This is a genomic window from Natronoarchaeum philippinense (assembly GCF_900215575.1).
GTDB lineage: Archaea > Halobacteriota > Halobacteria > Halobacteriales > Natronoarchaeaceae > Natronoarchaeum > Natronoarchaeum philippinense.
The window spans coordinates 721,007-829,764 of sequence record NZ_OBEJ01000001.1; the positions used below are offsets into that span (position 1 = coordinate 721,007).

At 65.5% G+C, this 108,758-nt stretch carries 118 protein-coding genes and 3 tRNA genes (2 of these 121 running past the window's edge); 55 read left to right on the plus strand and 66 right to left on the minus strand.

Features of this window, described 5'->3' with window-relative positions; translation table 11 throughout:
- On the minus strand, positions 1 to 124 hold the 5' portion of the coding sequence (locus CRO01_RS16485; protein ID WP_179747386.1) for a glycerophosphodiester phosphodiesterase family protein. The gene continues 38 nt to the left of window position 1, outside the view; only the first 124 of its 162 coding nucleotides appear in the window; its start codon is at positions 122 to 124; the stop codon falls past the left edge of the window.
- 33 nt (positions 125 to 157) lie between these two features.
- Between CRO01_RS16485 and CRO01_RS03645 the strand changes: the two genes are divergently transcribed.
- The 5 genes from CRO01_RS03645 (at position 158) to CRO01_RS03665 (ending at position 6,248) form a co-directional block, all read left to right on the plus strand.
- Positions 158 to 868, plus strand: coding sequence for an SDR family oxidoreductase (locus CRO01_RS03645; RefSeq protein WP_097007744.1), 711 nt, complete (start codon positions 158 to 160; stop codon positions 866 to 868).
- A gap of 162 nt (positions 869 to 1,030) precedes the next feature.
- Positions 1,031 to 2,374, plus strand: a complete 1,344-nt coding sequence (locus CRO01_RS03650; RefSeq protein ID WP_097007745.1) for a sodium-dependent transporter — start codon at positions 1,031 to 1,033, stop codon at positions 2,372 to 2,374.
- 104 nt (positions 2,375 to 2,478) lie between these two features.
- A complete protein-coding gene (locus CRO01_RS03655; protein ID WP_097007746.1) occupies positions 2,479 to 4,023 on the plus strand; it encodes an acyl-CoA carboxylase subunit beta in 1,545 nt (514 codons plus the stop codon).
- Positions 4,023 to 4,349: a hypothetical protein gene (locus tag CRO01_RS03660; RefSeq protein WP_097007747.1), complete on the plus strand. Its 327-nt coding sequence runs from the start codon at positions 4,023 to 4,025 to the stop codon at positions 4,347 to 4,349. The genes CRO01_RS03655 and CRO01_RS03660 overlap by 1 nt, the downstream gene beginning before the upstream one ends.
- Before the next feature lie 69 nt (positions 4,350 to 4,418).
- Positions 4,419 to 6,248: an acetyl-CoA carboxylase biotin carboxylase subunit gene (locus CRO01_RS03665; RefSeq protein ID WP_097007748.1), complete on the plus strand. Its 1,830-nt coding sequence runs from the start codon at positions 4,419 to 4,421 to the stop codon at positions 6,246 to 6,248.
- A gap of 1 nt (position 6,249) precedes the next feature.
- Here the strand turns inward: CRO01_RS03665 and CRO01_RS03670 are convergent, their stop codons facing one another.
- Positions 6,250 to 9,309 (minus strand): FAD-binding and (Fe-S)-binding domain-containing protein, encoded by a 3,060-nt coding sequence (locus tag CRO01_RS03670; protein ID WP_097007749.1) that lies wholly within the window; start codon positions 9,307 to 9,309, stop codon positions 6,250 to 6,252.
- 318 nt (positions 9,310 to 9,627) lie between these two features.
- Between CRO01_RS03670 and CRO01_RS03675 the strand changes: the two genes are divergently transcribed.
- Positions 9,628 to 9,819 (plus strand): HEWD family protein, encoded by a 192-nt coding sequence (locus CRO01_RS03675; protein ID WP_097008325.1) that lies wholly within the window; start codon positions 9,628 to 9,630, stop codon positions 9,817 to 9,819.
- 117 nt (positions 9,820 to 9,936) lie between these two features.
- Here CRO01_RS03675 and CRO01_RS03680 read toward each other — a convergent pair whose 3' ends face one another.
- Positions 9,937 to 10,896, minus strand: coding sequence for a hypothetical protein (locus CRO01_RS03680; protein ID WP_097007750.1), 960 nt, complete (start codon positions 10,894 to 10,896; stop codon positions 9,937 to 9,939).
- A gap of 81 nt (positions 10,897 to 10,977) precedes the next feature.
- Positions 10,978 to 11,592, minus strand: coding sequence for a hypothetical protein (locus CRO01_RS03685; RefSeq protein ID WP_097007751.1), 615 nt, complete (start codon positions 11,590 to 11,592; stop codon positions 10,978 to 10,980).
- A 157-nt stretch (positions 11,593 to 11,749) separates the two neighbouring features.
- Here CRO01_RS03685 and CRO01_RS03690 point away from each other — a divergent pair, with 157 nt between their 5' ends.
- Positions 11,750 to 12,229: a 50S ribosomal protein L11 gene (locus CRO01_RS03690; RefSeq protein ID WP_097007752.1), complete on the plus strand. Its 480-nt coding sequence runs from the start codon at positions 11,750 to 11,752 to the stop codon at positions 12,227 to 12,229.
- Positions 12,230 to 12,282: 53 nt separating this feature from the next.
- Here CRO01_RS03690 and CRO01_RS03695 read toward each other — a convergent pair whose 3' ends face one another.
- A complete protein-coding gene (locus tag CRO01_RS03695; RefSeq protein ID WP_097007753.1) occupies positions 12,283 to 13,014 on the minus strand; it encodes a hypothetical protein in 732 nt (243 codons plus the stop codon).
- Positions 13,015 to 13,233: 219 nt separating this feature from the next.
- On the opposite strand from CRO01_RS03695, the gene CRO01_RS03700 reads away from it, so the two are divergent.
- From CRO01_RS03700 to rpl12p, 3 genes are read left to right on the plus strand one after another with little or no spacing between them, the layout of a single operon-like run.
- Entirely contained in the window at positions 13,234 to 13,872 is a 639-nt protein-coding gene (locus CRO01_RS03700; RefSeq protein ID WP_097007754.1) for a 50S ribosomal protein L1, read from the plus strand.
- Position 13,873: 1 nt separating this feature from the next.
- Positions 13,874 to 14,929 carry a 50S ribosomal protein L10 gene (locus CRO01_RS03705; protein ID WP_097007755.1) on the plus strand — a complete coding sequence of 352 codons (1,056 nt, stop codon included), beginning with the start codon at positions 13,874 to 13,876 and terminating at the stop codon, positions 14,927 to 14,929.
- 7 nt (positions 14,930 to 14,936) lie between these two features.
- Positions 14,937 to 15,287 carry a 50S ribosomal protein P1 gene (gene rpl12p, locus CRO01_RS03710; protein ID WP_097007756.1) on the plus strand — a complete coding sequence of 117 codons (351 nt, stop codon included), beginning with the start codon at positions 14,937 to 14,939 and terminating at the stop codon, positions 15,285 to 15,287.
- A gap of 123 nt (positions 15,288 to 15,410) precedes the next feature.
- Here rpl12p and CRO01_RS03715 read toward each other — a convergent pair whose 3' ends face one another.
- The gene (locus tag CRO01_RS03715; RefSeq protein ID WP_097007757.1) at positions 15,411 to 15,692 is read right to left on the minus strand and encodes a DUF7513 family protein; all 282 of its coding nucleotides are present in this window, start codon (positions 15,690 to 15,692) and stop codon (positions 15,411 to 15,413) included.
- Positions 15,689 to 17,251, minus strand: a complete 1,563-nt coding sequence (locus tag CRO01_RS03720; protein WP_218839119.1) for a Na+/H+ antiporter NhaC family protein — start codon at positions 17,249 to 17,251, stop codon at positions 15,689 to 15,691. The genes CRO01_RS03715 and CRO01_RS03720 overlap by 4 nt, the downstream gene beginning before the upstream one ends.
- Before the next feature lie 198 nt (positions 17,252 to 17,449).
- Between CRO01_RS03720 and CRO01_RS03725 the strand changes: the two genes are divergently transcribed.
- Entirely contained in the window at positions 17,450 to 18,343 is an 894-nt protein-coding gene (locus CRO01_RS03725; RefSeq protein WP_097007758.1) for a bifunctional methylenetetrahydrofolate dehydrogenase/methenyltetrahydrofolate cyclohydrolase, read from the plus strand.
- Between the two features lie 41 nt (positions 18,344 to 18,384).
- Here CRO01_RS03725 and CRO01_RS03730 read toward each other — a convergent pair whose 3' ends face one another.
- Together CRO01_RS03730 and CRO01_RS03735 are read right to left on the minus strand one after the other, a co-directional pair.
- A complete protein-coding gene (locus CRO01_RS03730) occupies positions 18,385 to 19,107 on the minus strand; it encodes a DUF7117 family protein (RefSeq protein ID WP_097007759.1) in 723 nt (240 codons plus the stop codon).
- Positions 19,108 to 19,177: 70 nt separating this feature from the next.
- Complete coding sequence (locus CRO01_RS03735; RefSeq protein WP_097007760.1) at positions 19,178 to 21,412, minus strand: N-6 DNA methylase; 2,235 nt, start codon at positions 21,410 to 21,412, stop codon at positions 19,178 to 19,180.
- A 124-nt stretch (positions 21,413 to 21,536) separates the two neighbouring features.
- On the opposite strand from CRO01_RS03735, the gene CRO01_RS16490 reads away from it, so the two are divergent.
- From CRO01_RS16490 to CRO01_RS03745, 3 genes are all read left to right on the plus strand, one after another.
- Positions 21,537 to 21,683 (plus strand): hypothetical protein, encoded by a 147-nt coding sequence (locus tag CRO01_RS16490; RefSeq protein ID WP_179747387.1) that lies wholly within the window; start codon positions 21,537 to 21,539, stop codon positions 21,681 to 21,683.
- 329 nt (positions 21,684 to 22,012) lie between these two features.
- Positions 22,013 to 22,267: a glutaredoxin family protein gene (locus tag CRO01_RS03740; protein ID WP_097007761.1), complete on the plus strand. Its 255-nt coding sequence runs from the start codon at positions 22,013 to 22,015 to the stop codon at positions 22,265 to 22,267.
- Between the two features lie 92 nt (positions 22,268 to 22,359).
- The gene (locus CRO01_RS03745) at positions 22,360 to 22,683 is read left to right on the plus strand and encodes a PadR family transcriptional regulator (RefSeq protein ID WP_097007762.1); all 324 of its coding nucleotides are present in this window, start codon (positions 22,360 to 22,362) and stop codon (positions 22,681 to 22,683) included.
- Positions 22,684 to 22,701: 18 nt separating this feature from the next.
- Here the strand turns inward: CRO01_RS03745 and CRO01_RS03750 are convergent, their stop codons facing one another.
- From CRO01_RS03750 to CRO01_RS03770, 5 genes are all read right to left on the minus strand, one after another.
- Positions 22,702 to 23,640 carry a hypothetical protein gene (locus CRO01_RS03750; protein ID WP_097007763.1) on the minus strand — a complete coding sequence of 313 codons (939 nt, stop codon included), beginning with the start codon at positions 23,638 to 23,640 and terminating at the stop codon, positions 22,702 to 22,704.
- A 40-nt stretch (positions 23,641 to 23,680) separates the two neighbouring features.
- Positions 23,681 to 25,651 (minus strand): AAA family ATPase, encoded by a 1,971-nt coding sequence (locus CRO01_RS03755; RefSeq protein ID WP_097007764.1) that lies wholly within the window; start codon positions 25,649 to 25,651, stop codon positions 23,681 to 23,683.
- Between the two features lie 103 nt (positions 25,652 to 25,754).
- Positions 25,755 to 26,591 (minus strand): MBL fold metallo-hydrolase, encoded by an 837-nt coding sequence (locus tag CRO01_RS03760; protein WP_097007765.1) that lies wholly within the window; start codon positions 26,589 to 26,591, stop codon positions 25,755 to 25,757.
- Between the two features lie 71 nt (positions 26,592 to 26,662).
- Positions 26,663 to 27,055: a YlbF family regulator gene (locus CRO01_RS03765; protein ID WP_097007766.1), complete on the minus strand. Its 393-nt coding sequence runs from the start codon at positions 27,053 to 27,055 to the stop codon at positions 26,663 to 26,665.
- 90 nt (positions 27,056 to 27,145) lie between these two features.
- Positions 27,146 to 29,212: a hypothetical protein gene (locus tag CRO01_RS03770; RefSeq protein WP_097007767.1), complete on the minus strand. Its 2,067-nt coding sequence runs from the start codon at positions 29,210 to 29,212 to the stop codon at positions 27,146 to 27,148.
- A gap of 241 nt (positions 29,213 to 29,453) precedes the next feature.
- Here CRO01_RS03770 and glyA point away from each other — a divergent pair, with 241 nt between their 5' ends.
- The gene (glyA, locus tag CRO01_RS03775; RefSeq protein ID WP_097007768.1) at positions 29,454 to 30,710 is read left to right on the plus strand and encodes a serine hydroxymethyltransferase; all 1,257 of its coding nucleotides are present in this window, start codon (positions 29,454 to 29,456) and stop codon (positions 30,708 to 30,710) included.
- Positions 30,711 to 30,786: 76 nt separating this feature from the next.
- On the opposite strand, the gene CRO01_RS03780 is transcribed toward glyA, so the two are convergent.
- Positions 30,787 to 31,086 (minus strand): hypothetical protein, encoded by a 300-nt coding sequence (locus tag CRO01_RS03780; RefSeq protein ID WP_097007769.1) that lies wholly within the window; start codon positions 31,084 to 31,086, stop codon positions 30,787 to 30,789.
- A gap of 113 nt (positions 31,087 to 31,199) precedes the next feature.
- On the opposite strand from CRO01_RS03780, the gene CRO01_RS03785 reads away from it, so the two are divergent.
- From CRO01_RS03785 to CRO01_RS03795, 3 genes are all read left to right on the plus strand, one after another.
- Positions 31,200 to 32,051 (plus strand): translation initiation factor eIF-2B, encoded by an 852-nt coding sequence (locus CRO01_RS03785; RefSeq protein ID WP_097007770.1) that lies wholly within the window; start codon positions 31,200 to 31,202, stop codon positions 32,049 to 32,051.
- A gap of 99 nt (positions 32,052 to 32,150) precedes the next feature.
- Entirely contained in the window at positions 32,151 to 33,632 is a 1,482-nt protein-coding gene (locus CRO01_RS03790; RefSeq protein WP_097007771.1) for an ATPase domain-containing protein, read from the plus strand.
- Between the two features lie 6 nt (positions 33,633 to 33,638).
- Positions 33,639 to 34,652, plus strand: coding sequence for a sensor histidine kinase (locus CRO01_RS03795; protein WP_097007772.1), 1,014 nt, complete (start codon positions 33,639 to 33,641; stop codon positions 34,650 to 34,652).
- Positions 34,653 to 34,754: 102 nt separating this feature from the next.
- Here the strand turns inward: CRO01_RS03795 and CRO01_RS03800 are convergent, their stop codons facing one another.
- From CRO01_RS03800 to CRO01_RS03815, 4 genes are all read right to left on the minus strand, one after another.
- Positions 34,755 to 35,873 (minus strand): Gfo/Idh/MocA family protein, encoded by a 1,119-nt coding sequence (locus CRO01_RS03800; protein ID WP_097007773.1) that lies wholly within the window; start codon positions 35,871 to 35,873, stop codon positions 34,755 to 34,757.
- Between the two features lie 72 nt (positions 35,874 to 35,945).
- On the minus strand, positions 35,946 to 36,656 hold the full coding sequence (locus CRO01_RS03805) for a TIGR00266 family protein (protein ID WP_097007774.1): 711 nt from the start codon (positions 36,654 to 36,656) through the stop codon (positions 35,946 to 35,948).
- A gap of 44 nt (positions 36,657 to 36,700) precedes the next feature.
- Positions 36,701 to 37,669, minus strand: coding sequence for a sugar phosphate isomerase/epimerase family protein (locus CRO01_RS03810; RefSeq protein ID WP_097007775.1), 969 nt, complete (start codon positions 37,667 to 37,669; stop codon positions 36,701 to 36,703).
- 102 nt (positions 37,670 to 37,771) lie between these two features.
- Positions 37,772 to 38,875, minus strand: a complete 1,104-nt coding sequence (locus CRO01_RS03815; protein ID WP_097007776.1) for a Gfo/Idh/MocA family protein — start codon at positions 38,873 to 38,875, stop codon at positions 37,772 to 37,774.
- Positions 38,876 to 39,140: 265 nt separating this feature from the next.
- Between CRO01_RS03815 and CRO01_RS03820 the strand changes: the two genes are divergently transcribed.
- Positions 39,141 to 39,368: a DUF7385 family protein gene (locus tag CRO01_RS03820; RefSeq protein WP_097007777.1), complete on the plus strand. Its 228-nt coding sequence runs from the start codon at positions 39,141 to 39,143 to the stop codon at positions 39,366 to 39,368.
- 29 nt (positions 39,369 to 39,397) lie between these two features.
- Here CRO01_RS03820 and CRO01_RS03825 read toward each other — a convergent pair whose 3' ends face one another.
- Positions 39,398 to 40,954, minus strand: coding sequence for a uracil-xanthine permease family protein (locus CRO01_RS03825; RefSeq protein ID WP_097007778.1), 1,557 nt, complete (start codon positions 40,952 to 40,954; stop codon positions 39,398 to 39,400).
- Positions 40,955 to 41,101: 147 nt separating this feature from the next.
- On the opposite strand from CRO01_RS03825, the gene CRO01_RS03830 reads away from it, so the two are divergent.
- From CRO01_RS03830 to CRO01_RS03855, 6 genes are all read left to right on the plus strand, one after another.
- Positions 41,102 to 42,139: an NAD(P)-dependent alcohol dehydrogenase gene (locus tag CRO01_RS03830; protein WP_097007779.1), complete on the plus strand. Its 1,038-nt coding sequence runs from the start codon at positions 41,102 to 41,104 to the stop codon at positions 42,137 to 42,139.
- A 265-nt stretch (positions 42,140 to 42,404) separates the two neighbouring features.
- Positions 42,405 to 42,809, plus strand: coding sequence for a carboxymuconolactone decarboxylase family protein (locus tag CRO01_RS03835; RefSeq protein WP_097007780.1), 405 nt, complete (start codon positions 42,405 to 42,407; stop codon positions 42,807 to 42,809).
- A 71-nt stretch (positions 42,810 to 42,880) separates the two neighbouring features.
- Positions 42,881 to 43,552 carry an O-methyltransferase gene (locus CRO01_RS03840; protein WP_097007781.1) on the plus strand — a complete coding sequence of 224 codons (672 nt, stop codon included), beginning with the start codon at positions 42,881 to 42,883 and terminating at the stop codon, positions 43,550 to 43,552.
- Positions 43,553 to 43,683: 131 nt separating this feature from the next.
- Positions 43,684 to 44,730, plus strand: a complete 1,047-nt coding sequence (locus CRO01_RS03845) for an ABC transporter ATP-binding protein (RefSeq protein WP_097007782.1) — start codon at positions 43,684 to 43,686, stop codon at positions 44,728 to 44,730.
- The gene (locus tag CRO01_RS03850; RefSeq protein WP_097007783.1) at positions 44,730 to 45,521 is read left to right on the plus strand and encodes an ABC transporter permease; all 792 of its coding nucleotides are present in this window, start codon (positions 44,730 to 44,732) and stop codon (positions 45,519 to 45,521) included. Before CRO01_RS03845 ends, CRO01_RS03850 begins: the two co-directional genes overlap by 1 nt.
- Before the next feature lie 196 nt (positions 45,522 to 45,717).
- Positions 45,718 to 46,362, plus strand: a complete 645-nt coding sequence (locus tag CRO01_RS03855; RefSeq protein ID WP_097007784.1) for an RAD55 family ATPase — start codon at positions 45,718 to 45,720, stop codon at positions 46,360 to 46,362.
- A 22-nt stretch (positions 46,363 to 46,384) separates the two neighbouring features.
- Here the strand turns inward: CRO01_RS03855 and CRO01_RS03860 are convergent, their stop codons facing one another.
- A complete protein-coding gene (locus tag CRO01_RS03860) occupies positions 46,385 to 47,155 on the minus strand; it encodes a creatininase family protein (protein WP_097007785.1) in 771 nt (256 codons plus the stop codon).
- Positions 47,156 to 47,338: 183 nt separating this feature from the next.
- Between CRO01_RS03860 and CRO01_RS03865 the strand changes: the two genes are divergently transcribed.
- Positions 47,339 to 48,010: an HAD-IIB family hydrolase gene (locus CRO01_RS03865; RefSeq protein ID WP_097007786.1), complete on the plus strand. Its 672-nt coding sequence runs from the start codon at positions 47,339 to 47,341 to the stop codon at positions 48,008 to 48,010.
- A 20-nt stretch (positions 48,011 to 48,030) separates the two neighbouring features.
- On the opposite strand, the gene CRO01_RS03870 is transcribed toward CRO01_RS03865, so the two are convergent.
- Both CRO01_RS03870 and CRO01_RS03875 read right to left on the minus strand, forming a co-directional pair.
- A complete protein-coding gene (locus tag CRO01_RS03870) occupies positions 48,031 to 48,630 on the minus strand; it encodes a metal-dependent hydrolase (RefSeq protein ID WP_097007787.1) in 600 nt (199 codons plus the stop codon).
- Positions 48,631 to 48,725: 95 nt separating this feature from the next.
- A complete protein-coding gene (locus CRO01_RS03875) occupies positions 48,726 to 48,926 on the minus strand; it encodes a VNG_1110C family protein (RefSeq protein WP_097007788.1) in 201 nt (66 codons plus the stop codon).
- Positions 48,927 to 49,080: 154 nt separating this feature from the next.
- On the opposite strand from CRO01_RS03875, the gene CRO01_RS03880 reads away from it, so the two are divergent.
- Both CRO01_RS03880 and CRO01_RS03885 read left to right on the plus strand, forming a co-directional pair.
- Entirely contained in the window at positions 49,081 to 50,190 is a 1,110-nt protein-coding gene (locus CRO01_RS03880; protein WP_097007789.1) for an OBG GTPase family GTP-binding protein, read from the plus strand.
- A complete protein-coding gene (locus CRO01_RS03885) occupies positions 50,187 to 50,636 on the plus strand; it encodes a TIGR04206 family protein (protein ID WP_097007790.1) in 450 nt (149 codons plus the stop codon). Before CRO01_RS03880 ends, CRO01_RS03885 begins: the two co-directional genes overlap by 4 nt.
- 214 nt (positions 50,637 to 50,850) lie before the next feature.
- Here CRO01_RS03885 and CRO01_RS03890 read toward each other — a convergent pair whose 3' ends face one another.
- The 4 genes from CRO01_RS03890 to btuC form a co-directional block, all read right to left on the minus strand.
- On the minus strand, positions 50,851 to 51,831 hold the full coding sequence (locus CRO01_RS03890) for a transcription initiation factor IIB (RefSeq protein WP_097007791.1): 981 nt from the start codon (positions 51,829 to 51,831) through the stop codon (positions 50,851 to 50,853).
- 205 nt (positions 51,832 to 52,036) lie between these two features.
- Positions 52,037 to 52,660: a phosphoribosyltransferase gene (locus CRO01_RS03895; RefSeq protein ID WP_097007792.1), complete on the minus strand. Its 624-nt coding sequence runs from the start codon at positions 52,658 to 52,660 to the stop codon at positions 52,037 to 52,039.
- A gap of 84 nt (positions 52,661 to 52,744) precedes the next feature.
- Positions 52,745 to 54,019 (minus strand): heme ABC transporter ATP-binding protein, encoded by a 1,275-nt coding sequence (locus tag CRO01_RS03900; RefSeq protein ID WP_218839120.1) that lies wholly within the window; start codon positions 54,017 to 54,019, stop codon positions 52,745 to 52,747.
- Complete coding sequence (btuC, locus tag CRO01_RS03905) at positions 54,016 to 55,158, minus strand: vitamin B12 ABC transporter permease BtuC (RefSeq protein ID WP_097008327.1); 1,143 nt, start codon at positions 55,156 to 55,158, stop codon at positions 54,016 to 54,018. Before btuC ends, CRO01_RS03900 begins: the two co-directional genes overlap by 4 nt.
- Before the next feature lie 99 nt (positions 55,159 to 55,257).
- Here btuC and CRO01_RS03910 point away from each other — a divergent pair, with 99 nt between their 5' ends.
- The 3 genes from CRO01_RS03910 (at position 55,258) to CRO01_RS03920 (ending at position 56,960) form a co-directional block, all read left to right on the plus strand.
- Positions 55,258 to 56,355 carry a PGF-CTERM-anchored ABC transporter substrate-binding protein gene (locus tag CRO01_RS03910; protein WP_097007793.1) on the plus strand — a complete coding sequence of 366 codons (1,098 nt, stop codon included), beginning with the start codon at positions 55,258 to 55,260 and terminating at the stop codon, positions 56,353 to 56,355.
- A 99-nt stretch (positions 56,356 to 56,454) separates the two neighbouring features.
- Complete coding sequence (srp19, locus tag CRO01_RS03915; protein ID WP_097007794.1) at positions 56,455 to 56,733, plus strand: signal recognition particle subunit SRP19; 279 nt, start codon at positions 56,455 to 56,457, stop codon at positions 56,731 to 56,733.
- Positions 56,733 to 56,960 (plus strand): H/ACA ribonucleoprotein complex subunit GAR1, encoded by a 228-nt coding sequence (locus CRO01_RS03920; protein WP_097007795.1) that lies wholly within the window; start codon positions 56,733 to 56,735, stop codon positions 56,958 to 56,960. Before srp19 ends, CRO01_RS03920 begins: the two co-directional genes overlap by 1 nt.
- Before the next feature lie 11 nt (positions 56,961 to 56,971).
- Here CRO01_RS03920 and CRO01_RS03925 read toward each other — a convergent pair whose 3' ends face one another.
- The 3 genes from CRO01_RS03925 to CRO01_RS16990 are packed head-to-tail and all read right to left on the minus strand — an operon-like array spanning position 56,972 to position 58,093.
- Positions 56,972 to 57,400 carry a metal-dependent transcriptional regulator gene (locus tag CRO01_RS03925; RefSeq protein ID WP_097007796.1) on the minus strand — a complete coding sequence of 143 codons (429 nt, stop codon included), beginning with the start codon at positions 57,398 to 57,400 and terminating at the stop codon, positions 56,972 to 56,974.
- A gap of 31 nt (positions 57,401 to 57,431) precedes the next feature.
- A complete protein-coding gene (locus CRO01_RS03930; RefSeq protein ID WP_097007797.1) occupies positions 57,432 to 57,932 on the minus strand; it encodes a rubrerythrin in 501 nt (166 codons plus the stop codon).
- Between the two features lie 35 nt (positions 57,933 to 57,967).
- Positions 57,968 to 58,093 carry a hypothetical protein gene (locus CRO01_RS16990; RefSeq protein ID WP_259370006.1) on the minus strand — a complete coding sequence of 42 codons (126 nt, stop codon included), beginning with the start codon at positions 58,091 to 58,093 and terminating at the stop codon, positions 57,968 to 57,970.
- Here CRO01_RS16990 and CRO01_RS03935 point away from each other — a divergent pair.
- Positions 58,092 to 59,459: a TIGR00341 family protein gene (locus CRO01_RS03935; RefSeq protein WP_097007798.1), complete on the plus strand. Its 1,368-nt coding sequence runs from the start codon at positions 58,092 to 58,094 to the stop codon at positions 59,457 to 59,459. The genes CRO01_RS16990 and CRO01_RS03935 overlap by 2 nt on opposite strands.
- 60 nt (positions 59,460 to 59,519) lie before the next feature.
- Here the strand turns inward: CRO01_RS03935 and sufD are convergent, their stop codons facing one another.
- Genes sufD through CRO01_RS03950 form a run of 3 tightly spaced genes read right to left on the minus strand, consistent with a single transcriptional unit; the run spans position 59,520 to position 63,115 of the window.
- A complete protein-coding gene (sufD, locus tag CRO01_RS03940; protein ID WP_097007799.1) occupies positions 59,520 to 60,734 on the minus strand; it encodes a Fe-S cluster assembly protein SufD in 1,215 nt (404 codons plus the stop codon).
- Between the two features lies 1 nt (position 60,735).
- Positions 60,736 to 62,166 carry a Fe-S cluster assembly protein SufB gene (sufB, locus tag CRO01_RS03945; protein WP_097007800.1) on the minus strand — a complete coding sequence of 477 codons (1,431 nt, stop codon included), beginning with the start codon at positions 62,164 to 62,166 and terminating at the stop codon, positions 60,736 to 60,738.
- Positions 62,167 to 62,200: 34 nt separating this feature from the next.
- Entirely contained in the window at positions 62,201 to 63,115 is a 915-nt protein-coding gene (locus tag CRO01_RS03950; RefSeq protein ID WP_097007801.1) for an ABC transporter ATP-binding protein, read from the minus strand.
- A gap of 267 nt (positions 63,116 to 63,382) precedes the next feature.
- Between CRO01_RS03950 and CRO01_RS03955 the strand changes: the two genes are divergently transcribed.
- Complete coding sequence (locus tag CRO01_RS03955; protein WP_097007802.1) at positions 63,383 to 64,390, plus strand: AIR synthase family protein; 1,008 nt, start codon at positions 63,383 to 63,385, stop codon at positions 64,388 to 64,390.
- A 13-nt stretch (positions 64,391 to 64,403) separates the two neighbouring features.
- On the opposite strand, the gene CRO01_RS16890 is transcribed toward CRO01_RS03955, so the two are convergent.
- Positions 64,404 to 68,453, minus strand: a complete 4,050-nt coding sequence (locus CRO01_RS16890) for a DNA polymerase domain-containing protein (RefSeq protein ID WP_097007803.1) — start codon at positions 68,451 to 68,453, stop codon at positions 64,404 to 64,406.
- 97 nt (positions 68,454 to 68,550) lie between these two features.
- On the opposite strand from CRO01_RS16890, the gene CRO01_RS03965 reads away from it, so the two are divergent.
- A complete protein-coding gene (locus CRO01_RS03965; protein ID WP_097007804.1) occupies positions 68,551 to 69,000 on the plus strand; it encodes a MaoC family dehydratase in 450 nt (149 codons plus the stop codon).
- A gap of 31 nt (positions 69,001 to 69,031) precedes the next feature.
- On the opposite strand, the gene CRO01_RS03970 is transcribed toward CRO01_RS03965, so the two are convergent.
- Positions 69,032 to 69,553 (minus strand): redoxin domain-containing protein, encoded by a 522-nt coding sequence (locus CRO01_RS03970; RefSeq protein WP_097007805.1) that lies wholly within the window; start codon positions 69,551 to 69,553, stop codon positions 69,032 to 69,034.
- 46 nt (positions 69,554 to 69,599) lie between these two features.
- On the minus strand, positions 69,600 to 70,535 hold the full coding sequence (locus CRO01_RS03975; protein WP_097007806.1) for a hypothetical protein: 936 nt from the start codon (positions 70,533 to 70,535) through the stop codon (positions 69,600 to 69,602).
- Between the two features lie 114 nt (positions 70,536 to 70,649).
- On the opposite strand from CRO01_RS03975, the gene CRO01_RS03980 reads away from it, so the two are divergent.
- The 4 genes from CRO01_RS03980 to CRO01_RS03995 all read left to right on the plus strand — a co-directional run bounded on the left by CRO01_RS03980 (position 70,650) and on the right by CRO01_RS03995 (position 72,827).
- Positions 70,650 to 71,915: a tripartite tricarboxylate transporter permease gene (locus CRO01_RS03980; RefSeq protein ID WP_245838497.1), complete on the plus strand. Its 1,266-nt coding sequence runs from the start codon at positions 70,650 to 70,652 to the stop codon at positions 71,913 to 71,915.
- Between the two features lie 112 nt (positions 71,916 to 72,027).
- Entirely contained in the window at positions 72,028 to 72,207 is a 180-nt protein-coding gene (locus CRO01_RS03985; RefSeq protein WP_097007808.1) for an HVO_2753 family zinc finger protein, read from the plus strand.
- A gap of 2 nt (positions 72,208 to 72,209) precedes the next feature.
- Positions 72,210 to 72,476: an elongation factor 1-beta gene (locus CRO01_RS03990; RefSeq protein WP_097007809.1), complete on the plus strand. Its 267-nt coding sequence runs from the start codon at positions 72,210 to 72,212 to the stop codon at positions 72,474 to 72,476.
- Between the two features lie 171 nt (positions 72,477 to 72,647).
- A complete protein-coding gene (locus CRO01_RS03995; protein WP_097007810.1) occupies positions 72,648 to 72,827 on the plus strand; it encodes a DUF7836 family putative zinc-binding protein in 180 nt (59 codons plus the stop codon).
- On the opposite strand, the gene CRO01_RS04000 is transcribed toward CRO01_RS03995, so the two are convergent.
- Positions 72,828 to 73,232 carry a translation initiation factor IF-2 subunit beta gene (locus CRO01_RS04000; protein WP_097007811.1) on the minus strand — a complete coding sequence of 135 codons (405 nt, stop codon included), beginning with the start codon at positions 73,230 to 73,232 and terminating at the stop codon, positions 72,828 to 72,830.
- Between the two features lie 230 nt (positions 73,233 to 73,462).
- Between CRO01_RS04000 and CRO01_RS04005 the strand changes: the two genes are divergently transcribed.
- Complete coding sequence (locus tag CRO01_RS04005) at positions 73,463 to 73,699, plus strand: UPF0058 family protein (protein ID WP_097007812.1); 237 nt, start codon at positions 73,463 to 73,465, stop codon at positions 73,697 to 73,699.
- Between the two features lie 147 nt (positions 73,700 to 73,846).
- Here the strand turns inward: CRO01_RS04005 and CRO01_RS04010 are convergent, their stop codons facing one another.
- The 3 genes from CRO01_RS04010 to CRO01_RS04020 form a co-directional block, all read right to left on the minus strand.
- Positions 73,847 to 74,296 carry a DUF555 domain-containing protein gene (locus CRO01_RS04010; RefSeq protein ID WP_097008329.1) on the minus strand — a complete coding sequence of 150 codons (450 nt, stop codon included), beginning with the start codon at positions 74,294 to 74,296 and terminating at the stop codon, positions 73,847 to 73,849.
- A 159-nt stretch (positions 74,297 to 74,455) separates the two neighbouring features.
- A complete protein-coding gene (locus CRO01_RS04015; protein ID WP_097008330.1) occupies positions 74,456 to 75,250 on the minus strand; it encodes an enoyl-CoA hydratase/isomerase family protein in 795 nt (264 codons plus the stop codon).
- Between the two features lie 264 nt (positions 75,251 to 75,514).
- Positions 75,515 to 76,015, minus strand: coding sequence for a DUF7523 family protein (locus tag CRO01_RS04020; RefSeq protein WP_097007813.1), 501 nt, complete (start codon positions 76,013 to 76,015; stop codon positions 75,515 to 75,517).
- Positions 76,016 to 76,133: 118 nt separating this feature from the next.
- On the opposite strand from CRO01_RS04020, the gene CRO01_RS04025 reads away from it, so the two are divergent.
- Together CRO01_RS04025 and CRO01_RS04030 are read left to right on the plus strand one after the other, a co-directional pair.
- Positions 76,134 to 77,033 carry a CbiX/SirB N-terminal domain-containing protein gene (locus CRO01_RS04025; protein ID WP_097007814.1) on the plus strand — a complete coding sequence of 300 codons (900 nt, stop codon included), beginning with the start codon at positions 76,134 to 76,136 and terminating at the stop codon, positions 77,031 to 77,033.
- Positions 77,030 to 78,121: a DR2241 family protein gene (locus tag CRO01_RS04030; protein ID WP_179747417.1), complete on the plus strand. Its 1,092-nt coding sequence runs from the start codon at positions 77,030 to 77,032 to the stop codon at positions 78,119 to 78,121. The genes CRO01_RS04025 and CRO01_RS04030 overlap by 4 nt, the downstream gene beginning before the upstream one ends.
- A gap of 67 nt (positions 78,122 to 78,188) precedes the next feature.
- On the opposite strand, the gene CRO01_RS04035 is transcribed toward CRO01_RS04030, so the two are convergent.
- From CRO01_RS04035 to CRO01_RS04045, 3 genes are all read right to left on the minus strand, one after another.
- Positions 78,189 to 78,767 (minus strand): DUF7524 family protein, encoded by a 579-nt coding sequence (locus CRO01_RS04035; RefSeq protein ID WP_097007816.1) that lies wholly within the window; start codon positions 78,765 to 78,767, stop codon positions 78,189 to 78,191.
- A 46-nt stretch (positions 78,768 to 78,813) separates the two neighbouring features.
- Complete coding sequence (locus tag CRO01_RS04040) at positions 78,814 to 79,008, minus strand: methytransferase partner Trm112 (protein ID WP_097007817.1); 195 nt, start codon at positions 79,006 to 79,008, stop codon at positions 78,814 to 78,816.
- 74 nt (positions 79,009 to 79,082) lie between these two features.
- Positions 79,083 to 80,474: an adenylosuccinate synthase gene (locus CRO01_RS04045; RefSeq protein ID WP_097007818.1), complete on the minus strand. Its 1,392-nt coding sequence runs from the start codon at positions 80,472 to 80,474 to the stop codon at positions 79,083 to 79,085.
- Positions 80,475 to 80,661: 187 nt separating this feature from the next.
- Here CRO01_RS04045 and CRO01_RS04050 point away from each other — a divergent pair, with 187 nt between their 5' ends.
- On the plus strand, positions 80,662 to 81,351 hold the full coding sequence (locus tag CRO01_RS04050) for a plastocyanin/azurin family copper-binding protein (RefSeq protein WP_097007819.1): 690 nt from the start codon (positions 80,662 to 80,664) through the stop codon (positions 81,349 to 81,351).
- Between the two features lie 164 nt (positions 81,352 to 81,515).
- Entirely contained in the window at positions 81,516 to 81,821 is a 306-nt protein-coding gene (locus tag CRO01_RS04055) for a hypothetical protein (protein WP_097007820.1), read from the plus strand.
- 6 nt (positions 81,822 to 81,827) lie between these two features.
- Here CRO01_RS04055 and CRO01_RS04060 read toward each other — a convergent pair whose 3' ends face one another.
- The 5 genes from CRO01_RS04060 to CRO01_RS04080 form a co-directional block, all read right to left on the minus strand.
- Positions 81,828 to 84,500 carry a DUF7527 domain-containing protein gene (locus CRO01_RS04060; RefSeq protein ID WP_097007821.1) on the minus strand — a complete coding sequence of 891 codons (2,673 nt, stop codon included), beginning with the start codon at positions 84,498 to 84,500 and terminating at the stop codon, positions 81,828 to 81,830.
- Between the two features lie 89 nt (positions 84,501 to 84,589).
- A complete protein-coding gene (locus tag CRO01_RS04065; protein WP_097007822.1) occupies positions 84,590 to 84,868 on the minus strand; it encodes a UPF0058 family protein in 279 nt (92 codons plus the stop codon).
- A 118-nt stretch (positions 84,869 to 84,986) separates the two neighbouring features.
- On the minus strand, positions 84,987 to 85,643 hold the full coding sequence (locus CRO01_RS04070) for a DUF998 domain-containing protein (RefSeq protein WP_097007823.1): 657 nt from the start codon (positions 85,641 to 85,643) through the stop codon (positions 84,987 to 84,989).
- A 73-nt stretch (positions 85,644 to 85,716) separates the two neighbouring features.
- Complete coding sequence (locus tag CRO01_RS04075) at positions 85,717 to 86,862, minus strand: ABC transporter ATP-binding protein (RefSeq protein ID WP_097008331.1); 1,146 nt, start codon at positions 86,860 to 86,862, stop codon at positions 85,717 to 85,719.
- Positions 86,863 to 87,021: 159 nt separating this feature from the next.
- On the minus strand, positions 87,022 to 87,657 hold the full coding sequence (locus tag CRO01_RS04080) for a MaoC family dehydratase (protein ID WP_375097330.1): 636 nt from the start codon (positions 87,655 to 87,657) through the stop codon (positions 87,022 to 87,024).
- A gap of 169 nt (positions 87,658 to 87,826) precedes the next feature.
- Between CRO01_RS04080 and CRO01_RS04085 the strand changes: the two genes are divergently transcribed.
- From CRO01_RS04085 to CRO01_RS04105, 5 genes are all read left to right on the plus strand, one after another.
- Complete coding sequence (locus tag CRO01_RS04085) at positions 87,827 to 88,132, plus strand: AbrB/MazE/SpoVT family DNA-binding domain-containing protein (RefSeq protein ID WP_097007824.1); 306 nt, start codon at positions 87,827 to 87,829, stop codon at positions 88,130 to 88,132.
- Entirely contained in the window at positions 88,125 to 88,595 is a 471-nt protein-coding gene (locus CRO01_RS04090; RefSeq protein ID WP_143824901.1) for a hypothetical protein, read from the plus strand. Before CRO01_RS04085 ends, CRO01_RS04090 begins: the two co-directional genes overlap by 8 nt.
- 44 nt (positions 88,596 to 88,639) lie before the next feature.
- Positions 88,640 to 89,191, plus strand: coding sequence for a poly(R)-hydroxyalkanoic acid synthase subunit PhaE (locus tag CRO01_RS04095; protein ID WP_097007826.1), 552 nt, complete (start codon positions 88,640 to 88,642; stop codon positions 89,189 to 89,191).
- Positions 89,192 to 89,193: 2 nt separating this feature from the next.
- On the plus strand, positions 89,194 to 90,573 hold the full coding sequence (phaC, locus tag CRO01_RS04100) for a class III poly(R)-hydroxyalkanoic acid synthase subunit PhaC (RefSeq protein WP_097007827.1): 1,380 nt from the start codon (positions 89,194 to 89,196) through the stop codon (positions 90,571 to 90,573).
- A gap of 112 nt (positions 90,574 to 90,685) precedes the next feature.
- Positions 90,686 to 91,429, plus strand: a complete 744-nt coding sequence (locus CRO01_RS04105; protein WP_097008333.1) for a beta-ketoacyl-ACP reductase — start codon at positions 90,686 to 90,688, stop codon at positions 91,427 to 91,429.
- On the opposite strand, the gene CRO01_RS17140 is transcribed toward CRO01_RS04105, so the two are convergent.
- The 14 genes from CRO01_RS17140 to CRO01_RS04175 all read right to left on the minus strand — a co-directional run bounded on the left by CRO01_RS17140 (position 91,426) and on the right by CRO01_RS04175 (position 98,143).
- Positions 91,426 to 91,794, minus strand: coding sequence for a DUF7344 domain-containing protein (locus CRO01_RS17140; RefSeq protein ID WP_449289584.1), 369 nt, complete (start codon positions 91,792 to 91,794; stop codon positions 91,426 to 91,428). The two genes, CRO01_RS04105 and CRO01_RS17140, sit on opposite strands and share 4 nt — an antisense overlap.
- Positions 91,795 to 91,930: 136 nt before the next feature.
- Positions 91,931 to 92,707: a 30S ribosomal protein S2 gene (gene rpsB, locus CRO01_RS04115; protein WP_097007829.1), complete on the minus strand. Its 777-nt coding sequence runs from the start codon at positions 92,705 to 92,707 to the stop codon at positions 91,931 to 91,933.
- Positions 92,704 to 93,909 carry a phosphopyruvate hydratase gene (gene eno, locus CRO01_RS04120; RefSeq protein WP_097007830.1) on the minus strand — a complete coding sequence of 402 codons (1,206 nt, stop codon included), beginning with the start codon at positions 93,907 to 93,909 and terminating at the stop codon, positions 92,704 to 92,706. The genes rpsB and eno overlap by 4 nt, the downstream gene beginning before the upstream one ends.
- On the minus strand, positions 93,906 to 94,082 hold the full coding sequence (locus CRO01_RS04125; RefSeq protein ID WP_097007831.1) for a DNA-directed RNA polymerase subunit K: 177 nt from the start codon (positions 94,080 to 94,082) through the stop codon (positions 93,906 to 93,908). The genes eno and CRO01_RS04125 overlap by 4 nt, the downstream gene beginning before the upstream one ends.
- Before the next feature lie 3 nt (positions 94,083 to 94,085).
- The gene (locus tag CRO01_RS04130; RefSeq protein WP_097007832.1) at positions 94,086 to 94,280 is read right to left on the minus strand and encodes a DNA-directed RNA polymerase subunit N; all 195 of its coding nucleotides are present in this window, start codon (positions 94,278 to 94,280) and stop codon (positions 94,086 to 94,088) included.
- Between the two features lie 11 nt (positions 94,281 to 94,291).
- Positions 94,292 to 94,687 carry a 30S ribosomal protein S9 gene (locus tag CRO01_RS04135; protein WP_097007833.1) on the minus strand — a complete coding sequence of 132 codons (396 nt, stop codon included), beginning with the start codon at positions 94,685 to 94,687 and terminating at the stop codon, positions 94,292 to 94,294.
- Complete coding sequence (locus CRO01_RS04140) at positions 94,681 to 95,118, minus strand: 50S ribosomal protein L13 (protein WP_097007834.1); 438 nt, start codon at positions 95,116 to 95,118, stop codon at positions 94,681 to 94,683. The genes CRO01_RS04135 and CRO01_RS04140 overlap by 7 nt, the downstream gene beginning before the upstream one ends.
- A complete protein-coding gene (locus tag CRO01_RS04145; RefSeq protein WP_097007835.1) occupies positions 95,115 to 95,465 on the minus strand; it encodes a 50S ribosomal protein L18e in 351 nt (116 codons plus the stop codon). The genes CRO01_RS04140 and CRO01_RS04145 overlap by 4 nt, the downstream gene beginning before the upstream one ends.
- 36 nt (positions 95,466 to 95,501) lie before the next feature.
- Positions 95,502 to 95,586, minus strand: a tRNA-Leu gene (locus tag CRO01_RS04150).
- 185 nt (positions 95,587 to 95,771) lie between these two features.
- Positions 95,772 to 96,518, minus strand: a complete 747-nt coding sequence (locus tag CRO01_RS04155; protein ID WP_097007836.1) for a DNA-directed RNA polymerase subunit D — start codon at positions 96,516 to 96,518, stop codon at positions 95,772 to 95,774.
- Positions 96,519 to 96,520: 2 nt separating this feature from the next.
- Entirely contained in the window at positions 96,521 to 96,910 is a 390-nt protein-coding gene (locus CRO01_RS04160) for a 30S ribosomal protein S11 (RefSeq protein ID WP_097007837.1), read from the minus strand.
- 1 nt (position 96,911) lies between these two features.
- The gene (locus CRO01_RS04165) at positions 96,912 to 97,436 is read right to left on the minus strand and encodes a 30S ribosomal protein S4 (RefSeq protein ID WP_097007838.1); all 525 of its coding nucleotides are present in this window, start codon (positions 97,434 to 97,436) and stop codon (positions 96,912 to 96,914) included.
- The gene (locus CRO01_RS04170; RefSeq protein WP_097007839.1) at positions 97,436 to 97,960 is read right to left on the minus strand and encodes a 30S ribosomal protein S13; all 525 of its coding nucleotides are present in this window, start codon (positions 97,958 to 97,960) and stop codon (positions 97,436 to 97,438) included. Before CRO01_RS04170 ends, CRO01_RS04165 begins: the two co-directional genes overlap by 1 nt.
- A gap of 100 nt (positions 97,961 to 98,060) precedes the next feature.
- A tRNA-Ser gene (locus tag CRO01_RS04175) sits at positions 98,061 to 98,143 on the minus strand.
- Between the two features lie 267 nt (positions 98,144 to 98,410).
- On the opposite strand from CRO01_RS04175, the gene CRO01_RS04180 reads away from it, so the two are divergent.
- Both CRO01_RS04180 and CRO01_RS04185 read left to right on the plus strand, forming a co-directional pair.
- On the plus strand, positions 98,411 to 99,397 hold the full coding sequence (locus CRO01_RS04180; protein ID WP_097007840.1) for a class I SAM-dependent methyltransferase: 987 nt from the start codon (positions 98,411 to 98,413) through the stop codon (positions 99,395 to 99,397).
- 90 nt (positions 99,398 to 99,487) lie between these two features.
- A tRNA-Thr gene (locus tag CRO01_RS04185) sits at positions 99,488 to 99,562 on the plus strand.
- 149 nt (positions 99,563 to 99,711) lie between these two features.
- Here CRO01_RS04185 and CRO01_RS04190 read toward each other — a convergent pair.
- Both CRO01_RS04190 and CRO01_RS04195 read right to left on the minus strand, forming a co-directional pair.
- Positions 99,712 to 102,237, minus strand: coding sequence for a glycoside hydrolase family 3 protein (locus CRO01_RS04190; protein WP_245838498.1), 2,526 nt, complete (start codon positions 102,235 to 102,237; stop codon positions 99,712 to 99,714).
- A 176-nt stretch (positions 102,238 to 102,413) separates the two neighbouring features.
- Positions 102,414 to 102,938: a hypothetical protein gene (locus CRO01_RS04195; protein ID WP_097007842.1), complete on the minus strand. Its 525-nt coding sequence runs from the start codon at positions 102,936 to 102,938 to the stop codon at positions 102,414 to 102,416.
- Between the two features lie 86 nt (positions 102,939 to 103,024).
- Here CRO01_RS04195 and CRO01_RS04200 point away from each other — a divergent pair, with 86 nt between their 5' ends.
- The 5 genes from CRO01_RS04200 to CRO01_RS16495 all read left to right on the plus strand — a co-directional run bounded on the left by CRO01_RS04200 (position 103,025) and on the right by CRO01_RS16495 (position 106,805).
- Positions 103,025 to 103,243, plus strand: coding sequence for a hypothetical protein (locus CRO01_RS04200; protein ID WP_097007843.1), 219 nt, complete (start codon positions 103,025 to 103,027; stop codon positions 103,241 to 103,243).
- Positions 103,244 to 103,275: 32 nt separating this feature from the next.
- Complete coding sequence (locus tag CRO01_RS04205) at positions 103,276 to 103,572, plus strand: PRC-barrel domain-containing protein (protein WP_097007844.1); 297 nt, start codon at positions 103,276 to 103,278, stop codon at positions 103,570 to 103,572.
- Between the two features lie 346 nt (positions 103,573 to 103,918).
- Complete coding sequence (tbsP, locus tag CRO01_RS04210; protein WP_097007845.1) at positions 103,919 to 104,737, plus strand: transcriptional regulator TbsP; 819 nt, start codon at positions 103,919 to 103,921, stop codon at positions 104,735 to 104,737.
- A gap of 81 nt (positions 104,738 to 104,818) precedes the next feature.
- On the plus strand, positions 104,819 to 106,534 hold the full coding sequence (locus CRO01_RS04215) for a YcaO-like family protein (RefSeq protein WP_097007846.1): 1,716 nt from the start codon (positions 104,819 to 104,821) through the stop codon (positions 106,532 to 106,534).
- 100 nt (positions 106,535 to 106,634) lie between these two features.
- Positions 106,635 to 106,805 carry a hypothetical protein gene (locus CRO01_RS16495; RefSeq protein ID WP_179747388.1) on the plus strand — a complete coding sequence of 57 codons (171 nt, stop codon included), beginning with the start codon at positions 106,635 to 106,637 and terminating at the stop codon, positions 106,803 to 106,805.
- Positions 106,806 to 106,828: 23 nt separating this feature from the next.
- On the opposite strand, the gene CRO01_RS04220 is transcribed toward CRO01_RS16495, so the two are convergent.
- Together CRO01_RS04220 and CRO01_RS04225 are read right to left on the minus strand one after the other, a co-directional pair.
- Complete coding sequence (locus tag CRO01_RS04220; RefSeq protein WP_097007847.1) at positions 106,829 to 107,962, minus strand: DUF63 family protein; 1,134 nt, start codon at positions 107,960 to 107,962, stop codon at positions 106,829 to 106,831.
- A gap of 72 nt (positions 107,963 to 108,034) precedes the next feature.
- Positions 108,035 to 108,758, minus strand: the 3' portion of a protein-coding gene (locus tag CRO01_RS04225; RefSeq protein WP_097007848.1) for an inositol monophosphatase family protein. Its footprint extends 68 nt past the window's final position; the window shows 724 of its 792 coding nt (coding positions 69–792); its start codon lies beyond the right edge, outside the window; its stop codon occupies positions 108,035 to 108,037.

The following is a 108,758-nucleotide window of genomic DNA, read 5'->3' on the forward strand; positions in this document are numbered from 1 at the left end:
TGACGATGCCGTCGACGCCGAGGCGAAGCAGCGCTCGGCCGAGCAGTGGATTGTCGACCGTCCACGCGTTGACGCCGAAAGAGCCGTGAGCTACGGCATCACGTAACGCGTGGCACTGCCCCACAGATTCAACTGCTTCGGACGCGCAGGGAACGGTATGTCCGTGAGTTTCGACTTCGATGGACGCGTCGCCGTCGTTACGGGCGCCTGCGGGGCGCTCGGAAGTGCCGTCGTCGAGCGGTTCCACGCCGCCGGCGCGACCGTCGCCGCGGTCGATGTCGTCTCGCCCGACGACGAGGACGCGCTGCTCGACATCGAAGCGGGGATCGAGTACTACCAGATCGACCTGACCGACGAAGCAGATGTCGAGCGGGGGATCGGCGAGATCGCCGACGACCACGGCGGAATCGACTACTTGGCGAACGTCGCCGGCACGTGGCGCGGCGGCCAGCCGATCGAGGAGACGCCGGTCGACGAGTTCGACATGCTGTTCGATGTCAATCTCAAAACGGCGTTTCTGGCGAGCAAGCACGCGCTCCCACATCTCCGCGACGGCGCGGGTGCGATCGTCAGCATCAGCTCCCGGTCGTCGCTGTCGGGCGGCGAGGGCGACGGGCCCTACCGCGCTTCGAAGGCGGGCGTGCGCCTGCTGACCGAGACGCTGGCCGAGGAGAACAGCGGCGACGTGCGGGCCAACGCCGTCATGCCGAGCGTGATCGACACGCCGGCCAACCGCGAGATGATGCCCGACGCCGATCACGACTCGTGGGTCGATCCGGCCGACATCGCCGGCGTCATCGCCTTCCTCTGTAGCGACGGCGCCAGTCCGACCAGCGGCGCCGCCGTGCCGGTGTACGGCGAGGCGTGACTGCCGCCGCGGTGCTCACAATAAACAAATAATTTATATTTATTTGCTAACAGTGCCTCGAATCGTATTATTAGAACGTCTCTGATATACAAAGAAATTATTCGTCCGTGACATAATCACGAACCCGCAAGGTTATTATTAGCTCGTAGGACAGTACGTACCATGGCACTCGAAGAAGTAACGAGAGAGAAGTGGGCGACCCGTCTCGGGTTCATCCTCGCCGCCGTCGGCAGTGCGGTGGGGCTAGGTAACATCTGGCGATTCCCCTTCCAAGTCGGACAGGAGGGAGGTGCAGCGTTTCTGGTCATGTACCTGCTGTTCGTGGCGATCATCGGCATCCCGGCGATGCTGGTCGAGTTCGTCGTCGGCCGAAGCTCCGAACGCAACCCGATCAACGCGTTCGATCGGCTGGGCCACGGCGAGTGGCGCTTTATCGGCATTCTCGGCGTCATAACCGGGTTCCTGATTCTGTCGTACTACTCGGTCGTCGCCGGTTGGGTGACCCGCTACACCTTCGCAAGCCTGACAGGTGCGTACTTCGGCGAAGCGGGCGCGTACTTCGGACAGATTTCGGCGGGCCCGGCAGCGGTCGGCTTCCACGCGCTGTTTATGGTTGTCACCGCGGTGATCGTCGCGGCCGGTATTCAGAAGGGTATCGAGATGGCGGTCAAGGTGATGGTGCCGGCACTGCTGGTACTGCTCGTCGGACTGATCGCCTACGCCTTCACGCTCGAGGGCGCCGCGCAGGGCTACGAATACTACCTCTCGCCGGACTTCGGCGTCATTGCGGCGAACTGGACGTCCATCCTTCCGGCGGCAGCGGGACAGGCGTTTTTCACCCTCTCGCTCGGGATGGGCGTGATGATCACCTACGCGTCCTACATCGACGAGGACCGCAACCTCGGCGTCGACGGGGGCTGGATCGCCTTCCTGAACACGCTGGTGTCGATCCTCGCCGGACTCGTCGTCTTCCCGGTGCTGTTCACGATCGGTACCGAGCCCGGCAGCGGCGGCCCGGGCGAGCTGTTCGCAGGCGTCGGCGGCGCCATCGCGCAGGTTCCCGGTAGCCGACTCGTCGGCTTCCTGTTCTTCGGCGTCGTCACCATCGCGGCGCTGTCGAGCGCGATCAGCATCCTCGAGGTGCTCGTCTCCTACGCCATCGACAACTACAGCATCGAGCGCCCCACGGCGACAGCCGTGATCTCGGCGATCGTGTTCGTCGTCGGCATCCCGTCGGCGATGAGCACTGACGTTCTCACGCTGTTCGACGCCACCACCGCACAGTTGCTGTTGCCACTAGGCGTGTTTCTCACCGTGATTTTCGTCGGCTGGGTGTACCAAGACTCCGCCAAGGAACTCGCAAAGGGCACCGGATCGGACGCCAGCGGGACCTTGCCGGTCCTGTGGCTCTGGTACGTCCGGATCCCGATTCTCATCGTGGTCGGGTTCGTGCTCGTTATCAACGCAACGGAGCTGTATGGCACGTTGACTGATATGCTGTTGTAGCGCCGACAAGCGGCGCTTTCGCGGTTGCGGGTTGCGGAAAACTTTTCCTTCCACTGGTAGTCACTTCGCAGTATGAACGACAGCCGGAGGGATCTGCCGTGACGATGGACGACCGCATCGAGGAGTTGCGCGACCTCCGCGAGGACGCCGAACAGGGCGGTGGAGAGGCCCGGATCGAGCGCCAGCACGAGAAGGGCAAGATGACCGCCCGCGAGCGCATCGAGTACTTCCTCGACGACGGCACGTTCAACGAGTTCGACCAGCTCCGGACACACAGCAACCACAACTTCGGGATGGAGGAAAAGCAGATCCTCACCGACGGCGTCGTGACGGGCTACGGCGAAGTCGACGGGCGCAAGGTGTTCGTGTTCGCGCACGACTTCACCGTCTTCGGCGGCTCGCTCGGGGAGGTGTTCGCCGAGAAGATCTGCAAGGTGATGGACACCGCCATGGAGGTCGGCTGTCCGATCATCGGCCTGAACGACTCGGCGGGCGCACGCATTCAGGAGGGCGTCAATAGCCTCGCCGGGTTCGCCGACATATTCCACCGCAACCAGAAAGCCAGCGGCGTCATTCCCCAGATATCTGCGATCATGGGCCCCTGCGCCGGCGGCGCGGTGTACTCGCCGTCGATCACGGACTTCGTGTTCATGGTCGAGGACACCAGCCACATGTACATCACCGGCCCCGGCGTCACCGAGACGGTCACCGGCGAGTCGGTGACACACGAGGAACTCGGCGGGGCGTCGACGCACAGCTCCAAGACCGGCGTCGCGCAGTTCGCGGTGCCCGACGACGAGACCGCGCTCGACCAGATCCGACAGCTCCTGTCGTATCTTCCCCAAAACAACGTCGAAGATCCGCCTCGCGTCGAGCCGTGGGACGACCCCGAGCGCCGGGACGAGCGACTGGAGGACATCGTCCCGTCGAGCCCGCAGAAGCCCTACGACATGGTCGACGTGATCGACTCGGTGATGGACGAGGGTTCCTTTTTCGAGGTCAACGAGAACTTCGCCAAGAACATCGTCGTCGGGTTCTCCCGACTCGACGGGCACGCCGTCGGCGTCGTCGCCAACCAGCCCCGCGTGAACGCGGGTACGCTGACGGTCGACTCCTCGATGAAGGCCTCGCGGTTCATCCGCTTTTGTGACTCGTTTAACGTCCCGATCGTCTCGTTCGTCGACGTTCCTGGGTACATGCCCGGCACCGAGCAGGAACACCGCGGGATCATCCGCCACGGCGCCAAGTTGCTGTACGCCTACTCCGAGGCGACGGTGCCGCTGCTGACGGTTATCACGCGCAAGGCCTACGGCGGCGCCTACTGCGTGATGGCGTCGAAACACCTCGGCGCGGATGTCAACTACGCGTGGCCGACCGCCGAGATCGCGGTGATGGGTCCACAGGGAGCGGTGAACCTGCTGTACGGCGACGAACTAGAGGCCGCCGACGACACCGAAGCGCTCCGACAGGAGCTGATCGACGAGTACCGCGAGGAGTTCGCCAACCCCTACACGGCGGCCGATCGGGGCTACCTCGACGACGTGATCGAGCCCACCGAGACCCGCCCGCGGCTGATTCAGGACCTCGAACTGCTGCGCTCGAAGCGCGAGGACCAGCCCGACAAGAAACACGGCAACATCCCACTGTAATGTCGGGAACATCGAACGCACCGGCCGCGACAGACCCGGAAGATGTCGCGGAACCCGTCGGCGAGATCCTGCCCGCAGAGGCATCGATCGACCTGCCCGACGACGCCACCGACGCCGAGGCGGCCGCGATTGCGGTGGCGATCGGCGCGCACCTGCGCGACCGGGAGATCGCCGCGGCGAACGCGGCGTCGAGCGAGGAGAGTTGGACGGGCAAACGCTGGCGGTTCGCCGGTCGGACCGAGGCCACGCAGGGCCGCGGGGACCGGGTGCCGCTGGGCGCGCCGACCGACGAATGGACCGCCGCCGGGCGGACCGATCGGTTCTGAGCCGCTCGGTCGAAGCGACTTCTGGAACCGGTAAAGTAACGTAAGTGGTCCCTGATGGTTCAGTCAAGAATGTTCCGGAAGGTTCTGGTCGCAAACCGCGGGGAGATCGCGGTTCGTGTCATGCGGGCGTGCGAAGAGCTAAACGTCGGGACCGTCGCTATCTACAGCGAGGCCGACAAAAACTCCGGACACGTCAGGTACGCCGACGAGGCCTACAACGTCGGCCCGGCCAAAGCCAGCGAGTCGTATCTCGACCACGAGGCCGTCATCGAGGCCGCGCGGAAGGCAAACGCCGACGCGATCCACCCCGGCTACGGCTTCCTCGCGGAGAACGCCGAGTTCGCCAGCAAGGTCGAAGACACCGAGATCACTTGGATCGGCCCCTCTAGCGACGCGATGGAGACGCTGGGCGAGAAGACGAAAGCGCGGACGGTGATGCAATCTGCCGACGTGCCGATCGTCCCCGGGACGACCGATCCCGTCACCGACGCCGAACAGGTCCGCGAGTTCGGCGAGAAGCACGGCTACCCCGTCGCCATCAAGGCCGAAGGCGGCGGCGGCGGCCGCGGAATGAAGATCGTCGAATCGCCCGACGAAGCCGAAGACCAACTCGAAAGCGCAAAGCGCGAGGGCGAGGCGTACTTCGACAACGATTCGGTGTATCTGGAGCGATTCCTCGAGAACCCGCGTCACATCGAGGTCCAGATCGTCGCCGACAGTCAGGGCAACGTCCGACATCTCGGCGAGCGCGACTGCTCGCTCCAGCGACGCCACCAGAAGGTCATCGAGGAGGGGCCGAGCCCGGCGCTCTCGGACGAGTTGCGCGAGCAGATCGGCGAGGCCGCCCGGCGCGGCGTCAAGGAGGCTGACTACACTAACGCCGGCACCGTCGAGTTCCTCGTCGAGGAAGACCCCGATCGCTCGGGCGAGGAGCTGCTCGGTCCGGACGCCAACTTCTACTTCCTCGAAGTGAACACCCGGATTCAGGTCGAGCACACAGTCACCGAGGAGATCACGGGCATCGACATCGTCAAGTGGCAGATCCGAATCGCGGCCGGCGACGAACTGGCGTTCGAACAGTCCGAGGTCGATATCGACGGCCACGCCATGGAGTTCCGGATCAACGCCGAGAACGCCGCCGAGGAGTTCGCGCCCGCGACCGGCGGGAAGTTAGCGACGTACGACCCGCCGGGGGGCATCGGCGTCCGACTGGACGACGCGTTGCGACAGGGCGACGACATCGTCACCGACTACGACTCGATGATCGCCAAGCTCGTCGTCTACGGGTCGACGCGCAGCGAGTGCATCGCTCGCAGCCTGCGCGCGCTCCGGGAGTACGAGATCGACGGCGTCGTGACGATCGTCCCGTTCCACCGCCTGATGCTGACCGACGAGGCGTTCGTCTCGGGCACGCACACGACGAAGTACCTCGACGAGGAGATAGACCGGAGCCGGATCGACGAGGCCCAACAGCAGTGGGGCACCGACACCGACGCCGGCGAGGAAGACGACGAAGAGGTCGTCGAGCGGGAGTTCACCGTCGAGGTCAACGGCAAGCGCTTCGAGGTCGACCTCGAAGAGCGCGGCGCGGCGCCGATCACGGCCCAGGCCAGCGACGGCGGGTCGTCCCGACCGGCCAGCGCCGGCCCCAGCGACGACGACGGCGGCACCGAAATCACCGGTGAGGGCGAGACCGTCACCGCCGAGATGCAGGGAACCATCCTCGACGTGGAGGTCGAGGAAGGCGAGGAAGTCGCCAGCGGCGACGTGATCTGCGTACTCGAAGCGATGAAGATGGAAAACGACGTGGTCGCCGAATCCGGCGGTACCGTCACGCAGATCGCCGTCTCGGAGGGCGAAAGCGTCGACATGGGCGACGTGATCTGCGTGCTAGACTGAGTTACAGCGTCCGGTCGAGCAGTTCGACCGGGTGGGCTGGCTTCTCTGCGTTTCCGTCCCGTTCTGCGAGTTGACTGCGACAGGAGGTGCCCGGCGCCGTCACCGTCTCGCCGCCGCTTTCGTCGATCTGGTCGAACAGGATCGAGCCGATCGACCGGCTCATCGAGTAGTGTTCCTCCTCGTAGCCGAAGCTACCTGCCATGCCACAGCAGCCGCTGTCGAGCACGTCCACGTCGTAGCCCGCCCGGTCGAGCACGGCCGGAGCGTGCATATCACGTTTGCTCGCTTTCTGATGACAGTGGCCGTGGTAGGTGACGGCCTCGCCGTCGGCGTCGATCGACGGGTCGAGATCGAACAGGTCGAGATACTCCAAGACGCCGAAGGTGTTGCCAGCGACGCGGTCGACTGCCTCGCCGGTCAGCAGGTCGCGGTAGTCGGACTGGAGCATCACGGCGTCGGATGGCTCGACCACGACCACGTCCCACCCGTCAGCGACCAGCGGTGCCAGTTCGGCGACGTTGTGGCGGGCGCGCTCGCGGGCCAGATCGAGAAAGCCCTTCGAGAACGGCGGGCGCCCGCTGCCGGTGACTTCGGTCGGGACCGCGACGTGGACGCCGGCGGCCTCGAGGACGCGCACGGCCGCCATCCCGATCTCGGGGTCGCTGTAGTTGGTGTAGGTGTCGGGGAACACGAGCGCCTTGCGTTCGGCCTCGGCGACGCCGACGGACGGGGTTCGGTCGTCCATCCGATCGACGAACGAGCGACGCTGGAACGTCGGAAGCTCGCGCTCGCGGGCGATGCCGAGCAGTTTCTCAGCGAGGACGCCGGCGCCCGGGAGCTTCGTCGCCAGATTCGACAGCGGCGCCGTCGCCGAGCCGAGCTTCGCCGCCGTCTCGACGTTGGCGAACAGGCGGTCGCGCAGGCTCGATCCCTCGCGCTGGTGGTACTCGTGGGTCAACTCGGCTTTCATTTTCGCCATGTCGACCTCGCTGGGACAGTCCCGCGCACAGCCCTTACAGCCGATACAGAGATCCAGAACCTCGGTGACGAACTCGTCGGAAAACACCTCGTCGTCGGGCAACTCGCCGCTCATCGCCTGACGAAGAGCGTTGGCCCGCCCGCGCGTGCTGGTGATCTCCTCGTCGGCCGCGCGGTAGGTCGGGCACATCACGCCGCCGGTGGTGTCCTGCTGGCCGCGACAGCCGCCACAGCCGTGACAGAGTTCGGCCATCCCCTGAAACCCGTTGTCGTTCGACCAGTCCAGCGTCGGCTCGAAGCCGGCGTCGAACTCGTAGGTGGGATCGAACCGGAGATTCTCGGTCATGTCCGGCAGTGTGGCGTCGGCGTCTGAATCGCCCGTACTGTCGACCCGCTCTGGCGAGAGCCCACAGACTTGTCCCGGATTCAGCAACCAGTCGGGGTCGAAGGCGGATTTGAGGTCGCGGAACACCTGCCAAACCTCCTCGCCGTAGAGCTTGTGGTTCCACTGGGTGCGCGCGCGACCGTCGCCGTGTTCGCCGGAGACGCTGCCGCCGTACTCGACGACGAGGTCGGTGATGGCGTCGGCCAGCGACTCCATGCGATCGACGCCGGCGGGCGATTTGGTGTCGATCAGCGGCCGGATGTGCAGACAGCCCGGCCCGGCGTGGGCGTAGAACGAGGCGAACGTGTCGTGCTCTTCGAGCACCTGCTGTACGTCGGCGATGTACTCGGGGAGGTTCTCGGGTGGAACGGCGGTGTCCTCGATGAAGGAAATGTGCTTGGCGTCGCTCGTCCGCGAGAGCAAGATCGGCAGGCCGGACTTCCGGAGCTTCCAGAACTGCTTGCGCGCGGCCGGCTCGTGAGCTTCGCGGGCGGCGAAGGCCTGCTGTGGATCGTTGGTGATCGTGGCCGCACCGTCCGCGGGGGCAACCTCGCTCTCGGCGTCCGGAACCCGATCAGCGAGTAGGTCGGCAACGGCCTCTTTCCCGTCAGCATCGGTCTCGGCGTAGAACTCAACGAGCAAGACGGCGCGAGTTCCGTCAGGAAGCATCTCGACGAGGTCGCCGAACTCCTCGGTCTCGCGGGCGAGATCGAGTAAGACGCCGTCCAGAACTTCGACAGCGGCGGGGTCGTGATCGAGTATCGGCGCCACGTCCTCCATCGCGTCGAGCAGGTCCTCGTAAGTCAGCAGCGCCATCGACTTCGTCTCGGGGATCGGTTCGAGGTCGACGGTCGCCTCGGTGATGATCGCCAGCGTCCCCTCGCTGCCCGCGAGCAGGCGGGCGAGGTTGACCGAACCGCCCTCCGCCTCGTCGAGAAGCCGGTCCAGATTATAGCCGGAGACGTTGCGCTTGAGTTGGGGGAACACCTCGCGGACGGCGTCGCTTCGCTGGTCGACGATGTCGGCGACGGCGGCGTAGATCCGGGCTTTGGCGTCGCCGTCTGGATCGGCGTTCTCGCGGAGTTCGTCCAGCGACACTTCGCCCAGCGTGGTGACGGTGCCGTCCGCGAGTACGACCTCGGCTTCCCGGACATACGCGTCGGTCTTGCCGTACTTGAGCGAGTGGGCACCCGTCGAGTTGTTACCGATCGCGCCCCCCACCGCGCTCCGGTTGCCCGCCGCAGGATCGGGTGCGAATTTCAGCCCGTGGGGTTCGAGCGCGGCACCGAGTTCGTCGACGATGGCGCCCGCCTGCACGCGGGCCGTTTCGGCGTCCGGATCGACGCCGAGCAAGCCGTCCATGTGTCGCGTGAAATCGAGCACGACGGCTTCGTTGACGGACTGGCCAGCGAGGCTCGTCCCACCGCCGCGGGGCAACACCGGAATCTCGCGGCGCGCGCAGTAGGACATCACCGCGGCAACGTCGTCCGTCGAGGTCGGGTAGACGACGCCGATCGGCGTCACCTCGTAGGCAGAGGCATCGGTGGCGTAGAGTTGACGGGAGTACTCGTCGAAACGAACGTCGCCGTCGACGCGGGCCTCCAGATCGTCGACCAGCCCGGCGCGGCGAACCGTCTCGCTCTGGTAATCGTACGCTGCTCTCGGGTCGGTCTCCGGTGGGTGCTGGGAGTCGCTCATGGGCGAATTGGAGTCGACGACACGCCGCCCTGCGGGACGCCGCCGTCGATCAGTGCGTGTCGGAGTGTCACGCCCTCACGATAATCAATCGTTCGACACCGAACCGCACCGTGGCGACGCCATCCCGGCGTCCGCGTGCTGTACGTCGGCGTCGGCACGCGGTTCGTACAGTTCGACGGCGACGCGCTATTCGTACAGTTCGACGGCGACTGCGTCAACAATTACCGCACGCGGGCCGGAAATTGTGGCCGGTTTGACTATGACACTCGTGAACACGCCTACAAATCAATTATTACGGTGGCCCTCGAAGTAACTCACATGGCGACAACGATCCGGAAACCGCGTTCGCGGTCGTGCGAACTGTGTGGCCGCCAAGAGGTCTGGAGCGACCAGCAGGGGTCGTGGCAGATTGTCACCGAGGACGGCCAGCGCGCGGTGGGCAACCCCCACTGTATCCACGAGTGGGACATCACGGGGTCGTTCACGCCCATCGAACGAACCGACGCCTGAGCGCGGTCACCGGACGAGGAGCTTTTTGCGGTAGACTCAACCGATAGTCGATGCTGCGTGCAGTCCGGGCGTCGGCATCAAAAAATCGGGTCTGTGGAATGCGAGCGGTCCGTCCCGTTAAGCGCTCGGCTCGAGTCCTTCGCGGTCGACGTAGACGTCCATCTCGTCGGCGAGCTCTTCGAGTTCGGAGCGCACCTCGTCGTGCTGGTCGTCGATCTGAGCCTGCATGTCCGCGGACAGTTCGTCGAGCAGGGTTTCAGTGTAGGCTTCGCGCAGCTCGAAGCTGTTCTTGAAGTCGGCCTGCAAGTTCTCGATCGGCTGACGGTGGTTGCGCACGCTGCGACTCGTCCACGCGCCCAGATGGCCGAAGAAGCCGTCGTCGACGTTCTTTCGATAGTCCTCGGCGACGATGGAGTTGTACCAGCGCTTGACCTGATTCATCAGCGCGAACCGAAGGGTCCAGCTCATGTCGTCCATGTCGTTCGTGTAGACGTTGACGAGCGTGTCACCGGCGTAGATCACGCTCATATTGGCGAAGATGTCGGTACGGGTTTCGTCGGCGTCCTCGATCGTCCGCTCGCTGACCTCGCCGGTCATCAGCACGCGGATCACGTCTCGGCGAACCAGCGGGAACGAGCCGGTCTCGGTGTTCAGGTACATGTACCCGCCCGCCAGCACGGCGACGATGCCGACCGCGGCGACCCGCATATCCTGAGAGAGTCCGCCAACGACTGCCAGCAGCAAGCCGATGATGATCGCCAGCGCACCGTGGGGGCCGTAGGGCTTGTACTCCAGCGAACCGTTGCCGATCAGCTCCCAGTCCGACTCGGCGATCTGTCGGCCCTCGATGCGGCCGGTCTTCTCGCCGACGTTCTCGCTGAGGATGTTGAGATCCTGTCGCTGGTCGCCGAACGTCTGGTACTTGAAGTCGTTTGCCACCTGAAACTCTTCGAGTCGGCGCTTGAGACGCCGGTAGAACTCACGGGGGTTGATCCCCTTGTAATCTCCTTCGACGAACCGAGTCGCCTTACGGAGATCTTGCCGGGAGTAGTCCGGCACCTGACCTTTCGAACTCATATTCTCATCATATAATTCACTTGGCTTAAAATTTCTGGAAGAATCGCAGTAGACGGTCGGGGACAGCGGAATTCAGCGGCGTTAGGTTGCGCCGGAGAGCGCGCCACCGAGACCAGCGAACACGAGTGGGAAGCCGAACCCGGCAATCAGAATCGCACCCTGCATATCCGGCCCGTACGAGACACCGTTTTGCGTGAACTCGAAGTAGTACGATCCGATGGCAAATAGCGGCGTGTAGCTCCACGTGACCGCTGTGCCGGCCCGGAACCCGTCTTTGATCGTCGAGCGCTTGCGCGCGAGCAAGAGGCCACAGAAGAAAAGCACTGCCGCGGGAATCGCTGCGAAGTGCAGGGGATTTCCAACCGGAAGTTCGACTAAGTAGTTGAGCGGCTCTCCGGTCGATTTGTTAATAATATCTACATTATATGCGCTGTATATGATCCAGACAAAAAACTCAACCGTGTACTCGGCCTCGAAGTACGGTTCGAGACGCTGATTCGGGATTCGGCTGCCAAACAGCGCGAGGACGCCGATGCTGCTGACGATAGTTGCGAGAATGCCGTAGAAAATACCGCCGAAAACCGGCGGGCTGGTACTGCCGGATGACTGGGTCGTCTCCGACGAAGTAGGTGAACTGGTTTTGGTATCGGTATCAGCCGACGCCGGCTCGGGTGTTGGCCTGTTTCCCTGACTCATACCGATGAAACGCGTCTGAACTGGTAAATTACTTTGGATTACTTACCAATTATGCAAAATCCCACGGCTGCCGGGGGAGATCCAACACCGTGGCACGGCGTCACTCGGCCGGGACAGAAAGATAATCCTTAAAAATCGCGCGAGGGTTGTAACGATCATGGCTGGAACTATCGAAGTGCTCGTTCCGGGCGGCCAGGCCAACCCCGGCCCGCCGCTCGGCCCCGAGCTGGGCCCGACGCCCGTCGACGTGCAGGCAGTCGTCCAGGAGATCAACGATCAGACCGAAGCGTTCGACGGCACGGAAGTGCCCGTCACCGTCGAGTACGACGACGACGGATCCTTCGAGATCGACGTCGGCGTCCCGCCGACGGCCGAACTCATCAAGGACGAGGCCGGCTTCGACACCGGCAGCGGCGAGCCCCAGGAGGACTTCGTCGCTGACCTTTCGATCGATCAGGTCAAGCAGATCGCCGACCAGAAGCTCACCGACCTGCTCGCGTACGACCAGAAGAACGCCGCGAAGGAAGTCGTGGGCACCTGCACCTCGCTGGGCGTCACCATCGAGGGCGAGAACCCCCGCGAGTTCAAGGAGAAGATCGACGCCGGCGAGTACGACGACCAGTTCGCGAACGCCTGATCCGGCGCTCGATTTTCTTTCTCGTAGCTTCACACCGGTAGCGGCGGCGTCAGTCAGACCACTAGCAACACCGCTGAGTACGCCGTTGCACCGACGGCAAACGCCCAGAATCGGCCGTCTCGTTCGGCCGGTAGCTCCTCTTTGATAACGTTGAGAATGACGCTGCCGGCCAGAAAGGCAAACAGCGTCGCCACCGCGGCCTCCGGTACGTCGACTGCGAGCCCGATCGCCCAGCCGACCAGCACCGCTAGCGCCAGTACCCATCGCCCGCGTCGGTCGTAGGCGTCCTCGTGATGGCGGCGCAGTCCGTAGTCGTTCACGAGGAAGTGAAGTCCCATCGCTACCGCGAACAGGACCAGCGAGAGCGTACTCGGCGTCTCGCGGTGGACCAGCAGGTAGCCAATCAGGGCGTTGTAGCCCGCAAAGGCCGTGATGTGAATCCAGAAAATCGACTCGTCGCCGAAGTCGGCGAGGCGGGCGCGATCCTGTCCGATTACGGCGAGCCGTTCGACGCCGTAGAACGTCCCGAATCCGACGAGCGCGACGAGATAGGCGTGGTGTTCGAGAAAGCCGATCGTGCCTTCGAGCGTCGCCTGTCCGGCGCTGAGTTCGGGCAAGATGTGGACGAACACGTACGCGACCGCCGCGCCGCCGGCCACCGAGAGCCACGCGCTGCGCGGGATGGCTGCCGAGACACGAAGACGGCGAGCACCGACGTGGGCCGCTGCTAGTGCGATCGCTGCCAGCCCAGTCGGCGCCGCGACCGAGACGACGCTCTGGGGCATCGTTGTCTGGTTCGACGGCCGTCGGCAAAACTCCCAGTCTGCGATGTGGCGTGGCGCCGGCGATACGGGTATGTCACGGCGATACCACGGTCTCGTTGGCTGTTTCGCACTTCCGTAACGACGGCTTTAAGTTTCGCATGGACTTCCTCTCCGGTGAGACAGGCCTCGCCTGTTTCACTGACCCGTAGGAGCAGTTCCTGCGTACTACGGAGGTGAACGATGGCAGATCAGGACATAGAGCAAGCAGTCTCTCGCGCACTAGAGGACGCACCCGATCGCAACTTTAGCGAGACGGTCGACCTCGCAGTCAACCTGCGCGATCTGGATCTCAACGAACCGTCGAATCGTGTCGACGAGTCCGTCGTGCTCCCGTCCGGTACCGGACAGGAGACGCGGATCGTCGTAATAGCGGAGGGTGAAACAGCCATCCGCGCAGAGGAAGTCGCCGACGACGTTATCGGTGGCGACGACCTCGCAGACCTCGGTGACGACGACAACGAGGCGAAGGACCTCGCCGAGGCGACCGACTTCTTCATCGCCGAAGAGCAGATGATGCAAGACGTCGGTCGCTACCTCGGTACGATCCTCGGCCCGCGGGGCAAGATGCCCGAGCCGCTCTCGCCTGACGACGACGTCGTCGAGGTCGTCAACCGAATGAAAAACACCGTCCAGATCCGAAGCGGCGACCGACGCACGTTCCACACGCGCGTCGGCGCCGAGGACATGGACGCCGAAGGGATCGCCGACAACATCGACGTGATCCTTCGACGCCTACACGCGGACTTAGAGAAGGGCCCGCTGAACATCGACTCGGTCTACGTCAAGACCACGATGGGCCCGTCCGTGGAGGTGGCCTAAAATGAGCGCCGAAGCAGAGCGCAAGACGCAGAACCTTCCCGAGTGGAAGCGCGAGGAAGTCGACGCCCTCGTCGACGTCGTCGAGAGCTACGACAGCATCGGCGTCGTCAACATCGCGGGCATCCCCTCGCGGCAGCTACAGGACATGCGGCGTGACCTGTACGGCACCGCGGAACTCCGCGTCAGCCGTAACACGCTGCTCGAGCGTGCCCTCGAAGAGGTCGGCGACGGCCTCGGCGCGCTCACCGAACACATCGAAGGGCAGGTCGGTCTGATCGGTACGAACGACAACCCCTTCGCTCTGTATCAGGAGCTTGAAGCGTCCAAGACGCCCGCGCCCATCGGCGCCGGCGAGGTCGCGCCCAACGACATCGTCGTCCCCGAGGGCGACACCGGCGTCGACCCCGGTCCGTTCGTCGGCGAACTCCAAAGCGTCGGCGCATCGGCCCGCATTCAGGACGGTTCGATCCAGGTAACCGAGGACAGCACGGTGCTGGAAGCCGGCGAAGAGGTCTCTCAGGACCTCTCGAACGTCCTCAGCGAACTGGGCATCGAGCCCAAGGAGGTCGGTCTGGACCTCCGCGCCGTCGTCTCCGAGGGCGTGGTGTTCGACCCCGAGGATCTCGACATCGACGTCGAGGCCTACCGGTCGGACGTTCAGACGGCCGCCGCTCGTGCCCGGAACCTCTCGATCAACGCCGAGTACGCCACGGCCGCCACGGCGCCGACGCTTATCGCCAAGGCGACCGGCGAGGCCAAGAGCCTCGGCATTCAGGCGTCGATCGAGAGCCCCGACCTCGCCGACGATCTCGTGACCAAGGCCGACGCGCAGGTCCGCGCGCTGGCCGCCCAGATCGACGACGAGGAGGCGCTCCCCGAGGAGCTGCAGGACGTCGAAGCGCCTGCAGCCGCCGCGGAGACTGCCGACGACGAATCGACTGACGACCAAGACGACGAAGCAGACGAGACCGACGCCGACGACGCCGCCGAGGAAGACGACGATGACGACGGCGACGACGACGGCGCTGCAGAGGGTCTCGGCAACATGTTCGGGTGATTCATCCATGGAATACGTTTACGCAGCACTTATCCTCAACGAGACTGGCGAAGAGATCAACGAAGACAACCTGACCGGCGTGCTCGAGGCAGCCGGCGTCGACGTGGAAGAGTCCCGCGTCAAAGCGCTGGTCGCCGCCCTCGAAGACGTCGACATCGACGAGGCCGTCGACGAGGCCGCAGCGGTGCCCGCAGCGGGCGGCGCAGCCGGCGGCGCGGCAGGCGATGCCGCAGCCGACGATGACGACGAGGACGTCGAGGAAGCCGACGAGGAGCTTCCGGACACGGCCGACGACGACGATGACGACGACGAAGAAGAGGACGCCAGCGGCGAAGGCCTCGGCGAACTCTTCGGTTAAACGTCGCCACACAGACATCCCATTTCTTTCGACGCCAACCGATCAGCGGCGCCGCCGTCGTGACGACCACCGGATAGCAGCGCCGCTGTGACGCCGACGCGAGAAAAAACGACGCGGTGGGAGTTATTCGGCCGAGTACGAACTGCCGCCGACGACCTCGACGAACTCGCCGTGACCGACGCCGCCGTTCGATTCGAACTCGGTGACCTCGACACGGATCTGCTGTTCGACGTGCTCGGGCGTCGCGCCGTCGACGTACAGTTTCGTGTCGCCGATGTAGGCCAGCCCGGCGTCCTCGCCGGCATCGTACTCGGCGAGGAACACGTCGATCGCGCGGCCGGGAGTGAGTTCGGGCCGCGTCGTTCGCAGCGTCCACCCTTTCAGGTACTTGTCGAGGAGACTCATACGCGAGCCACCTCCTCTGACTGGCGGTCGATGGTGTACTCCCGCCCGAAGCCGGTCAGCGCCGCGACGACGAACACCGCGACCAGCAGCCAGCCCTGAAACACGAACGGGACGACTTCGACGGGGTTGACGACCATGCTCGCCTCGAACCAGTCGTACTGCCCGGGCAGGGTCTGCATCTCGGTGAAGCCGACGAGCACGCCACCCGACCACGGGAAGATGTAACCAAGCGCCGCGGTCTGTGCGTCCAAGATGTTCGCCCGGCGGTAGCCGTTCAGGTTGAATCGCTCGCCGACCTTCGAGATGAAGGGGCCGATTGCGATTTCGGCGGCGGTGTTGATCGTGATGATCGCGTTGATCAGTGCGGCCGAGCCGACCATCGTCAACTCGGCGTTGCGAACGCTCGTCGCCAGATTGTCGAGCGACCAATCCAGAATCGCTTGGAACGCGCCGCCGCGAATCATGATCTGTGCGGCCGCGATGATCAGCAAGACGAGGATCGACAGCGCGAAAAAGCCCGCCGCGCCGGTGTAGATGCTCCCGCCGACGCCGACGGCATCGGCGTTGGTTGTTACTTCGAGGAATGGGAGGAACGCGAGCTGTTCGGAGGCCGGCGCGCTCGCCGGCGCGGTGAACACGAGCATGTCGCTGACCGGCGCCAGCCCAAGCACGATGTTGAGCGCAACGGCAGTCACGATGCCCCACGAGATCGCCTCGACGATGTGACGCCCGCTGACGGCCGTGCCGATCACCATCCCCATCGAGAGCAGGTGGACGAGCCCGATCGGCTCGCTCTCGGCGACGAGGATGCTCTGAGCGCCGGCGGCGATGTCGAGCCCCGACATCGCGCTGCTGGCGAGGATGTAGGCCGGAAACGCGATGGCCGCGGCGACGATGACGTACTTGAACCGCGAGGCGACGACGCCGCCGATGTCCGAGTCCTGCGTGACGGCGCTGACGATCGTCGTGTCGCTGACCGGCGCGAGGTTGTCACCGAACACCGCGCCCGAGAGGATGGCGCCGAACAGCAACACGGGGTTGGCGCCCAGCAAGACGCCGGCCGGGAAAAACAGCGCGACGAACGCGACCGTCGTCCCGTAGCCGGTACCGATCCCTGTCGCGAGGACGGCTGCGAGCACGAACGAGATTGCCGGGAACAACGTGGCGCCGATGCCAAGCGCGTCGGCCAGCCAGACGAGCCCGCCGACGAACCCGCCGGCCTGCAGCGTGTCGGCGAACATCCCCGCCCAGAGCCACGCCACGATTGCGGTGACTGCGACCGGCTGGGTCATCCCCTCGAACAGCGTGTTCGCGTAGTCGGTCCACGAGCCTTTGACGAAGAACATCCCGACGATCAGCCCGATCAACATCCCCGCGACCAGCCCGCTCGTGTCGGAGATTCGCCACAGCGCGGTCTGGGCGACCGCCCAGACGATGAAAAAGAGGATGGGGAGCGCACTCATTCCCCGGCCGCCGTAGAACTCGATACGGGGCCCCTCGTCCTCGGCGGTGACGAACTCGCTCGATACGTCCCTGTCTGGTGGTCCGTCTGCTCCCATAGTTCGTCCGGTACGTCAGTACACTGCTACATAAGAATGAATGGTAATACCACACAAGTCGACAGGTTTCGGCTGGGTGGCCACGAGCCCATTCTCGTTGGAGATTGTACCCACGTTCGTGTATATAAACGACAGTGCGGTCGTAGATCTAGGCACGAACCCGAGGTTTCAAGAGCGTCGCGGCCGGCCGTTTACGTAATGACTCACGTCATCGACGGCAACGCGGTCGCCGACGAGATCCGCGCGGACCTCGCTGCGAGCATCGACGCGCTCGAAGACGCCGGTGTCACGCCCGGCTTGGCGACGGTGCTGATGAGCGACGACCCCGCCAGCGAGACGTACGTCTCGATGAAACAGCGCGACTGCGAGGAGGTCGGCATCGACGGCATCCACGTCGAGATCGACCCCGAGGCGCCCGCCGAGAAGCTCTACGACACGATCGACGAGCTCAACGAGGATCCGGAGGTCCACGGCATCCTCGTCCAGATGCCGGTGCCCGACCACGTCGACGAGCGCGAGGTTCTCAACCGGATCGACCCGATCAAGGACGTCGACGGGTTCCATCCCGAGAACGTCGGCAAGCTCGTCGCCGGCCACGCCCGCTACAAACCCTGTACGCCCCACGGCGTCCAGAAGCTGCTCGAATCAGCCGACGTGGATCCCGAGGGCAAAGACGTCGTGATCGTCGGTCGATCGAACATCGTCGGGAAGCCGCTGGCGAACCTGCTGATCCAGAAGACCGATCTCGGCAACGCCACCGTGACGGTCTGTCACTCCCGAACGGACGATCTGGCTGCCAAGACACGAGCGGCAGATGTCGTCGTCGCCGCCTGCGGCGTTCCCGAACTCGTCGACGGCGAGATGCTCACCGAGGGTACCACCGTGATCGACGTGGGCGTCAACCGCGTCGACGCCGACACCGAGAAGGGCTACGAACTGGTCGGCGACGTGGACTACGAAAGCGCGAAAGAGAAAGCCGACGCCATCACGCCCGTCCCCGGCGGCGTCGGCCCGATGACCCGGGCGATGTTGCTGTACAACACGGTGAAGGCGGCCGGTCTGCAGCAGGACGTAGCCGTCGAGTTGCCCTGAACGTCACTGCCTCAGCAGGCGCTGACGCGGATCTAACCGATCTATTCTGAGAGCCGATCGAGCCGATCCCGACAGCGCGCCAGCGCGTCCTCGTCGTCCCAGCGGACGGCTTCGCCGAGGCTTCGCGCAGCCGAGACCAGCGTCTCGGCCTCGCTCGGATCCACGTCGCCCTGCAGCGCTTTGATCCGCTTGACGTGATCGCCAAGCGTCGCCATCGCGCCGAGCGCCGCGGGGTACTTGTCGTCGCGGTCGTCGATCCACGTGCTGAGATCGCTCCGGTATGCGTCGACGGCGTCGGCGTAGGCCAGCCCGCGAGCCTCTCGGATCGTCGAGGGGACCTCCTCCGAAGCAGGGCGCTCGCCGCGGTCGGCGCCTCGGAGCAAGGAAAGGTAGTACAGCTCTTCATCGTTGGTCGGGTCGTAGGCTCGGCCGACCACGTCCGCGACCTGTCGAAGCTCGCGGGCCGCCAGATAGGTGTCGTCGAGCGACTGCAGTTCGCCGGCGTCGATAAAGCCCGTGCGTCGGACGAACTCCCGACATTTCTCGATTGCGGCGTCTGCGATCTCGTCCTCGGGCGCGGCGTCGATCATGTTGCGCACCTCGGTGAGATCGAGCGTCGCCTGTCCTGCGGTGTGGCGCTTTCGCTCCTCGTCGACGCCGACGCTGCGCACGCTATTGCAGTTCGGACACGAGACGCTGCCGGTCTCGTAGTACGACCACCGCGTGCCACAGTCCTTGCACTCGCGCTCGCCGCGGATCTCCATGTGGGTCCGTTGCGCTCGCGTCGGGAAATATCCACCACTCCGGATCGGCGTCTCCGCCACTCGCGCCCGATCAGTCGTCCCTGCGAGCGAGCAGTTCCTCGACGGCGGCGTCGAGATCGGCGCGGATCGGCTCCAACTCTTCGATCGTCGTGCTGTTGTACGCGCGCTTGCTCACGTCGGTGTGCTCGGGAACGATCTCGTGAGCGCGGCGCGACCCCTCGGCGAGCCGATCGGCGAGATCGTCGGGCACGTCCTCGATGGCGGGCAGGTACAGCCGCGAGACGACCGACTTCGAGAGGCTGGATTTGCCCTCCGAGACGATGTCGTCGAGCGAGCGCTGGTAGATCGCGGAGTTGAGCAGGGCACACAGCACGTGGGCCTCGCGCTCGTCGTCGGTGCCGACGAACATGCAGTGGTCGCCCGGAACGACCGGTTTCTCGCCGAGTACCTCGTCCTCGACGGTCGAGACGACGGCGAAGTGTGGCTTGTAGCCCAGCCGGCACCAGACGACCTTGTACTCGGCCCAGGTGTACTCGCCGAGGCCGAACACGCTGTAGAAGGGGCCGCGGTCGAGCCACGACGAAGACCGATCTTCGAGGCGGTCGCGTCGGGCATCGAGATAGTCGTACGTTCGCGGGCACTCGCGTTCGAGGCGGTCGGCGTTGTCCTCGCCTGCTTGATCCTGTGGAACGAGCCGACGGTCGTGGCCGAACAGGCCGTACTTGACGACGTGGCGGGACTTGAGGTACGGGAAGACGCGATCGGGTTCGATCTCCGGGAGCGTCTCGCGGTCGATCTCGAACACCTCGCGCGCGTCGTCCTTGACGCCGTGACGGATCTCGTGGGCGCAGTCGCCGAGCGCCCGGCGGTCGGCGTCGCCCCGGAGCCACGACGACGCGGGATCGTCGGCGTCGACGGGGACGAGTGCAGCCGCCTCCTGACCGAGCGTCTCGTCGATGGCGGCACGCGTCGAAAAGTCCGGGACGGCGTCGTCTCGTGACCACGCCGTCGCCGGGACTGGCGTGCGCGGGTCGTCGCCGGCCGAGAGCGCGTAGATCGCCGCGCCGGCGCGGACGCCGTTGCCAAAGGGCCGGAGATCGGTGAAGTCGTGGACGTGGCGAACGCTGAGGGGCTGGTCGTCGAGGCGCTGAGCGCGAAGCCGTCGCCCGGCCGGCCCCTTGGCGATGGTGCGCTTGAGCACGAACGCGGCGTCGCCGTCGGCGGCGAGATACCGGTCGGCACAGGTCAGTACGAAGGGAACCGAGATGTCGTCGTTGGCGTGGCCCAACAGCGCAGTGGCGCCCTCGCCGGGCGCCAGATCGAGTCGCTCGGCCGGCCCCTCGCGCCACGCCGTCTGAACCGCCTCGGGCAGGTCGCTCCACGTGATCCACGGCGGGTTCCCGACGAGGTGATCGACGGTCGGCTCGAACCGCTCGCCGCGATAGCGCACTTCGTCGTCGCGCGTGAGTCCCAGCGCGTCGGTCAGAAACACCGGAGCGGAAACCGTGTCGACAGCCGGAGCAGCCAGTAGCGGCGCCAGCGCGACGACGTACGACAGCGTCGCGCTCCGGACGGCCACCGGGTTGAGGTCGATGCCGAACACGCTCTCGGTGATCCGATCGAGCCGTTCGCCCGCAGTCAGCCCGGCGTCGGCCGTCGCGTCGAGCACGCGCTCGATCAGCACCGAGAGAAACGCGCCCGAGCCACAGCCGGGGTCGAGGTACGTATCGACGGCGACGGCGTCGTCGAGCGTCTCGACGGCCAGCGCCGCGACGCCGCGGGGCGTGTAGTACTCGCCGAGCGCGAGGCGAACGGACCGGGAGACGACCGCCTCGTAGAGCCGACGCAGCGCGTCGGGCCCGAGCGCGTTCGAGAAGGCTTCCGGTGTGGCGCCGATCGCCGCGGCGAGGTCGGCGTCGACGAGTTCCCGGAGGTCGTCATCTGCAACCGCGTCGTGCACGGCCGCGAGGTCGGCGTCGAGCGCGCCCGAGTACGCCCCCGGAGCGCGATCTCGCACGCGCACGTCGAACGCGCGCTCGACGGCGACGAACAGCCGTTCGAGCAGGAAGTCGTAGTACAGCCAGTCGTAGACGAGCGCCTCGGTGGACCGATCGTCGGGCAGAGCGTCGACGGCGTCGCCGTGGCTCTGCCGGACAAAGGCCAGCCAGTCGCCGACGGCGTCCTCGACGATCGACGCCTCGGCGCCGCGAGCACCGGCGACGTAGCGTTCGTAGGCGTCGCTATCCCGGCCGAGACGGTCGGCCAGTGTCGCGTCGGCATCGAGCGTGCTGTCGGATCCGGGCATGTAAGTCGTGGCGATGCCGTCGGTCGGGTCGCCAGTGAATCGAGACGTTACTCCAGCGACGGCATAAGTGTTCGAGTCTCGTCCGCCCGCCGCTTTGATTGCACTCCCGACTGTATCGGCGGGCATGCGATCCGAAGAGGAAGTCCGCGAGCAGTACGAGTACCTCCGCGAGCAACTGGACGACGAGGAGATGCGCCACGAAGGGGTCAAGGAATTGTTTAGCCATTACAAGCGCGCTCTGGGGTGGGTACTCGAAGAAGAGCACATGTGAGCTGGACAACATTTCGGGATTGAATGCGGATCACACGACTCGGCCGATAGATTTAAGACCAGAGAGTGAAATGCTTCAGGTGACGCTTCGCTTGGAGGGCCGAAGCGTCAGCGGGGACCAATTCAGGGCGGCAAGCGATCGCGCGTTTTTCGCGCGCGATTCGCTTTCCTGTTTCAATACACCGAATAGTGATGACGCCACTGGGCCCGCTATCGACGAGTAGCGGGTATGTATCGGTGGTACAATCGTGGTTACGGACCATCGTGTGAGCCGGTGGCTATCGTTCTCGAACCGCAACCGTTCTTCTATCCCAGTACGAACACGGGCCTATGTCAGATCCGGTTCCGATCACGGTGTACACGCGCGAGAACTGCCACCTCTGTGACGACGCCGTCGACACCCTGACGCGGATCGCGGAGTCGGAGGGGGTCGACATCGAAATCGAAGAGGTCGATGTTGACGATGATCCGGAACTCCGGGAGAAGTACGGCGAGCGAGTGCCCTACGTGCTTGTCGATGGGTCGCCGAAATTCAAGTACCGCGTCGATCCGGCCAAGGCCCGAAGCGTGCTCTCCCGGCAGTGAAAGCCGACGATCCGGCGGGTTGAGCGTTCCAAAACTGTTAGGTGTTTGTTTTGTGTGCTGGCTGGTCGTATTCCTATAGAGAGGCAAACACGATGCACGACCTGACCGGCTTCAAGCGCGACCTGCTGTACGTCATCGCGGGACTGGAGGAACCACACGGGCTAGCGATCAAGTCCGAACTCGAGGAGTACTACGAGTCGGAGGTGCATCCGGGGCGACTCTATCCGAACCTCGACGACCTCGTCGACGACGGACTGGTCGCCAAGGGGTCACATGATCGACGAACGAACGCCTACGAACTCACCGATCGGGGCTACGAGAGACTATCCGCGCGGCGGTCGTGGGAGGGCCAGTACTTCGAGGACGGCGAGCCAGCAGGCGACGCCACGAGCGCCACTGCCCACGCGGGCAACTGAGTCGGGGACCCGGTCCCTTCACACGGTCAGTTCCGAGTCGGCCGTGGCGCCGGCGAACAGGTCCGCGACGATCGACGTACCGTCGGTCGCTTCTTCGAGATTCTGCATCAGTACTGTTTCGCTCGGGAAGAGGCGTTCGCCGAGTTCGAGGCCGTGATCGCGCGCCGTCGATCCCGTGACCGTCAGGTAGACGCCGAGGCCGGCGTCGGCGATCGCAGCCTCCTCTTCGCGGCCGTTCTGCGGATAGCAAAATTCGATGCCGTCGATGGCGTCGGTCCCCAGCACCGCCTCGACGAGGCGCTCGTAGCGGGGCGAGATACAGAGCGGCCCCTCGTACTCACGGACGAACGCACGGTCGAACGCGGCGGTCGAGCCGTCGGGTCGGCACTCCGGCCGGCCCATCAGCGTGTGATACACTGTGTCACCGAGGCCGGCCACGACGCGCACGTCGGTGTCGTGGGGATCGATCCGAGCGTTGAGGTCCGCGATGGATTCGAGCGGGTCGGCGGTGAGTTCGACGACCTCCTCTAACACGAGATCGGCGCTGTCGAACCCCATCGCAAAATCGTGGGTGCGGAGCGCGCGGAACGGCTCCTCCCGCCCGATCAATTGGAGTTCCACGTCGCCGAGCGGAATCGTCACGCTATCGAAGACGATCCGGCGCGGCCGGCCGCTCCGGTCGTCGCGCAACAGCGTGTACTCGGGTCGGCCCGGTGCGGAGAGATCGCTGTAGTCGGCGAGCCGGTCGTAGACATCGTCCGTGGCGGTCTGGTTGCCCTTCGTAATCGCCTTCTCGTACCGCAGAATCGAGGAGATAGAGTCCGCGATCGAGGCGACATCGACACCCTGACGCTCGGGGGCGTGATGGCTGTCCTCGACTCGCGTCGCCAAGCGGTCGAGCACGGCCTCGAGCGGGCGCCCCTTGCGCGGGACGGCCACGGGAATCGTCTCAGTCATTGGCGGGACGAGGGCCCCGCCGGTCAAACAGGTTGCGCTTTCAGTTAAACATCTCCCCGAGCTGGTCGCGCCAGTCTTGGATCTCCTGCACGTCGGATTCGACGTCTTCGACGTCATCCGCAACGTCTTCGACCGACTCGGAGAGGTCGTCGATCGAGTCCATGAGCTCGGAGATGTCGTCGGTCGCACCCTCGGCGATGCTCTCGACGGCCGCGAGGTCGTCAGCCACGCCGTCGAGTTCCTCGCTGACGCCCTCGACATCCTCGCTAACGCCCGCAATCTCGTCTTCGAGGCGGTCGAACTCGGAATCCATTGCCTCGACGGACTCGTCGACGGCGTCGACACGGTCGTCCAGCGCCGTCGTGTGCTGGTCGACATCCGCGAGCCGCGCCTGCACGCTGTCGATGTCGTCGTCGTGCTCGTCGACGACGTCCTCGACCGCCTCTAGGTCGGCTTCGAGTTCGGCCACGGTCGTCTGGAGCTCCTCGATTATCTCGTCGCCCTGCCCGTTCTCCGCGAGGAACTCCTCCATCGCGCCGGCGTAGGCGCCGACCTCCTCGACGCGGGACTGGAGGTGGTCGATCCGGGAGACGACGCTCGCGTCGACGCCGAGGTCGAGCTCCTCCCGGAGCACGCGCTTGTCGTCTTCGTCCACGTTGCCGGCGCGTAGCTCCGCTGCGAGCGCGCTGGCGACGCCGCCCTCGACGGCGGTCGCGGCGTCCGCGTCGGCGTCGTCGGCCGCCGCTGCCGAATCGGCGTCGGCCGATGCGGGGTCGTCGGCAGTCGACGTTTCGGCGTCGATATCATCTGCATCCTCGACGGGTTCGTCGTCGGTCGTTTCGGCCGATTCGTCGATGGCGCCGTCAACTTCTTCCGGCTCGTCGAGGTCCTCGGCTACAGCCGCTGCATCGACTTGCTCAGTGGCGTCCTCGACATCGGCAGCGTCCTCGACTGCGGACACGTCGTCGGCGCCATCGACATCGGCGGCTTCGTCGTCCGACTCGTCCGCGGGCTCGGATTCTGCAGCAGCCTCGTCGGATTCGGCGCCGACCGCGTCCGGTTCGTCATCAGTGTCGTCCTCGATCTCAGCTAGCTCGTCGGCAGCGGCGTCCTCGTCCTCGGCGCCGACGCCGAGATCGAGCTCGGCATCCGCGTCCGAGTCGGCATCGACGGTGTCGTCGGACTCCTCGGTGTCGTCGGCCGTCTCTTCTTCTTCTTCGTCACCTGCGTCGTCGGGGAGGTCGATCTCGATGTCGGGCTCGTCGGCCGGCTCCTCGTCGTCCTCGGGGTCGGGGATCTGTTCTTCCAGTCCGAGATCGAAGTCGGGTTCGTCCTCGGCGTCGTCTTCGGACTCTGCCTCGGGCTCGTCGTCCTCGCCGTCGAGATCCACGTCGCCGAGATCCAGATCGAGTCCGCCGTCATCGGCCTCGTCCTCGGCCGCCTCGTCGGCGTCAGCTTCGGCCGATTCGGCGTCCGTCGCGGCGCCGGCGTCCTCGTCGGCGTCCGAGTCGTCCAGCCCCGGCACCGAGTCGGATTCGCCGGTGATCATGTCTTTGACGGCCTGACTACTCTCCTTGGAGGCGATGTCATCGATCGTCGAGTCGGCGACGGCGTCGGCGTCGGTCCTGTCGGCAGCGGCCTCGCCGTCCGGCCGCACCTCGGCAATCTCGGGTGGTTGGAGGAACGGATCGGCGTCTTCGGGATCGTCGATCCGGATGCCGTAGACGGTGACGAGCTGTTCGCCGGGATCGATCACGTGCTCGAACTCGACCGTGTGGTCCTCGTAAGCGGTCCAGTGGTCGCTCTCGTACTCGGGGTGGAACCCGACGCCGTCCATCGAGAAGTCCTCGGGGATCGGCTCTGAGAGACGGAGTGTGGCGCTCTCGTCGCGCGTCGACTCGATAGTGAATTTGATCGTCGGCACCGCGAAATCATCGGTTTCGAACGCCTTGTAGACCGAGATTCCGTCGGCGGACACCTCGATCGCGTCCTTGGCGGCCTCTTCGCTCATAGAGTGGTCTTTCCGTACCACCACCATAAAAGGAACGGGCCAGTAGGTGGCCGGATACGGCCACCGTCTGGTAACTTTCGGGCTCGAATGCGGCCGTCGAACGCTACAGGTCGATCCGGTCGCCGATCTCCGTGATCTCCAGCGAACCGGGATACTCGAAGCTCTTGGCGTGGTGGTGGAGCACCTTGGGGTCGGCGGTCAGGCCCTTCCACATATCGTAGTGGGTCGGGACGAACCGGTCGAACTGCAGGTCGCCGGCGGCGCGGATCGCCTGATTCTCGTCGTTGTACCACTTCGTGCGGACCGGCGCGCCGGTCTCTTTGTCGTCGACGTTGCCGACCGTGCCGAAGGCGAGCACGCCCACGTCGATGTCGTACTCCGCGCCGACGCGCTCGAACTCGTCGCTGGGCTTGGTGTCGCCGCCGTGGAAGAACGTGGTGCCCTCGTACTCGATCACGTAGGAGACAGGATGGGTCGCGTCGGCGTCCTGTGCGACCTCGACGGAGACCGAGACGCCGCCGACCTCGAACTCGTCGCCCTCGGCGACCTCGACGAACTGCTCGTCGTCGATGTCGTAGTCGGCCTGCCAGTCCTCGTCCTCGAACGCCACGTCGAGGCTGTCGTCGGGCGCGTACAGGTCGGCGCCGGTCGATTCGAGGATCGGCGCCTGACTCGGACCGTGGACGTGGTCGGTGTGCTCGTGAGTCGCCAGCACGGCGTCGGCGTCGGCGATGTCGTCGGGATCGAACGGGACCGGGATCATCCGGATCGTCCGCGGCGGGTCGCCCAGCCCGACGTAGGGATCGATAAACAGCGTCGTTCCGTCGCCGGCTTTCACCGCGAAGCCGTTACAACCGAGATACCAGACTGCGAGACTATCGGGGTCTGCCGCGTCGATCGCACGAGGCAGCCAGTCGCCCCAGTCGCTTTCGATCTGCATGTCTCATGGATGCCACAGTCGGGGCCTAAGTGTTGCGCTCTCGCCCGACACGCCAGAAATGGCGGAAAAACTTAGTCGTTACAGCAGCCGCCGGCCTCCTCGCCGAAGTCGATGTCGAGGGGCTCCGAGATGGCTTCGTTGATCGCCTCCAGTCGGGCGTCGAGGCGGTTCTGGGCTTCGAGGTACTCGGACATCACCGGGATGTTGTGAAGCTCCTGTTGGGCCTGCTGGAGCTCCCGGAGGTCCTCCTGACTCGCGTCGCCGGTCTGGCGGGCGAGCTGGAACTCCTGTCGAAGTTGCTCGAACTCTTCGATGCGCTCTTGGGCGTTCTCGGATTCCTCGACTGCGGCCTTGGCGTCTTGGAGCGCGCGGTACTCGGGGAGGTCCTCGATGGCTTCGCCGAGCTGTCGGCCGAGCGCCTCGACGTCCGTCTCGAACTGACCGGCGTCGGTGTCGATACTCATGTTCCAACGTTGCTGTCCGAAGCGTTTGAAGGTGCCGGAAGCGGCCGGTCGCTCCCGGCACTCCGAAGCCACGCAACTGCGTCGGAGCTCTCACTGGACTTCGAGTCGCGCTCGAAGATCGGACGACCAGTACACGTCGCCGTCGTAGATGACCGGCATCTCGGCGCGATCGAGATACTCCAGCAAGCGGCCACGCGGAAGGGCGTGTTCGGATTCGGTTCCACAGAGATACGAGTACTCGGCGTCGTCCAGAAACGGGTGGTAAAAGGCCCCGACGTGGTGCGAGGAAAACTGGTCGTACGAGAGCAGGAACTGGTCGCCGTCGACGCGTTCGAGTTCCGCGGTCGCCGGAAGCCGATTCTCGCTCTGAGTCAGTGAGTGGGTGCCGTCGCCGACGACGGCGTAGTCTTTCCCCATCATGATGCGCCGGCGAGCGAGTTGGAGTGCCCGCTCGATGCCGAAGCCGTGGACCAGCAGGCGGGCGAAGGCCGAGCCGACCTTGACGGCGTGGTCGTTGAGAACCTGCGAGAACGTGATCGCGCCGGCGACGCTGCCGCGCTCGACCAACTCTCGCCCTTCGTAGTAGGAACCACAGGCGTTCAGGAAGAACGTCTGGGCACGGCAGGTGTCGATACTGGACGACGACATGTAGCCGTCCGGACAGCGCAGCCCGGACTGCTCGCAGTGGCCGATGTAGTGGACGAAGTCCCGTCGAGACTCGAACAGTCGAGCGAGTTCGGCCGTCGAGAGCTGTTCGGCGACGGTCACGTCGATCGGTAGGTCCTCACCGCGCTGCCGATATATCTCGGCGACATCGGCGTGTTCGTCGGCCATCTCGTCGTCGTTGAGCACGACCGCGATGTCGATGCCGTCGTCGCTGCGGTCGAGATACTCCAGTCGGTTCTCGTAGGCCGCTGGCGTGGACTTGAACACGTCGATCGGCGTCCCCTCCGCGAGCCAGCCGTGGATACGCCCGCTTTGCAGTTCCGGCTTGACGATGTCGACGGACGCCACGTCACCGGCTGCTCGACCGGTCGACCCGCGATAGAAGTCGTCGAGCGACCGCGCGACGAGTTCGCTTCCCTCCAGTTCGGAGGTTCGCGGGGCGTAGATCAGGCTGAGCCGATCGAGCAGGTGGGGCAGCGTCGAGAGGTGTTCGGGCGTCGGCTCGACGTACGTCGAGAGATGCCAGTCGGGAAGCCGGTGCTGGATCGCCTCGTGGGCGACGGACATGTACGTCGCCAGACGCTCGGCCGGCGCGGCATCGTACAGCGCGCCGGCGTCCAGCCCAAGCGCGTCGAGTAGGCTCGCCTCGGAGAGGTTCGTCCCGTAGGGACCGACGTTGCGGACCAGACAGTCCAAAAAAAACACCTGCCGGAGGAGTCGGGTTACCTCGCGTTCGAGATCCGGCAGTCCCGAGAGCTCCCACTCGGCGTCGAGCGAGGGCAGTCGGAGCGCCGGCCGGGGGCGGTCAGCAACGTCGACCGACGCCTGCAGGTAGTACGAAAGCGGCGCGAGCACGAACAGCGACGCCAGATCGTCGGGTGCGACGATCTCGATGCCCGTCGACGGCGTCGCGGCGACGACGGCGTCGGGCACCGCGACTTCCTCGCCGGTTTCGATACGCGGGGGATGGCCACGCAGCGACGGGTACGAGCGGTCGACGCCGGTCGTTCGGTGAGATGCGTGGAGGTGCGACAGCGCGGTTGCGACGCCCTCGGGCGTCGGCGGGACCGTCAGCGAGTGGGTCGGCACCTCGCTACGGCTCCGAAACCCCACCGTCACGTCGGTGCGATCCGGGAACGAGACGACGGTGCAGTCGTAGTCGTCGGTGCGGCGGATCGATAGTTCACCGTCGACCCGGAGGTAGGTCTTGATCTCGGCGTCGACGTCGATCACGTACTCGTCGGTCGGGAGCGCGATCGGGTCGGTGTCCGGCCCGAGTTCGTGGGTCTGCCCGCCCGACAGCGGCGTCGCGTAGACGACCGCTGGCGGGAAGACGAGTTCCGACGCCGAGCAGACGAGCGCCGAGTCCACCGGCCGCGGGAGGTCGGCCTCGCTCCGTGCGAGGTGCAGATCCGGACTCCTGACGGCGATCTCCGCGCTGTCGGCGCCGAGGACGCGGAGGCCGGACCCCGTCACCTCCCACTCGATCATTCGAGTGGAACGAAAACGCTAATGGCAGTTATTTGTATCGAATGTACGAACTTCGCACCGCGACCGTCCCGATCACCGGTACACAGGCAGTTGCCTCGGAAGTCGTACGCTGCACGTTTCTGCACAGTATTTTCCGGATGTAACCCGAATCAATCATCACCTCCGGGCGAGTGGCATTGGTTATCACTCGGGAAATCGAGGAAAGGTACAATTATACGCGGGGGCCTCCCGACGTACCACCATGGAGTACGACACCGTCAGGGAGGTCGATCCCGAGATCGCAGACGCCCTGAGCGGCGAGGTAGAGCGCCAGCAAAACACCCTCCAGATGATCGCCAGCGAGAACCACGCCAGCGAGGCGGTCATGGAGGCCCAAAGCTCCGCACTCACGAACGTCTACGCCGAGGGCTACCCCGGTGCCCGCTACTACGCGGGCTGTGAGTACGCCGACGAGGTCGAAGAGCTCGCCATCGAACGCGCCAAGGAGCTGTGGGGCGGCGACCACGTCAACGTCCAGCCCCACTCGGGCACGCAGGCCAACATGGGCGTCTATCTGGCCGTGCTCGATCCCGGCGACAAGATCCTCTCGCTCGACCTGACCCACGGCGGCCACCTGTCCCACGGCCACCCCGCGAACTTCACGGGCCAGCTGTTCGACGTCGAGCAGTACGAGGTCGACGCCGAGTCGGGCTACATCGACTACGAGGCGGTCAAAGACAAGGCCGAGGAGTTCGACCCCGACATCGTCGTCTCTGGCTACTCGGCGTACCCCCGTACCGTCGAGTGGGAGAAGATTCAGGACGCGGCCGACGCGGCCGACGCGTACCACCTCGCGGACATGGCCCACATCACGGGCCTCGTCGCGGCGGGCGTCCACCCCTCGCCCGTCGGCGTCGCCGACTTCGTCACCGGCTCGACTCACAAGACGATCCGCGCGGGTCGCGGCGGCATCATCATCTGTGACGAAGAGTACGCCGACGACATCGACGCTGCCGTGTTCCCCGGCGCGCAGGGCGGCCCCCTCATGCACAACATCGCGGGCAAGGCCGTCGGCTTCGAGGAGGCACTCGACCCCTCCTTCGAGGAGTACGCCCAGCAGACGATCGACAACGCGAAAGCGCTCGGCGAGACGCTCGCGGACCACGGCTTCGAACTCGTCTCGGGCGGCACGGACAACCACCTCGTGCTCGTCGACCTCCGCGAGTCTCACCCGGACGTGACCGGCAACGACGCAGAGGAAGCGCTCGAAGAGGTCGGTATCGTCCTGAACGCCAACACGGTGCCCGGCGAGACCCGTAGCTCGTTCAACCCGAGCGGCATCCGCGCCGGCACGCCGCCGCTGACGACGCGTGGCTTCGACGAGGAGGCCACCCGTACCGTCGGCGACCTCATCGCGCAGGTCGTCGACGCCGTCGCCGAGGACAACTTCGAGGAAGTCCGGGACGACGTCGAAGCCGAAGTCGCACAGCTCACCGACGAGCACCCGCTGTACGAGTAAGACCGCGCGACGCCGTTTTCTCTCCCTCTCTTTCTGCTTCGTCGAGAGCAAAAGCTGGGAGCCGAGCGTCGGCGTTTCAGGGCCGGAAGTCGAACTTCGGTGCGTCCTCTAACGAGGGCCCGTCGTCGCGCTCGACGCCGTTCTCGTAGGTGATGAAGTTGAGATAGAAGGTTCGTCCGCAGCCGTCGTCGGACTCCGGATCGCCGATACAGACGAACTGGATGCCGTCGGCGTCCTCGCGGTCGTCGTCCGTTGTGGCGGCGTACTCGTAGCCCGCCAGCGGCTCGCGCGTCACGGACTTGTCCGCGAGGTAGGCGTCGCGCTCGATCTCGACGACGGCGTCGCAGTACGGACAGGTGTAACTCACCGAGACCATCGACAGCAGGTATGGCCCGCAGTCGCATCACGGTTCCGGCGCAGCAACGACGGCGTCCCGACCAGTGTCGCCGCCCCCGCAAGGACTTTGCCGCCCTGCCGCGATGTGGTGGTATGATCAACGAGACTGTCGAGGAGATCGAGGACATGCAGACCTCGAGTTCCTCGGTAGTAGCGGTCAAGGCAGCCGAGGCGCTGACCGACCTGCTCGGCCGGGAGTTCGCAACGGTCGAGGAGTTCGAGCGCGATCTCGACCGGAACGTCAGCGCGCTGCGACGGGCGAACCCCTCGCACGCATCGTTACAGAACGCGATGCTGGAAATACGGGACACGGTGACGGCTCGGGAGTACGACGACCTCGACGCCGCGAAAGACGGTACTCGCGAGGCTATCGAGAGCGTCGTCGACGCCGTCGAGCAGGCGAAACACCGCGCCGCCGACAACGCCGCGGCGCTGTTCGAGGACGGCGATACGGTGTTGACTCACGACTACTCGACGACCGTGCTCGAAGCGATCGAACAGGCCGCCAGCGACGGCGCCTACCTCGACGTGTACGTCACCGAAGCTCGGCCCCGATATCTCGGCCGGAAGACCGCTCGCACGCTGGCGTCGATCGACCGCGTCGACGCCACGCTGCTGACCGACAGCGCCAGCGGCCACTACCTGCCCGAGTGCGATCGGGTCGTGACCGGGATGACCTGTATCGTCGACCGCACGCTGTACAATCGAGTCGGCACGTTCCCCATCGCCGCGGCGGCCGAGCAAGTCGGGACGCCGGTGACGGTCGTGGGATCGAGTACCAAGATCGTCGAGGAGGGGTTCGTCTTCGAGAACGAGTACCGCCCAGCCAGTGAAGTCATGCGCGAACCGGCCGACGGCTTCGAAATCGAGAACCCTACCTACGACGCGACGCCGATCGACCTGATCGAATCGGTCGTCACCGACGAGGGCGAGCGGGAATTCTAGCAGTCTCAAATATTGGGGCCGCTGCTGGCAAAAATACTAGTCTGCTACTCATTTCTGGCGAAAGTGTTAAATCTGACTACAAGAACATGCGTAGTATTGATGAACAGTGACACAAGCACGTTGCAACAGCGGCCGAGTGGCGTCCCGGGACTGGATAGGCTGCTCAACGGCGGGTTCGTCGACGGCCGGCTCTATCTCGTGCTGGGCGAGCCCGGGACGGGAAAGACGACGCTCGGCATGGAGTTTCTCAGCGCCGGGTTAGAACGCGACGAGACCGTCCTGCTCATCCACGGCGAAGAATCTAAAGGCGGCCATCTCACGAATGCAGCGCAGTTCGATATCGATCTCTCCGACGCGGAGTTTCTGGACATCGGCCCCGAATCGGAGTTTTTCTCGGAGGCCCAGACGTACGATGTCGTCGATCCCGCGGACATCGAGGACGACAGCCTGATCGTCGACATCCGGGACACGATCGACGAGCTCGATCCCGACCGCGTGCTCATCGACCCGATCACGCAGTTTCAGTACCTCGAATCGACCGAGTACCAGTTCCGAAAGCGAATCATCTCGTTCGCTCGATTTCTCAAGGATCGCGGGACGACCGTGCTGGCCACGAAGACCCCCGAATCCCAGTTCGACGAGCAGCTCAAATCCCTCAGCGACGGCGTCGTCTCGCTCGCGTACGAGCAGGAAGGTCGCCGGGTCAGCGTCCCGAAGCACCGGGGCATCGGACAGCGCGACGGCACGCACGGTCTCGAAATCCGCGACGACGGACTCCACGTCTACCCCGCACTGCGGCCCCAACAGCACTCTCAATCGTTCGAACCGATGCCGCTGACTTCCGGTGTCGACGGGCTCGACGAACTGCTCGGTGGCGGCATCGAGCAGGGCACCGTCACCATCGTCAGTGGGCCCTCCGGCGTCGGCAAAACGACGACTGTCACCGAGTTCCTCCAGACCGCGGCGACCGAGGGCGACGGCGCGCTGGCGTACCTGTTCGAGGAGTCGCTCGATACGTTCACGTACCGCTCGGAGACGTTCGGCGTCCCGGTGACCGAGCTGCGCGAGGACGGCTCGCTGAGCGTCGAAGCGATCACGCCCTCGGTTCGCTCGCCCGAGGAGTTCGCCCAGCGGATCAGGAGGCAAGTCGAACAACAGGATATCGACCTCGTCGTCCTCGACGGTATTCAAGGGTACAAAACGGCGATCAAAGGCGGCGAAGACGATGTCGACCTCCGGCGTCGGCTGCACGCCCTCTCGGAGTATCTGACGAACGTGAACGTCTCTGTCATCCTGATCGACCAGCGCCACGAGGTGACCGGGCTGCCACAGCCGACCAGCGCCAACGTGAGCTATCTCGCGGACAACATCATCTACCAGCAGTTCGTCGAGATCGAGGGCGAGCTACAGCGGGTCGTCGGCGTCCTGAAAAAGCGCGTCGGCAACTACGAAACGGTTCCACGGCGCTTCTCGATCACGGACGACGGACTGTCGGTTGGCGATCCGATGACGGGCTACCACGGCGTCGTGACGGGGCTCCCCGAGCAGCGCAGCGTCGGGAGTCACAGCTCGCCCGACTGATCGACGATGGTCGAGATACAGCTACTCTTTGCCGACGACGGCAACCGAAACGCGCTGGCCTCGGTCGTCGAGGAGCACCACACCGCGATCACCGACCTCGAATTTCGACAGTGTGACATGTACGTCGTCGACGAAGCCGTGTTTCCAACGTACCGAGACGACATCGAGGCACGGAAGCACAGCCAAGAACCGGTGTTCTGTCCGGTCGTTCTCGTCCGTCGGGACCGAACGCCGATCACGGTGACGCTCCCGGACCCCGCGACGCGCGATCCGCCACACCTCGTCAACGCCGTCGTCGAGGCGCCGATTCAAAAGCAGACGCTGTTTCGGACGTTTACCAACCTGCTGTCGCGCCGCGACCAGAGCGAGGCGCTCACCGAGGAGTTACGGGAGCGAAACGAACGGCTCGAACAGTTCGCCAGCACGCTGCGCCACGAACTGCGCAACCCGCTGAACATCCTCGATGGCTACCTCGATCAGGCGACCGAGCGCAGCGACGACCACTTCTTCGAGATCTGCCGGGACGCCACGGACCAAATGATGCAACTGCTCGAAGACACGCTGTTGCTCATCGACGGCGGCGAGGTGTCGACCGACCCCAGACCGCTCGATCTCTCGGCGGTGAGCGACGGCTGCTGGAACGTCGTCACGGCTGACGGTGCCGATATCGAAATCCGGACCTCGAAACAAATCCTGGCCGATGAGGTGCGGCTGAAACAGCTCTTGGAAAATCTGTTTCGTAACGCCGTCGAGCACGCCGGACCGGACGTGACCGTCACAGTCGGCGATGTCGAGGGCGGGTTCTACGTCGAAGACGACGGCACGGGGATTCCGACCGAGGAGCGCAATCGCGTGTTCGACGAAGGCTACTCCGTCGCCAGCGCGGGCACCGGACTCGGACTTGCGGTCGTACAGGCGGTCGTCGACGGCCACGAATGGGAAGTCTCTCTCACCGACAGCACGTCCGGCGGCGCCCGGTTCGAGATCACCGGCGTGCGCCCGTATCCCGCGGCGCAGTGACGCCGCCGTCACACGGTCGCTGTCGGCGTCACAGCACACTTACGCGCGTCGATGTCGACCCACTCGCCTTCCAAACCGCCGACCGGTGCCATCGAAACGCGCTTACGCGCGCTCGATGTCGACCCACTCGCCGGTTTGATCACTCCGCTCAATAGCATCCAACACTCGCTGTGCTGCTAGCCCGTCCTCGAAGTTCGGGGACGCCTCGCCGCCCTCGGCGACCGCGGTCAGGAACTCGTAGTTCTCGTGGACGAAGGTGTGCTCCCAGCCAAGCACGTGGCCCGGCGGCCACCAGTGCTCGACGTAGGGATCGGATTCGTCGGTCACGAGCACGGTCTCGTAGCCGCGGTCGCCCTCGCGGAGCACCTCCAACTCGTTCAGGCGTTCGAGCGAGAACTTCAGACTGCCCTTCGAGCCGTTGATTTCGATGGTGTGGTCGTTCTTGTGTCCGGTGGCGAACCGCGAGGCCTCGAAGGTGGCCATCGCGCCGCCCTCGAAGGACGCCTGCGCGCTGTAGGCGTCGTCGACGGTGACCGGCCGCGTCTCGTCGTCGCCCTCGACCGGGCGCTCGTCGACGAACGTACGGCAGTGGCCCGAGACGCGGTCGAGTTCGCCCTGCTGGTCGCCGACGAGGAAGCGCGCGAGGTCCACAGTGTGCGAGCCGAGATCTCCCAGCGCGCCGCTGCCGGCTAGGTCCTCGTCCATTCGCCACGCCCACGGCGCCTCCGGGTCGGCCAGCCAGTCCTGCAGGTAGCGCCCGCGGACGTGCCGGATCTCGCCGAGTTCGCCGTCGTCGATCAGATTCTTGGCGTACTGGATCGCCGGCACGTACCGGTAGTTGAAGGCCGCACCGGCCGGCACGTCGGCGTCCCGTGCGGCGGCCGCCATCTCCTCAGCCTCTTCGAGCGTCGGCGCCAGCGGCTTCTCGCAGAACACCGGCGTCCCCGCTTCGAGTGCCGCGATCGAGGGCTCGGCGTGGATGTGGTTCGGGCCGAGGTTGTAGAACACGTCGACCTCGTCGATCACGTCGCGCCAGTCGGTCGCCGTCCGAGAGAAGCCGAACCGTTCGGCGGCGTCGGCCAGCGCCTCCTCGTCGCGCCCGATCAGCACGTCGCGCTCGACGGCTGGCGCGTCCGGGAAGAACATCGGCAGCCGCGCCAGCGCGTTCGCGTGTGCTTTCCCCATGAATCGGTACCCGAGAACGCCTACCTGTAGGGTCATAGAGAGGGGTTCGTTCGATTTCCAGTTAGTTGTTCCCGTCTGCGAGTCGGTCGTGGCGCCGGCGGGGAGCAGTTAGAACACGTCGACGTTGACGCCGCCGTCGTCGTCATCGCCGCCGCCCTGAAGTGAGCCGGCGATAGCCGACGTGAAGGCGTCGAGCCCGCGCGTCTGGTACCACACCGTTCCCGGGCCCGAAAAGTCCATGACGAGGCCCTCGCCGCTGAGCAGCGTCGACTTGAGGCCGCCGACGCGCCGGGCGTCGAAGTCGACCGACTCCTCCCACGCGACGACGTGCTCGTTGTCGACGGTGTAGGTCTCGCCGCTTCCGAGTTCGACAGTTTCCAAGCCGCCGAACGCCTCGACGAAGACGCTACCGGTGCCCTTGAGCGCCAGCGGCGTCATGCTCGCGCCGGCCAGCATCGACTGCAGCCCGCCGAACTCCGAGTCGATGTCGATCCCCGCATCGGAGGCGAGGAAGGCGCCGTCGACGGCGTACAGTGTCTCGTCGTTCAGTTCGTGGTGGTGAACGTCACCGGGCTTGGGCGGCGCGAGCGTCACCGTGCCGCGCCCGCCCTCGGCGGTGAACTCGTTTGCGACCAGCGACTCGCCGCCCAGCATCGACTTAGCGGAGCTGAGCAGGCCGTCGCGGCTCGATGTCGTCTCGATCGAGACGGTCGACGAGTGGCTGACCATCGCGCCGGGCTCGGCGAGAATCGACTCGCCTTGTTCGAGGTCGACGCGGAGGTGCGCGTACGCGGGACGGTGAGTGATCTCGACGTTCATCTCTGGGAATAATTATCTTCTACTGACTTAAAATGTACGCGTCGTCACGCCCAGTAAGCGTCGCCGGGCTGGGTGTCGAAGACCGCCCGGTCGAGCATGTCGACGGCCTTCTCTAACCCTTCCAGCGAGGAGGTCAGCGAGTCCTCGTGTTCGATCGACAGCGCGCCCTCGTAGCCGACCATCCGCAGCGTCGAGACGATGTCCTTCCAGTGGGATTCGCCGTGGCCGTAGCCGATCGACCGGAAGAGCCACGAACGGTTCGGCTCGTCGTCGTAGGCCGTGGTGTCGAGGACGCCCTTCTCGCGGGCCTGTGCCTCGTAGACTTTGGTGTCTTTGGCGTGGAAGTGATGGATGGCGTCTTCCTCGCCGAGCAGGCGGATCGCGTCGGTGATCTCGATGCCCTGCCAGTACAGATGCGAGGGGTCGAAGTTCGCGCCGATCCGGTCGTTGGTCGCCTCACGGAGTCGCAACAGGCCGTGGGGCTCGTAGACGAGCATGTTGGGGTGCATTTCGATGGCCACGTCGACGCCGTGGGCGTCGGCGTGCTCGGCGATCTCGGACCAGTAGGGGATCGCAACGTCGTCCCACTGGTACTCGTGTGCGTCGGCGTGCTCGCTGGGCCACGGTGCCGTGATCCAATTGGGAACGTCGTCGTCGGGACCGCCGGCAGGAAGCCCCGAAAAACAGGTGACGGTGTCGACGCCGAGCTGGGCGGCGAGCTCGATCGCTTCCCGGAGTTCGGTGTCGGCTTCGGCGGCCTGCTCGTCGTCCGGGTGGATCGGGTTGTTGTGGGTCGCCAGCGCCGAAATTCGCATGTCGTGCTCGTCGAGCAACTCCTGTAGCTCGGCTTGGGCGTCCTCGTCGTCGAGATACGCCTGTCGGTCGAGATGGTCGTCGCCCGGATACCCGCCGACTCCCGGCTCGGCGGCGGCGACGCCGAGGTCGGAGAGGTACGCGAGCGCGTCCTCGAACGAGCGATCGTACAGCGGCGGAGTGTGAACGCCGATGTCCATACAGGCCACGTCGATGGACGCGTGAATAAAGGTTCGGAGAAGCGGCAGAAGCTCGGTGGAGTAGAGTGTGCGCTCGAATGGTGGCTAAGGTGCGGCGTGCCGTCAGTCGTCGGCCGCCTGCGGGTCGGCTTCGGCGTCAGCCTCCTCGTCGAGTCGAACTGCACGGCCGGTCTCGCCGGAACGGTAGATGGCTTCGATGACGCGCTGGACCGTCAGGGCCTCATCGACGGTGTTGCGGTCGGGGGCCTGCCCTGTGGCGACGGCTTCGAGGAACGCGACCTGCTCCTGTCGGTGAGGGTCGTGCGAGCGCGTCTCGACTTCGGTCGTCGAGAGGTGGTGAGCACCGCCCTGTCCTGCCTCGTAGATTTCGAGGTCGCCGCTTGCCTTGTCGAAGCGCGCGCCGGCGTCGGTGCCGCGGACGAAAAACTCCTGTGTCGGCGGTCGGTTGGTCGCCCACGCGACTTCCAGCGAGATGGTCTCCCCGCCGGCACAGCGGATCAGCGCCGTCGCCGAGTCGTCGACGTCGAAGTGCTCTGCGCCCTCGTCGTCGCCCCACATATCGACGTAGGCGTAGTCCTCGTCGGTGCCGAACTCCGAGCGTGCCGTGCCCGAGACTTCGACGACCTCGGGGTGATCGAGGAAGTGCAGCGCGAGGTCGATCGCGTGGACGCCGATGTCGATCAGCGATCCGCCGCCGGCGACGTTCTCGGCGGTAAACCACGAGCCGCGGCCGGGGATGCCCCGCCGGCGAACGTAGTTCGCCTCGATGTGAGTTACGTCGCCGAACCGGCCGGTCGTCTGCTGGTCCTTGATGATCTCGGCTTGGTGGTGATAGCGGCTGTGGAACCCGACCATGCAGAAGCCGTCGGCCTCGTGGGCGGCCTCGGCGATCCGCTCGGCGCTCTCGACGGTGTCGGCCAACGGCTTTTCGAGCAGCACGTCGAGCCCCGCTTCCAGTGCGTCGACGGCGTACTGCTCGTGGAACGTGTTCGGCGTCGTGATGACGGCGGCGTCGATCTGCTCGAACAGTTCGTCGTGATCCTCGTAGGTAGGCACGTCGAACTTATCTTCGAAGCTACTTCTCGCGTCGGCGTCGATGTCCATCCCGCCGACGAGATTCGCGCCCATCTCGGTCAGCCGGTCGGCGTGGTAGTGCCCAATGTTACCGAGGCCGACGACGCCCAGTTTCACGTCGTTTCTAGTCATACCTGTACTCTGTGTACTGGGCGGTTTAACTCTTTCAGATTGACCACCGGTAGGCCCTATTTTCCCAATCATATTCGGTCTCGAAATGAATAGGACGTAACGCCGAACGAACAGTAATATAATGTATATTCTATAACACATCACCGAACGTCGAACGAGTAAGTGTATCCTGCTTGGACTGAGTTCACGGCAAACGAAGTAGCCGTTGCCGAACGGTCGCCGGGACGGGATATAGTTTTAACATTCGCGGCACGAACAGGTGTGTATGGAGCAGTTCGACAAGTTCGTCTCCTCGACGACGCTGCGCGAGGAGAACGACTCGATCAAGCTGTATCAAAACACAGTCTCGCTCGCCTGTCCCGCCTGTGAGGAGCCGTTCGACGACATGGTCGTCTGCAAAAACGAGTACACGAGTCTGAACCAGACGATGCCGCTCGACCTCTGTACGACGGTCCACGACGGCACGCCGGTGCTGTTCACGCACAAGCCCTGAAGGGATCCTAAAGACGCCGAAAGGCGCCGTCAGCGATCCCAGAACGATTCGAACTCGTCTTCTGTCAGTCGGTTCCACTCCGCGATCCCGCGCTCCTCGCGATCGCCGGGAATGGTGTTGTCGAGCACCAGCGCCGCCAAGCCGCCGACGGCCATCCCGGTCGAGCCGACGACGTAGATCGTGTCTGCGATCAGCCGCTCGCCGAGAATGGGACCGATGAGCGCGATATTGGAGACGCCCGCGCGGAATGCGCCCACGCCACCCACGCCGCCCATGTACGCCGGCATCGCCAGCCCGACAAACAGCGCGAAGCCGATGATGAAGGTGTTGCGCGAGGAGTCGAGATCGACGTGCCGGAGATTCGAGAGCCCGACGGCGATGATCTGCCCGAACATGGCGATGAACAGGCCGCCGACGATCGGATCGGGAATCGTGGCGATGGCCTGCCCGAAGTAGCCGATGAAGCCGACGACGATCATCACGGCGGCGCCGACCTGAACGACGTAGCGGGAGGCGACGCCGGTCAGCCCGATCGCGCCGATGTTCTCGGAGTAGGATGTCGAACCGCCGGTGCCCATGATGCCCGAGAAGACGTTCATCAGGCCCTCCATGCCGATGCCGTGGTTGATGCGCTTCTTGCTGGGGGCGCCCGAGCCGGTGATGTCGGCGACGGCGTAGTAGTCACCGATGCTCTCGGCGATCGACGCCAGCACGCCCGCGATCATCCCGGCGATAAACGCGCCGGTGAACTGCGGCGTCCCCCACTGGAAGGGGTAGATCGCAAACACGGGCGAGGTGTTCGTGATGTCATCGAGCGCGATGTGGCCCGGATTCCCGCTGGGGATGACGCCACCGACCGAGAGTCCGGCGGCGACGATCCACGCGATCGCGAGGCCGAGGACGACGGGGTACAGTCGGAACGCCCGATGACGAACGTCGAGATACTGCGAAAACAGCACGATCAGCCCGAGCGTCAACCCGAGCAGCCACCAGTTCTGGTCGGCCGCCGCGATCTGGGGCGCCCCGAACAACGAGAGCCCGATCAGCGCGATCGTCGGCGCGATCACGACCGGGGAAAGGTACTGTCGGAGTTTCCCGATGAGCCCGAGATACCCGATCGCCACTTCGACCAGCGCGGCGACGATGATCGCGCCTTGGAGTTGCAACAGCGCTTCCTCCCACGTGCCGGCGCCGACGCCGGTCGTCGTGACGACCGTCACGACCGCCAACGCGGGCGTCAGCATCGAGAACGGCGCGCCCTGCACGATCGGGTACCGGTTCCCGAACGTCGTCTGGGCCAGCGTTGCGATGCCCGAGACGACGAAGAACGTACCGATAAAGCGTGCAGTCACGTCGTTGGGCATCCCCATCGCGCTGGCGAGAATCAGCGGGACGGCGATGTTTGCCCCGACCATCGTCAGGTAGTGCTGGACGCCGAGGACGGCCGACTCACCGACCGGCGGCTTGTCCTCGATGCCGTAGGCGAGGTCGTCGTCAGCCTCCGCCTCGGACGTGCGTTCGCGTTGCTCCTGTTCGATGCCGCCGCCGGATGTAGCGCCCGACGCCGACGGTTCGTTCCCCGTCATGTGCTCGTATCGTCGGAGCAAGGCCGTGGGGAGTAGATAGTGCTGTTGATCCGGATCGGCCGTTCAGGCCGAAACGACCGAAATAATCCCCGATTAGCATTCACTACTAGCTTTTTCATCGCGGCAGTCAACATCTAACGTGGACTCATGCAAGCAGCCAGACTCCACGAGTACACAGAGGAGATGTCCGAGGGGCTGTCGATCGACGAGGTCGATCGACCGGAGCCGACGCGGTCCGATCACGTCGTCGTCGAAGTCGAGGGGGCGGGCTGGTGCCAGACTGACAATCACATCATCGAGGGGATGTGGACGCCCTACGTCGATCAGGACCTGCCGATGACGCTGGGCCACGAGAACGCCGGTACGATCGTCGAGGTCGGCGACGAGGTGACGACCGTCGAGGAAGGCGAGCAAGTGATCTGCCACCCGGTGATGACCTGCGGGAAGTGCCGGGCCTGCCGCACTGGCGACGACATGTACTGCGAGAATCTGGAGTTCCCGGGGCTGAACACCGACGGCGGCTTCGCCGAGTACCTCCTGACCTCCGAGCGGTCGGTGATCCCGCTCGACACGGTGGACCCGGTCGAGATCGCGCCCCATGCCGACGCCGGCATCACGGCGTATCACGCCGCGAAAAAGGCCGTCGACGAACTGTATCCGGGGAGCTACAGCGTCGCCATCGGCATCGGCGGGCTGGGCCATATCGGCGTCCAAGCGCTCGATGCGATGAGCGCCGCCGAGATCGTCGCGGTCGACATCAAAGACGAAGCGCTCGATCTCGCCGAGGAGTGTGGCGCCGACTACACCGTCAACTCGACCGACGAGGACGTCGTCGAAGCCGTCGAGTCGATCACCGAAGGCGACGGGGCGACCCAGATTCTCGACTTCGTCGGCGCCGACGAGACGACCTCGCTCGGTCCCGACATCGTCGCACCGGGCGGGGATCATCACATCGTCGGATACGGCGGCGACATCCACCAACCGGCGCAGGATCTGGTCGACGCCGAGATGGCCTATCGCGGCACGCTGGTCGGCAAGTACTCCGAACTGGAGGAACTCGTCGCGCTCGTCGAACAGGGGACGATGGATCTCCACACCAGCGAGTACTCGCTCGACGAGATCAACGAAGTCGCAGAGAAGCTCGAACACCGCGAGATCGAGGGACGGGCGGTTATCAAGCCCTGATCGTCGCTTCGAGCACTCCGGGGGCGGTCACCGGCGACTGCGAGCGTTCGGTTGGCGAGGCGCGTTCGGCCCACTCCGGGCCGCATTGCTCCAGTCATCGCCGGAAAACCATCTGTTCAGGCGCGGCGTCGTAACTACTTGAGCGCTGCTATCAAATAGCATTATACTAGTTTCATAGTCGTTCCAGTCGAACTCTCACACGGATTTCCGGGCTCCGGGCGCCGGGGGACGCCGGGGGCGGTCAGGAAATCCGGGGAGACCGACGATGGCAACAACCGACACGCATTCGGAAATCGAGGAGTATCTCGGTCAGGTACCGAGCTGGATGGGGGAGATCTCGGAGCCTGCGACCGACCACAGCTGGGGGATCATGCGGGACCTGCTGCTCGGCGAGACCGAGCTATCGGGGCGGGAGAAAGCGCTCGTGGGCCTTGGGGCGGCCGCCGCGATTCAGTGTCCCTACTGCACCTACTTCCATCAGGAAGAAGCGAAACTGGCAGGCGTGAACGACGTGGAACTGACAGAGGCAATCAACGTCAGCGGGACGACGAGGTACTTCTCGACGGTACTGCACGGCGCGAGAGTCGACGAAGACCAGTTCGCCGACGAGATGGGCGAGGTCTTCGAACATCTCGAAAACCAGCAAGCGGCAGCAGCGGGCGACGACTGACCGGACGACGGCGTCCATTTTTCGGAACTGTCGGCCCAGAGTATTTGACGGCGCGCAAACTCGGTACGGGTATGACCGACATCCTGCCAGACGAGAGCGCCCGGTTCGTCCGCGCCGTCGGCCCCCAGCCCGACGAGGTTCTCGACGAGATGGACGAGTACGCCCGCGTAAACGGCTTTCCCCACGTCGGTCCGGAAGTCGGCGGCTGGCTGGCGATGCTCGCACGACTGACCGACGCCCGCCGGGTCTTCGAGTTCGGGTCAGGTTACGGCTACTCGGCGTACTGGTTCGCCCGCGAACTGCCCGCCGACGGCGAAGTCGTGTTGACCGAGTACGACGCCGACGAGTTGGAAATGGCCCGCGAGTACATGGATCGCGGCGGCGTCGACGATCTGGCCGTCTACGAGGAGGGCGACGCGCTGGAGGCGATCGAACGCCACGACGGTCCTTTCGATGTCGTGCTGGTCGACCTCCGGAAGGACCAGTACCCCGACGCGTTCGACGCCGTCCGCGAGAAAGTCGCACCCGGCGGCGTGATCGTCGCCGACAACGCGATGACAGCCGGACCGATCCAGTTCGAGAAACTGCTGGAACTCGAAGAGGGCGGCGACCCCGACGGCGTCAACGAACACACCCGCGGCATCGCCTCGTATCTCGACGCCGTTCGCGCCGCGCCGGAGTTCGAGACCTCGGTGATGCCGATCGGCGAGGGCATCTCGGTGAGCCACAAGGAGCGTCGGTGAGAATCCCGGAGAGTCGCGGCGCGTGGCGGCGAGACGATCGAACGTCGGCACAGCGGTAGTTTCGGCGTCTCGACGCGTGTAACGGACCGATAGCGTGCGGCTTAACCGGGTCCGAATCCTGTCTGTGATAGATGCCGCCTGCGATAGAGACGACTGATCTTGTCAAGGAGTACGGCGACCTCCGAGCGCTGGACGGACTGTCGCTGCGCGTCGAGGAGGGGGAGTTCTTCGGCTTGCTCGGCCCGAACGGGGCGGGCAAAACTACCTTTATCAACATCCTTGTCGGGCTGGCGCGCAAGTCCGGCGGCGAGGCCCGAGTGTTCGGCCACGACGTGGTCGAGGACTACCAGCAGGCCCGGGACGCCATCGGGCTGGCGCCACAGGAGTTCAACGTCGATCGCTTCTTCCCCATCATCGAGGTTTTAGAGCACAAGGCCGGCTACCACGGCGTTCCGCCCGAGGAAGCCACCGAACGCGCCGAGCGCGCGCTGGAGCGCGTCGGCATCCTCCACAAGCGCGACGAGCGCTTCGACTGGCTCTCCGGCGGGATGAAACGCCGCTTCCTGCTGGCCCGTGCGCTTGTGACCGATCCGGACCTGCTGATCCTCGACGAACCGACCGCAGGCGTCGACGTGCAGTTGCGCCACGACCTGTGGGACGTGGTGCGTCAACTCAACGACGAGGGGACGACGATCCTGCTGACGACCCACTACATCGAGGAGGCCGAACGGCTCTGTGACCGCGTTGCGATCCTCAACGAGGGCTCGAAACTCGACGTGTCGACGCCAGAGGAGCTGATGGGCCGCGGTACCGACACGATCTACGTCCGAGTCCGCGAGGAACAAGCGGCCGCGGAACCCGAACGCGTCGCCGCGGCGGCGACTGCCGGCGGCGACGGCGGCCAGCGGACCGAGGCCGACGCCGGAGCGATCGACGCCGACGGGACCGCGGCGAACGTGCCAGCCGGGGACCGGCTGACGGCGATCGACGGCGTCCAGTCGGCGACCGTCGAGGACGGCCGGCTGGCTGTGCGGGCGCGAAACGGCGGCGCCACCGCGCCGGACGTGCTCAACGCGCTCGAAGCCGAGGGCTACGAGATCGCCGATCTGGAGATTTCGCGCACGTCCCTAGAGGAGATTTTCGTCGAGATGACCAACCGCGAGCGAGGTGACCGCTGATGAGCCTCGGACTGCCCACTGGCTCGAAAGCGCTGCTCAAGCGGGAGATCCAGCGCTATCTCCGCCGGTACACCAACACGTTCGCGCCGCCGCTGATCACGAACGTGCTGTACTTCTCGGTGTTCGGCGTCGTGCTCGGCGGCCGGATCGATCAGATTCAGGGCTTCGACTACATCGTCTTTCTCCTGCCCGGCCTCGTCGTGCTGGGGATGATCTCGAACGCCTTCGAGAACTCCTCCTTTTCGATCTTCCACGGGAGATGGAACGAGTACATTCACGAGACGCTGACCTCGCCGCTGTCCTATAGCCAGATGGTCGGCGCGTACGTCGTCGCCAGCGCGCTGCGGGGCGTCCTCGTGGGCGTTCTGATCTCCGCGATCGGCGTCGCCTTCACCGTGCTCAACGGGCAGGTGTCGACCGTCACGATCGCCCAGCCGTTCTATCTGGCGGCGTTCGGGCTGATCGTCCCGACGCTGTTCGCCGGCTTCGGCGTGATCGGCGGGCTGCTCGCCGAGGACTTCGATCACCTCACGGTGATGAACCAGTTCATCCTCCGCCCGCTGGTGTTTTTCGGCGCGGTGTTTTACTCGCTGGAGACGCTGCCGGGCGTCTGGCGCGACCTGTCGCTGCTGAATCCGATGGTGTACATGGTCGACGGCGTGCGCTACGGGTTCCTCGGGTACTCCGACGTAGACCCGCGCTTCTCGCTGGTCGTACTCTCGGGGCTGACGCTCGCGGTGCTGTTCGTCGACGTACAGTTGTTCAAGCGCGGCTACGGCTTGACCGACTGAGGCGTCGTGACGACGCCGCGCCGCAGCCGGCGAGCAGCCAATTCGGGACCGTAGTAACCGTCTACTATCCGTAATCGAACTCGTAACTAACTGGGAGGTACGTGATCGTTCGACGTACCGTGATCGAGACTGACCAGAGAGCCAGCCCGCATCGCCCGTCAGCGCGCGTCGGGCAGACGAGTTCGGCGCACCGCCGATGAGCCGCCAGTTCCGGACCGGCATCGACCTGCTGGATCGCCACCTCGGCGGCGGCATCCCCGCCGGAAGCGTCGTCGCGCTGACGGCGCCGCCGGCGAGCCAGTCGGAGCTGCTGCTGTACGAGTTGGTCGGTCGTCGCCGGACGCTGTATCTCTCGGCGGAGCGCACCGCCGACGACGTTCGGTCGGTGCTCGACGAACAGACGAGCGACGCCGCCGGACGGGCGAGCGACGCCGAGTGGCACGTCCGGGAGACGCGGGGCGACGACCAGATCGATCGGGCGACGCGGCTCCTCCGGTCGCTCGCCGACGACGCGCTCGTGATCGTCGATCCGGTCGACGCGCTGGAGCGGTCGGATCGACGCCGTTATCGGCGCTTTCTCGCCGAACTCCGCGACGAGATGGAGGCGAGCGGCGGCGTCGCCGTGCTCCACTGTCTCGACGGGCGTGACGCGCCGCCGCTGCGAGATGTCACGGAGTACATGGCCGACGTGGTGTTCGACCTCTCAACGGAGGTCCAACAGGAGACGGTGCGGACGCGGCTTCGCGTTCCGAAGTTCCGCAACGGCGCCGCGCCGACGGACGTGATTCGCCTCCAGTTGACCGACGAGGTGGCGGTGGATCACAGCCGCGAGATCGCCTGAACGAGCCGTCAGTTCGTCCGGTTTAGACGTGCGGTTCCGCGGCCAGATCCTCGAATCGCTGGTCGTCGAGCCACTCCAAGAGCGCGACGAGTTGCTCGGTCGCGGCCTCGAACAGCTCCTCGCCCTTCTCGGCGGTGGCGTCGCGCTGATCCCCGAGGACGCCGTTGTCGGTGTTGTCGATCGAGTCGTAGAACGTTCTGGCGCCGTGCTGGCGTATCTCGTCGTCGGAGAAGGTTCGCAGCCCGCCTTCGGCGGCGGCTTCCAGTTTGTCCTCGCGGACCAGATCGGGCGCGAGGTGTTGAACCATCGCGGTCTCCTTGGGGCCGCCGTGGGGGCCGTTGTGCTCGAACAGGTCGTCGACCAGATCGGGGATGCTCTCGTCCCACATCCACTCGATCGCGTAGGCGGTGTCGTCGGCCCGGAGTCGCCGGCCGACTTCCCTGAGGTGGTCGACGTTGCCGCCGTGGGCGTTGACGTAGACGATGCGGTCGATCCCGTGGTACGCGAGGTTGCGCGAGAAGCTCTCGACGTAGTTGCGGAACGTCTCGGGATCGACCCACATCGTCCCGTGGAACTGCCGGTGGTGCTCGGAGACGCCGATGCGAACCGGCGGCGTACAGAGAAATCCGGTGCGGTCGGCCGCCTCGTTGGCCAGTCCTTCCGCGATGATGTGGTCGGTGCCCTCCGGCAGGTGGGGGCCGTGCTGTTCGGTCGATCCCAGCGGGACGATCGCCACCGACTCCGACTCGAAGTACGACCCGAGTTCCGGCCACGTTCGATCGGCGAGATGCATCGCTAACAACCGGGTGCCGTCGCGGCTTAAGTCTTGGCAGGGCGTCAGTCCGGGACGGGTTCCGGCCGTCGGCAGTGCCGTGCTGACGCCGCGGCGTCTGTCACGGTCGTGCAAGCGGCGTCCCTCGTGGCCTACCGACTGCCATCCGCAACGGCTTAGGGCGCGAGCGCCGATCCACCGTCAATGACAGCGCCGCTCGTACTCGACATCGACGGGACGCTGACGAGAGCCGACGGCGAGCCCGGGATCGATCCCGCCGTCTTCGAACCGCTGCGCGAGTGGCCCGAGCCGGTCGTTATCGCCACGGGGAAGGCGTTCCCGTTCCCGGTCGCGCTGAGCCAGTTCGTCGGACTGCCCGAGCGCGTGATCGCCGAGAACGGCGGCGTCGTCTACGCCGAGGGGGAGATGACCGTCGTCGGCGCCCGCGACGACGCCGAGGCCGCCGTGGCCGACCTTCGAGAACGCGGCTACGACCTCGGGTGGGGCGAGCCGGATCTGGTCAACCGCTGGCGCGAGACCGAAATCGCCGCCAACCTCGACGTGCCCGAGGCGCCGCTGCGCGCGGTCGCCGCCGAGCACGGACTGGAAGTCGTCGACACCGGCTACGCCTATCACGTCAAGGATCCCGAGATCGGCAAGGGCGACGGACTGATCGCCGTGGCCGACCTTCTGGATCGAGAGCCGTCGTCGTTCGTCGCGGTCGGCGACTCGGAAAACGACGTTTCGACGTTCGAAGTCGCCGGCGAGAGCTACGCCGTCGCCAACGCCGACGACGCCGCCCGGGAGGCGGCCGACCACGTCACCGACGGCGTCCACGCCGCGGGCGCGCTCGAAGTGCTCGAACAGATTCGGTAACTCAGAAGTAGTACGATAGCTCAGTTGGTCGCGTCGCCGACTGCGTGGCCGAGGCGCCGCCGGACGCCGACGAGAAGCTCTCGGAGCACCGGCGCGCCGTCGTAGAGCCACAGCAGCGCCGTGCCGACGATGACGCCCGCCTGCACCAGCACGAACGTCGGCGGATCGGGCGCGGTCAGCGCGTCGACGTACTCGTAGAACAGTTCGACCGTGACGCCGACGACCGGCTGCTCGGGGCTCGGCGGCGCCGTCACGACGGGCCAGAGGATCGGGGCGGCGACGAGTTCGCCTTCGCGGAGCACGTCCTCGACGAGATCGCCGGGGAGATGGAGGAGATAGCCGAGCACGAGGGCGACACCGACCGAGCCGCGGCCGTACGTCCGCGCGAGGAGTCCGGCGCCGACCGCGACCGGCACGGCAAAGAAGATCGAATGCCCGAGCGCGTAGCCCGAGTCGAAGACGCCGTACTGCCACGACAGCGGCTTGTCGATCAGGTCCGGGAGCTGCGAGCCGACGAGCGCGGCGATAGCTTCGAGCGCTCCGGGCGACCGTCGGTCGACGACGTGACACCACAGCGAGTAGGCGAGATAGCCGACTGCCGCGTGTTCCCAAGGCAGCATGGGTGATCGGAGGGCTCTCGCGGGATTAGTTATACAGTCGCTGTGGACGAGCAACGAGAGTACGGAGCGCTTACCGCAGGACTGAGACGGGAGAGCTACGGCAGTCGGACGCCGTTTCTCGTCAGAAACTCGCCGGCGTCTTTGATTTCCACTGGGCTGCCGATGATCCGGTAGTGCTCGTCCTCTGGGACGACCGTCACGACAAAGCGCGACTCGATCTCCTCGCGCAGTCCCTCCAGCGCCTGCGAGGGGAGCACGATCTGCGTGCTGTCGCGCAGTCGAGTCGGGTCCGGCATCTATCTATCTCGTGAAGCGTCCCTAACTTCAATATGCCGAAACATCACAACCCCCAGCGAGATCCCTGGTGCTTCGCCGATATCGGGGAATTGGGAGCGACCCACCGGCGACGAACGGAAGGGTTTTCGGGCGTCGTCCTCCTACCGGCGGGTAATGGGGCTCGAAGAGGAAATCGAGGAACTCCGCGAAGAGATCGCTAGCACGCCCTACAACAAGTCGACCGAGGGGCACATCGGGCGACTGAAGTCGAAGCTCGCGGAGAAAAAAGAGAAGTTAGAACAACAGTCCTCCGCGGGCGGCGGCGAGGGCTACCACGTCGAGAAGCACGGCGACGCCACCGTCGCGCTCGTCGGGTTCCCGAGCGTCGGCAAGTCGACGCTGCTCAACGCCCTGACCAACGCCGAGAGCGAGACCGGCTCCTACGAGTTCACGACGCTCGACGTCAACCCCGGCATGCTGCCGCTGAACGGCGCCAACATCCAGATGCTCGACGTGCCCGGGCTGATCGAGGGCGCCGCGAGCGGACGCGGCGGCGGCCAAGAGGTGCTGTCGGTCGTCCGAGCGGCCGATCTCGTGATCTTCGTGCTCTCTGCGTTCGAGATCGACCAGTACGAGCGACTCAACGAGGAGCTGTACAAGAACAAGATCCGCGTCGATCAGGAACCGCCGCGCGTCTCGGTCTCGCGCAAGGGGAAAGACGGCATCCGCGTGACATCCAGTGCGGACCTAGAGATGGACGATCACACGATCGGCGAGATCCTCCGCCAGCGCGGCTACGTCAACGCCGACGTGACGATCAACGAACAGCTCGACATGGACCGGCTGATCGACGGCATCATGGACAACCGCGAGTACATCCCCTCGATCACCGCGGTCAACAAGGCCGACTTGCTCGATCCCGACTACGTCGAGACGGTCAAGGAGAACCTCCGAGAGCACGATCTCGATCCCGAGGAAGTGACGTTCATCAGCGCCGAGAAGGAGAAGGGCCTCGACGCGCTCAAAGAGCGTATCTGGGAGGAACTCGGGCTGATCCGAATCTACATGGACAAGCCCGGCCGCGGCATCGACTACGAGGAGCCGCTGGTGATCGAACGGAACAGTACCGTCGAGGACGCCGCCGAAAAGCTCGGCGGCGAGTTCCGCGATCGGTTCCGCTTCGCCCGCGTCTCCGGCGACAGCGTCAAGCACGACGAACAGCAGGTCGGCCTCGACCACGAACTCGCCGACGAGGACGTCCTGCGGATGATCACCCGGAAGTGACGCCCCCAGACGAGACGCCGGCCCGACGCCGCCGATTTCTCGCCTACGTGCTCGCGGGGCTGTCGCCGTGGGTCGCGCTCGTCTTTCCCGGTCGCGTCGACGTGTTTTTCGCTTGGGGTTGGATCAATCTCGACCCGTGGAACGCCGTCACCGTCTACGAGTATCTCTTCGTCTACACTCGCGGGCCGCTCGCGTTGCCGCGTCACATTCAGGCGTGGCCGATCGCAACGCTGCTGTACGCCGGCGCATTCGCTAGCGCGCTCGCTGGCGTCCTGTTCGGGCGCGAAGACCGGCGGCTCACGGCCGGCCTCGCCGCGCTGTCGATGCTCTCTGTACTGCGATTTTCGGCCGGCTTCGCGCGGCCGTCGATCACGCCGGTGCCGATCGGCGTCGCCGTCGTCGCGCTGGTGGTGTGGTGGTACGATGCAGACCTGCTGACGGCGTGAAGACGCCGACTCGCTGACCGCGTGAGGACGCCGCTCCGTGATGGCGTGAGGATGCCGCTCCGAACGCAGTAGGGATGCCGCTCCGGAACACCGCGATGACACCGTAGCTGGCGCTCGCTGGGAGTGGAGAAAACAGCAAAAACCGGTCCCGACCGACGGTGGTTACCGTTCGGACCGACACCGGGAACCGCACCTGCGGGCCCCGAAGTCGGTCTCAGGCGAATTGTGCCTGTCCGTCGGCTTCGAGCAGCTCCTTGTAGCGGTTGCGGATCGTCACTTCCGAGATGTCGGTGACATCCGCGACCTCGCTCTGGGTGATCTCCTCGTTGCAAAGCAGCGGCGCGGCGTAGACGGCCGCGGCCGCGAGGCCGACCGGGCTCTTGCCGGAGTGGATCCCCTCCTCTTTCGCGGTCCGGAGGAGCTGGCGGGCGCGGTGTTCGGCCTCCTCCGAGAGGTCGAGTTCGGAGGCGAACCGGCCGACGTACTGCTCGGGGTCGGCGGGCTGGATCTCTAGGGAGAGCTCGCGCACGATGTAGCGGTAGGTGCGCTTGAACTCCATCTCGTCGATCCGGCTGACGTTGGCGACCTCGTCGATCGAGCGCGGCGTGCCGGTCTGGCGCGCCGCGGCGTACAGCGCGGCGCTGGCGACGCCCTCGATCGAGCGGCCCGGCAGGAGGTCGTCTTCGAGCGCGCGGCGATAGATCACGCTCGCAGTCTCCCGAACGTCTTCCGGAAGACCGAGCGCGCTCGCCATGCGGTCGATCTCGCCGAGCGCCTGCTTGAGGTTGCGCTCCTTGGAGTCGCGGGTGCGGAACCGCTCGTTCCACGTGCGAAGCCGCTGCATCTTCTCGCGCTGGCTGGAGCTGAGGGTGTTGCCGTAGGCGTCTTTGTCCTGCCAGCCGATGTTGGTCGAGAGCCCGTCGTCGTGCATCATCTTCGTCGTTGGCGCCCCGACGCGGGACTTGTTGTCCTTCTCGGCGGCGTCGAACGCACGCCATTCGGGCCCGCGGTCGATCTCGTCTTCCTCGACGACGAGGCCGCACTCCTCGCAGACGGTCTCGCCGTGCTCGCTGTCTGCCTGCAGGCGACCGCCACACTCGGGGCAGAGCTGTTCGTCGGTGCGCTCGTCCGTTCGTTCCGTGGTTCGTTCGCGCGCCGATACGTCGCCGTTGGTTCGGATGCTCGTTTCTGTCATTGGTAACTCACCGTGGTGGGAGGGCAAGGGCTACCGGTGGGGAAAGTGTCCCAAAATACGACCGGATGTCGCGCTCCTATACCTCCATAGGAGGGAAAGCCTTATAAATGTTTCGTAGTGAGGGTTAGTGACATACATATACTTGTCGGAGACTTGTCCGTCTGCACCACGGCTCTACCAGACCGGCGGTGTCCCCGAGATAGCGTCACCGATCGAGGTAGTTTCTGGCCTCCGCGTCGGTCACTTGCCGGAAGTCCCGATAGAACTGCCCCACCGCCTGAAACCCCGGCGGCGTCTCGACGGCGACGACCTCGTCGGCGAACGGGTCGAGCGCCGGCAGCGAGTCGGGCGATCCGACCGGCACGGCGAGAACGACCCGTTCGGCCCCTCGCCCTCGGACCTGCCGAAGACAGGCCCGCGCGGTCGCTCCCGTGGCGACGCCGTCGTCGACCACGACGACGCGGCGTCCGGACACGTCAGGCGGCTCGTCGGTCCCTCGATACGCTCGGAGCTTCTCGCGTGCGCTCTGTGCCGTCTGTTCGCGCTCGCGCTCGACGTAGCTCTCCTCGACGCCGAGCCGGGCGATCAGATCGTCGTTGCGCCACGCGCTCCCGTCGCTGGCGACCGCCCCGATCGCCAACTCCTCGTTGTGCGGCGCGCCCATCTTCTTCGAGACCACTACGTCGAGATCGGCGTCCAGTCGGTCTGCGACGGGCCGTGCGACCGGCAGCGCCCCGCGCGGGATGCCGACGACGAGATCGGCCTCGACGCCCCGCTCTGCGAGCAGGTCGGCCAGTTGTTCTCCAGCCTCGGCTCTGTTCTGAAACATCGTGCTCCCCCAAGCGACGGTACGGTCTCCCGGCACTAACCTGTTGTAGCGCGTTCCGTGCGCGACGCTGGCGACCAGCAGGAATCAGTCGTCCGATTCGGGCGTCGCCTCGTCGGCGGCGTCACGGCGGGGCTCGGCCGCCGCAGCGTCGTCGCCACGGGTGCCGGCGGCGTCAGCGAGGACCTCGGCGACGGCCGTCGGCGCGTCGTCGGGGGCGACTGCGACGCTCTCGGACGCCGCGGCGTCCGGGGGCACGACGCGCACCGTCGCCGGCGCGACGGCCGCCACCTCCGACAGCACCGCGTCGACGCCGTCGTCCTGCGGTCCGACCAGCGCGGCGGCGTCTGCGCCCCGAGCGCGTTCTCGGGCGGCGGCCAGTTCGGCGCCGTCGGGGGGCGACAGCGGCGTCGTCACGACGCGGTCGACGCCGAGACTCCGAGCCGTCGCCGCGGCCACGTCGCCCTCGGGTAGCGGCCCGGCCGAGAGGTCGTAGCCGGCGTCGTCGAGCCGAACGAGTGTGTTCGCAGCAGTCCCGCCGGTTCCGAGGACGTGAACGCGCACGCCGCGGGGCGATGCTCGGTCCGGAAGCGCCGTCACCGAGGTGGAGCCGGTCGCCGGGTCGCGGGCAACGACCGAGCGCACGTCGAACGCGGCGTCGATCGCCGACTCGGTGAGCACCTCTTCGGGCGTGCCGACGGCGACGAACTCGCCGTCGGCCAGCAGCGCCAGTCGATCGCAGTATCGCGCCGCGAGGTCGAGGTCGTGGATCGCCGCCAGCGCCGCGGTGCCGTCCGCGACGAGCGAGCGGACGAGTTCGAGCGTCTCGACCTGATGGTTCACGTCAAGGCTTGCGGTCGGCTCGTCGAGCAACAGCGCAGGCGTCTCCTGTGCGACCGCGCGGGCCAGCAGGACGCGCTGGCGCTCGCCGCCGCTGATCTCGTCGATCGGCCGGTCGGCGAGGTCGGTGACGCCGGTGCGTTCGAGCGCGGCGTCGACGGCGCGGCGGTCGTCCTCGGCGGCGGGACTGAACCGCGAGCGGTGGGGGTGGCGGGCCATTGCGACGATCTCGCGCACGTCGAACGAAAAGGACACCTCGGCGTGCTGCGGGACGACCGCCACGCGCCGGCTGGCGGCCCGCGAAGAGAGCCCGCCGACCGCGTCGCCGTCGACACGTACCGAACCGGAATCGGGCGCGAGGACGCCGCTGATCGATCGCAACAGCGTCGTCTTGCCGGCGCCGTTCGGCCCGACGAGGCCGACGAGTTCGCCCGGCTCGACAGCGAGCGAGACCTCCGAGAGCACCGGCACGTCGCCCAGCGAGATCGAGAGGTCCTCGACGCTGATCGTCGGGTCCGTCACAGGCCGTGCACCTCCCTCGATCGGAGCAAGAACAGGAAGAAGGGCGCGCCGACCGCGGCGGTGACGATGCCGACTGGCATCTCGGCGGGCCCCGAGCGGGCGATCGTGTCCGCGACGACGAGGAAGGTGCCGCCCGCGAGCGCGCTCGTCGGCAGCAGGACGCGGTGATCCGGACCGACGACCAGCCGCATCGCGTGGGGCACGATCAGGCCGACGAAGCCGATGACGCCCGTCACGGCGACGCCGGCGGCCGTCACGACGCTGGCGACCGCGAGCAACAGGAGCTTGGCGCGCTCGACCTCGACGCCGAGATGGTGGGCTTCCTCCTCGCCGAGCAAGAGCAGGTTGAGCTCTCTGACATACGCACCCAGCACCGCGATCCCGAGGAGCGCGACCGGGAGGACGAACGCCACCTCGTCCCACGTGCTGTGCTGGAGGTGGCCCATCATCCAGTAGACGGCCTGTTTCAGGCTCTCGCCGCTCTGGAGCAGGAGGTAGGAGATGACGGCGCCCAGAAACGTCTGGACGGCGACGCCCGCCAGCAACAGCGTGGCAATGGGCGTCCGACCGCCCTCGGTGGCGATGGCGTAGACGCCGAAGGCGGTCACGAGCGCGCCGACAAAGGCCGCCAGCCGCAGGTCGACCGGCACCAGCGAGGGCACCGCGATGGCGGCGACGGCGCCGACGGCCGCACCCGAGGAGACGCCGACGATGGAGGGGTCGGCCAGCGGGTTCCGGAAGAACCCCTGCATCACGGTGCCGGCGGCCGCCAGCGCGATGCCGACGGTCGCCGCGAGCACGATGCGGGGTAGTCTGATATTGACGACGATCGCGCGAGTGGTGGCGGGCACCGACGCCGAGAACGGCGACGCCCACGCGAGATCGGGCCACAGATAGGGGATCGAGAGCCCGGGAACGAGTTGCCAGAACCCGGTATCGACGCCGACGCCGGCTGGCACGACGAAGGCGTCGTAGACCGCTCTGGCGACCGCGATCGCTGGAATCTCGACGGGACCGATCGTGGCGCTGACGAGGATTGCGACACCCAGCAGCACGGCGAGTGGCACTGACCAGACGAACGCGCGGACGCTCGGCCGCGATCGGACCGCGCTCGCTACGCTGGCCGTGCGCGCTCGCACGCCTCGGTCGTCGCCGTCGGTCGTCGTTGCCACGGGAGTGTTCGCAACCTCGTTTGCATTAGACAAATATTTATTGGATACGGCTGCAGGGTTGAGACGATGACACGGACTCGAACGAGCGTGGCCGTCGCAGCCCTCGCCATCGTGGCGATGGTCGCCGGCGTCGCCGCGCCGATCGGCGCAGCGCCCACAGCCGGACCGGACGCCGCCGGCGCCGCGGCGTCGACGGCGCCTGTCGCCGACCTACAACAGAATCAGTCGAACTGTTCGTTCCCGCAGACGTTCACCGACGCCGGTGGGACCGAAGTGACCGTCGAGAACGAGCCCCAAGAGATCGTGACGCTGAACCCCTCGGCCGCCCAGACGCTCTGGGAGATCGGCGGCCGCGAGAAGGTCGTCGGCGTCTCTCAGTACGCGACGTATCTGGAGGGTGCCGAAGATCGAACGATCGTCAGCAACGAGGACGGCACCACCTCGACCGAGGTCGTCGTCGACCTCGATCCCGATCTCGTGCTCGCCCCGAACACGATTCCGCCCGAGACGGTCGGACAACTGCGGGACAACGGCCTGACGGTCTACCAGTTCGCGTCGGCGACCTCGATCGAAGACGTCTACGACAAGACCGAGCGCATCGGTGCGCTGACCGGCGAGTGTCAGGGCGCGACCGAGACCGTCGAGTGGATGCAGACCGAGATCGACGCCGTCCGCGAGAACGTCACCGAGAGTGATCGTCCGAGCGTCTACATGGAGTTCAGCAGCGGCTGGACGACCGGTGCGGGGACGTTCCAGCACGACGTTATCACGACTGCAGGCGCGCAAAACACTGCAGCCGAGGCGGGACTGGAGGGCTGGGGCGAGATCAGCGACGAGCAACTGCTCAACCAGAGCCCCGAGTTCCTGCTGTTGCTCGGGGAGACACAGGTCCCGGATCGGCAGGCCGTCCAGTCGACCAGCGCCGTCCAGAACGACCGGATCATCCGCGTGGACCGGAACTACGCACAACAGCCCGCGCCGCGAGTCGTCTACGTAGTGCAGGCGATCAACGAGGCGGTGCAGAACTACGAAAGCGAGAGCGCGAGCCAGAACAACGAGAGCGACGCCGGAAACCAGAGCGACGGCGATAACATCCCCGGTTTCGGCGGCGTCGCCGCCCTCGTCGCGCTGCTGTCGGTCGCCCTGTTCGCGCGCAAGCGCTGACCGCCCACGCAACCGAACGCCCATCCAACCGCATCTCGACGCCGCCCGTCGGCGTCGCGGAAACCGACCTTTTTACGTCATCGACGCCGACCGACCAGTATGGTCGAAAACGTCATCTGGCCCGCGTACTTCGACGCGGAGCTGACGCGCAAGCAGGGTCGGCGAGTGCCCACAGAGCTTGCCGTCGCGAGCCCCGAAGTCGAGGAGATCGCGCAGGCAGTCCAGCAGGTCGGCTACGACGCCGTCGTCGAGCGCGACGTGGCCTACCCCCGGGAGAACTACACCGAGCGCGGACGGGTGCTCGTCAAGGACGCCGACGACGCGAAAAACGACGTCGTGCAGGCCGTGGCCGCCTACGTCTCGACGATGCGCGAGTGATGCAGCGACTTGGCGAAGTCGATCGAACGGCACAAGGACTGGCGATCGTTCGGCTCGACGACGACGAGATTCCGCCGATCGGACGCGAAGTCGTCGACGAATCGCTCTCGACGGCGGGCCGGATCGTCGACGTGTTCGGCCCGGTCGAGACGCCCTACGTGGCGATCACGCCCGAGGACGACCGGCGGCTGGCGACGCTACTCGGGCAGAAGCTGTACGTACAGTAAGGTGGGGGCGTTCAGTCCGCTTTCCCTTCGACCGTGAGACACTCACAGCGGTCGGCCTCGGGATCGAAGCAGTCCGGACACTCCGAGCGCCGATCGATGATCGTGTCGAGTCGCTCGGCGACGGTGTCGTCGATGACGCTCTCTAGGGCGCGGGCCTCCTCGCGGTAGCTCTCGACTTCCAGCACGTTCGCCAGAAACCGTTCGATGATGCAGTACGTCTGGATCGCGTCGCGGGCCCGGCCGATCCCCTCGTCGGTGAGTTCGACGCCCTTGTACTTCTCGTGGTCGGCGAGGCCGCGATCCTCCAACTTGCCGATCATCTCGTTGACGCTGGCGGGGCTGACGTCGAGCATATCGGCGAGCGTGCCGGTCGACGCCGGGCCGTCTTCGATCATCTGTGCGAGATAGATCGCCTTGAGGTACTGGTCTGCTGTGTTCATGCGAGATCACCCGGCGCAGCCGCAGTGGCGCTCATTCGCGTTCCTCCATGATCGCGGTCACTTCCTCGACGCCCTCTTTTTCCTCTTCGCGGATCGCATACAGCGTGTCGAGCACGCCCTGCTGGTCGATGCTGTAGTCGGCGTCGCTGGCCTCGATCGCCTCGATGAGATCGTCGTAGAACTTGTAGGCCGTCTCCTCGTTGCAGAGCTGGTCGTACAGCAGCCCGTCGAAGTCCTCGGGCTGGTTCTGCGCGTAGTTCTCGCGGACCAGCAGTTCGATCTCGTCGTAGCCGACCGTCTCGGCGTCCATCTCGTCGATCAGCGACTCCAGCCGGGCGCGGTGCTCGGCGGACTCCTCGGCGGCGTGGTCGAGCAACTGCTCGATGGCGTCGTCGAGTTCGTCTCGCTCGGCGTCCGAGAGCGACTCCAAGTGCGAATAGGCACGCGCCTCGACGACCTCCTCCAGCACGACCCCGATCTGCAAGAGTCGGGCGAGCTGGCGGTCCGTCGAGACGCGTTGACCCAAGCTCATATCCACCACTCGGGGAGCCGGTCACTTAACGCTCCCTACTTTCGGCGTCGCGCGACATCTCCGGCACCCAGCCCGAGGTCCGGCGGACCGACGAGCGGCGACACAGCCGACAGCCACAGCGCCCCCACAGCTATCCGCCGATCTGTGGTTACCTCACCCATGCGCTACCTCGAAATCAGGGTGCCGAGCGGCAAACGGAGTGCCGTCCTCGGCATTCTCGAGGATGAGGGCGTCGATTACGTCGCCAGCGACGAGACGAGCGGCCGAGGCTACACCGCGGTCGTCCGCTTTCCACTCCCGACTCGGGCCGTCGAACCGGTACTCGATCGCCTGCACGAGGCGGGTATCGACGACGACGCCAGCGTCGTCGTGATCGACGCCGAGACGGTGCTGTCCGAACAGTTCGCTCGGCTCCGAGACCAGTACGGCCGCGGCGGTAAGCGGGGCGCCCGCACGTCGCGGCAGGTCCTCCGGACGAAAGCCGAGGAGCTGATGCCGGTGTTCCCGATCTACGTCGCAATGTTGCTGATCAGCGCCGTCGTCGCTACAGCCGGGCTGCTCGCGGATTCGCCGGCGGTCGTCGTCGGATCGATGGTGATCGCGCCGCTGATCGGTCCCGCGCTGGCGGCCAACATCGGGATCGTCACCGGTGACGGCAATCTCAGATCGACCGGATTCGCCTACCAGTTCGCCGGTCTCGCCGTGGTCATCTCGGCCTCGATCGGCATCGCCGTCCTCGCCCGTCTGGCGGGCCTCGAACCGGCGGGCGTCGACATCGTCGTGGCGACAGAACTCGAAGAGCGCGTCTCGCCGAACCTGCTCTCGCTGGCGGTCGCGCTCGGCGCCGGCGTCGCCGGCATCCTGAGTCTGACACGAGGGTTTTCGGAAGCGATCGTCGGCGTCATGATCGCCGCCGCGCTCATCCCGCCAGCGGCCGCCGTCGGGATCACCGTCGCGTGGGGGATGTACGGGGCGGCGCTGGGCGCTGCCGGACTCGTGGCCGTGAACGTGCTGTCGATCAACTTCGCGGCTCTCTCGACGCTGTGGATTGCGGGCTATCGCCCACAGGGGCTGTTCGAGGTCGCCCCGACGCGGACGGAAACCTACGCGTACGCGGCGCTCTTCGCCGCCGCGTTGCTGGTGCTGGCGGCGCCGCTGGCCGGCGTCACGATGCTCGACATCCACACCACGCAGGTCCAATCGGCCGCCGAAGCGGACGTGGCTGCCGTGCTCAACGAGTCCGAATACGGTGAGTACGAGCTCGAAACCGTCGAAGTGGTGCTCGACGAGGACTACCCCGTTCGGTCGATCGACCGCGTTCTCATTACGGTCTCCAGCCGCGATCCGGGCGTCAGCCCGGCGTTGACCGATCGCCTCTACCGCGAACTCAGCGAGGACACCGAGGAGCCGCTGGTCGTCGAAGTACAGTTCATCGTCGCCGACGAGCAACGCCAGTCGAGTTCTGCTTCGGCGTCGCTTCGCGCGGGCGCTGGAGGGCAACTCGACCGCCGATATTCCGGACAGTAACGCGGCTGAGCCGTCGCTACTCGGGGTCGGAGGCCGAAGAAAAACGAACCGAAAGCGGCGCTATTCCCGCAGTCTCTGCGCCACGAGGTCTTCGAGATCCTCGCGGAGTTCGTCGACCGCAACTTCGTCGAGAACGGGGACGAAAAAGCCCTCGACGAGCATGTTGACCGCTTTCTCGGGATCGACGCCGCGACTGATCATGTAGAACAGCTCCTCCTGGTCGACCTGACCGACGGTCGCGGAGTGGCTGGCCTCGGTGTCGTGGTTGTTGATGATCAGCTTCGGGGAGGCGTCGGCCTCGCTCTCGTCCGACAGCATCAGCGTGTTCTCGCGCTGGTAGGAGTTGGTGTCCCACGCGCCAGAGCCGACGTCCTGAACGCCCTCGTAGACCGAGCGTGCCACGTCGTCGATGACGCCGCGGGTCACCAGATCGGCGGTGGTGTGCTCGGCACGGTGCCAGACGCGGGCGTCCAGATCGAAGTGCTGGTCCTCGTGGCCGAAAAAGGCGCCGACGATCTGGGACTCGGAGCTGTCGCCGTTGAGTTCGGTCTCGACGCTGGACTTGGTCAGGCGGGAGCCGATGTTGCCCTCGATCCAGTTGATCGTGGCGTACGTGCCGGCGTCACCGCGCTTGTGGGTGAAGTTGTACGTCTCCTCGTCGACGTTCTGGAGCGAGCCGTACTGGACGTTGGAGTTCTCGCCGGCGGCGATCTCGACGACGCCGCTGTAGTAGCGGTCGCCCTCGACATCGGCGTCGCCCGTGCTCTGGCGTTCCAGCAGCGTGACCGAGGAGGACTCCTCGGCGACGACGAGCGTGTAGTTGAACAGCGACTGGCTGTTCATTTCGGTGCGGACCTTCACGTCCTCGGCCTCGACGCCCTCGGGGACGTAGACGACCGTCCCGGTCGAGAACAGCGCCGTCGACAGCGCGGTGAGGTAGTTCGACTGCGGATCGACGACGTTCCCGAAGTTGTCTTCGAGCAGGTCGTCGAGTTCGTCGACGGCTTCGCTCCAGGGGAGCACCTCGACGCCCTCGGCGTCGACGAGCTCTTTCTCCTCGGCGGCGTTCAGCGGATCGACCAGCGACTCGTAGTCGAGGTCTTCGAGGTTGGTCCACTTTCGGCCCGGCGTCTGGATGACCGACGGCATGCCGAGGTCCTCCAGCGCGTCGAGCGCGTCGAGACGCGTTTCGAGGAGCCACTCGGGCTCCCCGAGCTCCTCGGAGATCTGGCGAACGGTGCTCTCGTCGATCGTGGCGTGTACCTGCGTACTCATGTTATCCGAGGCTCCCCTCCATCTCGAGCTCGATGAGGCGATTGAGCTCGACCGCGTACTCGATGGGCAGTTCTTCCGTGATCGGCTCGATGAAGCCCGAGACGATCATCTGCTTGGCGTCGTCGTCGTCGAGACCGCGCGACTGGAGGTAGAAGATGTCCTCGTCGCCGATCTTGCCGACGGTGGCCTCGTGGGCGACGTTGACCTTCGATTCCTCGATCTCCATGTACGGCATCGTGTCGCTGGTCGACTCGTTGTCGAACATCAGGGCGTCGCACTCGACGGCCGTCGAGGAGTTCTCGGCGCCGTCGGCGATCTGGACGAGCCCGCGGTAGTTGGTGCGGCCGCCGTCCTTGGCGATCGACTTGGACTCGACGGTCGACTTCGTGTCGGGCGCGTTGTGGTACACCTTCGCGCCGGTGTCGATGTCCTGGCCCTCGCCCGCGAAGGCGATGGTGATGTGGTTGTCCGTCGCGCCGCGACCCTTGAGGATCGTCGAGGGGTACAGCATCGTGGCCTTCGAGCCCATCGAGCCCGAGATCCACTCCATCGTGCCGCCCTTCTCGGCGATGGCGCGCTTGGTGTTGAGGTTGTAGGTGTTCTTCGACCAGTTCTGCACCGTGGAGTACTGGACGTGGGCGTCCTCCTTGACGAAGACCTCGACGCCGCCGGAGTGGAGGTTGTGGGTGCCGTACTTCGGCGCCGAACAGCCCTCGATGTAGTGAACCTCGCTACCGGGCTCGGCGATGATGAGCGTGTGCTCGAACTGGCCCATCCCTTCCGAGTTCATCCGGAAGTACGCCTGCACGGGCATCTCGACGGTGACGTCCTCGGGGACGTACACGAACGAGCCGCCCGACCAGACCGCGCCGTGGAGCGCCGCGAACTTGTTGTCGCTCGGGGGGACGCAGTTCGTCATGAAGTGCTCTTTGACGAGCTCTTCGTGCTCCTGGACGGCCTCGTCCATGTTGCAGAAGATGACGCCCTTCTCCTCCCACTGCTCTTGCATGTTCTGGTAGACGACCTCCGACTCGTACTGGGCGCCGACGCCCGAGAGCGCCTTGCGCTCGGCCTCGGGGATGCCCAGCTTCTCGAAGGTGTCCTGAATCTCGTCGGGGAGGTCCTCCCAGTCGTCGGCGCCCTCGCGCTTGTCGACGTCCGGGCGGATGTAGGGAACGATCTCCTCGACATCGAGCCCCGAAAGGTCGGGCATGCCCGGCCAGCCGCTCGGCATCGGCATCTCCTCGTACTGTCGGAACGCGCGGAGGCGCCGCTCGAGCATCCACTCGGGTTCGTCTTTGTCCTCGCTGATGAGGCGGACGACCTCCTCGGTCAGTCCCTTGTCGGAGCGGACGGCGGATTTCTCCTCTTTCTTGAACTCGAACCGCTCCTCGGTGTCGGTCTCTTGTAGGTGGTCTTGATCTGAACTCATGGTTTAGTGTTGGATGGTAGTCGCTGGAGCCGTATCAGGCTGTCTCGTAGACCTGCTCTCGGACCCAGTCGTACCCCTCGTCCTCGAGCGTCTCGGCGAGTTCGGCGTCGCCGCTCATGGCGATCTCGCCGTCGAGCATCACGTGGACGTGGTCGGGCTCGACGTAGTCGAGGATCCGCTGGTAGTGGGTGATCTGCAGGATGCCGGTGCCCTGCTCGTCGCGCAGCGCGTTGATGCCGTCGGAAACGTCCTGCAGGCGGTCGATGTCCAGCCCGGAGTCGATCTCGTCGAGCACGGCGATCTCGGGTTCGAGAATGGCGGCCTGGAGCACCTCGTTCTGTTTCTTCTCGCCGCCGGAGAAGCCGGCGTTCAGATATCGGCGAGCGAACTTCTCGTCCATGTCGAGCTGCTCCATCTTCTCGGAGAGGATCTGCTGGAACTGCGCAACGTCGACTTCGCCCTCGTCGGCGGGGCCTTCCATCGGGGAGGTTTCGTAGCCTTCGTCGTCGGCTTCTTCCTCGGCGTCATCGTCCTCTTCGCCCTCGAAGAGCTCCTCGCGCTCCTCGATCTTGGCGTTGAGCGCCGTTCGGAGGAAGTTCGACATCGTGACGCCCTCGATCTCGGCGGGATACTGGAAACCGAGGAACACGCCGAGCGCGGCGCGCTCGTTGGGTTCGAGCTCGAGCAGATTCCAAGTCGTCTGGTCCTCGTCGATCTCGATGTCCTCGAACTCGTCGCCCTCGAAGTGGAGCAGCACTTCGCCGTCGGTGATCTCGTAGGCGGGGTGGCCGGCGATGACCTTCGCTGTCGTCGACTTGCCGCTCCCGTTGGGACCCATCAGCGCGTGGATCTCACCGGGTTCGACCTCGAGGTCGACGCCGTTGAGGATCTGCTCGCCGCCCTCCTCTGCTACCTTCGCGTGGAGATTTTTGAGTTGTAGCGTAGCCATTGGTGAATAGTCCTCTGTCACTCGAACGGTGGGGGCGGCTACCCATAATGGTTTCGCATTTCACGCAATCAGTTGTCTTTCGGGAAAAATACTTTTTCAGTTTACCAACTCACGATCGGCAGTTTTCCACTGGACTTTCCCGGCGCTCGACGCCGCTGCTGGGCCGGCAGCGGGTGTTCTAGCTCTCAAACACAACTACAGACCGTCGAGTGTCAGCTGTTCGGCCCGAGTAGGAACACAGAAACCGCTCGCGGGAAATCCGTCGGTATGGACGAGACGGGCAAAGTCGACCGAGAGTTCTTCGAGGGCCAGATCGCCTCGCGGCTGGGTGCCCCCCGCGACGACATCGCAATCGGCCCGACCTACGGCGTCGACTTCGGACTGCTCGACATCGACGACAGCGTTCTGGCCGTCGCTACCGATCCGATCTCGATCCTGCCCGAACTGGGCTTCGAGCGCGCCGGACGGTTCGGCATTCGGATCGTCCTCTCGGACGTGGCCGTCTCGGGACTGACGCCCTCGCACGTCGCCGTCTCACTGTCCTTACCCCCTGAAACGACCGATGAACAGTTCGCGCGCTTCTGGAGCGCGATCGACGAGGAGTGCCGCGATCTCGGCGTGGGCGTCCTCACGGGCCACACCGCTCGGTACGACGAGAGCCGGTATCCGTGGGTCGGCAACGGGACGGCGTTCGCGGTCGGCGACGCAGACGACCTCGTGCGCCCCGACGGCGCTCGCCCGGGTGACGACCTACTGATAACGAAGGGGCCTGCCGTCGAGACGACGGGACTGCTGGCCTCGCTGTTTCCCGAACAGATCGACCTGCCCGCGGAGACGGTGACAACCGCCCAAGAACGCCTCGACGACGTGGAGACGGTGCGAGACTGCGCAGCGGCGTCTGAGGCCGGTCGCGTGACCGCGATGCACGACGCGACCGAGGGCGGTCTGGTCGGCGCACTCCACGAAGTCGCCGGGAGCGCAGGCGTTCACCTCGACGTCCAGACGGACGCCGTGCCGATGCTGCCGGGCGTCAAGGCGGTCAGCAATGCGCTGTCGATGGATCCGTGGCGTGCGAGCACCGCCGGAACGTTGCTCTTGACCGTAGATCCGGAGGACACCGACGCCGTCGTCTCGGCGCTCGAAGATCGGGGGACGCCGGTCGGCGTCGCCGGACGCGTCGAAGACGGCTCGGGCGTCGTCGTCGACGGCGAGGCGGTCGACGCACCGAGCGGCGACGCCTCGTGGCCGGTCTACGAACGACTGCTCGGGGAGTGAGGCGTGAGCCGAGTCACATGAAGCTGCCGAGGCCCGTCTGTTCCTGCCCGCTTTTGACTTCCTCCCACGAGATGTCAAGCGCCTCCAGCACGCGGGCGATCGGTCCCTTGAGCGTCTTGTCGAGCATCTTCTCGTAGTCGACCTCGAACTCCTCGGGGATCTGGTCTTCGTACTCGAAACAGATCACGTCCGGGTCGCGCTTGAACTCGCCGTACAGCGCGTCTGTCTGTGGATTGAGCCCGTCTTCGCTCTCCACGCGCTCGAAGAAGTCGGGGTGGACTTTCTGCAGGTAGAGCCGTTTTGGCTTCGAGCCGCTGGCGAAGTTCGTCCCGAGTAGCATATTGGCGTACTTCGCGCCCCTGACCTGCGCGGTGTCGGTGTCGTAGTTGTCGAGTTTCTTGCCGATTCCGCCGGGAATACCGATCTCGTCGAGCGACACGTCGCCGCTCTGGACGCGCTGGATCACCTCGTGGACGTAGTCTTTGACGTCCTCGATGTCCTCCCCGCGGACGATTCGGGTGATGACTTCCAACTGGACTTCCTTGGTGATCGGCGCGATGTCCGAGCGCTGGTACTCGAAGCCGGTGATGTCGATGTCGTCGACGTCTTTGCCCTCCTTCCAGACGATGTGGCCGGCGTAGCGCTTCTTGGTGCCCGCTTGGAAGAAGCGCCGATAGAGCTTCTCGAACTCGATCTGGAAGCGGTGTTCGTCGGCGTTCAGTTCCTCGCGCGCGAACTCGTCGTAGGCGTCGTTGATGTGCTCCTCGATCTCGAAGGACTGATCGATGGCGTCGTCTTTCGAGATCTCGGGACCGAGTTCGAGCATCACCGAGTCCGTGTTGTGAAGGACAACCCCGCCGACGGCGTCGACGAAGTTCTGGTTTTCAGCGACGCTAAGATCGTACACGTGTCCGTCGTGGTCAGTTTCGTGGACTACCGGATCTCGACCGGAGCGGTAATAATCGCACGTGCGAATCGTGTAGCTCTTCTTACTTTCGCGGTATTTGAACGAGTGCTTCCGCCCTCGCTGGGTGAGGAGCATCGACAATCCCGCCACGAGTTTGCGGCTCGTCGTCTCGAAGTCGAAGTTACGCTGACAGTACTCGTCCGAGTACCGCGGGAATTCCCTCGAGCCGTCTCCTTCAACGAGGACCTCGAGAAACAGCTCTTGGAGTTCATTGGATAGGTGATAGACGAACGAAGGGATGCGTTTCCCTCGAGAAGTCTGACCAGCGAACTCCCGGAAGAACACCGCCGAAAGCTCGTTCATCATCTGCAGCTTTCGCGTCTGATCGTCGTACCGTATTTCGGCGTCGCCATCCTCGATAACGCGCTCGTCGCTGCTATCGGATACGATGATACTAGCTGTCGCTCCCTCGAACAGTCGTTCGTAATCCGTCTGTAGGCCTTTGAGCCATTCGCTGCGCGACTCCGAGATACTCGCCCCGAACTTCCGATCGGTCGTCTCGACAGTCGAGGCGCTCCCTTCCGTCACGTAGGCAGCGAGGAGGCGAACGAGCGCTTTCCCGTCCTCGGAATCCGGATCGACGTGACGCTGGACCTTGATCGTCGAATCCAAACTCCCGTGGTGCTCATGGCCGAACCAGACGTACTCTTCGTCCGCGTGTATCCGCTTTACCTTCGTCTCGGCGTCTTCGCTTCCGACACTTCGGCCGTCCTTGTACTCTCTGGTGTATCCGCGTAACACCTCGTACACGTCGATCGTTTCGACGCTCTCGAGTGAGGGAACTCCGGGAATACGCAGCGGTTCATCGAGGTCTTCAGGCGAAGCTTCGACGAAGTCATCGTCTTCTTCGACGACGAACGAATGATCTCGGGTCGTCGTCGACTCTCCAAACTTGTGCTGAACGTCGACAACGGGTTTGTCGGTTTCGTGCCGGATTACCTGCTCGATCGGTTGCCACTCGGGATTGCCGTCGTCGCTCAGGGAAAGTGCTTCCCAACCGTCGATTTCGCGCCTGTCCTTGCCGAGTGACGCCGACGCGACGGGGCCGCCGTCAGCGGTGATCAACAGTTCAGACTCCGTCGTCGTGTCCGCGCGCTCGAAGAGTTGTTCGATCGGAACGACGCGCATCATGCTGTCAGGGTCCCGAACAACTACCGGTCTGTCGCCGGTAACACTGTCACCGTAAATGACCTGATGCCCGAGATCGTTCGCCGCGGTCTCGGTGAACTCGATAACGTCACGTCCTGTTGCGGTTACAGCGGCGCCCATCTCCTTGTCGTAGAGACGGAATCGATCCCATCCGAGCACCCCGTAGAGAGAATTCATGATGACCTTGACAGCCGCTTGCTGTCGGTCGAACCGCTCGTAGTCCTGGCTGTCGGGGTCGTTCTCGTTCCGGAGCGATTTCTTCTCCTCGCGCTCGCTGAGGAGTTCGTCGACCATCTCCCGGATGATGCCGTCCGGCTCCTTCCGGAAGTGGGTCCCGTTGGGCGCGCGGTAGGTCTCGCCGTCGTAGGACTCGGGGTCGACTTTCGTCTCGGGCGAGGCGTTCGTCGTCACCATACACATCGGGTACAGCGACTTGAGGTCCAGTACGGTGACGTTCTCGCGGACGCCGGTGATCGGGTCGAAGACGGCGCCGCCCTCGTAGTCCTCGCCCTCGTGGCGGCCCTTCGAGGGGAGCGCAAAGTCGCCGTGGACCTTGTGGAGCACGTACATGTCGACCGCGTCGCCCGGCGTCGGGGCGTCTTCGAGCTTACAGCCGACGAAGGATCGCACCTCGTCCCAGAACGCGACGATGTCTTGCTTGCGGTCGAGTTCGACACAGAGCTCCACGTCCCGGAGGTTGTACTCCAGCAGGCGCTCGGGGTCTTGCTCCCAGAGGTCGCCGATGTCGCCGGTGTAGCGTTCCTTGCCGACGCCGAGTTCCTGCTCGCCGACGGCGTCGAGCCGGTAGGATTCGAGTTCGGTGAACTGCGTGCGCTTGTAGGCGTAGAGCAGGTCGAACACGACCCGGCCCTTGATGTCCGGGCCGCCCCAGCCGCCGGCCCAGACCTCGTTGACGCGGGAGAGCCGGTCGTAAGAGAGGCCCAGATTCTCCAGCCGGTTCACGAGGTAGGGCGCGTCGAAGTCCTCGAAGTTCCAGCCCGTCAGCACGTCCGGATCGGTCGTTGTGATGTACTCTACGAACGCCCGGAGCATCGCCTCCTCGGAGTCGAACGTCCGAACTTCGTAGTCGGCGTCCTCGGCCATCGGGTCGTAGCCGTCGAGCGCCTCGGGCGCGTCGACGCCGCCGACCGGCGCGTCGTAGAGCCAGACGACGTACTCGTCGTCGTAGGAGTCGTGGCTCGTCAGGCAGACGATCGGCTGCTCGGCGTCCTCGGGCTCGGGGAACCCGTGTCGGTCGTCGACCTCGATGTCGAAGGCGTTGACGCGGGGGCTGGCAGCGGCCTCGACGGCCTCGACTTCGTCGTGGACGGCGATCAGGGCGCCGTCCTCGTCGCGGCGCAGGGGGACCTCGATCCCGCTCTCGACGTCTTTGTCGATCAAAAAGCGATTGGGAAACAGGATGTCGGCCTCGAAGTGGTCGAACTCGTCGCGGACGTTCCCAACGTCACGCGGCGTCCGGCCGAAGATTTTGGTCAGCCTCTCGCCGCGGATGCTCTCGAAGGGCTCGCCGTCCTCGTCCGTCTCGGTCGAGCCCGTGAGCACGTCGTATTCGTCTTCTGGCGGCCGGCCCAGCGAGTCGGTCGGAGCGTAGAAGTACGGCCGGAACCCGATCAGTTTGACGTGCTCGGGCTCGTCGTCGGCGTCGCGGCCGAACACGTGCATGATCGGGCGTTCGTTCTGCCCGTTCCCCTCGATGGTGTAGTCGACCTGCATCACGGCGAGAGTCTTGGTGTCGGCGGGCTCGCCGTACTTGGCGTCGACGCCCTCGCGGGAGGGGTCGATCGTCTCGATGCCGTCGCCGCCCCCGTCGCCGGCGACGGCGCGGGCCTCCGCGGCGGCGTGGGCGTCTCGCCCGTCGTCGGCGTCGTCGGCCCCCGAGCCGATGTCGCCGAAGGTCATCTGCTCTGCGGTCCCCGAATCGGTCATGTCGTTCGGGTTCGCCCCGACCGGGTAAAAACTGTCGTGATTCGGGGGACCGACCACCCCACCAAGCGCTTTTGACGGCTCCGGGTGAGGTCGACCCATGACCGGGCGCTACTACGAGGAGTTCACGGTCGGCGAGACGATCAGCCACGAGAAGCGCCGCACGATCTCGGAAAGCGACAACCAGCGCTTCTGTGACATGACGATGAACCAGCAGCCCCTCCACCTCGACGAGGCGTTCGCGGCGGAGACGGAGTTCGGCGAGCGCGTCGTCAACGGGCTACTCACGTTGAGCCTCGCGGTGGGGCTGACGATCCCCGAGACGACTGACGGAACGATCGTCGCAAACCTGTCCTACGACGAGGTCGAGCATCCCGCTCCTGTGTATCACGGCGATACGATCCGCGCCGAGACCACGGTGCTCGACAAGCGCGAGACGAGCGACGGCGAGCGCGGCGTCGTCACGATGGCCGTCGAAGTGTTCAATGGGGACGACGAACTGGTCTGTGAGTTCGAACGGACGGTGCTCTCGAAGAAGAGCCCCGAGTGAGTGTCGCCGCCCGACAGGGCCGTGCGCGCGGTCACTCGTCGACGCGGTACTCCACTGCCGGCGCCGTGACGCCGACGCCGAGATCGGCCAACGCCGCCGCGACGCCGTCGAGCGGCGTGGACGTCTCGAACGGATCTGTGGCCTGCCAAGCGTGGCGAACCGTCCAGTCCGGGCCGACGACGAAGAGGGCGCGTCCCGGCACGTCGCGATGGCCGTGCCAATCGTCGAGGCGGACGCCGTAGGCGTCGGCGACGCCGGCGTGGAAATCGCTGAGAACGGGCCCGTCGAGTCCGAGGCGATCCGCGGCGTTCGCGTTCGCAAAGATGCTATCGCCGGTGATCGCCCAGACGAGTAGGTCCTCGCGTGCGGCCCATCCGGCGTCCCCGAGCGCTCGGAGTTCGTCCTCGCAGACCGGCGCGTGGGCCGACGGCTCGAAGGCGAGGACGGTGGCATCGATGTCCTCGACGAAGCGGTTCAGATCGTAGATCGCCGGTTCCCGTGCCGTCACGCCCGGCAGCGAGAAGTCCGGCGCCGTCTGTCCGACAGCGAGCATAGTGCCGGTAGGCCGCCGTCGGGGATGAATGTGCTGGAGCGCCGTCTCACGCCGCGGCGTTCTGGCCGGACTCCTCGTCGGCCTGCTGTTGTTCGATTCGCTCGACGCAGTCCTCGTAGTCGGGGTTCGACACCTGCTCGACGACGTTGAACTCCTCGTCGAGCACGAGCACCGTCTCGATCACCACGTCGGTCGTGCGGGCGTCGCCGACGAACGCGGCGCCGTCGATGGTCGTCGGCGTCGAGATGTCGCTCTCGTCGATCGTGCTGGTGTCGAGGCCGCTCGAAACGTAGTAGCGCAAGCCGGCCTCGTAGGCGTACGCGTCGCCTTCGACCGTTGCCGTCGAGCAGTCCTCGAACGTCACCGACGCGCTCTCGGCGGCGCCGTCGGACTCCTCGCTCTCGGACGACTGCACCGTCGCGGCGCTCGTCTCCCCGCTGACGCCACCGCCGTCAGCGCGCACCACGCTGTCGTTGATGCCGCCACCAGTTGCGTTCGGTGCGGTGACGTTGTACGCGCCGAGTCCGATCCCCTCGATCGCGTCGCCCTCCAGCGTCCCGTTCACGTGCGCGGTGAAGCCTTCGCTCGGCGTCGCGGCGGTCACGATGCCGCGGAGTTCGTATCGGGGACGCTCGTCGCCGTCGGCATCAGCCCCGAGGGTGCCGTTGACGACGCAGAGTTCGCCGTTGCACTCGACGGTGTCGTTCGCCGCGTCGTTAGCCGCCGCGATCTCACCGATGACGACGAGTTCGTAGTCGAGATCGCCTTCGAGGTCATCGCTGGGTTCGAGTGTCACCGTCAGATTGATTCTGTCGACATCGACAGTCCTGTTCTCGGGAACGGCCGTGTCGTTGGCTGCCGTATCGTTGTCGGTACCGTCTTGCAGCAGCGTATCGCCGGCAACGAGTACGCCGCCAGCCGCCACGACGGCGACCAGCAGTGTCAGTGCGATCAGTACGTGTCGGCGTCTGTTCGCTGCCATACACTGTGCTGATTCGTGAGGAGACAAAGGCGAACGTACCAGACGCGCTCGCGGTAGTGACGGTCTGTTGCAGATTCGTTTCGGGGTGCGGAACCGCCCACAGGTTTAGGTCGGATGACGGAACCAGCAGGGGCCGATGGTGGCACTCGGATGGAGGTGATCGTCGACCCGGAGCTGACTGCTCGCGCACTCGCGTGGGTGGCCTGCGGGGCGACGCTCGGCACGTTCACCGGACTGATACCGGGGATCCACGCGAACAACGTCGCGCTGGTGCTGGCCTCGCTCGCACCGGGGCTACCGGGCACCGCGCTGGGCGTCGGTATCGGCATCCTGTCGGCGGGCGTCGTCCACACGTTCGTCAACGTCGTGCCGGCGCTCGCGCTGGGCGTGCCCGACGCCGAGACCGCCGCGACGACGCTGCCGGGTCACCGGCTGGTGCTGGCCGGCCGGGGCGAGGAGGCGATCCGGCTCTCGGCGCTGGGCAGCGGCCTCGCAGTGCTGGCCGCGGTACCGCTCGCGATCCCGCTCACGCGGGGGATGACGGCCGTCTATCCGACGCTGTCGGCCAACGTCGCAGTCGTTCTCGGCGCCGTGCTCGTCGGGCTGGTCGCCGCCGAGTCGGGGGCGCGCTCTCGGCTCGGCGGCCTGCTGGCACAGGCCGGAAGCGGGGCGCTCGGCGTCGTCGCGCTCGATCTCGATCCGGCTGCACCGCTGGAGGCAGGCGGGATGCTCGCGCCGCTGTTCGCCGGCCTGTTCGGCGCACCCATCTTGCTCGAAGCGATGGACGGCGGCGGCGTCCCGCGGCAGACCGGTACCGCAGTCCGGTCGTCTCGACGCCGCGTCGTACTGACTGCGGTGGCGGGGGCGATGGCCGGAGCGATCGTCGGCTACCTGCCCGCCGTCTCTGCGGCGATCGCCGCTGTGGCGGTGCTGGCGTGCGTGCCGGGCGGCGACGACGACCGAGCCTACGTCGTGGCGACCAGCGGCGTCGACACGGCCAACGCCATCTTCGCGCTGGTCGCGCTGGTCGCATTGGGCCAGCCGCGATCCGGCGTGATCGTCGCTTTCGAACAGTCCGGGGCACCGCTGACACTCGCGGTGCTCGTTCCCTGTGTCGTGCTGGCTGGCGCTCTCGGCTTTCTCGTCACACTCCTCGTAGGCGATCGGTACCTCCGGGCGGTCGGACGCGTCGACCAGCGATGGCTCTCGGTCGGCGTCCTCGCTGTTCTCGGGATGCTTTCGTGGTTGTTTGCTGGGACCGTCGGCGTCCTCGCATTCCTCGCGGCAACGGCGGTCGGACTGGTGCCGGCCCGGCTGGGCGCACGACGGGTGCATCTGATGGGCGTGTTGCTCGTGCCGTTGCTCGTCTGGTCCGTGTAAGTGGATTCATTCGTCTTGTGACCCTCTCGACGGCGTCGAGCCGCGATGCCGATGGATCAAGAGCGGGTGACGAAAGACAACCGTTAAAAGCGGCGGGGCGGAACGGAGTAGTATGAGTCAGTCCCAACAAAAGCGAGCGCAAAAGTGCGTCTCGTGCGGGATCAACATCGCCGGCACGAGCGCCGCCACGTTCAAGTGTCCCGACTGTGGCGCCCAGATCGTCCGGTGTGCGAAGTGCCGCAAGCAGAGCAACCTCTACGAGTGCCCCGACTGTGGGTTCATGGGTCCGTAACAATGGGGAAAGTAGCCGCTGCCGTCAAGGTCATGCCGCAGAGCCCGGACGTCGATCTGGACGACCTTCAGGAGCGTCTCGAACAGTCCCTCCCCGAGGGCGCGAAGATCAACGGCGTCGAGCGTGACGACGTTGCCTTCGGTCTGGTCGCGCTCATCCCGACCGTGATCGTGCCCGACGACGCCGGCGGGACGGAAGCTGTCGAGGAGTCGTTCGCCACGGTCGACGGCGTCGAGAGCGTCGAGGTCGAAGACGTCGGCCGCATCTAACCGACGAACACCTTTTCGCGGACGCCACTCTCGATAGCGACAGCACTAGAGATCGGCATTGCGACGCCGTAATCCAGCCTTAATTACAACCCCGTTTAGCCGCGGTCCTGTCGGACAGCCCCGGCCACGATCGCCGGCAGGCTTTTGGTGTGCCGTTGCGTAGCACGCCCCATGGACGAGGCGACTGTGAAACTGTTATGTCCGGAGTGTGGTAAAAACTGGCAGACGCCGATCAACGACCTTCCGTCCTCTCACGAGAATTTCCACTGTCCGAACTGTCACGCGACGCGACGGCTCGCGGAGTTCATGCACACCGACCGCGATCTCGAGACGCTCAAGCAGTTCGAGTAATCACTCGCCCGCGGGCGAGCGCGCACCGCAGGCCTCACACCGGAGCAACAGCGCACCCTGTTCGCGTTCGATGCGGGTGTCCGGCAGGCCACATTCGGGACAGAGCACGAACTCCTCGGTGTAGGCCTCGATCGCGTCGTCGATGCGGGACTGGCGGAACTCACCGGTCAGACGCGCGCGCCCACTTTCGTCGATGTGACCGCTGGTGCCGAGCTCGTTCTGGAGGAACTGGATGACGTGGTCTGGTTCCCGGCCCAGTCGGTCGACGGTCGACTGGAAGTTCTCGTAGACCGTTGCGTTGCCCTCCTGTCGAACGTCGGGGTCGGGGACCGAAAACCGCTCGTCGCTGCCCTCGATATCCGGCGTCTCCGACAGCGCTCGGTCGAGTTGGTCCTCGTAGTCCATGTGACAACGAAGCCGACACGAGCGTAAAAATCTTCAGCTATCGGCCGAGGGAAGCGCCCCGCTGGCCTCGTAACGCGGCCCGCTCGATCGTCAGTAACCACGCCTTACTGCCATCGCTTCCCAGAGAGTACAGTAACCGTAACGAAGCGCACGAAAACGGTTAACACAGCCGTATGGTAACGGGACTCAAGATAATAATATAACCCTGCAGTCGTTAGGTGTTCTTGCCTATGAAGAAGCAGGAGCTCATCCACCTTCACGGACTGCTCGCAGAAGTATCCAACAATTACGAAGAGTACAACGACACCGCACTCGATTATCAGGACTACGACGATCTCGGCGTACGGCCGACATCGATTCACAAGTCCAAAACCGACCACAAGGCCGCTGTTTTCGCGCTGGCAAAATGTATCACCAGCGATGTCGACGGGGAAGAAACCGAACCCGTCGCCGCGACTGCGGACTAACGCCGCTTCTGCGATACGCTCTCCGTGCTTCATCGACGCCTCTAGGGGCGTTCTTTCTGCATTTCGATTCTCCACCGTCCGCGAACGACTAGCTCTGCCGCTGGATGGGCTCCGAAAAGAACTCGACCGATCGGTAGGCGGGAGACGCTACTCCAGTAGATCCTCGAACTCAGGCAGAATTTCGTCGTCGCCGTTCTCCGAGTCGTCGTCGGAGGCGTCGGCAGCAGTCTCGTCCGAGCTGTCGTCGCCCTCGTCCTCGTCTTCGACGACCTCGACTTCGAGCACTTCCAGCGGGATGTTTTCGAGCCGCTGGCCGATCTCCTTGCGCGCGATCCGGGAGGCGTGTTCCTCGCGCTCGACGTTGAACACGGTCATCTCCAGTTCGAGCGCGACGAGGCCTTCGTCGGCCGCGATAAAGGCCGGCTCCTGGGACTCTCCGCAGTGGGGGCAGGACCGCTCACCCATGGATATCTCGACGTAGTTGAGGTCGGGGTTGAGCATCTCGCCGGTCTTCGAGATGGCGATGCGAACCGCCTCGTCAGCCGACCCGACATCGTACACCGGGACCGCGGCCTCGACGACAACTCTGCAGTTCATGGCCATCTTGTTCTTCGGAGCCCGACAGTATGAAGGTTAGCCCCGCATGCACTCAACACCGCACGACCGCTCCGGAGACGTTGCCTATCGGCTGCTACGGCTGTAGCTGTCGAAACGGTGCGGCCGCGACGCGGCATCTCGACGCCGACGCGGAGCCCGTCAGCGTCCCTCGAATTCGGCGTCGCGGCCCTCGAAAAACGACTCGACGCCCTCGACGTGGTCGTCGGTGTCGAAGGCGACGCCCTGCGCGAGCGCTTCGTCCGCGAGTGCCTCCGAGAGCGACTTCTCGACGCCGTCGCCGAGCAGTCGCTTGGCGTGTCGGAGCGCGACCGTCGGACCGGACGCGATCCGATCGACGAGGTCGGCGGCGCGGTCGTCGAACTCGTCGGCCGGATAGACGTGATTGACCAGCCCCAGTTCGGCGGCGCGGTCGGCGTCGACGACTTCGCCGGTGAACACCAGTTCCTTGGCGACGTTCTCGCCGACGATCCGGGGCAGGAAATACGACGTTCCCGAGTCGACCGAGAGGCCGACCGCGCGAAACGAAAAGCCGATCGAACAGTGCTCGCTCGCCAGTTGGAGGTCACAGGCGATCGCAAGCGACGCCCCGGCGCCGATCGCCGCCCCGTCGAGCAGCGCGACCGTCGGGAGCGGGAACTCCGCGAGCCGCTCGATCGTCCGGTTGAACGAGCGCTCGACGACGCGGACGCGCTCTTCGACCGACAGGTCGCCCTGGATGCCCTCGACCATCGCCTCGATGTCCCCGCCGGCCGAGAACGCCTCGCCCGCACCCTCGAGAACGACACAGCGAGCGTCGGCGGCGTCGGCGTCGTCGAGTGCGTCACGAATTCCCTCGGCGACCGGCCGCGACAGTGCGTTGCGTTCGTCGGGCCGGTTTAGCGTGATCGTTGCGACGCCGTCGTCGATATCGAGCAGCACCGATTCGTCGCTCATCGTCGTTCCACCTCGGTCGTAGCCTGCACGTCGACAGTTGTCCGGAAGCGTGTCGCTGCGCTGCTCGTCGTCCGAGAAGGCGCTGTAGCGTCGTCCGACGAGTCCACTTTGCACGCGTCGTTAGTTGTCATCCTTGCCTACTGGCTCGGCGGCGTCCGACAAAAGTGTGCGGTACGATTCGGACCGGCGGCCGACAGTGGCCCGGCGGCCGACAGTGGCCCGGCGGCCGACAGTGGCCCGGCGGCCGACAGTGGCCCGGCGTCCTCAGTTCCGATCAGACGCGTCCGGCATCGCGGCGACCGCCGCTTCGACCGTTCTGAGGGCATCGATAGCGTCGCTTCCCTCGACGACCACCGTGAGTCGGCCGTCGACCGCGGCGGCAGCCTCGACGCCAATTTCCTCGGCAGCGAGTCGCCTGCTGACGGCGCCCAAGTCGCCGGCACCCACGTCGCCCTCGGCCGCGATCGCGGTGAGCTGGCCGTCGGGCGCGACGCCGACATCGCCGAGTCGGAGCAGGGCGTCCGGATCGGGCGCCTCGACGAGACCGACGCGACGCTGCATCGTCACGCGGGCGTCCCGTTCGGTGCGCTCGACCGCCGGCAGCTCGTCGGCGTACCGCCGGAGTGCCGTTGCGACGGCATCGTCCTCGCCGTCGACGGCGAGAAACCGGGCCGCCGCGGAGTAGTTCACGACGCCGGCGCGGAGCGCGTCCAGCAAGAATGGGCGCTCGCGCGCCGCCGCTCGGGTCCGTTCGGCTAGTGACATGGACCGAGGTACGAACGGGATCGCAAAAACGCCACGGGTGCGCGGTCGGAGAGGGAGAGGCAAGGCAAGCTTGCGGGCAGACGAAGTCACTAAGAGAGTCGAGTCCTGAGCCTCGGGTATGCAAGCGCTGGTCATAGTGGCCCACGGCTCCCACCTGAACCCCGATTCCAGCACGCCGACCTTCGAGCACGCCGACCGGATCCGCGAGACGGGCGCGTTCGACGAGGTCAGGGAAGCGTTCTGGAAGGAAGAGCCCCACTTCCGCGAGGTGCTTCGGACTGTGGAGAGCGACGAGGTGTACGTCGTCCCGCTGTTCATCAGCGAGGGGTACTTCACCGAGCAGGTGATCCCCCGGGAACTCCGGCTGGACGGCTGGGACGTCGACCAGTGGAACTCCGAGGACGGCGTCAGCGCGTCCCAAGCCACGCTGGAGGCCGGCGACGTCGAGAAGACCATCCACTACTGCGGGCCGGTCGGCACCCACGACGCGATGTCGGACGTGATCGTCCAGCGCGCCGAGTCGGTCACCGCCGGGCACGGCGTCGACCTCGCCGAAGACTTCGGACTGGCGGTCGTCGGTCACGGCACCGAGCGGAACGAAAACAGCGCGAAAGCGATCTACCACCACGCCGACCGCATCAGCGAACGTGACCGGTTCGACGAGGTCCAAGCCGTGTTCATGGACGAAGATCCGGAGGTCGACGACGTAACGGAGTTCTTCGAGACCGAGGACATCGTCGTCGTCCCGCTGTTTATCGCCGACGGCTTCCACACCCAAGAGGACATTCCCGAAGACATGGGGCTGACCGACGACTACCGGACGGGCTACGACATCCCGGGCGAAGTCGACGGCCACCGCATCTGGTATTCGGGCGCGGTCGGCACCGAGGCGCTGATGGCCGACGTGGTGCTCGAACGCGCCAACGACGCCGGCGCGAACGTCGACGACGCCGTCGAGCAGGTCCGGGAGACGACCCGCGTCGAGAGCCCCGACGACACGTCGGCGGCGGGTGACTGAGCGTGAACGACGCGCAGTTCGACGCCCTGCTGGACGCGCTCGACGCCGACGGCGCGGTCGCCTACGACGGGGTCCGCGTCGAGGACCGCGAGGACGGCTACGCGCTGCAGACGCCCGACCAGCACCGCGAGGCCCTCGACGAGAGTCAACTCCGGGACGCCGCCGCGGACGCCGACGCGTGGCTCACCAACTGGTACTACTGGGAGCGCGTGATCGACGCCCGCGACGAGGCCCGCGAAGAATTCCTCCACTGGCTCGAACGCGCCGACGAACACCCGGTCGACGAACGCTACGACGCCCTCGCCGACGGCATCGAGCGCACGTGGGGCGAACTCGCCATCCACGTTACTGTCGACGACGACGGGCTCCGACGCTATCGAGTCACCCACGTCGACGATGCCGAGGCCGAGCACGACGATTTGGATGGCTACCACGACCCGCTGGAGGCTCGCGAACTGTTCAAGACCGACGACGACGGCCGGTATCGACCGCTCCGGACCGCGCCAACGCTGCCGACCGGCTGGGCGTTCGTCGACCTCGACGGCCACGACCTCGTTCGGACGATCGACTTCACGTATCCCGCAACGATCCAGAACTGGCACCGCGAGCGCGAGGGCGAACTGGACGTGACTCACTGGCACGAGACCGCAGAGCGCCAGACCGGTATCTACGACGTGCTCGACGAGCTCGACGCCGACGCCGTCGACTGGATCGCCGAAGCCTGTTGTGACGATTCCCAGTGTCTCCGCCGGCGCGAGTGGCAGTTCGACGAGGACCACGAACTGACCGCTGACGGCGGTTCTGGCACGTTCCCCTGTCGGGAGCCCTGTTCGCTGGTGGTCGCGGCCGGGCGCAAGTGGACGACGCTCGAAGACGAGACCGAACGCACCTACCAACTCGACCTGACGCTGAGCGAGCTACGACAGATCGAGGAGCTGATCGACGCCGTCGCCGACGGCCGGACCGACGAGATTCGGGAAGCCGACGTGTACGACGGCGCGAACCGCTACCGGGCGCGGTATCTGCGGGCCAAGCGGTTCGACGAGGACGGCGAGCTGTCGGTCACCGAGATCGGCGCCGACGAGTAACGGTCGTTGTTTTCTGTCGACGATCACGTACCGTTGCACACACCGCAGTTACACCGAGAGCCCCGCATCAGCCACGCAAGAGAAACGCGAGCGCTCCGCCGACGGCGGCGACGACGACGACGACGCCCAGCATGACGACGGCGCTGTCGACCATCGAGGCGACGAGAACGGCCAGCACCAACGCGCCACCCGCCAGCGCGAGCAGGCCGATCGTTCCGGGATCAGTCGCGTCGACGCCGTCGAGCGCCGGCAGCCGATCGGCAAGCGCCGGGAGCAGACCGGACGACGGCTTCGACGCGTCGGGACTGGGGTCGACCGTCGGCCCGGCGTCGGGGTCGATCCGAACCGGTACCTCGATCGAGGACTGGCCGTAGCCCGCCGACAGCGTCAGCGCGCCGCCGAACGGGCCGGCGGCGGCGACGTCGACGGCGACACGCTGGGTCGCGTCGGCGTCGAGAAACGGGGCCGGCGATGCGACCGATCCGGCGGCTGCCAGATCGCCGTCGAGACTGAGGTGGACGTGAGCGCCGTCGCCGTGGTTAACGAGAACGACCTCGAAAGACCCAGCGGTCACGAAGGGGCCGTCGGCGACCTCGATGGCGTGCCGACGCGATCGGTTGACGTGAACCGTTAGCTCCTCGGGCACGACAGTGGGGTCGTAGCGGACCGATAAAAAGTTTGATACCGACCGATCAGGCGGGCGACTCGTCGCGCATGTCCGGCGGCAGTAGGTTCGGGATGCCGTCCTCGATCGGGTAGCGCTCGCCACACTCCGAGCAGGTCAGCGTCCCGGAGAGGACTTCGCCGTCCTCGCGGTCGTCGACGTCCAGTTCCAGCTCCTCTTTGTCCAGCGGACAGCAGACGATATCGAGCAGCGACTCTTTCACTGGGATTCACCCGCGTTCATGCTCGGACGGTAGCGGGCGAGCGAGAAAAGCGTGGGGGTTTCGCCCGGCTGCAGTTACTCGAAGGGGTTCACGCGGACGACCGTGTCCTCGCGGCCGGGACCCATCCCGACGGCGTAGATCGGCGCGTCCATCTCCTCGGAGACGTACTCCAGATAGGTGCGGGCGTTCTCGGGGATGGCGTCGTACCCCTGCTGGGCGACGGCCGACCAATCGACGTCCTCCCAGCCCTCGAACGTTCGGTAGTTGGGATCACAGCGCTCCCAGCGCTCGGTCGTCGCGGGCACGGTGTCGATCTCCTCGCCGTCGAGATCGTAGGAGTGGCCCACCTTCACTTCGTCGAGGCCGGCCAGCACGTCGACGTGGTTGATCGCCAGCCCGGTGAAGCCGTTCGCGCGGGCGGCGTGGCGCAGCATCGGCATGTCGAGCCAGCCGACGCGGCGGGGGCGACCGGTGACGGTGCCGTACTCGCCGCCCTCGTCACGGATGTAGGTCGCCAGTTCGTACTCCTCGCCCTCGCCAGTGCCTTCGATCTGCTCGTCAACATCGCCCAGTTCCGTCGGGAGCGGACCCGAGCCGACCCGGGAGAGATAGGCTTTGACGATGCCGATTACTTCGCCCTGGCCGACTGTAGTCGGGCCGAGGCCGGAGCCGACGGCGGCGCCGCCGGCGGTCGGGTTCGAGGAGGTGACGTAGGGGTAGTTCCCGTGGTCGATGTCGATCGAGGTGCCCTGTGCGCCCTCGAACATGACTTCGCCGCCGTCGTCGATCGTGTCGGCGAGGAACTCGCCGGCGTTGACGGCCATGTTCTCCTCGGCGATGCGCTCGCCGAACTCGCGGTACTGCTCGAAGACGGCGTCGACATCGAAGGCGTCGTGAACGTCGACGCCCTCGATGACGTCGTCGACCTCGTCGAAATCGATCTGGTAAACGTCCTCGACGAGCGCGCGCTTCTGAGGGATCGCGTACTCCAGTCGGTCCCGCAGCACGTCTTCGTCGAGCAGATCTCCGACGCGGACGCCGCGGCGTCCCGCCTTGTCCTCGTAGGTGGGGCCGATGCCGCGACCGGTCGTTCCGACCTTCAGGTCCGTGTCGCTTTTGACGTCTTCTTCGATGTTGTCCAGCACGCGGTGATAGGGGAGAATGACGTGTGCGCGACGCGCCACGCGAACGTCGGGGTCGAGCCCCTGCTCGCGGAGACTGTCGATCTCGTCGAACAGCGTCTTGGGGTTGATCACGCAGCCGTTGCCGAGCACGCCGACCTTGCCGCGGACGGCGCCGCTCGGGACGAGCGAGAGCTTGTACTCGGTCCCGCCTTCGACTACGGTGTGGCCCGCGTTGTCGCCGCCCTGATACCGGGCGATAACGTCGGCCGCGTCGCCATAAAGGTCGACGACGCCGCCCTTCCCCTCGTCGCCGAGTTGCGACCCGACGATGGTTACGGTCATAACAGGGACCGATTCCGACCGGCCGGATAAACAGATTACGGTTTGAGCGGTCCGACGCCCACGCGATTCGACGGCTGACTGTCGAAACGAGCACGCAGAGCCGCGCTTCGCCGTGACGCCGACGATCTACCCGGACGATGGCCGCACAACTATGGGCTCGGTCGTGGGAGTCTATCACAGGGGAACGATGACGGGCCACCCAGCAGCCGATCGGTCGAGAGAGCAGACCGAGTGCCGAACGGGAGAGAACGGCGAGTCTCGACCCCGACGAGACGCCGAAGTCGGCAGGCGCGGATTCCTGACGGCCGGTGCGACGGCCGGCGGTGCGCTGTGGAGCGGCGCCGCCGCGGCACAGACAGATGGAAACCAGACTGGAGGTAACGAAACGGGGCAAAACGAAACCGGGGACAACGCGAGCGGCGGAAACCAGACCGGCGGTGCGGAAGGCGGAGGAACCGAAACGGTCGAACTGGTCGACTACGCCTACGAGCCCGGGACCGACCAGCCGCTCCAGATCACGCCCGGAACGACGGTGCAGTTCGTCTGGATCACTGACAACCACAACATCAACGTCGACGACCAGCCCGACGAGGCGGCGTGGGAGGGGTACGTCGACATCGAAAACGCCGGGTTCGAGTACGAGTTTACCTTCGACACCGAGGGCACCTACGAGTTCCACTGCGATCCACACCAGCAACTGGGTATGGAGGGAACGATCACCGTCGGTGCAATGGAGGAAGGAGGGGGCGACACGGGCCCGGTGATGCCCGGCGGCGCGCTGGCGTTGGGTGTCGCGACGATGGCGGCGCTGCTCGCGGTGACGTTTTTGGCGTACTTTCTGCTCAAGTACGGCGGCGAGTACGAGGACGAGCCCTGAGTCATAGGGTCTCCAACTCCGAAAGCCAATCGTTGCACGGCGGACGTGGGGGTGAACGAACCGAACGTGTTAACTCCCACCACGTCAAACGTCTCACCCGACAGTGCGGTGCCACGAAATAGAGGGTAACATTTAAACCCCGCAATGACAAGTTAACAAATGCCATGATAGACAGACTTGAGAAGGAAGTGGACATGCTGGAGCGCCATCTGCAGGTTCTCAAGATGGTCATCGAGAACGAGCCGATCGGGATCGTGAAGATGTCCAACGAGACGGGCTACCCCCACCACAAAGTTCGATACTCCCTGCGCGTGCTCGAGGAGGAAAACCTCATCGAGCCGTCGAGTCAGGGAGCGATCACCACCGAGCGCACCGCGGAGTTCGTCGACGAACTCGACGAGAAACTCGACGACATCGTCGGCAAGCTCGACGAGATGAAGATCGACGACGCGGTCGAAGTCGAGAACTGACGCGGTTTACAGTTCGGGCACGTTGATGTGGAATTCGTCGGCGCGGGCCTCGACGAGGCAGAGATGATACCCCTGCTTTCTGGATAGCTTTACGAAGCTCTCCCGGGAGTCACGACTCAACAGACTCCCGCTGGTGGCTTCCGAGACTGCTTCGAGCGCACCCGGCTCGAAGAACGACGAGGTGACCAGAAACGCCGCCGCGAGTTCGTCGTTCGCTTGTTTGATTCGGCTGGCGGCCGATTCGAGTTCGACCAGCATCGACTCGGTCGCCGGATCCCGCGAGTCGTTGAGATCGGCGACGATCAGCGGGTTGCCCATCCGGTCGCGCAACACCACGTCGAACGTCGCCTGTTCGGTCACTTCTTCGCCGTCTTCGGTGTAGACGATGTCGACCTCGCCGCCCAGCTCCGCGCGGTCGATGTCCGGAAGAGCGTCGTACAGATCGCTGAGTCCGCCCGCGTGACCGGTGTCACGGATCTCGTACAGCAACCGCTCGACCACCCAGCGAACAAACTGATACGAAAGCGTCGACGCGAGGTACTCGTCGTAGGGCTGGCCGTTCACCGCGGCGGCGTCGGCGTCGAACTGGGTGTGTCGCTCCAGCCGGATGTTCCCGTTGACCGCATCGGCGTCGGCGTCACCGGCGTGGGCGGCTTCGAGCGTCGCATCGCCCTTCGAGCGGTACCGGACGAACAGGTTGGTTCCGGCGGTCGCTTCGGCCGGTCGGAGCTGTACGTCGGCGTCGTGGGCCGTTACGCCGGCGTCCTCCAGCGCAGTCTCTAAACGCTCGACCTCGGCTTCGAGGCGTTCGATTTCGGCGTCGCGCTGATCGATCTCCTCGCGGAGCGAGTCGGTCTTCTGGTCGAGGCGGTCGCGTTCGGTCTGTAGCTGGTCACGCTCCTCGCGGATGCGCTCGACGGCGTCTTCCAGTTCGTCGATGCGCTCCTCGCGCTCTTCGAGATCGGCCTTCGATGGGCCGCTGTCGTCGGACGCCGCTGCACGGCCCGTCGCGGTCTGCTGGCGGTCGCCCTGCTGGGAGCGGCGGCTGCTCTGTCGGGATCGGCTCTCGCCGTTGCTCCCCAGGCCGTTCGTCGAGGTGCTCGACGCCGAACGCCGAGCGCGGTCGTTCGAACCTGTCCCGGCGGTACCGGTCGGGGACCCGGCCGCAGACGCCGCCGTCGCGCCGCCGTCGTCGGGCTCCGGCGAGAAGCTGTGGTCCGGATCGAGCGAGGGGATCGTCTGGGCGTTCTGCCAGTCGACCTCCTGTTCGGTTCGCGGGTCGACGCCGCTGTCGGGCGTGGCGTCGTGGTCGACGGCGCCGCGCTCGCTCGTCAGTTCGTGAGACTCCGCGCGGTCGCCGTTGTCGGTGCGCTCGACGGAGCCGGCACCAGCGGTCCCGGTAGCGTCTCGGTCGGGAGTGGTGGTCGGCTCGGCTGCAGACGCGGATTCGGTCTGCTTCGGTTCGGAATCATCGGCGATCTGCTCGGTAGTACGTGCAGCGGCCGACTGCGCATCAGTGGCGCCGAGACCGTCGTCCGACCCCGATTCGTCGGTCCGCAACCGGTGGTCGGTTTGGTTCTGATCCGACGGCGCGCTCTCCTCGGCCGACGCGTCAGTGGTCTCGGTCCTCCCAGTCTCGGCGGTCGTCGATCGCCCGCCTACGGCAGGGTCGTCCACATCGTGCTCGACCTTGTCCGGTTGAGCGCCCGTTTCGTCCGCGCCGGACGCCGGGCTGCGGTCGTTTCCGGCGTCGTCGACAGAGCCGATGTCGTCCGTCGCGTCCTGATCGCCGCCGAACTCTACATCCTCGTACCCTGCGATCCGGTCCTCGGCGTCGCCGTGCGAACGGTCCGCGTCGATGTCGGTCCGGGCGTCCTCGGCGTCTGCCCGCGGGTCGATCCCGTCGCCTGCCGAGGGAGACTGGTCGAGTTCGTCGCTTGCCGAGGCGGGACGGGTGCGTTCGTCGTCTGCCGTCCCGGTCTCCGTCGCGTCAACTCGACCGGAGGCAGCTGCGTAGTCGGCGGCATCGACGCCGGCTGGCTCCGCGTCCGGTTCGGGGGATCCTGCGTCCGAGTCGGTCGAGTCCGCGCCGTCGAGAGACGCACCGGCTGCAGCCGCCTCGTCGGCACCGGCATCGGCTGGCTCCGGGATGTCGATCACGTCTACATCCACGTCGCGCACTTCGTAGATACCGACCTCGTCGTCGGCGCGGTCGAACGCCTCCTCGCCGCCGATCAGCTCCTCGTTGTTGCCGACGAAGGCGGCGCTCATCGAGCGCCCGCCGTAGTAGACGACGTAGTAGTCGCCGCTGAGTACGTTTTCGCTGAGTTCGAGATAGCCGGTGAACGACCCCGACGTGAGGGTGTCGTCGACCTCCGAGACGCCGGTGTCCTCGGTGTAGTACTTGCCTTGGGTTTCCCCGCCGGATTCCCACATCGTACACAGCAGGGGCAACGCTGGATCCGGCGCGACGTGTGCCGTTCCGGACGCGTCCTCGAAGTCGTCGATGCTACCCTCGTGGATGCCGACGACGCGGCCGTTCAGCATGAACAGCCACGTGCCAGCGGCCTCGACCGCGCCGGAGAAGTCGGAGTCCGCGAGATCGCGCAGCCCCCCGAAGCCGCCCGAGAAGGAGCGGGACTCCCACCGCTCGACGCGCTCTTGCGTGCGCGAGTTCATATATCGAGTACAAACCACAAGCGCACCAAATACTTTCCGGCGTGCGCGTCACCCGACTGCGGACGGACGAACAGAACAGTTGGCCGCTCTCAGATCTTCGACTCGGCGTCGTCGGCGAGCTCTTGCATGCGCTTGCCGATCCGGCCGGCGCTGGAGAACTCGTCGTCGCTCATCGCGCTGGCGAGTGCGTTACCGAGCACGAACACGGCGTGTTTGTGTTCGCTCTTGGACTTGTGGACGTGAGAGGGGTCGACATCGAGGTTGTGGTACGGCTCGAACAGCTCCGGATCCACGTGCTCACGCTCGGCGAAGTTCTCCATGATGATGACCATTTGCTCGTGGAGTTCGAGGAGCTCGTCTTTGTGCATGACCGAACCTAAGGGCGTCCCTGAGTTAAGAATTACCCCGTTCGCGGTAACATCGTCCCGGACCAATTACCATCGGCATCATCGACTGTTCAACGTTCGTTCCAGCCGGATGGCGGAGTTAAGACGCGTCGCCGAGCCCGTGAGACGCATCCACAACCGGTGTCCAGCCCAGTTCCTCCAGCGCGGTCGCAACCGTCCAGCCGCCGAAGATGGCTGCGCCGACAGTCTCGGGGATTGCAAGCCCGGGAACTGGCCCCGAGCTGAGCGCCGCCGCCCAGACGAGCCAGAACAGCAGGTGGACGATCCCGAGCCAGAGCGTGACCAATCCCCGGCGGACGCGCCCAGCAAGCGCCGACCCAGTGCCGTAGAGCCACAGCGCGACCGTCGCGGCGAGGTAGTGCGTGATCGCAACGGCGCCGTGAGGATCGCGCGGAAGGTGGAACACGCCGACGAGCGCGAGAGCGACGAGCGCGACGCCGAACGCCGCGACGCCGAGTCGCTGGAAAAGCGTCTCCGACCGTGCCCACAACACGCCCGAAAACGGCAGCCCGATGACGCCAGTGAGTATCAGCCCGCCGTTGAACACCAGAAACTGCGGGGACGATCGGATGAACGCCCAAGTTACAGATCGGCCGTCCGGCAGTGCGCCCGTATCCGAGAGCGCGCTGTTCGTCCAGACGAACTCCGGATCGACGAGCGTGGCGGCGAGAATCGCAGTCGCCGCCACGGCCGGCCCGACCACACCGCAGATCGCCGCCACGTGGCGCTGTCGCATACCACTACGAATCGGTTCACAGTTCAAATAAGTTCGGACGGGACAGCAACGAGGGGGGCGTGCGACGCTGCGCTCAGGCGTCGACGGGGAACCAAGCGAGTTCGTGGTCGGCCGTGAGCGTGACGCGCACCGGTGAGTCGAGATCGAGCGTCTCGCTGTGGTTGTGCATACACTCGATCGTGTTCCCCGAGTCGAGTTCGACGCGATAGAGCACGGAGGGGCCGAGATACCGGCGGTAGGTAATCCGACCGTTGGCGTCTTCTTCGTCGGCCGACACGGCCATCAGGTCGTCGGGACGGACGAGCACGTCGATGTCGGCGTCGTCGTACTCGGGTGCGAACCCGTAGATACGGTCCCGGTCGATCGTTGCGATCGGCGTCTCGACATCGTCGCCGTCGACGGAACCAGTCAGAAAACTCGCGTGGCCGAGAAAGCCCGCGACGAAGCGCGAGGTCGGACGCTGGAACACCGCTTCCGGACGGCCCAGCTGTTCGATGTGGCCGTCGTGCATCACTGCGACGCGGTCGCTGATCGACAGCGCCTCCTCTTGATCGTGCGTGACCGAGATCGCCGTCACGCCGGACTCCTTGAGGATCCGACGGACCTCCTCGCGCATCTCGACGCGCAGATCGACGTCGAGATTGGAGAACGGCTCGTCGAGCAGTAGAATCTCCGGCTCGGGTGCGAGCGAGCGCGCCAGCGCGACGCGCTGTTGCTGGCCACCCGAGAGTTCGTCCGGGTAGGCCTCGCCCTGATCGGCGAGTCCGACGAGTTCGAGCAGGTCCGAAACACGCTCGTCGCGCTCGGCCCCGTCGAGATCCTCCAAACCGAAGGCGACGTTCTCAGCGGCGGTAAGGTGCGGAAACAGCGCGAATCCTTGAAACACGACACCGACATCGCGCTCCTCGGGTGCGACGAACGTCTCGTCGTCTGTCACCGTTCGGTCGCCAAGTTCGATCCGACCCTCGTCGGGCTGTTCCAGTCCGGCGACGAGCCGGAGCGTCGTCGTCTTCCCACAGCCCGACGGGCCCAGCAGCGTCAACAGTTCTCCCTTCCGAACCGACAGCGACAGGTCCTCCACAGCCTGTTCGGTACCGAATGACTTCGAGACGCCGTCGACTGAGAGTGCTGTTTCCCGGCGCGCATCGGCGCGCTCGGCGTCCGTTGCGTCCCTATTTCGTGTCTCCGCCGGCGACCTGTGTGTGCCCTGTGTTGCCATCGTTGCCTCCCTGTCGAGCGTTGCTGTGCCGTGCCACCCCCGACGAAAGCACGCAGCGAAGCGGGAGGCGGCGTCGCTCGCGTACACATACATTTAGGTGTTCCTAAAACATTTCGGTAGCGGCCGGACGACGCCACACGCCGATGGCGTCCGGAGCCCCTACTCGGGAAGGTCGTCGATTAGGACGACGGCTTCGCCGTCGATCACCGTCGAGTCGGTCGCGTGGTTCTCGATCGTCGTCGCGAGGCGGAACTGGCCCTTGCCGAGGTCTTCGACGATCTCGACCGACGCTGTCACGCGATCGCCGATCTCGACGGGACCGCGGAACTCCAGATCCTGTGAAAGGTAGATCGTGAGTCCCGGCAAGCGTGCGAGTGCGGCGCTGATCAGTCCCGAAACGAGCGTCCCGTGGGCGATGCGTCCGCCGAAACGGGAGTCGTCAGCGAACTCCTCGTCGAGGTGGAGGCGGTTGGTGTCGCCGCTCGCTCCGGCGAATCGCTCGACATCTTCGTCGGTGATCCGCTTGGTGAACGTGACGGCGTCGCCGACGCCGAGAGCAGCGGCGTCCTCGACCGATCGCTCGAAGTCCCAGTCGCCGTCCTCGAAGGCAAGTGATGGCAGGTCGCTCGGTTCGGTGCCGTCGGCGTCCGCGGGCGACGCTCCGTCGCCGTTCTCGGAGACGCCCAGCGCGGCGCGGTTCATCGCGGTCGCGCTGCGGAACGCCGTTTCGGTCATCTGGAGCCACGCGTCGGTCATCGCGGACAGCGGGCTCGATGCGGTGGTGTCGTCGGTCACAGTTCTCGATATGGGTACCAGTATATGAGTCCTGTGGCCGAGGCCGAACTCACGGGTGCGGCGGCCGCCGTCACCGGCCCGAGCCGTTTGAACCATTGGAAACCATCTGCTACCATTGAGAACCATTTTGGGGTAACGCTTAAGCCGCTCGCTCCCGTAGCAGTGATCGATGACGGACGATTCCAGCGGGATGCCGTGGCCGCCGGCGATGTTCGCAGAGCAGATGCAGGAGGCGGGCGAGCAGGCCGTCGAGAGCCAGCAGGAGCTGATGAAGCAGTTCCTCTCCGCCAGCGCTGGCGCGGGAGGCAACCTCTCGCAGTTCCCCGCGATGACGATGGGAACTGCGACGTTCAAGACCCGCGTGCAAAGCGGCGGGCGGATCAGCATCCCGGATGCAGAACGCGAAGCCCTCGATATCGACGAGGGGGATATCGTCCAGACCATCGTCATCCCACTCGGTGATTCCAATGAGTAACGCAAACCCCATCCAGACCGCATTCGATATGCAGCGCACCGTTCTCGAACAGACCCAGAGCGCGACCCACGAAGCGATCAAGGCCCAGAAGGCGGCCGTCGATGCCATGGTCGACGGCGCCGAAACCGCCGAGTCGATGGCCGATCAGAACACCCGCCTGACGCGCGAGGCCCTCCACGCGTACTTCGACGCCGTCGAACACGCCACTCCGGCCGACGCGGAGATGAACATGGGCGAGATGCGCGAACTCGTCGACGAGCAGTTCGACGCCTACGACGAAGTCCAAGCCGAGACGTGGTCGGCGATCCACGAGGCGATGGCCGAAGGCGCCGACGGCTTCGAGCAGTTCGCCGACGAGTACGCCGACGCAGTCGACGACTCCTTCGAGACGTTCCTCGACGCACACGAGCAGATGGAGTCCAACGCCGTCGACGCCGCCGAGCAGATCGACCAATCGGCCTGAACGGTCGAACGCTTTTTGATAACACACCCCCAATTTTTCGTACAATGACCGATTCGACACCGACTGATTCCGTACAGCAAAACTGGGGCTCCTTCATGGAGGAGATGAACGAGCAGTTCGTCGAGGCCCTCGAACAGAACGTCGAAGCCCAAGCCGAGTTCGTCGAGTCGTGGACAGAAACGCTCGAAGCGACGACCGGCGACGAGCGCCTGAGCGAGGGCGTCGACGGCTACGCCAAGGCCTATCAGGTCTGGATGGACGCAGCCCAAGAGATGGTCGAGCGCACCGCAGACGTGGCCGACGGCGAGCAGATCGACGTCGAGGAGTTCCGCGACGTGTGGCTCAACAGCGCGAACCAAGCGTTCAAGGAGGTCATGTCCACGAGCGCGTTCGCAGCCGCGACCGGCGAGAGCGTCCAAGACGCCATGGAAGTCCGCCAGATGGCCGACGACAGCGCCGAGGCGACGCTCCGCCAGCTCCGCATCCCGACCCAGAGCGATGTCGAGGAGATCGGCGACCGCTTGGTCGAACTCGAACGGCGCCAGCACGAGGTCGAACGAAAGCTCGACCGCGTGCTCGAACATCTCGAGGAGTAACCATGATGAACCCGTTTGCGACGACGCTTGACCTCCAGCGTGAGGCGTGGGAAAACACCGCTGAGGCCGTCACGAAAGCCGGAGCCGCACCCGATGCCAACGAGACGATTTCCGAGGTCGAAGTCGGGCAGACCCCCCACGAAGTCGTCTACGAGGAGAACAAGCTCCAGCTCTATCACTACGAGGCCCAGACCGAAGAGCAACACGACGTGCCGATTCTGATCGTCTACGCGCTGATCAATCGGCCGTACATCCTCGATCTCCAGCCCGACCGCTCGGTCGTGCGCACGCTCTTGGAGAACGGCTTCGATGTGTACCTGATCGACTGGGACGAGCCCTCTCAGTTGGATCGCTCGCTCCAACTCCACGACTACGTCGACCGGTACGTCGACAACTGCGTGGATGTCGTCCGCGAGCGCTCCGGGCAGGACAGCATCAACCTGCTCGGCTACTGCATGGGCGGGACGATGAGCGTGATGTACTCCACACTCCACCCCGAGAAGGTCCGCAACCTCGGGCTGATGGCCGCCGGACTGTGCTTCGCTGGCGACGGCGGCCTGCTGGAGCTGTGGGGCGACGAGGAGTTCTTCGATCCCGACGCGGTCACCGACACGTTCGGTAACGTCCCCGCCGACTTCCTCGATGTCGGCTTCGCGCTGATGGACCCCGTCGAGAACTACCTCACCAAGTACGTCCGGTTCTACGACAACGTCGAGGACGAGGACTTCGTCGAGAACTTCGCTCGGATGGAAGAGTGGCTCGGCGACGGCATCGACGTCGCCGGCGAGACGTTCGAGGAGTTCATCGAGGATATCTATCAAGAAAACAAGCTGTACAACAACGAACTCCACCTCGACGGGAAACACGTCGACCTCGAGGAGATCGACATGCCGGTACTCAACATCGTCGCGGAGTACGACCACCTGATCCCGCCGGAGGCCTCCAAGCCGTTCAACGAAGTCGTCCCGAGCGACGACACCGAGATCATGGAGTTCCGGACTGGCCATATCGGCATGAGCGTCTCCTCGCGCTCGCACGCCGAGCTGTGGCCCGACGTGTGTGAATGGTTCGAGGAGCGCTCGCGGGTCGACGCCGATGCCACCGATGCGGCCGCCGACGCCGCTGATGGAAACGACGCCGAGTCCAGCGAGCAGTCGGGCGACGCCGAAGACGCCGCGTCGACGGGAGAGAACGGAACCGATCTGCAGGAACTCGACGGCGTCGGGCCGGCCTACGCCGAGGACCTCTCGGACGCGGGCTACGACACTGTCGAAGAACTGGCTGACGCCGATGTCGTCGCCGTCGCGGAGGCGACCGACCTGCCGGTCGGCCGCCTCGAAGACTGGATCGAACAGGCTACCGACCACCGCGACGAAGCCTGACCCGTACCGCGAACTGGTCTGTCATATTTCTCGCCGTCCCGTCCGGGGCGGCGCCCACCTTTATCACAACGACTAGCGAATCGCTAGATAATGGGGCGGCGTCGCCCCGGTGATCTCAATGGACCAGCGTACCTGCCTCGTAACGGGCGCATCGCGCGGGATCGGACGCGGCATCGCAGAGCACCTCGCCGCCGAAGGTGCCAACGTCGTCGTGAACTTCCGAAGTTCCGAAACGGAAGCAGCCAATGCCGTCGATGAGATACGATCCAACGGCGGCGCTGCGATCGCCGCGCAGGCCGACGTGACCGGCCGCAGAGAGGTCGAAGCGATGCGCGAGCAGATCCACGACGAGTTCGGCCCGATCGACGTACTGGTCAACAACGCCGGCATCACGCAGGACACCCGGTTCGAGGAGATGACTCGCGAGGAGTGGGATCAGGTGATGGATGTCAACCTCGGCGGGACGTTCAACGTCACCCAGACGTTTTTCGAGGATATCAAAGCCGCCGACGAGGGGCGCCTGATCAACATCTCGAGCATCGTCGGTAAGCAGGGTAACTTCGGGCAGGCCAACTACGCGACCGCCAAGAGCGGCCTCTTTGGATTCACCCGGACCATCGCGCTCGAACTCGCGCGTTCGGGGTCGACGGCAAACTGTCTGGCGCCGGGGTTCACACAGACCGACATGCTCGACGCTATCGACGAGCAGATTCAAGAGAAGATCCGCGAGGACATCCCGCTCGATCGGTTCGCACAGATCGACGACATCGCCGCGGCGGTCCGCTTTCTCGCCAGCGAAGACTCGTCGTACATCACCGGCGAGGTGATCGACGTAAACGGTGGGATGGACCTCTAGTCCAGTCGGTACTGTTGCAGGTCGTCATCCTCGGATCGCAGTGTCGGTAACAGCGGCTCGATGTCGCCGACGAGTTCGACGGCGCCGCTCTCGGCCGGGTTGTACGCCACGAGACCGACGCTGCGAAGCCGCGGAACGTGGTTGTGGTGGAGTTCGACCAGTACAGTGTGTCTCTCCGTGTCGTCGACCTCCACGGGAGTTTGCTCGTCACACCGCGCCGAAACGGCAGTCGCTAACTCCGTGAGGTCGACGCTACCGGGCCGGGAGTGGAGGACGCACAACGTGTGTCGCCGGTAGGGGTGCCCAAGAACGTCATACACTTGGTCCGGAGAGAGATCCAGACCGTCTGTCGAGAGCTGCGTCATGGCTTCCCTCTGCGGCGCTCGACGCCCGTTCCGTGCATTCTTGAGAACATGCTGAAACCGATGCGGGCGAGCTATAAAGCGATATTTACGGTGTACTCGCGGGATAGCTACACCGAGCGAAAATGATGCCGACCGCTTAGATGCCGCTCTCGAAGTCGTCGAGAGCGTAGGCGGGTTCGGCGCCGCGGCGGTCGAGCGTCTCGTTGGCCAGCAGCCAGTAGACGACCGACAGCGCCTTGCGTCCCTTGTTGTTCGTGGGAACAACGAGGTCGACGTTGCTGGTCGAGTTGTTCGAGTCACACATCGCAATCACGGGGATGCCGACCGTGATCGCCTCCTTGACAGCCTGAGAGTCACCGATCGGGTCGGTGACGACGAGCACGTCGGGCTCGATGTAGCCGTCGTACTTGGGGTTGGTCAGCGTGCCCGGGATGAACCGACCGGTGCGGGCGCGCGCGCCGACCGCTTCCGCGAACTTCTCGGCGGGGAAGCGACCGTACTGGCGCGAGGACGTGACCAGAATCTGCTCGGGCTCGTAGTTGGCCAAGAAGTCCGCAGCCGTGCGGATGCGCTGGTCGGTCGTGGCGACGTCGAGCACGTACAGACCGTCGGTTCGGACGCGGTGGATGAACCGCTCCATGTCGTCGGTCTTCTGCTGGGTACCGATGTGGACACCGGCGCCCAGATAGTCCTCGACAGGGATGAGGAGGTCTGCCTCCTCGTCGGACATAACGTCCTCGTCGAGTTGCGGTTCGGCCTCGGCCTCCTCGGCGTCGGCGGTCGGTTCCTCGTCGCCCTCTACGGGCTCGGCCTCGTCGGGCTCGGCGGCCGGACCGGCGCCGGGCTCCGGCTCCTGGTCGACCTCCTCTTGAGCCGCGTCGAGGCCCTCCTGTTCTGCGTCGTTGTCTGTCATGCTGCGTCGTCCGCGATGCGGATTAGTTCGTTGAGTTTGGCGGTGCGCTCGCCGCCGACGGCGCCGGTCTTGATGAACTCGGCGTCGGTCGCGACGGCAAGGTGTGCGATGGTAGCGTCTTCGGTCTCGCCGCTCCGATGGGAGACGATCGTTCCGTACTCGTTCCGGGTGGCCAGCTCGATGGCGTCGAACGCGTCGGTCAGCGTACCGATCTGGTTGGGCTTGATCAGGATGCTGTTGGCAGCGTCCTGCTCGATGCCGTCCTCCAAACGTTCGACGTTGGTGACGAACAGGTCGTCACCGCAGATCAGCGTCTGATCGCCGACCTGCTCGGTCAGCTCGGTGAAGGCGTCGAAGTCGTTCTCGTCGAGGGGGTCCTCGACGTAGACCAGATCGTACTCCTCGACGAGCTCTGCGATGTACTCGATCTGCTCGTCGGTGTCTCGAACCTGATCGTCGTAGACGTAGCCGCCCTCGTCTTCGTCGTACATCTCCGCGGCGGCGACGTCGAGACCGAACTTGATCTCGAAGCCGAGCTCCTCGGAGACGGTCGAGACAGCCTCGTCGACGATCTCGAAGGCTTCGGTGTCGTCGACCGACGGCGCCCAAGCGCCCTCGTCACCCTTGCCCGAGGGGAGGTCCCGTTCGAGCAGGATGTCGTGGATCTCTTGGTGGACCGCCGCGTTGGCGAACACGGCGTCGGCGACGCTCGGTGCGCCGACTGGTGCCGAGAGGAACTCTTGGATGTCGGTCGCGTCGGCGGCGTGTTCGCCGCCGCCGATCACGTTACCGAGCGGGATCGGGAAGTTCTCGCCGCGGAACGCGCCGCCGAGATGCTGGAACAGCGGCGCGCCCAGCACGTCGGCGCCGGCCTTTGCGGCGGCCATGCTGATGGCGACGGCGCTGTTGGCGCCGATCTCCGAGAAGTCCTCGGTGCCGTCGGCAGCCCGCAGCGCGGCGTCGACCGAGCGCTGGTCGCCGGCGTACACCTCGCCGACGAGGCGGGGAACGGCGTGTTCCCGAGCCGCCGCGATCGCTTCGTTAGCCGGCAGTTCGATCGCCTCGAACTCGCCGGTGCTGGCGCCGCTCGGTGCGGCCGCGCGGCCGAAGCCACCGCTCTCTGTCAGTACGTCCGCCTCGACCGTGGGGTTGCCCCGCGAGTCGAGGACGCGCCGGAGTCGGATGTCGGTGATGAGCGTCATTTTCTGTTGACTGTGAACGGAAGCGCCCCCGCGTCGTACTCCTCGGCGGCGACCAGAATCGGTTCGGTCTGGTCGGTATCGACCAGCACCGGCGCCCCGTAGGACACCTGCAGCGCTCGCGCGCCGAGGATCCGTGCTTTCTCGTATCGCGTGAATCGCTGTGACTGGGACATAGGTTACTGGTAGGGGGACACGATGTCGACGAGGTCCTTGTGCGAGACGAGCATGCGGCGACAGCAGTGTCGGTCGACGCCGAGCTCGTCTAACACCTCCTCGGGGTCCTCGTCTCCCTCGCGGGCTCTCGCCTTGAACTCTTCCCAGTGTTCACCGACTACGTTGCCACAGGTGAAACACCGGACTGGTACCATCATGTTAGATCACCTTAGCGGTAGGACTTCTGGTAGCGCGCTCGTGCGCCGGGTCCGCCCCACTTCTTGGGCTCGGACTGGCGAACGTCGTTGACCAGCAGCGACCGGTCGAACTCCATGTACGCATCACGGAGTTCGGCGTCGCCGGTGTGCTGGACCAGACCGCGAGCGATCGCGGTTCGGACTGCGTCGGCCTGCCCGGAGATGCCGCCGCCCTGCACGCTGACCTCGATGTCGACGCCGTCGCGCACGTCGTCGGCGATGCGGAACGGTTCGAGCATCTTCAGTCGGGCGAGCTCGGGTTCGACCAGCTCGACCGGTCGGGAGTCGATTCGCACGCGACCGTCACCGTCGCGCACGGTGGCGCGCGCGATGGCGGTCTTCTTCTTGCCGCTCGTGTTAGTTACCATGTGACGTTAGCACCTAGGTTCTCGCTGACCTCCCCGAGGCGGAGGAACTTGATGTTCGACAGTCGGTCCAGCGACGTGCCCTCGAGAACGTCGCCGTCCTCGTCGTAGGGGTTGCCCACGTAGACGCGGATGTTCTCGAACGCCTCGCGCCCGCTGGTGGTCTTGTAGGGGACCATGCCGCGGATCGAGCGCTTGAAGATCCGGTCGGGTCGCTTGGGGTAGTACGGCCCTCGGTCGGAGCCGATCTCGGCTCGCTTCTCGAAGGTGCCGAGCACGTCGTCCTCGCTGCCCGTGATGACGGCGTCTTCGGCGTTGACGACGGCGACTCGTTCGCCGTCGAGGGCGCGCTGGGACACCTCGCTCGCGACGCGGCCGAGGATGCAGTCTCGGGCGTCGACGATGACATCGGCGTCGTACTCTGCGAAACTCATCGGATCACCCGTACGTCGGAGCCGTCGGGGTTCTGTTCGATCGCCTGTTCTAGGTCTGTGGTCTCGCCGACCTGTTCGATCTTGGTCTCGGCGGTACCCGAGAAGTCGACCGCCGCGACGGTGACCGACTTCTGCAGGGCGCCACTCCCGAGCACCTTGCCCGGGACGACGACCATCTCGTCTTCCTGCGCATACCGCTCGATGCGCCCCAAGTTGACCTCCGCGTGCGTGCGGCGGGGCTTTTCGAGCCGGTTTGCGACGTCGCTCCAGACGTCGGCCTCCCGGTCGCGGGATACCGACTTCAGCTCGGCGATGAGACTGTTCAGTCTCGGATTCGTCTTGCTCATAACTTTCCTCCTGATAGGACCGCTTGAGAAGTGTGATGCAGGGAGCAGGATTTGAACCTGCGAACTCCTACGAGACAGCGCCCTGAACGCTGCGCCGTTGGCCTAACTTGGCTATCCCTGCTCGCACTCTCTGATACTGGGTGCCCCTTCAAACCACTTTCGATCTCAACCGATTCGACCTCGCATCGCACGGCGTCGAATCGGGTGCCTGCGCCGGGGTCATCCGACACGGGCGTCGCCGCCGAGCCGGAGCTCTCGCTGCCGGGCCGGGCGAACGTCAGGGTGTGGTCGTTAGAGGCAGTCATTTTAAAGCTGTACTGCGGTTTCGAGTTCGCTCGCTCGATCTTCGATCGTGTCGACAGCCTGCGTGACGAGTTCGTCGACCGTGAACGAGCCGTCGGTCTCGACGTGGAACACGAAGGCGTTCTCGACGTCGTGGATCTCGACCTCTTTGCCAGGATACAGCTGGGAGAGGTCGTTGCCAAAGTCCTCTGCGGGGACCAGTTCGCCGTCGTCCTCGACGACGCCCCGGACGATGTGGGGCTCGTCGTCCTCGAACTCGCCGCGATCACCGACGACCTCGACGCGCTGGAGGTTGCGGTAGCCGACCGCGACCCCGCCCTGATGTTTGGCGTGGTCCTTGCCGGACTTGGCGACCGCTTCGACTTCGGCCTCCAGGCGCTGGTCGTCTTTTAGATCGATGATCGGGACGTTCTCGTCGGCGGGCTGGACCAGATCGTCGGAGCTGATCAGATCGCCGGAGTAGGCCGTTGCGGGCCCCTGAACGTCGATCGAGAGCGTGACCGAGTCACCGACCTCGAACTCGCCCGGCGGGGTGGTCAGCGGGACCAGCCCCATGCGAAGGCCGAGTTGCTCGTCGAACATCACCGACGAGTTCTCGACGACGCGGACCGTGTCGATCGCCATCGTCGGAACGTCGGCGATCATCGCCCGGCGGATGCCGTTGGCGAACGCGGGGGCGACCCCGCGAACGAGGAACCGGGCAGACCGGTCGTCGCGTTCGATGAACTCGACGTCGTAGTCCACTGCCATCGTTAGTATCCGCTCTTGCCTTTGGGCGCGCGAGAGCCGTCGTGCGGGATCGGCGTGACGTCCTCGATGCGGCCGATCTCCAGACCGGCGCGGGCCAGCGCGCGGATCGTCGCCTGCGCGCCGGGGCCGGGACTCTTCTGGAGGTTGCCGCCCGGTCCGCGAACGCGGACGTGGACGCCCTCGATGCCGGCCGCCAGCACTTCCTCGGCGACGGTCTCGGCCATCTGCATCGCCGCGTACGGCGACGCCTCGTCACGGTTCTGCTTGACCACAGCGCCACCGGACGACTTGGCGATCGTCTCGGCGCCGGTCTGGTCGGTGACCGTGATGAGCGTGTTGTTGAACGATGCGTGCACGTGGGCTACGCCCCACTTTTCGTCGTTGTCTGCCATGTTATTGCTCCTCCGCGCGTTCGGGGTGGAGTTCGTCAGCGAGCGGGCTGGTCTCGTCGAACTCGACGGATTCCTCCTCGTCGACTTCGACCTTGTAGGACGGCACCGACACGCGTCGGTCGCCGACCACGACGTGTCCGTGGACGATGAACTGTCGCGCCTGCTGGGGCGTGTTCGCCAGACCGCGACGGTAGGCGATCGTCTGGAGGCGACGCTCGAGCACGTCGTTGATCTCCAGCGACAGAATGTCGTCGAGTCCGTCGGTGTCGTCGAGGATGCCGTAGCGCTTGAGCCGTTCGAGGAACTCCTCGCCCTCGCGACCGGCGGCTTCGGCGTCACCCTGCGTGCGACCGAGCAGTTCACGGGCCTCGCGGCGGAAGCTACGAAGCTCGGACTGGGCACGCCAGAGCTCTTCTTTGTTCTTGAGGCCGTAGCGACCGAGCAGGTCGTGCTCGGAGGAGATTCGCTCGCCCTGGAATGGGTGGTTCGGCGTCTCGTAGGCCTTCGTCTTGGATCCCAGCGGCATTATTCTTCACCTCCCTCGTCGCCGGCGGCTTCCTCAGCCTGCTCTTCGCGGATCTCCTCGACGTTGACGCCGATGGTGCCCTCCGTACGACCGGTGGACTTGGTCCGCTGACCGCGCACCTTCTGGCCGCGCTTGTGGCGCACGCCCTTGTAGGAGTCGATCATCTTCATCCGGTTGATGTCGTGACGACGCTTCATCTGCAAGTCGTTGCCGACCTTGTGCGTCGTCTCGCCGGAGAAGAAGTCGTTCTGGCGGTTGGTGAGCCACTCGGGGACCTCGTCGGCGTACTCCTCGACCTTGGTGACGATTCGATCGATCTCGTCGTCCTCGAGTCGGCCGAAAGTCGCCGTTCGGTCGATGTCAGCCTTCTCTGCGATAATTCTGGCCGTTCGACGGCCGATGCCGTTCATCTCGATGAGCGACCGCTCGACGGATTTCGTCCCATCGAGGTCGGTTTGCCCGATGCGGACGAAGTACCGAAGGTCCTCGTCGTCTTCGGGTTCGTCTGGTTGTTCTGCACTCATGTGTGTGGGTTAGATCTGCACTGGCGCCTTTCGGCTCGTGCGTGCTGCAATCCGCCGACGGTAGCGTGTACTCGTACACGTACCACGTCGACGGTCCTCACGTCGTGGCGGGGATTCGAACCCCGGAGGCTTTACGCCACATGGTTAGCAACCATGCGCCTTGGGCCGCTTGGCTACCACGACTCGCGTGTACTAGTCGCCCTGACGGACTCGGGACCCGAGCGCCCCTACATCGGATTGCAGGCGTACCTTTCCCGTTGCCGTACTTAAACGCAACGAATCCAGCCGCCCGCCGTAGTGGGGATGTTGGACGGCCGAGCGTGCGAATTCGTGTCACTGTCCCGGTCGGTGGCCGAAGCGGGGTGTGACATCGAACGCACAGCGGCGTCTCGACGCCGTGGCGAAGCAGATTACGTAAGCGTTACTGTCGGTCGACGCTCAGTCCCGGGCATGGATGCGCCCTGCGTGCGAGTCGCCCGCGAGCGTGGCGAGGAGACGCGCCGCGCACTCGCCGACGCCGACTTGGTGGCCGAGAACGTCGAGATCGACGCCGCAGACGGCGACCTGTACATTCCCGTCGTCGATCCGGACGCCGTCCCCGACGAGTACGAGCTCGTTCACCGCGACCTTCCCGAGCGCTCGACGCCGGAGATGCCCGCCGACATTCTCGGGTACGATCCAAGCTTAGAACGCTTGGGGGACATCGTCATCGTCGACGAGGACGACCCCGAGCGCGCCCGCGAAATCGCCGACGCCGTCGTCGAGTCGGCCCTGCCCGTCGAGACGGTACTGAATCGTGCTTCGAAGATCAAAGGAGAGACACGCGTGCGCGACTGGGACGTGCTGGCCGGCGACTCGGCCGAGACCGTCCACCGCGAGTACGGCTGCGAGTTCGCCGTCGACCTCGCAGAAATGTACTTCTCGCCGCGGCTTGCGACCGAGCGCCACCGCGTCGCCGAGCAGATCGACCCCGACGAGCGCGTGTTCGACATGTTCGCCGGCGTCGGCCCCTACGCCGTTCCGGCGGCCGAGCGCGGCGCGACCGTCGTCGGCACGGATGTCAACGAACGCGCGATCGACTACTTCCGAAAGAACGCCGAGCGCAACGGCGTCGCCGACCGAGTAACCGCGATTGCGGGAGACGTGCGCGAAGCCGCGCCCGAGTACGAGAACTGGGCCGACCGCATCGTGATGAACCTGCCCCACAGCGCCGACGAGTTTCTGGACACGGCAGTCGCGCTCGCCAGCGACGACTGCCTGCTCCACTTCTACGACATCCAGCACGAAGACGACCCATACGGCCCCGGCGAGGCGGCGATCCGGGAGGCCGCCGAACCGGAGTACGAAGTGACGGTCGAGAACGCCCACACGGTACGGTCGTACGCGCCCCACGAACTGAACGTCTGCCTCGATGTCCGACTGGTTGCGAACGAGTGACAGCAGGCGGCCGACTTCGCAACTCTTAAGCAATCCATCGGGCGTATGTTTGAGTGCAGACAGCGCCGCAGCACACGGGGCGTGACACGCGCCGGTGTAGCTCAGACTGGCTAGAGCGATTCCTTCGTAAGGAATAGGCCGAGGGTTCAAATCCCTCCACCGGCTCTTCTACCTGCGAACTGACGTGAGCAGTGTGTGAGACGGCGTGGATTTGAATCAGGGAGCAGCTTTGCTGCGACCGTGGTTCAAATCCCTCCACCGGCTCTTCTTACCGCGAACAACACCGGTCAGCGGCATCCATCTGCGGACGCCGATTAGTCTCGGCGACCGCGACGCTTCCCGTGGCCCTTCTTTTTACCCTTCCCGTGGTCGTCGTCCGTCCAGAGCTTCCCGAGCAGGTCCTTGAAGTCCGAGCCGGTGATGCGTCCGTCGTCGTTCCTGTCGTAGAGGCTCACCAGCGGCCCGTCACTGGTGACCGACCCGGCGCCCTTGATCGTCAGCGTGGTCGAGAGGCCGCCGACCGACAGCTCGTAGTCGCCGGCTTCGACGAGCTTCGCGTCGAGCGCCGGGATGTCGCCCGGCACGACCTCCAGCGCGGCGAGGTCGGCCTCGATCTCGACTGTCGTCGACTCGCCGGCGTCGAGCGAGACGCGCTCGTACCCGACGAGCCGGCGGAGCGGCTGGAGCACCGACCCATAGGACTGGGTGTTGAACGCCTCGACGATGTGCTCGCCGTGCCTGTCGCCGGTGTTCGTGACATCGACGCTGACCGTGACCGTCTCGGCCTTGCCGGGATCTTTGACCGCACTCGGCGTCACCGAGAGATTCGAGTACTCGAAGTCGGTGTAGCTCAGCCCGTGACCAAACTCGTACAGCGGGGAGTTGTCGGTCGCGCCGGTCGAAGTCGGCGGATAGCGGTTGTACTGGACCGGCGTCGTTCCGACCGGCGTGCCGGGGTTTCGTGGCCAACTGAAGGCGAGCTTGCCCGAGGGGTTGTACTCGCCGACGAGCGTCTCGGCGATGGCGACGCCGCCGTCGCTGCCAGGTTCGCCGGCGAACAGCAGGGCGTCGAGCTTCTCGAAGGTCGCGGCCGAGCCGCGGGGGCTGCCGGCCAGCATGACGCCGACGACGGGCGTGTCGTCGTCGGTCTTCTCGTCGATGATGTCGACGAGGCGCTGCTGGGACTCGTCGAGGACGAGTTCGTCGCGGTCGCCAAAGCCCTCGTTGTGACAGCCCTCGCCGAGCACGACGACGACGGCGTCGGCGTCCGGGGCGGCCGACCGAACGTCGGCTTCCTGCTGATCGGTGAGGTCGAAGTCGCCGTTCTCGTCGCTTTGCTGGTTCTGGCCGTCGCCCTGTCCTGCCCACCACGTCGAGTTATCGTAGTAGGTGGGAACGTGAGTGAGGTCGCCGACTCGACTGGCGAGTTCGTCGACCAGCAGGGTCTGTCGCGGGAAGGGGCCGCCGGCGCTCGGGCCCTGCCAGCCGAGCGACCAGCCGCCGTGTTGCATCAGCGGGCGGGTGTTGTTGCCGTTCCCGTCGACGCCGGGCCCGGTCAGTAGTACGTCCTCGTCGCCCGACAGTGGCAGCGTGCCGTCGTCGTTCTCCAGTAGGACCATCGACTCCTTGGCGAGTTTCTCGGAGGCATCTTGGGCGCCGCCGAGGACGCCACCGATGCGCGACTCGTCGACGGTTGGCGCCTCGAACAGGCCCAGATCGACTTTCAGTTCGAGGATCCGTCGGACCGCTTCGTCGATGCGCTCTTCGGGAATCTCGCCGTCTTCGACCAGGCTCACGACGGTGTCGATGAACTTGACCGGTCCCGGTGCGCTCCCGCCGTTGCCGATCATGTACATGTCGACGCCGGCGTTGATCGACTCCTTGGTCGCGGTCCGGAAGTCGGGCGCGTAGTCGTGGTTGGTGAGCAGCCGGTTGAGATCGTCCCAGTCGGAGACGATCATACCTTCGAAGCCGTAGCGCTCGCGCAGGATCTCGGTCAGGAGCCAGTGGGAGGCGTGGGCGGGCTTGCCGTTGACCGCGCCGCTGTTGACCATCACCGTACCGGGCTCGGCCTTCAGGGCTTCCTGATACGGGGGGAACAGGTTCGTCCGCAAGTCGCGCATCGACGTCGACGCCGGTGCCCGGTCGTTGCCGTTGTTCGGGATCGAGTACGCCCCGAAGTGCTTGACGCAGGCGGTCATCCGGTCGTCGGCTTCCAGAGCGCGAGCGCGGGCCCGAGAAACGTCGCCTTCGAGCTTCGGATCCTCGCTGATCCCCTCGAAGAACCGGCCCCAGCGCGGGTCACGCTGGAGGTCCGTCGTCGGCGCGAACGTCCAGTGGGCGCCCATCGACGCCGTCGCCGCGCTGGTGTGGCGCTCGGCGTGCTCGACGAGTTCCGGATCCCGTGTCGACCCCATGTTCAGCCGCTGGGGGAGCGATGTCGCCCCCTCCAGCAGGACGTTGCCGTGCGTCGCGTCGACGCCATAGAGGAACGGGATGCCGTGGTCCGCGTGATCGAGGTTGTACGTCTGGAGATCGTTGATCCCCTCTACGACCGTCTGCGCGTCGAAGCTCGGCGGCGCCGCCCCGCCCGAGAGGATCGACCCGACGCCGAGCTTCGAGAAATATTCGCCGAGCGTGTCGACGCCGAAGCTGTCGGGAATTGAGGCCGACTCGGGATCGAATGTTCCGATTGCGACCTGTGTCATCTGGCCGACCTTCTGTTCGAGCGAGAGCGACCGAAGAAGTGAATCGATCCCGGCATACGAATCGTCGCCACCAGCCGCCGCCTCACCCGCGCCGATGGCTGCTGTCGCGGTAGCAGCACCGGTCGCTTTCATGAAGGTTCGTCTGGACGCGCCCGCGGACGATCCGTTTGGGGATTCATCAGGATTGTTTGCCATACACTATCGAAGTGCTGTAGTATGCCCATTGTTATGTGGAGTATACTTGCGAGGTAGACCAGTGCTAATCAGCCAAAGCGTCGTTCTGTAGTCCGTTGGTCTCGTTCTGGCTATCAGCCGCCGCGTTCGACGACGGTCAGATAGGCGACGTACGCGAGCGCCGAAACCACGAGCGCCACCGCGAAGACGGTCACACCCACGTAGTCCGCCAGCACGAGGTCCGGATTCTCCCAGAGCGACGCGCCGCCCTCGGCTGCGAGCACGAAGAGCCCACCGTACACCGCCGCGAAGGCGATCGCCCGAGCGAGCGCGACGACGCCGAGGTGACGGCTGTTGAGCAGTTCGACGACGAACAGTACGGCGACCGCGAGTATGTAAAACGGCTCGGGGAGTGCCTGCCCGATCTCGCCGGTCTCGCCCACCGCGAGGACGCCGTAGTACCCAAGCGCCAGCAGCACCGCGCCGACGAGAGTGATGCCGACACCGTACCCGCTGGCGTCGGCGGGGTCCGGCGGCGTCAGGCCCCCCTCGCCACTGCCTCCGTCCGACCCGGCCATCGGCGTCCCGCCGCCGTCCGGTGTTCCGCTGCCGTCGCTGCCCGCGCCGGCACGCGACGGGCCCGTATCGGCGTCGCCCATGGGTGGATATCCGACTGCTGCGACCTTAGTCGTCGGTGGCGGGGTGATCGCCGCGCTCAAGAGCCCGGTCTCCGAAGTGATCGGCGATGGACGAACACCGGTACCACTACGACACCGTCGTCGCCGCGATTCGGCTGCTCGACGACTACGACGACGAGCTCGGCGAGCCTGACGAACTGCGCGACCGGTTGATCGAACTGGGCGGCATCCTCCGGGACGGCGTCGATAACGACGAACAGCTACGCATCGGCGATCACGACGTGAGTCACCTGCTGCCCGACGAGAGCGATCGGTCGTCTGACTAAGAGTTAAGTTTCCACCTCTACTTGGCCGGTATATGGAAACGACACCGGAGGAGATCACTGCTCTCGTGGGTAGGGAAGTGTACTCGAACAACGGGGTGTTCGTCGGCGAGATCGAGGACGTACGGCTCGATCTCGACCATCAGCAGGTTACTGGGCTCGCGCTCCACGAACTGAACTCCGAGCTGTTTTCGGGCTACGTGGGCGACTCTCACGGCGTGTTGATCCCCTACCGGTGGGTTCGGTCGGTCGGTGACGTGGTGCTGATCAACGACATCATCGAACGCCTCCGTCCGCGCGACGACGAGGAAAGCGGCGAAGTCGTCGTCTAACCGCTGGACTGTTTTTTCACGTCACCGCGGGGCCATCGGCGCCCCGACACAGCAGCTCACGGCCCGGTGTAAGCGCTGCCGCCGGCAGCCTCTGGGGACCGTCGTCGCATGCCCCGTCGTGACGACCCGTGGGTGGAAGTCGATTCCATGATAGCCATTATCAGCCGATGACGTTGTAATATTACTTCATTCTTTCGACGAGATCGTTCACACGGATGTAGATTGCCTGCAGGCTTCGTGCTGATCAGTAGTTGATCATTGATCAGGCAATACAAACGAATGAAAGATTAGCCTCGGTCTCGGCCAATAAAATTAAGTGATGACCGCGCCTCAGGTGTACACAGACATGAATTCAAATTTACTCGACAGACAACTCGATGATATTCTTCGGGAAATGCTTGCGGAAGCCGACGACGAGCTGTTGCTCGTGAACCCCTCGTCGGAAGCCATTAAGTCGTTCGTCGACGTAGCATCGACGTTCGACGGCGACCGACCGCTTGTTCACCTGCTGGCCGACGAGCGAACGCTCAAAGACGTGATGGACGACTTTATCATCGCCAGCAACACGGCCGATCTAGTCGACGCCGACGTGCTTGCACTGCGGACAACGGAGGATCCGCCGGGCAACTCCCTGCTGCTGACCGACGACGCCGTCGTCGCGCTGGTCGACGCCGGCAGCCAGATCGGCGGACTCGTCGCCGACGACGAGGACTTCGTCGCCAGCGCGCGGGAGACGTACCAGAACCGCTGGGACGGTGCCGACGAGTACAACCTCCGCACGCCGCCGATCACGCGCGTCCGCGAAACGCTCTCCGAGGAGATCAGTCCGGAGGCCGAAGACGACTTCACGAACATCCTCGACTCGCTGGAGACGGCCCGCGGTGACGGCGATGGCCTCGACGAGGTGACGATCAGCCTGCTGGTCGCCGCCAAGAACGAGGCGCTTCTGTACGACATCAGCAAGTGGGGCGAGGACGTGGGCATCGCCAGCAAGGCGACGTTCTCGCGCACCAAGACCAAGCTCGAAGATATGGGCCTGATCGACACGGAGAAGGTCCCGATCGACGTGGGGCGCCCGCGCCTCCGTCTGAAACTGGGCGACGACCGCCTGACCGGCGCCGACAACGGCCAGCTCGCGACGACCGCGCAGTCGATCCTCAACTAACGCGTCTCGGTTTCTCTCAGCGTATCGAGCCGCCGGCATCGATTCCGACCATTTTAACGGCGTACCGCCGGAGACTGGCACATGGACGTTGCTATCGTCGGATCCGGACCGGCAGTCGAGGCGGTCGAAGCCGCACTCGACGACGTCGACGTGCGCCCGCGGACGGCGTCGGCCGAGTCAATCGACGGCGCTGATGTCGCCGTCGTCTCTGATCTCGCCGGCGCCGAAACGTTCGAGCGCGCCAACGCCGCCGCGATCGAAGGGCAAACGCCGTGGCTCTCGGTCGAAATCGGCGGCGTCGGCGGCCGCGGGGTCGCGGATCTCGACGCCGCAGTCGCGGGATACGCGCCGTCGACGGGCTGTCACGAGTGCCTGTGCGCACGAGTCGCCGCTACCGCCGAGGACGATCCAGTAACACCCAGCGCCGACCGCGGCGCTGTGCGACTGGCCGGCGCGCTCGCCGGCCGAGAGCTCGTCGCGTTGCTCGCCGGCGAGGAGTCGACCATCCTCGGCGGCGTCGTCGAAATGCCCCATCAGCGCCGCGAGTTCCTGCCGGTGCCGAACTGTGACTGCGGCGATGGTCCCGACAGAACACTCGGGCGCGATCACGAATCCGTCGGGCTCGAAGACGCGCTCGCCCGGGCCGAGCGGGGACTCGACGAGCGCGTCGGGCTGGTCAGCACGATCGGGGAGATCGAGTCGTTCCCCGCGCCGTACTACCTCGCCGAACTCGCGTCGACGGAGGGCTTCAGCGACGCCGACGCGCCGCCACAGGCTGCCGGCGTCGACGACGACTGGAACCCGGCGTTCATGAAGGCGCTGGGCGAGGCCTTAGAGCGCTACGGCGCCGCGATCTACCGCGAGACCGAGTTCGAGCGCGCCCGGCCGGCCGATCTCGACGACGCCGTCCCGCCGGCGGCGTTCGTCCTGCCTGACGGCGTCGATACCGACCCGGACGCCCCGCTCCCGTGGATCGAGGGCGAGGAGATAGCAAGCGGCGAACCTGCGTATCTTCCCGCCGAAAAGGCCGTCTTCCCGCCGCCGGAGCGTCGGCTCGGCCCGTCGATCACGACCGGGCTCGGGCTCGGTGCCTCGACCGTCGACGCGCTGCTCTCGGGGCTCTACGAGGTGATCGAGCGCGACGCGGCGATGCTCTCGTGGTACTCGACGTTCGAGCCCCTCGAACTGTCTGTCGACGACGAGCAGTTTGGGGCGCTCGCCCGACGCGCCGGCGCGGAAGGCCTCGCCGTGACGCCGTTGCTTGTCACGCAAGATGTCGACGTTCCGGTCGTCGCCGTCGCGGTCCACCGAGAGGGCGAGTGGCCGCGCTTTGCCGTCGGCTCCGACGCCGATCTCGACCCGGTCGCGGCGGCGCGAGGCGCGCTCGCCGAAGCGCTCCAGAACTGGATGGAACTGCGCTCGATGGGGCCCGACGACGCCGCCGAGCAAAGCGGCGCTATCGGCGAGTACGCCGACTTTCCCGAGGAGGCGCAAGCGTTTCTCGATGCCGGCGGCCCGATCCCATCCGACTCCGTCGGTCCGGCCGACTCGCCGACAGGCACTGCCGAGTTGGACGCCGTCGTGGAGCGTGCAACCGATGCCGGCCTGACGCCCTACGGCGTCCGCCTGACGCCGCGGGATCTCGACGCCGTCGGCTTCGAGGCCGTCCGCGTGCTCGCGCCGTCGGCCCAGCCGCTGTTTACCGGCGAGCCGTTCTTCGGCGACCGGGCGCGTTCGGTGCCGGACGATCTCGGGTTCGAGGCGCGACTCGATCGTCGGCTCCACCCCTATCCCTGAGCGAGTCGCCGGCTAGGTTTAATACGAGCGCGGCGGTCAGTTCACATAGTGTGTGAATTATACGCATGAATAGAGCGAACGGCGAGAGGGGGGCCGGATCGTGACAACCGAGTTCGAGCTGTCCTGTGCGACCTGTGGCGGTGATCTGACGCGCAGGACGGTCTCCGGCGACGTGCTCGGCGTCGATATCGCCGAGACCGTACCGGTCGCCGAATGTGTCGATTGCGGGGGATGGTACGTTCCCGAGCGGACGCTCGATCGAGTGCAGTAATCGAAACCGGTCGTCGGCGTCGGTCAGATGCCAAGCGTCGCTCGCAGGAAGTCGCGCGATCCGGGGCCCAGTCCGACTGCAAGCACGGTGACAAGCAACAGCAGCGCGTAGGCGGGGCTGTCCTCGAAGATCTTGTCGTCGAACACCCAGACGACGAACACGGCGGCCCCGAGCTTGACGAAGATGAAGGGCCACGTCTCGCCGATCAGGTCCGTCATCCACGCGGGCTGGAAGTCGGCGGTGTTCCGGTGAATCCAGCCGTTGACGACGTGCTTTGGCGCGTACGCTGGTAGTCCGAACCGGGCGGCCCAGTCAAGGCTGAGCACGTTGGCGATGCCATCGACGAGGTGGCCCCAGATGATGACCAGCCCCATGTAGCCGGTGCCCCGATTGATCTCCGGTGCGAACTGTTCGATCGCCAGCCACGTCACCCCGGCCAAAACCGTCGCGCCGCCGAGCGTGATCGCCGGGACAAGCGGGTTGAACTCGACGACTTCGGTCGCCGTGACGGCGTAGGCCAGCCACGCCAGCGTGACCGCGAGCACGACCGATCCGAGCGCCGCGAGGGGCACCTGAAACCGTTCGACATCACCGCGTCGCTGGAGAACGATGCCGAGGAGAACGCCGCTCAGCGTGATGGCGAAGACGGTGAAGTAGATGAAGGGGCTGATAAACAGCGCGCTGAAGGGGAACGGGATCGCCACCGGCGAGTCGGGGCCCACGGCGACGCTGACGTCCTCGACGACACGGAGCGCCCCGCCGAAGAAGACGTACGGGACGAGCGCGTAGAACGTCGCCGGAGAGTAATCGAAGTCCAGTCGCTGGATCAGCAGGTAGACGCCGACGAGCATAAAGACGAGTACCAGCGCGTACGAAACCGTCGAGACCGTCGTGTATCCCGGCTCCGCGACGTACCCGGCCGCCTGTCGACACTGGGCTACCGATTCGTAGAACGTCGTTTCGCCGTTATGTCGAACGGCACACTTGGCGCCGCGGGTTCCGTCGGCTGCCACCGGTCCCCAGTAGTACCGCCAGAGGAAGCCGTCGTAGACGCGTCGCGGAAAGAGCACCGAGCCGAGCGCGAGGAGGGCAGCCACAGCCCCGGCGACCGCCAGCCACGCCCGGGCTGGGTCGATCCGATCAGACAGCTCGTCCATACAGGGTGCCCGTATGCGCGGGCTTTCAGCGTTCCGGTCTCCGGGTACTGCTGCCGGATCCGCCGCCGCGGCTCAGGACTCCGACGGTGCGACGGCGTCGACAAGCTGTTGATGAGCAGCGCCGTTCGAGGCGATCAGGCCCTCGCTGTCGACCGTCCAGCGGTTTCCGTGAACGTCGGTGACGACGCCGCCGGCCGATCGGATCAGTCGGACCCCGGCGACGGCGTCCCACGGGTTCGGCGAGATCGGTGTCGCAGCGGCGTCGAGCGCGCCCGAGGCGACCAGCGAAAGCGTCGGCTGGGCGGCGCCGAGTCGCCGCAGGTCGCCAAATCGCTCGCCGAGGCGGGCCAGCGTGTCGCCGTAGCGCCCCTCGCCCATGAAGCCCCACCACATCGTCGCCGCGACCGCGAACGCCGCCGGGTTCGAGCGCTCGCTGACCGCCACTTCCTCGCCGTTCATCCGGGCGGTCGACGTGTCCGCAACGTACACGTCGTCGAGCGCGGGCAACGCGTTCGCCGCGGCGACCGGCTCGCCGTCCTCGATGGCAGCCACGCTGGTCGCCCAAAACTGGATGCCGCGGACGTAGTTGGCGGTGCCGTCGATCGGATCGACGATCCACGCCGGACCGTCCTCCGGTACCGTCTTTCTGGCGTCGTCCTCCTCGGCGACGATCGGCACGTCCGGCGTCGCGTCTCGGAGTGTGGAGACGACCGTCTGCTGGGCCGCCCGATCGGCCTGTGTGACGAGGTCTGCCGCGTGGTCTTTCGTCTCGATGTCGAGTCGGCCGCGGAAGGTT

Coding starts and splice junctions, on each gene's coding strand:
- CRO01_RS03645 (WP_097007744.1), top strand. CDS start 158: ATGTCCGTGAGTTTCGACTTCGATGGACGCGTCGCCGTCGTTACGGGC.
- CRO01_RS03650 (WP_097007745.1), top strand. CDS start 1,031: ATGGCACTCGAAGAAGTAACGAGAGAGAAGTGGGCGACCCGTCTCGGG.
- CRO01_RS03655 (WP_097007746.1), top strand. CDS start 2,479: ATGGACGACCGCATCGAGGAGTTGCGCGACCTCCGCGAGGACGCCGAA.
- CRO01_RS03660 (WP_097007747.1), top strand. CDS start 4,023: ATGTCGGGAACATCGAACGCACCGGCCGCGACAGACCCGGAAGATGTC.
- CRO01_RS03665 (WP_097007748.1), top strand. CDS start 4,419: ATGTTCCGGAAGGTTCTGGTCGCAAACCGCGGGGAGATCGCGGTTCGT.
- CRO01_RS03670 (WP_097007749.1), bottom strand. CDS start 9,309: ATGAGCGACTCCCAGCACCCACCGGAGACCGACCCGAGAGCAGCGTAC.
- CRO01_RS03675 (WP_097008325.1), top strand. CDS start 9,628: ATGGCGACAACGATCCGGAAACCGCGTTCGCGGTCGTGCGAACTGTGT.
- CRO01_RS03680 (WP_097007750.1), bottom strand. CDS start 10,896: ATGAGTTCGAAAGGTCAGGTGCCGGACTACTCCCGGCAAGATCTCCGT.
- CRO01_RS03685 (WP_097007751.1), bottom strand. CDS start 11,592: ATGAGTCAGGGAAACAGGCCAACACCCGAGCCGGCGTCGGCTGATACC.
- CRO01_RS03690 (WP_097007752.1), top strand. CDS start 11,750: ATGGCTGGAACTATCGAAGTGCTCGTTCCGGGCGGCCAGGCCAACCCC.
- CRO01_RS03695 (WP_097007753.1), bottom strand. CDS start 13,014: ATGCCCCAGAGCGTCGTCTCGGTCGCGGCGCCGACTGGGCTGGCAGCG.
- CRO01_RS03700 (WP_097007754.1), top strand. CDS start 13,234: ATGGCAGATCAGGACATAGAGCAAGCAGTCTCTCGCGCACTAGAGGAC.
- CRO01_RS03705 (WP_097007755.1), top strand. CDS start 13,874: ATGAGCGCCGAAGCAGAGCGCAAGACGCAGAACCTTCCCGAGTGGAAG.
- rpl12p (WP_097007756.1), top strand. CDS start 14,937: ATGGAATACGTTTACGCAGCACTTATCCTCAACGAGACTGGCGAAGAG.
- CRO01_RS03715 (WP_097007757.1), bottom strand. CDS start 15,692: ATGAGTCTCCTCGACAAGTACCTGAAAGGGTGGACGCTGCGAACGACG.
- CRO01_RS03720 (WP_218839119.1), bottom strand. CDS start 17,251: ATGGGAGCAGACGGACCACCAGACAGGGACGTATCGAGCGAGTTCGTC.
- CRO01_RS03725 (WP_097007758.1), top strand. CDS start 17,450: ATGACTCACGTCATCGACGGCAACGCGGTCGCCGACGAGATCCGCGCG.
- CRO01_RS03730 (WP_097007759.1), bottom strand. CDS start 19,107: ATGGAGATCCGCGGCGAGCGCGAGTGCAAGGACTGTGGCACGCGGTGG.
- CRO01_RS03735 (WP_097007760.1), bottom strand. CDS start 21,412: ATGCCCGGATCCGACAGCACGCTCGATGCCGACGCGACACTGGCCGAC.
- CRO01_RS16490 (WP_179747387.1), top strand. CDS start 21,537: ATGCGATCCGAAGAGGAAGTCCGCGAGCAGTACGAGTACCTCCGCGAG.
- CRO01_RS03740 (WP_097007761.1), top strand. CDS start 22,013: ATGTCAGATCCGGTTCCGATCACGGTGTACACGCGCGAGAACTGCCAC.
- CRO01_RS03745 (WP_097007762.1), top strand. CDS start 22,360: ATGCACGACCTGACCGGCTTCAAGCGCGACCTGCTGTACGTCATCGCG.
- CRO01_RS03750 (WP_097007763.1), bottom strand. CDS start 23,640: ATGACTGAGACGATTCCCGTGGCCGTCCCGCGCAAGGGGCGCCCGCTC.
- CRO01_RS03755 (WP_097007764.1), bottom strand. CDS start 25,651: ATGAGCGAAGAGGCCGCCAAGGACGCGATCGAGGTGTCCGCCGACGGA.
- CRO01_RS03760 (WP_097007765.1), bottom strand. CDS start 26,591: ATGCAGATCGAAAGCGACTGGGGCGACTGGCTGCCTCGTGCGATCGAC.
- CRO01_RS03765 (WP_097007766.1), bottom strand. CDS start 27,055: ATGAGTATCGACACCGACGCCGGTCAGTTCGAGACGGACGTCGAGGCG.
- CRO01_RS03770 (WP_097007767.1), bottom strand. CDS start 29,212: ATGATCGAGTGGGAGGTGACGGGGTCCGGCCTCCGCGTCCTCGGCGCC.
- glyA (WP_097007768.1), top strand. CDS start 29,454: ATGGAGTACGACACCGTCAGGGAGGTCGATCCCGAGATCGCAGACGCC.
- CRO01_RS03780 (WP_097007769.1), bottom strand. CDS start 31,086: ATGGTCTCGGTGAGTTACACCTGTCCGTACTGCGACGCCGTCGTCGAG.
- CRO01_RS03785 (WP_097007770.1), top strand. CDS start 31,200: ATGATCAACGAGACTGTCGAGGAGATCGAGGACATGCAGACCTCGAGT.
- CRO01_RS03790 (WP_097007771.1), top strand. CDS start 32,151: ATGAACAGTGACACAAGCACGTTGCAACAGCGGCCGAGTGGCGTCCCG.
- CRO01_RS03795 (WP_097007772.1), top strand. CDS start 33,639: ATGGTCGAGATACAGCTACTCTTTGCCGACGACGGCAACCGAAACGCG.
- CRO01_RS03800 (WP_097007773.1), bottom strand. CDS start 35,873: ATGACCCTACAGGTAGGCGTTCTCGGGTACCGATTCATGGGGAAAGCA.
- CRO01_RS03805 (WP_097007774.1), bottom strand. CDS start 36,656: ATGAACGTCGAGATCACTCACCGTCCCGCGTACGCGCACCTCCGCGTC.
- CRO01_RS03810 (WP_097007775.1), bottom strand. CDS start 37,669: ATGGACATCGGCGTTCACACTCCGCCGCTGTACGATCGCTCGTTCGAG.
- CRO01_RS03815 (WP_097007776.1), bottom strand. CDS start 38,875: ATGACTAGAAACGACGTGAAACTGGGCGTCGTCGGCCTCGGTAACATT.
- CRO01_RS03820 (WP_097007777.1), top strand. CDS start 39,141: ATGGAGCAGTTCGACAAGTTCGTCTCCTCGACGACGCTGCGCGAGGAG.
- CRO01_RS03825 (WP_097007778.1), bottom strand. CDS start 40,954: ATGACGGGGAACGAACCGTCGGCGTCGGGCGCTACATCCGGCGGCGGC.
- CRO01_RS03830 (WP_097007779.1), top strand. CDS start 41,102: ATGCAAGCAGCCAGACTCCACGAGTACACAGAGGAGATGTCCGAGGGG.
- CRO01_RS03835 (WP_097007780.1), top strand. CDS start 42,405: ATGGCAACAACCGACACGCATTCGGAAATCGAGGAGTATCTCGGTCAG.
- CRO01_RS03840 (WP_097007781.1), top strand. CDS start 42,881: ATGACCGACATCCTGCCAGACGAGAGCGCCCGGTTCGTCCGCGCCGTC.
- CRO01_RS03845 (WP_097007782.1), top strand. CDS start 43,684: ATGCCGCCTGCGATAGAGACGACTGATCTTGTCAAGGAGTACGGCGAC.
- CRO01_RS03850 (WP_097007783.1), top strand. CDS start 44,730: ATGAGCCTCGGACTGCCCACTGGCTCGAAAGCGCTGCTCAAGCGGGAG.
- CRO01_RS03855 (WP_097007784.1), top strand. CDS start 45,718: ATGAGCCGCCAGTTCCGGACCGGCATCGACCTGCTGGATCGCCACCTC.
- CRO01_RS03860 (WP_097007785.1), bottom strand. CDS start 47,155: ATGCATCTCGCCGATCGAACGTGGCCGGAACTCGGGTCGTACTTCGAG.
- CRO01_RS03865 (WP_097007786.1), top strand. CDS start 47,339: ATGACAGCGCCGCTCGTACTCGACATCGACGGGACGCTGACGAGAGCC.
- CRO01_RS03870 (WP_097007787.1), bottom strand. CDS start 48,630: ATGCTGCCTTGGGAACACGCGGCAGTCGGCTATCTCGCCTACTCGCTG.
- CRO01_RS03875 (WP_097007788.1), bottom strand. CDS start 48,926: ATGCCGGACCCGACTCGACTGCGCGACAGCACGCAGATCGTGCTCCCC.
- CRO01_RS03880 (WP_097007789.1), top strand. CDS start 49,081: ATGGGGCTCGAAGAGGAAATCGAGGAACTCCGCGAAGAGATCGCTAGC.
- CRO01_RS03890 (WP_097007791.1), bottom strand. CDS start 51,831: ATGACAGAAACGAGCATCCGAACCAACGGCGACGTATCGGCGCGCGAA.
- CRO01_RS03895 (WP_097007792.1), bottom strand. CDS start 52,660: ATGTTTCAGAACAGAGCCGAGGCTGGAGAACAACTGGCCGACCTGCTC.
- CRO01_RS03910 (WP_097007793.1), top strand. CDS start 55,258: ATGACACGGACTCGAACGAGCGTGGCCGTCGCAGCCCTCGCCATCGTG.
- srp19 (WP_097007794.1), top strand. CDS start 56,455: ATGGTCGAAAACGTCATCTGGCCCGCGTACTTCGACGCGGAGCTGACG.
- CRO01_RS03920 (WP_097007795.1), top strand. CDS start 56,733: ATGCAGCGACTTGGCGAAGTCGATCGAACGGCACAAGGACTGGCGATC.
- CRO01_RS03925 (WP_097007796.1), bottom strand. CDS start 57,400: ATGAACACAGCAGACCAGTACCTCAAGGCGATCTATCTCGCACAGATG.
- CRO01_RS03930 (WP_097007797.1), bottom strand. CDS start 57,932: ATGAGCTTGGGTCAACGCGTCTCGACGGACCGCCAGCTCGCCCGACTC.
- CRO01_RS03935 (WP_097007798.1), top strand. CDS start 58,092: ATGCGCTACCTCGAAATCAGGGTGCCGAGCGGCAAACGGAGTGCCGTC.
- CRO01_RS16990 (WP_259370006.1), bottom strand. CDS start 58,093: ATGGGTGAGGTAACCACAGATCGGCGGATAGCTGTGGGGGCGCTGTGG.
- sufD (WP_097007799.1), bottom strand. CDS start 60,734: ATGAGTACGCAGGTACACGCCACGATCGACGAGAGCACCGTTCGCCAG.
- sufB (WP_097007800.1), bottom strand. CDS start 62,166: ATGAGTTCAGATCAAGACCACCTACAAGAGACCGACACCGAGGAGCGG.
- CRO01_RS03950 (WP_097007801.1), bottom strand. CDS start 63,115: ATGGCTACGCTACAACTCAAAAATCTCCACGCGAAGGTAGCAGAGGAG.
- CRO01_RS03955 (WP_097007802.1), top strand. CDS start 63,383: ATGGACGAGACGGGCAAAGTCGACCGAGAGTTCTTCGAGGGCCAGATC.
- CRO01_RS16890 (WP_097007803.1), bottom strand. CDS start 68,453: ATGACCGATTCGGGGACCGCAGAGCAGATGACCTTCGGCGACATCGGC.
- CRO01_RS03965 (WP_097007804.1), top strand. CDS start 68,551: ATGACCGGGCGCTACTACGAGGAGTTCACGGTCGGCGAGACGATCAGC.
- CRO01_RS03970 (WP_097007805.1), bottom strand. CDS start 69,553: ATGCTCGCTGTCGGACAGACGGCGCCGGACTTCTCGCTGCCGGGCGTG.
- CRO01_RS03975 (WP_097007806.1), bottom strand. CDS start 70,535: ATGGCAGCGAACAGACGCCGACACGTACTGATCGCACTGACACTGCTG.
- CRO01_RS03980 (WP_245838497.1), top strand. CDS start 70,650: ATGACGGAACCAGCAGGGGCCGATGGTGGCACTCGGATGGAGGTGATC.
- CRO01_RS03985 (WP_097007808.1), top strand. CDS start 72,028: ATGAGTCAGTCCCAACAAAAGCGAGCGCAAAAGTGCGTCTCGTGCGGG.
- CRO01_RS03990 (WP_097007809.1), top strand. CDS start 72,210: ATGGGGAAAGTAGCCGCTGCCGTCAAGGTCATGCCGCAGAGCCCGGAC.
- CRO01_RS03995 (WP_097007810.1), top strand. CDS start 72,648: ATGGACGAGGCGACTGTGAAACTGTTATGTCCGGAGTGTGGTAAAAAC.
- CRO01_RS04000 (WP_097007811.1), bottom strand. CDS start 73,232: ATGGACTACGAGGACCAACTCGACCGAGCGCTGTCGGAGACGCCGGAT.
- CRO01_RS04005 (WP_097007812.1), top strand. CDS start 73,463: ATGAAGAAGCAGGAGCTCATCCACCTTCACGGACTGCTCGCAGAAGTA.
- CRO01_RS04010 (WP_097008329.1), bottom strand. CDS start 74,296: ATGAACTGCAGAGTTGTCGTCGAGGCCGCGGTCCCGGTGTACGATGTC.
- CRO01_RS04015 (WP_097008330.1), bottom strand. CDS start 75,250: ATGAGCGACGAATCGGTGCTGCTCGATATCGACGACGGCGTCGCAACG.
- CRO01_RS04020 (WP_097007813.1), bottom strand. CDS start 76,015: ATGTCACTAGCCGAACGGACCCGAGCGGCGGCGCGCGAGCGCCCATTC.
- CRO01_RS04025 (WP_097007814.1), top strand. CDS start 76,134: ATGCAAGCGCTGGTCATAGTGGCCCACGGCTCCCACCTGAACCCCGAT.
- CRO01_RS04045 (WP_097007818.1), bottom strand. CDS start 80,474: ATGACCGTAACCATCGTCGGGTCGCAACTCGGCGACGAGGGGAAGGGC.
- CRO01_RS04050 (WP_097007819.1), top strand. CDS start 80,662: ATGACGGGCCACCCAGCAGCCGATCGGTCGAGAGAGCAGACCGAGTGC.
- CRO01_RS04055 (WP_097007820.1), top strand. CDS start 81,516: ATGATAGACAGACTTGAGAAGGAAGTGGACATGCTGGAGCGCCATCTG.
- CRO01_RS04060 (WP_097007821.1), bottom strand. CDS start 84,500: ATGAACTCGCGCACGCAAGAGCGCGTCGAGCGGTGGGAGTCCCGCTCC.
- CRO01_RS04065 (WP_097007822.1), bottom strand. CDS start 84,868: ATGCACAAAGACGAGCTCCTCGAACTCCACGAGCAAATGGTCATCATC.
- CRO01_RS04070 (WP_097007823.1), bottom strand. CDS start 85,643: ATGCGACAGCGCCACGTGGCGGCGATCTGCGGTGTGGTCGGGCCGGCC.
- CRO01_RS04075 (WP_097008331.1), bottom strand. CDS start 86,862: ATGGCAACACAGGGCACACACAGGTCGCCGGCGGAGACACGAAATAGG.
- CRO01_RS04085 (WP_097007824.1), top strand. CDS start 87,827: ATGACGGACGATTCCAGCGGGATGCCGTGGCCGCCGGCGATGTTCGCA.
- CRO01_RS04090 (WP_143824901.1), top strand. CDS start 88,125: ATGAGTAACGCAAACCCCATCCAGACCGCATTCGATATGCAGCGCACC.
- CRO01_RS04095 (WP_097007826.1), top strand. CDS start 88,640: ATGACCGATTCGACACCGACTGATTCCGTACAGCAAAACTGGGGCTCC.
- phaC (WP_097007827.1), top strand. CDS start 89,194: ATGATGAACCCGTTTGCGACGACGCTTGACCTCCAGCGTGAGGCGTGG.
- CRO01_RS17140 (WP_449289584.1), bottom strand. CDS start 91,794: ATGACGCAGCTCTCGACAGACGGTCTGGATCTCTCTCCGGACCAAGTG.
- rpsB (WP_097007829.1), bottom strand. CDS start 92,707: ATGACAGACAACGACGCAGAACAGGAGGGCCTCGACGCGGCTCAAGAG.
- eno (WP_097007830.1), bottom strand. CDS start 93,909: ATGACGCTCATCACCGACATCCGACTCCGGCGCGTCCTCGACTCGCGG.
- CRO01_RS04125 (WP_097007831.1), bottom strand. CDS start 94,082: ATGTCCCAGTCACAGCGATTCACGCGATACGAGAAAGCACGGATCCTC.
- CRO01_RS04130 (WP_097007832.1), bottom strand. CDS start 94,280: ATGATGGTACCAGTCCGGTGTTTCACCTGTGGCAACGTAGTCGGTGAA.
- CRO01_RS04135 (WP_097007833.1), bottom strand. CDS start 94,687: ATGGTAACTAACACGAGCGGCAAGAAGAAGACCGCCATCGCGCGCGCC.
- CRO01_RS04140 (WP_097007834.1), bottom strand. CDS start 95,118: ATGAGTTTCGCAGAGTACGACGCCGATGTCATCGTCGACGCCCGAGAC.
- CRO01_RS04145 (WP_097007835.1), bottom strand. CDS start 95,465: ATGAGCAAGACGAATCCGAGACTGAACAGTCTCATCGCCGAGCTGAAG.
- CRO01_RS04155 (WP_097007836.1), bottom strand. CDS start 96,518: ATGGCAGTGGACTACGACGTCGAGTTCATCGAACGCGACGACCGGTCT.
- CRO01_RS04160 (WP_097007837.1), bottom strand. CDS start 96,910: ATGGCAGACAACGACGAAAAGTGGGGCGTAGCCCACGTGCACGCATCG.
- CRO01_RS04165 (WP_097007838.1), bottom strand. CDS start 97,436: ATGCCGCTGGGATCCAAGACGAAGGCCTACGAGACGCCGAACCACCCA.
- CRO01_RS04170 (WP_097007839.1), bottom strand. CDS start 97,960: ATGAGTGCAGAACAACCAGACGAACCCGAAGACGACGAGGACCTTCGG.
- CRO01_RS04180 (WP_097007840.1), top strand. CDS start 98,411: ATGGATGCGCCCTGCGTGCGAGTCGCCCGCGAGCGTGGCGAGGAGACG.
- CRO01_RS04190 (WP_245838498.1), bottom strand. CDS start 102,237: ATGAAAGCGACCGGTGCTGCTACCGCGACAGCAGCCATCGGCGCGGGT.
- CRO01_RS04195 (WP_097007842.1), bottom strand. CDS start 102,938: ATGGGCGACGCCGATACGGGCCCGTCGCGTGCCGGCGCGGGCAGCGAC.
- CRO01_RS04200 (WP_097007843.1), top strand. CDS start 103,025: ATGGACGAACACCGGTACCACTACGACACCGTCGTCGCCGCGATTCGG.
- CRO01_RS04205 (WP_097007844.1), top strand. CDS start 103,276: ATGGAAACGACACCGGAGGAGATCACTGCTCTCGTGGGTAGGGAAGTG.
- tbsP (WP_097007845.1), top strand. CDS start 103,919: ATGAATTCAAATTTACTCGACAGACAACTCGATGATATTCTTCGGGAA.
- CRO01_RS04215 (WP_097007846.1), top strand. CDS start 104,819: ATGGACGTTGCTATCGTCGGATCCGGACCGGCAGTCGAGGCGGTCGAA.
- CRO01_RS04220 (WP_097007847.1), bottom strand. CDS start 107,962: ATGGACGAGCTGTCTGATCGGATCGACCCAGCCCGGGCGTGGCTGGCG.